Genomic DNA, 115,343 nt, shown 5'->3' with positions numbered 1-115,343 from the left:
TTTATTTCACCCAGAAATCCCAATCTATTTACGATCGTGAGATTGATTCATTGGCTCATCTGTTGGTGGTTCTCAAGGAGCAGAATGAGAAAGGGAATGTTTCTTTATTAGAGAAGTCCCGTATCGAGGCCCTATTACTCTCTTTACGGCAAGAGCGGAATGATATCGCCAACCAAGTTATCTCCCTTCAAGGAGACATGCGGCTTTTACTAGGAATATCCGGCAATGATACCTTCGAGCCGATATTCGATGAGTCTGTGTTGAACCAGATCGATATGGACTCCGTTCCTTTCTCTGAATTGACCTCTTTATTATACGAACGTCCGGATCTTAAGTTGGCGCAAGCAAGCGTCAAGGCTTCGGAGGCGGACGTGAGATTACAACGTTCCCTCGCTTTCCCGGAAGTGAGCGTAAAGGGTACGTATGATAAGGCGGGTAACTTTATCAATGATTATTGGGCGATCGGCTTGAGCGTCTCTCTCCCTATATTTAACCGGAATCAAGGGAATATCAGGGCGGCGAAAATATCCGTCGCTCAAAAGGCCCATAAGGAAGAATACGCCCGTCGACAAGCCGAGAATGAATTATTCACCAGCTATGCCCGGTTGGAAAAGGCGATTCAGCTCTATCGTTCCTCGAACTATGGATTGGAGAAGGATTTCGCCTTGATTATCGAAGGCGTGAACTTGAATTTCCAAAAACGGAATATCAGTCTCCTTGAGTTTATCGATTATTATGAGACCTACAAAACAACCTGCTTGCGACTTTACCAAACTCAAAAAGAAGTGTTACTGGCCTTGGAGGAGGTAAATACCGTAACGGGTAGCCATGTATTCAACTATTAAAAGCAAATCAAACGATATGAATAAGCATCTAATCACATGCATCCTTTTAGTACCCTTGGTATGTTCCTGCGGGAAACAGGCGACCACCTCGGTCGATACCCGGGAACCTTTACTATTAAATGACAGTTTACAGGAGATTATAACACTGGATACGGTTCGTGACACACCATTAACCAACGAGTTGTTGCTCAATGGCCGTGTCAGTTTCAATCCGGAGCGAGTGGCCCATGTGTATCCGATGTTTGGTGGAAATGTCACCTCCGTTCATGCGGAAGTTGGCGATTACGTAGGGAAAGGAGATGTCCTAGCAGTGATCCGGAGCGGCGAGATCGCTGATATCGACAAGCAGCGAAAGGAGGCCGAGCATCAACTGGCTATCGCTAACCGTAACTTGGAGGCTACCCAAGATATGGCCCGGAGCGGTATGGCTTCCGACCGGGACTTCCTGCAAGCCCAGCAAGGGCAAGCCGATGCCGAGGCCGAGACCAAACGTATCCAAGAAATGTATTCTATTTATAACATAACAGACCCATCTACCTATGTGGTGAAAGCGCCGGTCTCCGGCTTTATCATCGATAAGAATATAAACCGGGATATGCAGATCCGTTCCGATCAAGGGGAGGAGATGTTTACCATTTTCGGTCTCGACGATGTCTGGGTGATGGCCGATGTCTATGAGGGAGATATCAGCAAGGTAAAAGAGGGGGCTACCGTTCGTATCACCACTTTGGCCTATAAGGATATGGAGTTTACGGGAACGATCGATAAGGTCTATCATATGCTAGACCGAGAAAGTAAGACCATGAGCGTAAGAGTCAAATTAAGGAACGAGAAGTATATGCTTAAACCCGGAATGTTTACGAACGTATATGTACAGAGCGCGGTAAAAGGAGAAAGTATGCCTTGCGTAAACGCCCATGCCGTGATCTTCGAGGATGGTAAAGAATACGTTGTCTATGTCTCGAAGGAGGGATATTTGCAAATGCGTGAGATCTCGGTGTATAAGCAAACCGAGAAGTTCTGTTACCTGCGATCCGGCTTGAAGGATGGGGATCGGATCGTAGATCGGAACGCTCTCTTGGTGTATAACGAATTAAAGTAACCGGACGATATGCACACATTCATAGATAATATCATAACGTTCTCCCTCCGGAACAAATTCTTTATCTTCTTCTGTACCACGATCGCCGTAATCGCCGGTATCACCAGCTTTATCCATACGCCGATCGACGCGTTTCCGGATGTGACGAATACGAAGGTGACGATTATCACCCAATGGCCGGGCAGGAGCGCCGAGGAGATCGAGAAGTTTATCACGATCCCGATCGAGATCGCCATGAACCCGGTACAGAAAAAGACGGATATCCGGAGCACGACCCTTTTCGGTCTTTCCGTCATCAACGTGATGTTCGAAGATAAGGTGGATGATTTCTTCGCCCGCCAGCAAGTTTATAATCTCTTGAACGACGCCGACCTGCCGGAAGGGGTCACGCCGGAAGTGCAGCCCTTATATGGTCCGACCGGCGAGATCTTCCGCTATACATTACGTAGCGATAAGCGTTCCGTCCGGGAATTGAAGACCTTGCAGGATTGGGTGATCGAGCGGAAGTTGCGGGCTGTACCCGGTGTAGCGGATATCGTCAGCTTCGGAGGAGAAGTAAAGACTTTCGAGGTTAGCGTCAACCCGAATCAACTGATCAGTTACGGGGTAACGACCTTGGAACTTTATGACGCTATCGCAAAAAGTAATATCAACGTAGGCGGCGACGTGATCACGAAAAGCTCGCAAGCCTATGTCGTGCGGGGTATCGGCTTGATTAACGATGTAAAAGAGATCGAGAATATCGTCGTAAAGAATATCAATGGCACGCCAATCCTTGTCAAGCACTTGGCTACCGTACACGAATCCAGTCTTCCCCGCCTAGGGCAAGTGGGCCGCATGGAGGAAGATGATGTCGTACAAGGCATCGTTGTCATGCGAAAAGGGGAGAACCCCGGCGAGGTAATCGCCGCCTTGAAGGATAAGATCAAGGATATCCAACAAAACGCCTTGCCGGAAGACGTGCGAATCGTATCGTTCTACGATCGTGAGAATCTGGTAGATCTGGCGGTCAAGACCGTAACACATAATCTGGCGGAAGGTATTCTGCTGGTAACTTTCATCGTATTAATCTTCATGGCGGATTGGCGTACGACGGTGATCGTGTCGATCATTATCCCGTTGGCACTCCTCTTCGCCTTTATTTGTCTCCGGGCGATGGGGATGAGCGCCAACCTCTTATCTATGGGAGCGATCGACTTCGGTATTATTATCGATGGCGCCGTCGTGATGGTGGAGGGGCTTTTCGTGGCATTGGACCGGAAAGCCCGTGAAGTAGGCATGCCCGCTTTTAATTTGATGAGTAAGATGGGTATTATCCGTCATACGGCGAAGGACCGTGCGAAAGCGGTTTTCTTCTCTAAGCTGATTATCATCACAGCCTTGGTCCCGATCTTCTCTTTCCAGAAGGTGGAAGGAAAGATGTTCAGCCCGCTCGCTTATACCTTGGGGTTCGCCTTGTTGGGAGCGTTGATCTTTACGTTGACATTGGTACCCGTCCTATCTTCCATGCTATTAAAGAAAGAGGTGCGTGAGAAACATAATCCGTTCCTCGCGTGGATCAATCGGAAGTCGATCGGTATTTTCGACTGGTGCCACGCCCGTAAGAAGCGAACGATCACGTTCGCCACGTTGGTAGCCGCCGTAGGTATCTGGTGCTTCACCTTGTTGGGCAGCGAGTTTCTCCCGCAACTGAACGAGGGCTCTATTTATATCCGTGCGACCTTACCGCAAAGTATATCTTTGGATGAATCCGTCACATTGGCCAACCAGATGCGCCGGAAGCTGGCGGCTTATCCGGAGGTTCGTCAGGTCTTATCGCAAACCGGCCGGCCGAACGATGGCACGGACGCGACAGGTTTCTACAACATCGAGTTCCATGTGGATATATATCCCGAGAAAGAGTGGGAAAGCGAACGCTCGAAAGCGGGTCTGATCGAGAAGATGCAAGAGGATCTGGCGATCTATCCGGGCGTGGATTTTAACTTCTCGCAGCCTATCTCGGACAATGTAGAGGAAGCGGCCAGCGGCGTGAAAGGTTCCATCGCCGTGAAAGTCTTCGGTAAGGATCTATACGAGTCGGAGAAAAAGGCGGTAGAAGTTTTCAAGGTCTTGGAGACCGTAGACGGTATCGAGGATCTGGGCGTTATCCGGAATATCGGCCAGCCGGAGCTACGGATCGAGTTGAACGAGTCTCGTTTAGCCCGCTACGGCGTGGCCAAGGAGGACGTGCAATCCATTATCGAGATGGCGATAGGAGGTAAGAGCGCCTCCCTGCTTTATGAGGACGAGCGTAAGTTCAATATCATGGTCCGCTACGAATCCGCTTTTCGCCGTAGCGAGAATGAGATAGGCAAGATACTGGTTCCGGCGAAGGATGGTTCCATGATTCCTATCCGCGAGCTGGCGGATATCCATACGATTACCGGCCCGTTGATTATCTACCGGGATAACCACGCTCGTTTCTGCGCCGTGAAATTCTCGGTCCGGGGCCGCGACATGGGTAGCGCCGTGGCTGAAGCCCAGCGGAAAGTGGAGAGGCAGGTAAAGCTCCCCGAAGGCTATACCTTGAAATGGACCGGAGATTTCGAGAACCAACAACGGGCTACCAAACGCTTGGCCCAAGTCGTCCCCGTAAGTATAGCGATCATCTTCGTGATCCTATTCGTCCTTTTCGGCAACGCCCGGGATGCCGGACTGGTCTTATTAAACGTGCCTTACGCCGCCGTCGGAGGTATCTTGGCCCTATTAATCACGAGTTTCAACTTCTCGATCTCCGCCGGTATCGGCTTTATCGCCCTCTTCGGTATCTGTATACAGAATGGCGTGATCATGATATCGGACATCAAGAATAACCTGCGGGAGAGGCATCCTCTGGAAGATTCGATCAAGATGAGCGTGAAATCAAGGGTACGTTCCGTATTAATGACCGCCTCCATGGCCGCTATCGGCCTGCTTCCGGCCGCCTTGAGCCACGGTATCGGATCGGAAAGCCAGCGTCCTTTGGCGATCGTGATCATTGGCGGATTAATAGGGGCCACGTTCTTCACCCTCTTTGTCTTCCCGCTGATGGTGGAGGCTTTTTATCGACGAATGCTTTATGATAAGAACGGTAAATTAGTGCAACGTAGGTTGTAATTGCTATATTTGTAGCAAGAAAGTCCGGAACTATTAGGGAGGGCGACTGGAGTTATTATGCGAAAGGATTATACTTGCTGATCTTTTCACGGCTGTGAAAAGATCATATCACAGAGGTGAAACGATCGTATCACAACCGTGAAAAGAACGTTTCACCTCTGTGATACGATTAGCATCACCCTAAGTACGCATTACTAATGATGGACATTCTTATTAATACATACGATACAATGGCGAAGATATTATTAGTAGAAGACGAGGTAAACATCGCCTCTTTTATAGAAAGAGGCTTGCGGGAGTTTGGGCATGAGGTATATGTCGCTTACGACGGTGCCGCCGGTTGGGAACTGACACAGAAGAACGATTTCCAATTGCTGATTCTGGATATTATAATGCCGAAGATGAATGGCCTGCAACTTTGCAAACAGTACCGGCAACGGTTCGGTTACCATGCCCCCGTGATCATGCTGACCGCCTTGGGAACCACCGAGGATATTGTTAGCGGGCTGGATGCCGGGGCGGATGATTATCTGGTAAAACCTTTCAGCTTCCAAGAACTCGAGGCCCGCATAAAGGCGTTATTACGTCGATCGGGAAACGAATCCGTCCATATGGCTCTCCGGTGCGGGGATCTGGTCTTAGATCCTCCAAGCCATCGGGCTATACGGAATGGGCAGGTCATCGATTTGACCGTAAAGGAATATAGGCTCTTGGAATATTTCATACAGAACCAAGGAACGGCCTTGAGCCGGATGAACTTGCTAAAGAATGTCTGGGACAAGGATTTCGATACCAATACGAACGTGGTTGATGTCTACGTGAATTATTTGCGCACGAAGATAGACAAGGATTTCGATCCTAAACTAATCCGTACCGTAGTGGGTGTGGGCTATATGATGGAAGCATGAAGACAGGAAACAAGATCGCTCTCTTTTACTCGGCCATTACCATAGGCGTGATAGCCGTCGTGACGCTTGTCTTCTATTTGGTTTCCACGAGCTATATCTCTCGCCTGTACTATTCTTACCTGACGGAAAAAGCCTATGCCACGGCACAGAAGCATTGGGAGAAGGACGAGACCGACGACGAGAGCTATGCCCGTATCCAACAGCGTTACGAGGAAACCCTTCCCGTCGCTACCGAGATATTGCTGAACGCCGATAGCTTGGAGACCCGGCAAGTGCTGTCCCGTTATCTGGACGCCACGCAGGTGAGATCTCTATACCAAGAGGATATCGTTCACTTCAAGCACGATACGCAAATGGGAGCGGCTTTGTATTATCCGGACAACGAGGGGAATTTCATCGTGATTGTCCTTTCCGGGAATCAGTATGGGATGGATATCCAGCATCGGATCGGCTGGCTGTTGCTGGGATTGATATTGGTTAGCTCGGTATTGATCTATTTTGTCGGCAGACTATATGCGACCCGGATGGTAGACCGGATCGACGCGGCTTACCAAAGTGAGAAAGCGTTTATCAGCAACGCCTCGCATGAGTTGAACAATCCGCTGACAGCCATTCAAGGCGAATGCGAGATCAGCCTGCTGAAAGAGCGCTCCCCGGAGGAATACCAAGCGGCATTAAGACGTATCGCCACGGAGACGAGCCGTATCATACAATTGATCAAACACCTGCTGTTCCTGTCGCACGGGGATAAGGAGATCCAGAAAAGTGCGATGGAGACGATCTTCCTAGCGGACTTCTTGATGCAGTTCTCCTCGGCCCGGATCTCGTTCTCCCCGGATAATTTCTCTTATATGATCAGTGCCAATCCCTATTTATTGAAGATAGCGATCAAGAATATCTTGAGCAACGCCTGTAAGTATTCGGACGATAAACCGGTAGAGATGCGGCTTCGAGGCAGTGTCTTGACCATATCCGACCGAGGTATCGGCATTCCTCCCGAGGAATTGAAACGAATCTTCCAACCCTTTTACAGGGCGAGCAATACCCGGGAATACGCCGGGCATGGTGTCGGGCTAAGCCTCTCGCTACGCATATTGAGCACCTATGGGGCGAAGGTGAATATTATTTCTGATCTAGGGGTTGGGACGAACGTGGAGATCGACTTTGGGTAGCCGTCAGGTATTCTTTAGCCGGACCTGTTATTTCAACAGACTCCGGCGTTACCCCTACCGCCTCTTCCGAAGATATAAGTCCGCGATCTACCAAGCGATCCAGTATTACCCTGTAAAAATCCTCATAATACGGCTTCAACCGCAACCCGTCGAAGCAATAGCGGACCTGTTTGGGCTTGGGGATAATACTGGCCATAAAAATGCACTCGGCAAGATTTAATTGGGAAGGTTCCTTCGCAAAATAATAGCGTGAGGCCTCGGCGGCTCCATAAATCATGGGACCCCATTCGGCGATGTTCAGATAAACCTCAAACATCCGCTCTTTAGAGGTCAGATGATCGCTCTCGATCAGCCATACGATTAACATTTCCTCCAGTTTGCGGGCGATCGTCTTATTACGGCTCAAGAATACATTCTTCACCAATTGCATGCTGAGCGTACTGCCGCCACGGGCGAAACGTCGTTCCTTGATATCCTGTATCAACGATTCCCGGATAGCGCTTGGAATAAAACCGTTGTGATAAAAGAAGCCGGCATCCTCACTCTGCATGATCGCTAAAGGAAGATAACGGGATACGGCGTTGAACGGGCGGAAAGAGGGATTCGCCGGACCGATCTCGAAAGAGCGTACCGGCTCGCCTTGCTCATAGACAGTATATTCAAATGGCTCATTCATCTTCCGCAAATCCGTATTCCCATAGGCAAGGATCTGGAAGTCCTTCGCTTTCAAAGTAGATTCCAAGATCAAGCTGTCTACCTGTCCGAAATCCAGATCCAATCGAAAATGATAGGAGAGGGTACCTTCTGTTCTCAGGCCTTCCAGATTGTAGAATAAGCCTTTAGGCAGGGAGGAGAACAGTTGATCCGCAGGGAAATCCCTTTTATTCACAGAGGCCGTGATTTGCCAACTGGTATCTTTAACGATCTTCAGATAAGGATGGAAATCCAGATGATTAAACCGGATATCACTGACGCTATCTAATTCGATATAGTTCTTACCGATGTTTGTCCGGAAGTGTATAGAGCCTTTATCCAGTAAGACCGTGTCCGGAGATATACGCTCTTGGTGGATGGTAAGCCCGCTCACATAGGCGCTTCCGAGTAAGGATTGTATGTCTTCTTCTATTTTAGGTCCCTTAAGCTCGAAGGCCAAGGTGTCCAAACGTACTGATGCCCCCCAACGATATTCCAGAAAAGGAAGAGGAATCTTCGTATGCTCGTCGGCGTAGAGACGGGCTTTCACGAGTCGCTCCTTATCAGAGAGAGAGCCTTCGCAAATCCATTCGCTACGAACTCCGTTCTCCGTGCTATTTATATGCGTAGAGAATTGATTGTTAGCAAGATTGAGTTCGGGTATCTCTAGTATTAGTTCATCTCCTTTATTACTATAAGAAACACATAAATCATGTACCAAGGCATTTCCGGGCAATAAATTGAAAAGGAGACTAAGGGAGCGTTCAGCCTTGCGCGCGTAATCCCGTTCCTTATCATCTACAGCTGTTTCCTCTGGCTCACCTGGGTGATTCGATGGTTTATAAAGGAAATCAAAATTAGCTCTCTCTCCCTTCTTAATAAAATGAATATGCAAATTATCCGCTTGTACACTCTCTATGGAAGGGGTAAGTAGCAATAATCTGCCAAGCTCCAGTTTCGCTTGAAGCCTGTCCGCATGTATCAACGTATCAGCATCAATCGGGATAACGGTCAATCCCTCCATACGTACGGTACTCAGCCCCATCAACCGGATCTTATCATAGCGTATGTCAAGATGATGCCTTTCGGCAAGTTTACTCAATTTATGTCCCGCATACGCCCCTAAGATCAGGTCGATGCCCCAAAATGCCATAAACAAGAGAAAGCCAATAAAAATAAGAACTGCTATAAAAGATCTTTTATGGGATTGATTCATGCTCATCTATATTGTTACCCAGCGGACAAAAGTACTATAATTAAACGAATGGATTTCTTTTTCGATAAACAATCAAGGACTTAATTTAGTTATATTAAAAAACTAAAGTTATATGGCGTATAAGATCGCGTTTTTTGGTGCTAAACCCTACGACATCGCTTCTTTCGATAAGATCAATGAGCGGTATGAGTTCGATATTCGTTACTATAAAGGACATTTGAATATCAATAATGTCGTCTTAACCCAAGGGGTAGACGCAGTATGTATTTTCGTGAACGACACGGCCGATGCCGATGTAATAAACGCTTTGGTTGCCAATGGTGTGAAACTGTTGGCGCTTCGTTGCGCCGGTTTTAATAATGTGGATTTGAATGCCGCCAGGGGGAAATTACCGGTCGTACGCGTACCGGCCTACTCACCCTATGCGGTCGCTGAATATACGTTGGCCTTGATGTTATCGTTAAACCGTAAGATACACCGGGCATACTGGCGTACGAGAGATGGCAACTTCTCCTTGAATGGCTTGATGGGATTTGATATGCATGGCAAGACCGCCGGTATTATCGGTACCGGAAAGATCGCCAAGATATTGATTCATATCTTAAAAGGATTGGGGATGCGTGTATTGGCAAACGACCTGTATCCGGATGAGAAATTCGCCAAGGAGGAAGGGATCACCTATGTCTCTTTAGACGAGTTATACAAAGAGTCCGATATCATTTCCTTGCATTGCCCGTTGACCGACCAGACCCGTTATCTGATCAACGACGATTCGATCGCCAAGATGAAAGACGGCGTAATGATTATCAATACGGGACGCGGGTTACTGATTCATACCAACGCCTTGATCGAGGGATTGAAGACCAAGAAAGTATCTGCCGCTGGATTGGATGTCTACGAGGAGGAGGGAGACTATTTCTACGAGGATAAATCGGATAAGATTATCGATGATGATGTCTTGGCCCGTCTGCTCTCGTTCAACAATGTGATCGTTACTTCCCATCAGGCGTTTTTCACGAAAGAGGCTCTGCATAATATCGCCGAGACTACCTTGCGGAACATCAAGGATTTCGAGGAAGGCCGTCCCTTAGTGAACGAAGTGACCAAGTAAATTCTAAAAAGGAACTATTATTTATCGCTGATTTATTATATTTTTGTGGCCATTGCTTGGTGGGAACCCAGCAATGGCTTTTTTAATTCAGAGGTATATATATGGAAATAGATAGTCAGACAGGTTTGGTGTTGGAAGGTGGCGGAATGCGTGCCATATTTACGGTGGGAGTATTGGATTATTTTATGGATCATGATATTTGGTTTCCTTATACGATCGGAGTATCGGCGGGCGCGAGTAACGGAATCTCGTATGCTTCCCGCCAGCGGGGACGCTCTCGTTTTAGCAATATCGACCTATTGAAGAAATATAATTACATAGGTCTTCGTCATTTCTTACGGGGAAGGGGATATATCGATCTGAATTTCTTGTTTTATGTCTATCCGGATTTGTATTATCCGTTGGATTACGATACCTATTTCAAGTCCAAGGATCGGTTCGTTATGGTCACGAGCAATTGCTTGACGGGTAAAGCGGAATATTTCGAGGAGAAGAAAGATAAGAAACGTTTGGTGGATATTTGTAAAGCATCTTGCACATTACCGATCCTCTGTCCAATTACGTATGTAGACGGGATACCGATGGTCGACGGAGGCGTATGCGATGCCATCCCTATCCGACGGGCTATCGCCGACGGCTTCTCCAAGAACGTCATCATCCTTACCCGTAACAAAGGCTATCGGAAAGAAGAGAAAGATTTTTACCTTCCCGGCTTTATTTATAACAAATACCCGGCGATCCGGGAACAGTTGCGACTACGATACCGGCGGTACAACGAGGTCTTGGATTACATAGACCAACTGGAGGCCGAAGGAAAAGCCTTCGTCATCCGTCCGCAAAGCCCGATTAAAGTCGGCCGTACCGGAAGCGACACAAAGAAACTGGAAGAACTATATGAGGAAGGCTACGAATGCGGAAAACAAATCACTCAATTGTAGAGACGGGGCATGCCCCGTCTCATCCCCTCAAAACAGTATTTTATTTACAACCTTGCAAATCCTTACTTAACCGCATAGCGCAGAAATTAGGACCGCACATCGTACAGTACTCTCCATCCGTAACAGCACTCTCCTTATAATACTGTAAAGCCCTTTCCGGGTCCAAGGACAAATTGAACTGGTCTTTCCAGCGGAAATCAAAACGTGCCTTGCTCAACGCGTTATCACGTACTTGAGCGCCGGGATGCCCTTTCGCCAAGTCAGCGGCATGCGCCGCTATCTTATAAGCGACCACCCCATTACGCACGTCTTCCTTATTCGGCAATCCCAAATGCTCCTTCGGCGTAACGTAGCAGATCATGGCCGTCCCATGCCAAGCAATTTGCGCGCCACCGATAGCCGACGTGATATGATCGTATCCAGGAGCGATATCGGTCGTCAACGGGCCCAGCGTATAGAACGGCGCTCCATGACAGGCATACTGTTGTTCCTTCATATTCTCATGAATCTTATTCATGGGAACATGGCCCGGGCCTTCGATAATCACTTGTACGAACTGCTCCCAAGCTATTTTCGTCAGTTCTCCCATCGTGTGAAGCTCGGCGAATTGTGCCGCGTCGTTCGCGTCATAGATAGAACCGGGACGAAGCCCGTCTCCGATAGAGACCGCCACGTCGTATGCCTTCAGTATCTCGCAGATCTCGGCGAAATGCGTGTACAGGAAGTTTTCCTCGTCATGAAGCTGCATCCATTTGGCCATGATCGATCCGCCTCTGGATACGATCCCCGTCAGGCGAGTCGCCGTCAGCTCCACATGCTTGCGCAACAAACCCGCGTGGATCGTGAAATAATCCACGCCCTGTTCCGCCTGCTCGACCAACGTATCCCGATAGATCTCCCAAGAAAGATCCTCTACCTTACCATTCACCTTCTCCAAGGCTTGATAAATAGGAACCGTACCCATCGGAACCGGGCAGTTACGGATAATCCACTCGCGCGTCTCATGGATATGATCGCCGGTAGAGAGATCCATCAACGTGTCGCCGCCCCATTTACAACTCCATATCGCCTTCTCGATCTCCTCGTCGATACCGGAGGAAAGAGCGGAGTTACCGATATTGGTATTGATCTTTACCAAGAACTTCTTACCGATAATCATCGGCTCGGCTTCCGGGTGATTGATATTCGCCGGGATGATCGCGCGACCGGCGGCGATTTCCTTGCGGACGAACTCCGGCGTGATATACGACTTCAGTCCCAAAGCCTCGATTTGCTGGTTCTCACGAATCGCCACGTACTCCATTTCCGGAGTGATAATACGCTTCTTCGCATAATACATCTGGGTGATATTCTTACCCTCTTTAGCCCGGAAAGGCAAGTATCGCTTGGGGAAACGCAGGGAATCCAGAGTCGCGTCCGCCAATCGCTCACGACCATAAGCGGAAGTCAATTCCGGCAATTGAACCACATCCTTACGCTTACCGTACCACTCCTCACGTATACGAGGAAGTCCTTTAGCGATATCAATCGATATCTTGGGGTCGGAATACGGGCCGCTCGTATCGTAAACGATTACCGGATTGTTCTTCTTGAAGATTCGTTCTCCATGCTCATCCAAGGTTACCGTGTCCAACAATTTAATCTTACGCATACCAACCTTGATCTTATTGATCTCGCCCGGGACATAAATCTTTTCCGAGGACGGATAGGAAATACGCATATTCTTTTTAGTAGCCATATGTATTTAGTTTAGTACTTATTGATTTCCTCTATAAACCGGCGGGTTTCCTCCACGGGATCGGGGGCATTGATAATCGCGCCCGAAACAGCGATTCCGGTTATACCCGTCTCCATCAAAGGGCCTACGTCTTCCAGCGTAATACCACCTATCGCAAAGATAGGAATATCGATGCCAGCCTCCTTGCATTGAGCGATTATTTTACGATAACCATCCAAGCCTAAGATGGGACTCAAATTCTTCTTGGTACCCGTAAAGCGATACGGCCCTAGTCCGATATACGAGGCGCCTCGTTCTACGGCCAGCCGGATATCCTCAAAAGTATTCGCCGTAGCCCCGATATAGAAGATGGCATTGGAATCTAACTTGTCTCTCAGTACTTCCCAAGCGATATCCAAGGGCATATCATTCTTACCCAGATGACAAGCCGTAGCGCCACATGTCACGGCAGCCTCCAGATCATCGTTTACGCAGAAATCCACGATTCGCTCACATTCTTCCGCGCAGATAGTGGCACATGTACGTACGGTATCCTCATAAATCCCATCCTTCATGCGCAACTGTATCCATGAGCACCCTCCTTGGATTGCCATGCTTACCTCGTCGCATTCCGTATATTTAGGCGTACGATGCGTTATAAACATCAAGCGATTGTTTCCACCAAAAGGGGGGCGTAATCCGGTTGTTCTCCGACCGACTCTTCCATTCTCATCATATCCGAAATAATAATTTAAGGCCATACTTGTAATCGTTTGAATTGTTTTATGAGTTGATCCGCAACAAGAAGGGAGGGATCGTTTCCCCAAAGGGCCCCGAGAACGGCGACACCGCCGAAGGGGATATCTTTTAATTTCGTTATTGTCCGCGGGCAGATTCCTCCCAAGGCAATCACCTTATCATCGATGATGCCCTTCGCGTTTCGCAATCCATCTAAGGAGAATCCGCTACCATATCCTTCTTTGGATATACTCTGAAAGATCGGGCTAAGGAACACATAGTCGCATACCGGTTTATACTCGATAATCTCTTCCAGACTATGGCAAGAACGACTTATACTACCTTTATATAAAGGTGGAGCTTCCGGGTTCCTCTTGTTCAAATGGATTCCTCCTAAAGCCCTTTCTTCTGCCAAGGTAAACCAATCATGAAGAACGATCCTGTCGTAATAAGCCGGAGAGATCTTATCCAATAAGCCCTCCAATTCATCACGTTTACAATCCGGTTTACGTAGATGTAAACGAGACATTCCTTCCGCGAATAGAAGTTCGATCAAAGAAGCTTCATCCGCGAAAAAATAAGGTGTAGTAATTACGACCAGCTTATTCATGATTCCATCGGATTTTATGAAGGGCAGAGGGTGAGAAGAAGTGGTTTACAGGTCCGTGCCCTTTTCCCATGCATACATTTGCCCCGTGAACGAGCGCGTTATTCATATATTCCTTGGCTAATCGTACGGCTTCCACCAATGAATGGCCGAGTGCCATATAAGCGGCGATGGCGGACGATAGCGTACAGCCCGTTCCATGGGTATTGAAGGTCTCCACTGTTGGCGAGGCCAGACAAATCGGATTATTCTCATTGATAAATAACCGATCCACCGTTTCTACTCCGGGAATATGCCCCCCTTTGATCAATATAGCGTTACATCCTTTTTCCTGCAATTTCCGGGCGGCACATAAGATATCCGCCTCGTTATTGATTTTTATACCGGAAAGATATTCCGTCTCGGGAATATTCGGAGTAAGCAGTGTCGCTTTAGGGAACAACTCATCCATGATGGTTCGGATGGCGTCATCCTCCAATAATTTACTTCCGCTCGTGGATATCATCACCGGATCTAAAATGATAGAAGTTCGTCGGAAGGAAGGTAAAGTCTCAGATACAACCTTTACGGCATCCTTGTTATGTAGCATCCCTATTTTTATGGCATCTACGATGAAGTCCTCAAGAATAGCTTCGATTTGTCCTCTCAAAATCTCGGGAGAGATCGCTTGGATCCCTCGCACCCCCTGTGTGTTTTGAGCGGTTATAGCCGTTATCGCCGAGGCTCCAAAAACACCCAGCGAGGAAAAAGTCTTAATATCCGCTTGTATTCCGGCACCACCGCCACTATCAGAGCCAGCGATCGTTAAAGCTACCGGATAACGGTACGTTTCATTTTTATCCATTTAACATTCGTTTTTCTTACGGCGGCATTACCCGCATCAAGTAGTAAGGGTATGATCTCAGCCCATATAGTATGGCACCCCTTCGATGACGCAAACTTAGTGAAAAAAATCGATATTAAGATATTTCCGGCTTTTAAACGATAATTTTAACGCAAGGTTATACTTCCATAGATCGTAGACGGGAGCCTTCTGGTTTTAGAAGGCTTCCGTCATATTCATATAAACCGCCATTCCTTTTTGGTTCGGGTCTTTGCCTACGTCTAGGCGGAAGTTCTTGCCGGGTTGCATTTGGATACGTAGGCCTACGCCGTAGTTGAATTTCCACTTATTCCAGTCTACGATAGGAGCGTTTCCGATCGTACCCGTGCCAACCCAACCTACAAAACCACACTTCGCCCAGAAATTACCGCTCTTATATTTCTCCACGCTGCCGAACATATGACGATACTCCAGAATCCCATACGCCATGGTCTTGTCACGGTACTTCCCCCAATAATATCCGCGAAGATCGAAAGGGGAACCAAATGAAGGAAGCTCCGTAAAAGGAACGTTCCCCACACCGATTTGTGTCTTGGCGATCCATGCCAAGGTGCTACGAGGACGAAATACTTGCTGGAATTGGCGGTATTCCAGTTCGAACATCTCATAATTATATGCACCGCCTAAATACTTTCCGTACACCTTGGCGATCGCGCTTAGTAACATACCGGAACTTGGGGTCGCCACATCATTTCGTGTATCGTATTGAATCAAGCCGCCGACACCGATATTGACATAATCTCGTTTGAACTTATTGAAATAAGGATCTTCGGCCATCACCGGGTTGATATCATCTGATTTGCTGAAATTAATATCAAAAAGAGGACCCGTATATAAATGAGGCCTAACTTCCCATACGAAACGGGGATATAGTTGGAAAGAACTCTTATGGAATTTCGTTGTCGAGTCGCTCTTCTCGATTTGCTCGATCGTCTCATAGCCTTTCCCGAAATAATGCGAAGGTTCGTTCCGATAACCGTAACTGATATAAATACGGAAGCGATTCTCGTTCAAGAATAAGGTACCAGCACCGGCAAAAACGAACGTCCCGTTTAAGGTGATGTTAAATCCCGCAGGGATAAACGATCGTTGGGATATCGTATCATTCTTGTTTAAGCGAAAGCTAGCCAAAACCGCGCCACCTACGCCAAAGGAGGCTTCCGGCGTGTAAGACGGTCCGCCAAGGATAGACCACCAGATCCTTTTGTTGGCCCGTATGGAGTCTTTATGTAATTGTTTATGATAACGTTGTATTTGCTTTTCGGTCATAGGCTTACCGTCCAGCATCAGCACTTCTTTCGGAATCGTGTCATTGGAAATACCTTGCGCCTTTACGGAAAAGGCGAATAGAAGGCAGGCCATATAAATTAAAAGATATCTAAACATTATTTTAATCAATATTTAGAGGGCAAAAGTACGAAATCCTCCTAATATGTATTCTTAAAGAATCCCTAATAAAAAAGAATAAACAGCTAAAAAGAAATGCTATTACAGTCTGGGGGGTGTAGAGACGTAGCGTGCGTGCTGCGTCTCTAAAGCTAAGATTGGTATAAGACCTTGCCCTCTTCGGATATTAACAGCAAGGTTAGTTCGCCGTCGGGAAGGATAGGAGCGCAATACGATTTACATTTTTGTAAAAGTAATGGGAAGAAACGATTTTGATCTTTTTCCGTAAGAAGCTCCCACAATTCACGGGCCAACGTAATCCGATTGATTGCATCTACGGTCGCCTCCTCGCATTTCGCTTCTTTCGCTACATCTTGAAGGAAGCCTTTGTTCATGACGACTTTTTTGCTGTGTGTATCCAGGAAACCTTCCGCAAGTTTCACCGCCTTGCCGATCATGATGCCTAAGATAACCTGCTTGAAACCTAAATCGGCAGCGATCTTTAGCGTCTCTCCGATAAAATTCCCGTAATGGACGAATGATTGTGGAGGCAAAGGAGCGTATAAGCTCCGAAGGTAGCGTTCACTCTTCGCCCCGGAATTAATAACCAACGTCTCGCAACCTATCGCTTTGGCGACACTGGCTTCTTTCCGTATCGAGGCGATAAAAGCGTCCGATGAGAAAGGACGCACGATTCCGGATGTCCCGATAATAGAGATTCCCCCGATAATTCCAAGTTTCGGATTGAAGGTACGTTTCGCCAACTCCTCGCCACCGGGAACCGAGACCGTGACAATAGCGACGGAATCGGGTGAGGGCAGGAGTGGAATCAGCTCTTGCCGGATCATCTTACGGGGCGTGGCGTTTATAGCCGGGCCACCGACTTTCAAGCCGAGTCCCGGAAGGGTCACGGTTCCGACTCCTTCACCTGCTTGGAAGATGACTCTTCCCGTATCGTCGCTTTCTGTTTCTTGACAATGTTCTTCTTGTGCCATTACCGTGGCACAACCGGATGCATCGGGAGATAATTGAACAGTAACCCGGATCCGGCTATGATTCGTCACGTCCGGATCATCCCCAGACTCCTTGATCACGGTACAGGTGGCGGAGGAACACCCGGCCCATTCGGTATAGGCTACCGGCAACGTTATCTGTTCTCCCGAGGGTAATGTTATCTGGCTTTCTGTTTGTTCCTTCCGTGATAATAAGGCCAATAAAGCAGCTTTTGCGGCGGCGGTAGCACAAGCTCCGGTCGTATATCCGCTTTTCAAGGGAAAGAATTCTGGTAATAGGCGTTCAATTTGTTTGCGCAATCCGTCTTCACCATACACTCGGTAGAAAGTTTCCGGTAATGCGGGACGCTTCACGACAAATACTGGTATTCCGAATTGGCGGGCAGCGTTCACTTTATCCGTAAAATAGCCGGAGAAACCACTTTCCTTTGTCAAGATGGCGTCCGGATGGAGTTGCTCCAACAACTTTAACTCATCCTCGCCTTCTCGATAGAAAACCAGACTTTCTTGGGGGAAGCCCTGCTTCTCGGCCAACGACAAAGATTCCTCCCGCTCCAATATACGGAACCAAGTGGTATGCGATCGCCAATAAGGGCGGAGCGGGGCAAGGGTGTTCACGCCACTGAGGGCAAGTAGCCGTTGGATACCTTTGTTTTCCATTTGGTGAATTGCGTCTGCATAACTATCGCACCAAATCAAGTCCTCATCACGAGGTGGATACCGACGTTCGTAACGGATCACCGGAATCTGTAAACATTTCGATACTTTTTCGATCGTTTGGTGTAACACTTGAGCGAAAGGGTGTGCCGCATCAATCAATAGCTTAATCGCGTGGTCACGACAAAAACACTCCATTTCCTCCGCATTCATGGCTCCGGTCAAACGGATTCCATGCGCGCATTCAATGGATTGCAAAGTTCCTTTCGTAGAATAGTAATAGATAGCGGCTGCCTCGTCCGCTACCCGCACAGCCACACGACCTTCTGTCGTTCCTCCAAGGATCAGTATCATTACTTACGGAAAAGATGTTTGAATTCATCCGCATATAAGCGGGATAGACCCTTGCGATTATCGATGGCATCCCCGACGACAAGTAATGTTGTCAGTGTAAGATGATTCTCTTTTACGATTTTCGCGAGATCTTTCAGTTGCCCACGGTAGATCCGCTCGTCTTTCCATGTCAATTTATAGCAAGCGGCTACCGGAGTGGTTGGAGCGTAATGTCGCGATAATTCCTCTTGGACCTTCTCTACGACACCGGCGCTTAAGAAGATACACATCGTACTTTGGCTTTGAGCCAGTTTGTGCAGTTGCTCTTTCTCAGGCATGGGCGTACGTCCTTCGCCACGAGTGAGGATGATCGTTTGTACTTTCTCCGGAATCGTGAACTGGGAATAAAGAGCGGCGGCGGCGGCTTGGAAAGAGGAAATACCCGGAGTGATATGATAATCCATCCCGTATTGATCAAAGTAATTCATTTGCTCTTGAATAGCTCCATAGATGCAAGGATCGCCCGTGTGCAAACGAACGACAAACAATCCTTTATCATAAAACTCTTTCATCAACGCAAACTGTTCTTCCAGATTCATATCCGCCGAGCTTCGCACCGTAGCGCCTGCCTTCGCGCATAAGGTAAGTTCTTTCGGGACGAGGCTTCCTGCATACAGGATCAAATCCGCTTTCTCCAACATTTGCCGTCCGCGGATAGAGATCAAGTCCGGATCGCCGGGACCGGCTCCTACGATCTCGATATGTCCCTTGCGGCAGGCCGTCCGATCTAACGCTACGGCAAAGGTATATTCATTTCCTTTCCCTAAATCCGCTTTTTGCTTCTCGACCAAAAGCGGACCGCCATGAGCCGCATAAATGGCGGAAGCTTCCGATACACTTGGGGATTCGGTTACCTCCAGTACCTTCTCCGAGGGATTGGGTACCGGGATATCTTTCAGCTCCTCCGATGTATAGGTGTGGAAAGGGCATTCCATAACTCCATAAGCCAATAATGTCAGCACCGGTTCGCATTTCTTCAAATCGATTGTATTTACATCCGCCAAAGCTTCCGGATATAGGCGTTTATCACGCAATACATCTTTAATATGTTCGTAAACGACCGTAGGATCGCCTTGCATATCCTTGCGGCAACCCATTCCTAGGTGGAGGACTTTCGGTATATAGGTGATCGTAGGGATGGATGTATCGTATTGTTGGGGACTGACGATCATCAATAACTCATAGTCTTGCTGCGGTATCGCCTCGAAGGAATAAAAGATAGAGACATGAGACGGGACCGTACGCTCCAAATAATCCGTTCCTTTATCTCGTATATCAAGGAGTAGCGCTGTCGGTTTTCCATTGACAAAAGTGGAGATGGCGGCATTGCTATCTTTGGCGATCAAGGTCCAATCGTATTTCTTCCCTAATGTATCGAGCGCCCATAGGTTTGCGTTGTCGCTTTGTGTCGTAATAATCGCTTCGGCTCCTAATAGGTTCGCTAACTCTTTGGAAAGATCGTTCGCTCCACCGATATGTCCAGATAAAACAGGAATCACGTATTTGCCGGTACTATCTATACAAACCACGGCCGGATCGGTATGTTTATCTTCCGCGAAGGGAGCGATACTGCGTACGCAAATTCCCATCGCTCCAATAAATACCAAACTACTGGATTCGTGAAAAACCTCTTTTGAGAAAGAGCCGAATGGTAATATCTTCGCCTCGGGATAAGAAGCAAGAATTCGCTCAGCAAGCCCCCGGCTGCTATCGGATATTGGAATAATTGATATTGTACTCATAATTTATAAATAACATTCACGGTAATCGTATTAAAATCATCAATCGTGATACGGGTTTGGGCGGATATCCGAAGACCGGTTTGGCGGACCGCTTCCTCTAAAAGCGCTTTGCTTTCGTCGGATACGGAGTTGAAGACGATGACACCGTTCTCTTTCATCTTTTTGGAAACTACCATAAGGATCTCCACTAATTTCCCGCCATGTCCGCCGATAAAGATTGCATCCGGAGCCTCCAACGCTGATAAATCCACCGATAAGAAATCTCCGATTATAGCCTCGATACCCGGAGTCCCAAAACGACGACAATTCTCAGTCATTAACTTTCGTCCCTCTTCCCGGATCTCAAAACTCGTGATATGCAAATGCGGGAACAGCAATTTAGCCTCTATCGAGACAGAACCCGTGCAAAAGCCGATATCCCAAAAACGTTCCCGGTTTCTCAGATCCAGCATGCTTAAAGATAACAAACGGATCGGCATTTTGGTTATCATCTTCTCCCGCCCGCTCAAATGCTCGAACGCGGAATCCGGCAGGCCGAACTTACGGGAATGCCCGTCACGCTCTTTCCGGAGAATCAAGCAATTCGGATGAACGAAATTATTCATTGCCGCAGCTTGTATACTGAATTGGCGGATGCTCTGCCGTTCGGTATTTCCTAACCGTTCTCCCACGAACATGGTATAATTATCATAGCCGTATTCCAGCATCCGGCGAGCGATAGTCGTAGGCGTATGTTCCCGATCCGTGAGCACGCCTATCTTAGACGCACTTTCGATCAAGGCACGATCGAACTCGTGCCAAGGCCGTCCGGTAAGGGAGACGATCCGCATATCGTGGTAAGGCATCAATAGATTTTGTGCCAAGAGTTGCAAGGAATTAAATGACGGGTACAGGCGGATTTGCGCATCCGGCAATCGGTTTTGAATCGTAACGGCGAATCCGAAAAACAAAGGATCTCCGGAAGCGAATACAACGATGCTTTCCCGACCGTCGTACGAACGATAGCGATCGAAGACCTCGTCCAACGGGACTTTTATATCGATCCAGTCCGCTTTCTCGGGCAAGAGCGAACGTACGATCTCATGATGCCGCACGCCTCCGGAGAACACCCGGTGGGACGAGATTATCTCCAATATCTCCGGCGGAAAGTATTGCCGCATATTATCATCCAGCCCTATGACATAAAATCGGTTCATACGTCTCTTCCCGGCTTTAATTGTTCTGCGTCATTAAAACAAAGGATGGCATTCACTAGCGTAGCCGCTAAATTACTACCTCCTTTACGACCTTCCACGATTAGTTTCGGTATACCGATAAAAGGTTTCACCATATGTTTGGATTCCTGCACATGTACGAAACCTACCGGAGCCGCGATAATGCCAGCTGGAGTGGCTTTACCTTTACGTATTAAATCGCATAATTCCATAAGGGCGGTCGGGGCGTTCCCGAAGACAAACAGAGCGGTCGGATGCTCTTCCACGGCCCGACGAATACCGGCTTGGGTACGGGTAATTCCTTTGCTCGAAGCCATCTCAGCGACCCGCTCGTCTTGAAGGTAGCATTTCACCTCGACACCCAGACGTTGCAGAGCTCCCTTACGAATGCCGGAAGCAGCCATCGTGACATCGGTGATGATCGTAGGAACTTCCCCGCCGCTGATCTTATTATATAATGTAGAGACAGCATCCGGGTCGGCATAAAGGATATTTTCCATATCGAAATCGGCCGTCGTATGAATGGCATGGAGTAACGCCCATTTCTTATCCAACGGGATCTCTTGGTTTTTCAGTTCCTTCTCGATCGTACGGAAACTACGGATCATGATGTCCTGTCCGATACCCGTATCCATTTTCTTTTGTTTGATCTCGCCATAATATCCCCGGGGAGTGATCATATGATTCCCGGAAAGATATGTTTGTGAGTTTCCGATCAAGACTACCGTAAACATATCGATCTGCTCGGGGTCCAGATCTGCGAGCGTAGTGACGAATACTTCTTGCTCCTCCCGTCCGGCCTGACGTACATAACCGACCGGAGTCTCCGGCTTGCGTTCTTGCAGGAACAATTCTTTTAAGCGATAGAGTTGCCAATAACGTCCCTCGCTTTTTGGATTATAGATCGCCGTAACAAAATCGGCCATGGCCGCCGCGTGAATCCGTTTCTCGATCAGTTCCCAAGGAGTCATCAAGTCTGAGAGGGAAATCACACAGAAATCATGTCCGATAGGAGCGCCAAGCAAGGACGCAGCTTTCTGGAAAGCGCTGATGCCCGGATACGACTCGATCTCGATCTCGCTTCCGGATTCTTTCTTCATCTCATAAATCAGAGGAGTCATGCCATAAATACCGGCGTCACCGGAACTGATCACGCAAACCGTCTTTCCCTCGTTGGCATAAGCGAAAGCTTGCTCGGCACGAGCTTGCTCACGTTTCATACCTGTATCTATACATTCCGTTCCCTCACGAAGCAAGTGGGTGATAAAACGGAAATAATATTTATATCCTATGATGACATCCGAGCTTTGGATAGCGGCCAAAACCGCAGGCGTTATATCGGCCTCGCTACCGGGGCCGATTCCGGCGACTATAATCTTGCCTTTATTCATTCAAATCTATTTTATAATACAATGTTCTCAATAAATATAATACAAATATACAGGCTTTACTTCTTTCTTCTCGCTTTTCGCCTGATATATTTTATCGCAAGCCATACACCGGATAAGGAAACGAACGTGCCTCCCAACATGGTTCCCCACATCACGATATTCCATAAGACCGGATGATCTACCAAGAATTTCAGATTCAAGCTATGCAATGCCGGATACATCCAATGGTTCCAACGAGACGGCGTATTTACATAACGGTATTGTCCATTACGGGGATTAATGTAATAACAACTATTATCCACGTCTTGAATAGATACTTTCCAGACCGGGAGTTCTAAATTCCTTTTTCGTGAGATATAATACGTATCATAAGCATCCAACCGTTTGATATCAGCCGTGGTCCCGATACCATGTATCTGAGACAATACGGAACGGATTTCTTCCGGTCGCAGGTTCAATAAAGATATCCCGTCACTCTTATTTGCGTTCACGACAATATCCTTCGTGTCTGTTTGTACGATGTAAAAGGGTATATCACCAAAACTACTCCATTCCAATTGACGGATCTGGCCGGGATAGGCTTGTACGACCGCCCTGTAATCCAACGGATAATCGAGTGGGGAAGGAGCCATCTTCCGCAGTTCTTGAACCGGGTTTATATCGAGCTTGGCTTTCAACCCCCAATCCTGTACACGAGCCAAAGACATCATACCACTAAAGCAGAAGGTGAGGACAAATAAACCGAATAACACCCCAAGAATATGATGCCATTTATACCAGAACTTCTTATAAGGGGAAATCAAATGACGTCTCCTCGCTAACCGGAAATCCCGTATTCCTAAATAGATCCCGGCGATACACATAACGCACCCGATTCCGGATAACCAGACAACTACCTTTATCCATAATTCAGCGTCTTGCCGCAAGGAAGTGAAATAGACCCAATGAGGGATCGCCCCGAGCCAAGCCCAGAAACGACTGTTTTTATCCGTATATTGCAAAACCTCCCCGGATTTAGAGGATATGTATAATTCATGTCGTTCCGGATCGGCGAAATGGAATTTATAGATCGGAAATTCCTCTTTTAAACGACCGAATGGAATCCATTGGTCCAAGGTGTACAAGGAATCTACCTTCGCTATGGAAGAGGTATTCCATAGTGATGCCACACGTTGGATATGATTCCAGTCGATTACGGGTAATCTTTCCGTCGAGTCGGCAGGAATATCATAGCTCCCTTTCTCCGTCCGGATATGAAAAACAGTTTGTCCCAAATAGCTGTTTAAGGTAACATGGCTTATCCGCTCGTTCTGCGGTAAACGTTTCTCTATCTGGTCTAACGAAGGAAGATTCTCCAGAGAGAGAATATCCATCTTCGCCCGTTTATCGGCCCGGTCCGCTCGCGGGAACGTATGGTAGATCATTACCAATCCCGATAGGAACCAAACGAGAAACAGGATACTGAACGCCGTGCCCAGTATCCTGTGTATAAATAGCGTGATCTTTGTCAATAGATTCATGAGCGTATGTTCTATATATTATAATGTATAGGAGATAGCCACTTGGAAATTACGAGGCATGCTTGGCACCATCTGTTGTCCGAGCGCTTGGTTATAATAATTGTTGTCAAACAAGTTATTCAAGTTGAATGTAAGGTGAATATTGTTGTTCAACAAATAAGACATACCGAAATCGGTTACCCAATACGGATCGAACCAAGAGTTGTTAGATGTATTACGGTATACTTTACCGGTATAACTGCTACTCAAGTGAAATTCCAGATTCTTCAAGACACCCCGAGGGATGGTATAACTGCCGTATGCGTAGAAAGTCTGGTTCGGTACGTTGCTCTGCCAGTTTCCTTCTTGGCTATTCAATTGTTGCTTTGTCTCATCCGGGTTATTGCCATAGATAGCCTCGATCAATTCCGGATCCTTTATTTCTTTCATCTCCCGGATCTTGGAGTCGTTCAATCCATAACCGATCGTCAGCGCTAAGGTGCTTACCGGAGAAAGAGTGACATCAAAATCAAAACCTTTGGAATCTTGTACACCCACCTGTCCGATTACACTCATCGTGGTAGTCTCGCCGTTTACTTCCTCTTGATAGTTGTTGGTCAACGTAGCCGTACTGTTCATCTTCCGGATATAGAACAAGCTGGCATTGGCGCTTAATATATTGTTCAATTGATATTTAAGACCCACCTCGGCTTGGTATCCTTTCTCCGGCTTAAATACTTCCTCATTGCGAGCAGGCTCGAAACGATTTCCATCACCTCCTACATAAATGACGTTATCTTGATAGAACGTACGGATCGGCTTGAAGAAAGAGGCGAAAGACGCATAAATGGATGTATTCGGATGGGGCAGATAGACCGCTCCGAAACGATAAGTCAACGCCTTATTCTTTATCATATTGAAGCTTGAATGCTCCTCATACTCACGTCGTCCGGTAGGAGTTGTAGCGCTGGCGGACATATAACGGAAAAAGTCGTAACGTAGAGCGGCTAATACCTTCCATTGCTCGTTGAACTCAACCATATCTTGAAGATAAAGGCTGTTGGAATAATGATGCGTAACCGTTGCTTTCGAGAATTTACTGGTCATATATCCCATGCTATGCGGATCATAAACGGATACATGCGAATAAAGGCCGGGACCCTGAACATCATCTCCTAAATTATAGCCCGAATAGCTGGTACGATTCAAGGCGACGAAAGAGTAACCTCCCATATACGTATGCTTTATCTCACCCGTCCTGAATTTACCGCTTAGCTCGAGCGTATTGGCTACCGTCTTGGCTATATGGGAGAAGCGAAGCGGGAAAGAAAGATATACACTGTCCAAACAGATATATTTTTTCTGGCCGTTTTTCATATAATAATGATCATAGATCGGATCATCACTTTCGAGATAGTCGAGGGCTTCCGTCCCAAAATAGTTGATATCGTCGTTATTGTAAGAAAGGCGATCTGTTAGTTTCGCGCCGTTCCAAAAAGTATGTGTGTATTGCGTCGATACGTTCCATGCGTGATTCTTCATAAAGTCGGACTCGTTATTGTAGCGAGCCTCACGGTCAAGTCCCGGTAGCATCTCATTTTTATGGAGATATAACTGTCCTGTTTGCACATTATATACATCATTTGCCATTAAATCGGGAAGACCGATCTCCGTCCCATAGAAGTCGCGGTTAAAACCTCCGCGAACATCTAATATGTCACGTTCCGTCATTTTAGCTTGCAATGCCAGATAACCGGAAAAGCGACGGTTGCCATTATCACGCCAGCCCTCTTGATCGGAAAAGTTGACATTGGCGTAATAATTGACCGGACCGACCAATTTACCGCCCATGCCAAGTGTCGCCTCTTTATTCTCGTAACTACCGTAGGCCAATCGAGCATTAACGCTCTGTTTCTCTGACGGGGATTTACGAACGATATTCAAGGTTCCACCTACGGCTGAATGTCCGTAAAGTACAGAAGCCGGTCCCTTTAATAATTCAATAGACTCGATACAGGATAGATCGGGTACGGGATAAGAGTTGTTTATTGCCGAACGTTCATCGCGGATACCGTCTATCATCATGATAGAATGATCGAAACCACGGATCGACAATTGTTGAAATGCGCCATAAGATGTCTGGAATCGTACGCCCGGCATAAAGCGTACCGCATCTTGGATATTACGGATACCTCGCAACTCCAAACTACTCGCCGTAATGCTATTAATTGAAATAGGAAGATATTTCATAGGTACGTCCAACTTCGTGATTTGTGGACGTGGCTTGCGTGCGGCGGTCGCTACGACTTCTTGAATATTGAATGTCGTATCGGCGAAATTCGTGTACTCATTCTTGTGTTGTGCCTGCATCGTACTGATACATAAGGCTGTCAACGGTAAGATTGTCAAAACTCTTTTCATATATTTAGCATTATAACTGTTTATTGTATGCATGTGAAATCCCTTTCGAAAGAAATTCCATTTTCCTTCGAATGAAAATTTAGTTTCTTTCGGAAGGAATTACTTTTTCTTCCGAAAGGAATAAAACATAGATTTGGAGAACTTTTTTAGTCCTTCTCTACCGCATAAGCTTTCTTCTTATCAACGATATCGATCATCTTATGTTTAGCCATGAAACGGGCATGTTCGATGAAGATCTTCTGAATATCCGGATTCTGTCCCAGACCTTCCATAAATACGCTTACCTCGTAGCCTTTCTTTTCCAGTTCCTCTTTCCAATCACCGGCGATATCGTTTTTCGCATGGTCTCCGGCGACAAACATAAATGGCATCAACAAGACTTTCTTCGTTCCATTGGCCTTTACTTGGGCTACCATCGTATCAAAAGTAGGATAGCCCTCGATGGTTCCTACGGAATAATCCTTGAATCCCTTCTCCTTCAACATATAATCCAACATGGCATATTGAGCCGTCGCCGGAGTATAAGTGCCATGGCCTACCAATAAAGTAGCGCCTTCTTTCGCCCCATTTTTTGTGATAGCGACGATTACCGCCTCATAATCCTCCGGTGTATACAATAAAGGATTACCGATACGAATCTCCTTGAAAGAAGATTTCATGGTGGCAACATCCTTACGTAAGGATTCCATCTCGATACCTTCGATTATATTCGTGGATTGGATCAAGACATGTGTATAACCATCAGTCTTTAATTTTTCCAAGGCCTCGATCGGGTTCAGTTTCTCTACGCCACGAGCTTTTAAGCGGCGCATTACAATGCGAGAAGTCCATGCCTCACGCAACTCAACATCTTTGAAAGCTTCTTTCGCTTTTTGATTGATCGCGTCGATTGTCAAGGCACGGGTATCATCATGGGTTGTTCCAAAATGTACCATCAATAAAGCGGCCTTATCGCCCGGTTGTAAAGAGGCGAATAAATCGGATGCTACAAAATTCTCGCCATCGTGCGCACGACAAACTAGGCTGATGACCAGCAGGAAGAAAGATAGTAAGTGTTTCCTCATCATATGAATATATTAATAATTAGATTACATATCAATCCCACGGAGACAACGTATTATTCCGTCTCCAACATCTTTTAGATATAGGTGATATTTCTATCCTCTTAATTACTCCTAACCCCGGGAGGAATTAATCATTACTTCGCTTGGCAGGTTTCCTGACTGGCTCGGAAAGCAACCTTCCCATCTTTCTTAAGACAGTGGCATAGCAGAACGCTTTCCTTTTCAAGAGCTTCACAGTAGCGGGCACTGTTCCGGATTCTAACCGGATTCCCTTTTATAGAATTGTCGGTAGACAAACTCTATCACCTAAGCGGTCGCAAATTTATATAAATAATCCCGAAAAGTAACAACATCTTTCAAAGAATCCCTGTTTCAATAGCATCTTTTTTGTTTAACATCAAATAAATAGATATGGAATGGATAACTAATTTACTTCAACATTATCCGGAGCTAGCTATTTTCATAACCTTAGCTCTCGGTTTCTGGATTGGCAAGTTTAAGATAAAGAAGTTCACGCTGGGAACGGTTACCAGCGTATTATTGGTCGGTGTATTGATCGGGCAATTAAAAATCGATATAAGCGGACCGTTAAAGTCCGTCTTTTTCTTGATGTTCCTCTTCGCTGTAGGATATAGTGTTGGGCCACAGTTCTTCCGGGGATTGAAAAAGGAAGGTCTTCCTCAAATGCTTTTCGCCGCCGTCATGTGTGTGTGTTGCTTGATCGCTCCTTTTTTACTGGCGAAACTTATGGGATATAACGCAGGCGAGGCCGCAGGATTATTGGCGGGCTCCCAGACGATGTCGGCAGTATTAGGAGTTGCCGAAGATACGATCGGACAGATGAATATTAGCGATACGGATAAAAGCGCTATGGTCAACGTGATGCCCGTGGCCTATGCGGTAACTTATATTTTCGGTACGGCAGGATCCGCATGGTTGGTGAGTGATATCGGGCCACGTCTTTTAGGAGGACTCGACTACGTGAAAAAAGCCTGTAAAGAGCTAGAGGCTAAAATGGGAAATAACGACGAGAGCGAGCAACCGGGCTTTATGCCTGCCGCCCGTCCGGTAACTTTCCGGGCCTATAAGATTAGTAATGAATGGTTCAAGGAGGGTAAAAGCGTAAAGCAGTTGGAGGAATATCTGGACCAATTAGGACGGCATTTGTTCGTGGAGCGTGTCCGTATTAATAATGTACTAACCGATGTTAAACCGGATTTGGTTTTACATACCGGAAATGAGGTTGTCCTAAGCGGTCGCCGGGAATTCGTGATCGGAGAGGAGAACTGGATTGGCGACGAGGTCAATGACATTGAATTGCTCGATTTTCCGGCAGAGACGTTACCCGTACTAGTGATCCATAAGGAATACGTGGGGAAAAAGATCTGCTATTTACGCAATCAATCGTTCATGCACGGTGTTAGCGTCAAGTCCATAAGGCGTGCGGGTATCAATATCCCGGTCTTGGCCGCTACGGTGATAGATTCCGGTGATATGTTGGAATTGGTGGGTATGAAATCAGAGGTAAATAAAGCGGCTACGACTTTAGGATATCCCGATCGCCCAACCAATCAGACCGATTTGATTTTCGTGGGTATCGGTATTTTCTTAGGGGGAATTTTAGGTTCGCTCGCGATTCATTTCGGAGGTGTCCCGATCAGCCTGAGTACGAGTGGCGGCGCTTTGATAGCCGGACTCGTCTTTGGATGGCTTCGTTCCAAGCATCCGACCTTCGGGCGTATTCCGGAGCCTTCCGTCTGGATATTAAATAATTTGGGACTGAATATGTTTATCGCCGTAGTCGGTATCACGGCGGGTCCCAGTTTCGTGACCGGATTGAAGGAAGTCGGTATAAGTTTATTTATTATCGGTGCTTTAGCGACATCTATCCCGCTTATCATCGGTATTCTGATGGGACGTTACGTTTTTAAGTTCCATCCGGCTATCACTTTAGGTTGCACGGCAGGTTCACGTACGACAACCGCCGCATTAGGAGCGGTGGAAGATGCCGTAGGAAGTGAGACTCCAGCCTTAGGCTATACCGTTACCTATGCGGTGGGTAATACTTTATTAATCATCTGGGGTGTCGTTATTGTGCTAATCATGTAATATATATAATGTATGGACAAGAAGAAAATACATGTCACGAGAGAATATGAGAAAAAGATGTCGGAGATTAGCCCTTTCGAGCTAAAGAACATCTTGATAGAGTTAGCGGATGAGAGCGCTCGTAAAAGTACGCACATCATGCTGAACGCAGGAAGGGGAAATCCAAACTGGATCAGTACGGTTCCACGGGAGGCATTCTTCCTATTAGGGCAGTTCGCCTTGGAGGAATGCCAGCGGGAAACCGAATTGGCAGATGAGATGGCCGGAGCCGCAGGGGTTCCCAACCGCAAAAGGATCGCGTCTCGCTTCGTACAGTTTCTAAAGAAACATGCGCAATCTCCCGGCGCTACTTTATTGAAGGGTACCTATGAATATCTGGTCACGGAAAAAGGTGTAGATGAGAATGAGCTTGTATATGAATGGGCGGAAGGTGTCATTGGTGATCAATATCCGGTTCCCGATCGTATCTTGAAATATACGGAAATGCTCGTGCGGGATTATTTAGACCAAGAATTATGTGACAACCGGCCCCCCGAGGGAGTATTCGACCTTTTCGCTGCCGAAGGCGGAACTGCCGCCATGTGTTACATCTTCGATTCCTTGCAGCAGAATTTCTTGTTGAATAAGGGAGACAAGATCGTCCTTTTCGCTCCGGTATTCACTCCTTATATAGAGATTCCGGAACAGGCCCGTTATCTTTTTAATGTCATAGAGATAAAAGCTTTGAAGATGACAAAAGACGGCTATCACACGTGGCAATATCAAGAAAAGGATTTAGATGTCCTAAAAGATCCTAGCGTGAAAGCCGCTTTCATAACAAACCCGAGCAACCCGCCTTCATACGGATTGACAAAAGCATTGATGAATAGGATCGTTGAGATCGTACGGAACGACAATCCCAACCTTATGATTATTACGGATGACGTGTATGCGACATTTATTCCGCATTTTCGCTCGATGATGGCCGAATTACCAAAGAATACGTTATGTGTCTATTCTTTCTCCAAATATTTCGGGGCAACCGGATGGAGATTGGCGATAATCGCTTTACATCAAGATAATATTTACGACCGGATGATCCGTGAATTGCCAAGAGATAAACAGGAGCTTCTAAAAAAACGATATAGCAGTCTATCCTTACATCCCGAGGATATCCGCTTTATTGATCGTATGGTAGCCGATAGCCGTCAAGTAGCCTTGAATCATACGGCCGGTCTTTCCTTGCCACAACAAACACAAATGTCTCTGTTTGCGTCTTTCGCTCTATTAGATGCGGAAAATACCTATAAGAAAAGGATGCAGGATATGATCCACGAGCGTTTACACACATTGTGGGAAAGCACCGGATTCACCTTATTAGACGACCCTTTGCGTGCGGGATATTATAGTGAGATCGATATGCTTGTCTGGGCTAAGAAATTCTATGGGGATGATTTCGTGGAATATCTAAAAAAGAATTACGAACCTCTGGATGTCGTTTTCCGTCTGGCACAGGAAACTTCCTTGGTTTTACTGAACGGAGGAGGTTTTGATGCTCCCGAGTGGTCTATCCGCGCATCTTTAGCCAACCTTAAACGGGAAGATTATGTCCGGATCGGAAAGGGTATCGCATCTATTTTGCATAGTTATGCCCAAAGATGGAAAGAAAGTCTCGATAAGTAGAAAAAACAGCTCCAAGGCTTGAACAAAACGGGCTAATGGTACGTTTTATTAATAAACGTGCGATTAGCCCGTTTTTCTAAGTTATCCGGGAGATTATAAATAACCTCTATAACCTCATAGAAATTATCGAACAAATTGTATTTCATTATATTATATATTTGTTGATAATAAAAACAAAGACTCATTGGCAGATGTCTTATTTATTACATTTTAGCTGGTTATAGATAAATATATTTGCGAAAAGGCTTACAATAAAAAACGAATATGAATATGGTGTACGACATTGACATGCTTAGAAATTTCTATGCGAATTTCCCCAGAAGAGTGGACACAGCCCGCGAACGTATCGGTGGTCGCCCGATGACCTTGGCCGAGAAAATCTTATATGCGCATCTATACGATGAAAGCTCGACTCGCCTTTTCAAAAGAGGTGAGGATTATGTGAATTTCCGTCCCGACCGTGTGGCTATGCAAGATGCCACCGCTCAGATGGCGCTTTTACAATTCATGAACGCCGGAAAAGAAAAATCCGCAGTACCGGCTACCGTGCATTGCGACCATTTGATCCAAGCGAATATGGGAGCCAAAACGGATATCGATACGGCTACCAAAAGCAATAGCGAGGTCTATGATTTCTTGAAATCGGTCTCCGATAAATATGGAATCGGTTTTTGGAAACCCGGAGCAGGCATTATCCATCAAGTGGTATTGGAAAATTATGCGTTTCCCGGCGGTATGATGGTAGGAACTGATTCACATACCCCGAATGCCGGAGGACTTGGAATGGTCGCTATCGGAGTAGGAGGAGCCGATGCTGTGGATGTCATGACCGGAATGGAATGGGAACTGAAGATGCCGAAACTAATTGGTGTTAAGTTAACTGGTAGTTTGAATGGTTGGGCCTCGCCGAAGGACGTGATTCTTAAGCTAGCGGGCATCTTAACCGTAAAAGGTGGAACGAACGCTATCATCGAATATTTCGGTCCGGGCACCGCCTCAATCTCAGCGACCGGAAAAGCTACGATCTGTAATATGGGTGCCGAGGTAGGAGCGACTACTTCCTTATTCCCATTCGATAATACAATGGCTCAATATCTTCGTGCCACGGGACGTGACGAGGTAGCGAGCTGGGCCGAAGCTATCGGTGAATATCTGGAAGCGGATATGGACGTTCGTGCCGAGCCAGATAAGTTTTACGATCGTGTAATCGTTATTAACCTTTCCGAATTGGAGCCGCATATCAACGGTCCGTTCACGCCGGATGCAGCTACGCCTATCTCGGAGTTTGCCGCAAAAGTAAAAGCGAATGGCTATCCCCGAAAGATGGAGGTCGGATTAATCGGTTCCTGTACCAACTCTTCTTATCAAGATCTAAGCCGTGCGGCATCTATTGCTCGCCAAGCTTATGAGGATAAAATACCGGTAGCGGCACCCTTGATCATCAACCCGGGTTCCGAGCAAATCCGTTATACGGCAGAAAGAGATGGTATTATCGGTGATTTTGAACGGATTGGCGCAACCATTATGGCGAATGCCTGTGGTCCTTGTATCGGACAATGGAAACGTCATACGGATGATAATACCCGTAAGAATTCGATCGTTACTTCATTCAATCGTAACTTCGCTAAACGTGCGGACGGTAATCCGAATACACATGCTTTTGTCGCTTCTCCGGAACTGACACTGGCCTTGACCATCGCAGGTGATCTATGTTTCAATCCTTTGACCGATACCTTGAAGACAGAGGATGGTAAGGTTGTGAAACTGAAAGAACCGAAAGGCTCGGATTTTCCGCCGAAAGGTTTCGAGGTAAAGGATAACGGCTATCTGGCACCTACGGGTAAGAACGTAGTGGTGAACATCGATCCGGAATCCAACCGCCTACAAGCATTAAAGCCTTTCGCTCCTTGGAATGGAGAGGATTTCACGGATATGCCCCTTCTTATCAAGGCTGAAGGTAAATGTACGACGGATCATATCTCGATGGCCGGTCCATGGTTACGTTTCCGTGGGCATTTGGAAAATATATCGGATAATATGTTGATGGGAGCCGTAAACGCTTTCAACGGGAAGACAAACTCTGTATTGAATCAACTGAACAATGAATATGAAGCAGTTTCTGCCGTAGCGAAACAATACAAGGCAAATAGTATTTCCTCGATCGTCGTAGCGGAAGAAAACTACGGTGAAGGCTCTTCCCGGGAACATGCAGCCATGGAGCCCCGCTTCCTAAATGTAAAAGTGATCCTAGCCAAGAGTTTCGCCCGTATCCACGAGACAAACTTGAAGAAACAAGGAATGTTAGCACTGACTTTTGCCAATAAGGAGGATTACAGCAAGATCCGCGAGAATGACCATATCTCGATCATCGGATTGAAAGATTTTCAGCCGGGCAAACCGTTGACGGCCGTTCTTCTTCATGCGGATGGTACGCAAGAATCATTCCCGGTTAACCATACGTATAATGATTTACAAATTAAATGGTTCAAGGCGGGTTCCGCTTTAAATACAGCTCACTAAGACAAACAAAAAAATCTTGATATCATGAGTAAGATAACAAAGAAAGGTAATCATATTTTCGTTCCGGATCACGTGACGATCCCTTATATTGAAGGAGATGGCGTGGGGCATGAGATCACTCCCGTTAGCCAAAAGATAGTAAACGCTGCCATCAAGCAAGCTTACAACGGAACCCGTTCCATTGAATGGAAAGAGGTCTTAGCCGGTGAAAAGGCGTTTAAGCAAACCGGAAGTTGGCTTCCCGATGAGACTATGGAAGCATTCCGTGAATACATCGTCGGTATTAAGGGACCGTTGACAACTCCGATTGGTGGAGGTATCCGTTCATTAAATGTGGCCCTCCGTCAGACGTTGGATTTATATGTTTGTCTCCGTCCGGTACGTTGGTTTAAAGGAGTCGTATCTCCGGTAAAGGAGCCGCAAAAAGTGAATATGTATATCTTCCGTGAGAATACGGAAGATATCTATGCCGGAATCGAATGGCAACAAGGGACTCCGGAGGCACAAAAGTTATTGAAGTTCCTCACCGAGGAAATGGGAGTGAAGAAAATACGTTTCCCGGAAACTTCCTCTTTCGGCATCAAGCCGGTTTCTGTGGAAGGTACGGAGCGTCTGGTGCGTGCCGCTATCGAATACGCGATATTGCATCAGTTACCGAGCGTGACTTTGGTACACAAAGGTAACATCATGAAATTCACGGAAGGTGGTTTCAAACTATGGGGATACGCTTTAGCGGAACGGGAGTTTGCGGATCTCACTTTCACATGGCCTCAATATGAGAAGATCAAGAAAGAGCAAGGCGAGGAAGCGGCCAATACCGCCTTAGTGGAAGCTTCAAAGGCCGGTAAAATCATTATCAAGGATGTCATAGCCGATGCTTTCTTGCAAAACACTCTATTAATTCCGGAAGAATATTCCGTGATCGCTACCTTGAACCTGAACGGCGATTATATCTCCGATCAATTAGCGGCGATGGTAGGTGGCATTGGCATTGCTCCCGGCGCTAATATCAACTATAACAGTGGTCATGCGATCTTCGAGGCAACACATGGAACCGCTCCGAATATCGCGGGAAAGAATCTCGTAAACCCCTCTTCCTTATTATTATCATCCGTGATGATGCTGGAATATATGGGATGGAGTGATGCGGCTAACCTGATTACATCTGCTATGGAGCAAGCTTTCTCCGCTGGAGAGGCCACTCATGACTTGGCTCGTTTTATGCCGAACGGCAAATCTCTCGGCACCAAAGAATTTGGTGATCGTATCATCTCTATTATCGAAACAATTAAATTAGTATAGTCATGTTGAAGAAAGAATATTTAATTTACAAATTGTCCGAGGCTGCCAGAGAGGCTTGCAAGATTGACAACGAACTTTTCCCGATGTATAATGTGAAACGTGGCCTTCGTAACGAGGATGGTAGCGGCGTGTTAGTAGGATTGACCCAAGTCGGTAATGTAGTAGGATACGAACGCTTGCCAGAGGGCGGTCTTAAAGCGATCCCCGGTAAGTTATTCTATAGAGGTTACGACGTAGAGGATTTAGCGCATGATTTCATCAAGGAAAAACGGTTCGGTTTTGAGGAAGTGGCTTATTTATTACTTTCTGGTAAACTCCCCGATAAAGAGGAATTATCAGCCTTTAAAGAACTGTTGAACGATAATATGCCCTTGGAGCAAAAGACCAAGATGAATATTCTGGATCTGGAAGGACAGAACATCATGAATATATTGGCTCGTAGCGTATTGGAGATGTATACCTTCGACGCAAACCCGGACGACACCTCCCGAGATAACTTAATGCGCCAATCTATTGAATTGATCTCTAAGTTCCCGACGATTATCGCTTATGCCTACAATATTTATCGTCATAGCACACAGGGGCGTTCTTTACACATCCGTCATCCGCACGAGAACTTATCGATCGCAGAAAATTTCCTTCACATGCTGAAACGTGATTTCACGGATCTGGACGCACGTACGTTGGATTTGCTCTTGGTATTGCAAGCAGAACATGGTGGTGGTAATAACTCTACGTTCACGGTACGCGTCACTAGTTCTACGGGAACGGATACGTACTCATCTATCGCAGCTGGTATCGGCTCATTGAAAGGCCCGTTGCACGGAGGTGCCAATATTCAGGTAGTAGATATGTTCCATCATTTGAAAGAGAATATCGCGGATTGGAAGAACGTGGACGAGATCGATACTTATTTCATGCGGATGCTGAACAAAGAGGCTTATAACAAGACGGGCTTGATCTATGGCATCGGCCATGCGGTCTATACGATTTCCGATCCCCGTGCGGTCGTATTAAAGGAACTGGCTCGTGATCTGGCAAAAGAGAAAGGTCGCTCCGAGGAATTCGCCTTCCTTGAGTTATTAGAGGAGAGGGCGATCGAATGTTTCGCCAAGCATAAAGGAACCAAGAAACGGGTTTCCTCGAACGTGGACTTCTATTCCGGATTCGTTTATGAGATGATCGGTTTGCCACAGGAAATCTATACGCCCTTATTCGCCATGGCCCGAATCGTGGGTTGGACTGCCCACCGCATCGAGGAGTTGAACTTTGACGGAAAACGCATCATCCGTCCGGCTTACAAGAACGTTTTGGACGATCGGGAATACATCTCCATCAACGAGCGATAACACTAAAAAAATCATAGTTATGTTTTCTTTCATTCATAGTTATAAGTTGAAGGATTCATAACTATGATTTTTTAGCATGTTCAAGCTTATAGCAAGATCCTACATAAAGCCCTTAAAATGAGAATTTCTCAAGCTTCATCGTACCTAGTCCTTGCAATTTAGGAACCAACGTTACGAAATGCTCCGCTTTCTCGTGAGCTGATAAGGATTCTGCGTCTTTCCACGTCTCACAAATCATCAATACATCACTACGAGTAGCGCTCTCGAAAATATCATAAGCGATACAGCCATTGTCCTTCAAAGACTTTTCTACCAATTCTTCCGCTATCTCCAATGCGGCCGAACGATTCTCCTCACTTACTTGAATAAATACATTTAGTCTAATCATACTCATAATTGTTTTAAGAATGTTACATACTTGATCAAAAGTACAGCACAAATATAGAAATAAACCCGTATATTTGTCATTCGAAACGTATAATTAACAGCATGAAGGAATCTGTTCGTATTCTTCGTTTCGCCATTGTAGGTTCTTCTAACGCTTTGATCACCGCATTGGTAATCTGGATATTAATGGATATTCTGGATTGTAATTACTTGTGGTCGAACATGGCTGGATATGTGGCTGCCTTGGTGAATAACTTCTTTTGGAGTAAATACTGGGTATTTTCTTCCGGGAAAGGTAATTTCTGGAAGGAGATTCCTTTATTCCTAATCGCTTTTGGTTGCGCTTACGCTACTCAATTCATATTCTTGCTTTTAATGGTGGAGGTGATCGATCTAAATGAATATTTGGGTCAGTTCCTTGGACTTTTCGTTTACGGAGCCGTTAATTTTATGATGAATAAGAGGCTTACTTTTAAGAGCTAGAATCCGATAAATCGTATCAAAGGAAGTGGTATAGTACGCCATTAGTGGTGAAGGTCAATGCGACTACTCGCATAAGCCTTCACCACTAATGGCGTTGACCATCGGGACTAGTTGCGTGAGTCATCGAGACATAATCGTGCTGAATCGCTAACGGGTAAGGCTCGTAAACTGCTTCCCGAGTCTGTAAAGATAGAAAGCTAGATGCGTAAAAGCGAATACGAATGAGATAATCAATAAGACTTTGCTCTCGCCCCATCCCACGGTTTGCTGGTGCCAAAGCCCCGTAATCACGCAAAGCACGGATAGGGTAATACCGATCATATCCAATGTGGTCTGTCCCGAGCGATGTTTCTGCATATGTTCCAGTTTGCTATGTTTGATTCCATAGCAGACATATATATCCAGACCGATTAACATCCATAATACCAAACGAATCCATGTATCAGCCGGGAGAAAAAGCATCATCACCAGACAAGTTATGATACCGGCGATAGGCACGAACGGAACCAACGGGGTCTTGAAAGACCGGGGAGCGTCCGGCATTGTCTTACGGACAATCAATACCCCGGCGCAAACTAGCGTAAAAGCGAACAAAGTCCCGATACTACACATCTCGCCCGCTACGCTCGCCGGAACGAAAGCAGCCAATGTACCGACCAATAACATAAACAGGAAATTACTTCGTGCCGGCGTGCGGAATTTCTCATGGATATGGGAAAATAGGGGAGGGAGCAGCCCATCCCGGCTCATACTCAAGAATACACGGCTCTGTCCTAATAACGTTACCATGATAACTGAGCAATACCCCAGTAAAATAGCTATTACGATCGCCCGATTCATCCAAGGGTAATCCGGACGAATCACACCAGAAGCATCCATTTGTCCCATATGATCGATAGCTATTGCCACAGGAGCGATTCCATTCTGGCCAGCAAAAGCGGAGTAATGTACGACTCCGGTCATCACGTGGGCAAACAGCATATATAATATAGTACAAACCACCAATGACATCAAGATCCCGATCGGCATATCCCGTTTCGGGTTCTTGGTTTCCTGCGCTGCCGTACTTACAGCGTCGAAACCGAGGAAAGCAAAGAATACGATAGCCGCCCCTCGTAGGATACCGGAAAATCCGAACTCGCCTAGAGTCCCTGTATTAGTGGGGATATAAGGCGTATAATTCTCCATACGGATATATTTCCATCCCAAGACTACGAACACCAAGACTACGGAGACTTTCAAGAATACGATGATCCCATTGAAGATAGAACTGCCTTCCGTTCCTCGTATCAACAAGATACTCATTAACACCACGATCACGAAAGCCGGGATATTCACGATACCGCCATCCCAAGGGCAAGCTGTCAAGGCTTGCGGTAAATGTACTCCGAATCCTTCCAGAAAAACGACCAAATACCGACTCCAACTTATGCTAACGGTCGTAGCGGCCACGCAGTACTCGAGCACCAAATCCCAACCGATAATCCAAGCGACCAACTCACCCATCGTGGCATACGAGTAGGTATATGCGCTACCTGCCACCGGGATCATGGATGCGAACTCGGCGTAACATAACCCGGCGAAACAACAGCCCAAGGCGGCGATAGCGAAAGATAAAGTAATGGCAGGCCCCGTATACCCGGCGGCCACCGCACCCGTAATGGAGAACAATCCGGCACCGATAATAACACCGACACCTAAGGCGATCAAACTCCACGGGCCAAGGATACGCTTCAGCGATTTACTGCCCGAATCATTTGCCTCGGTCATCAAATCCGCTAAAGGCTTCTTAATAAATAAACCCATCTGTATAGATTAAAAAATTAGTAATTGGGCGCAAAGGTAGGAATTTTTATTATGTTTGCCGAAAAGTAAAAGCAAGGACAGAAACAAACAAGAAAATAAATAGACAACTAAATAATGAAACAATTGATAGCCTGTTGCGGATTAGATTGCGAAAGTTGCGATGCCCGCATAGCCACAGTTAAGAATGATGATGAGCTAAGAGAAAAAACCGCCCAAAAGTGGAGCGCCATGAACAATGCGCCCGAAATTACAGCCGCAACTATAAACTGTATGGGTTGTCGTGCGGACGGAGTGAAATTTGCGTATTGCAGTGATTATTGTGAAATACGCAAATGTGTATCCGGAAAAGGCTTTAATACATGTGGCGATTGTGATGAATTGGATAGTTGCCAAATAGTCGGCGCGGTCCTTCAGCATGCTCCCGGCGCAAGAGAAAATCTAATGTAGAAGCAAAAAAGATGAACCTCTAACATATCCGATCCTAATTCCGTATTGGCAGCCGTTCCCAAAGCCATTCAGGGATCAGTCTCCAGAGAAAGACAAGGATAGCGTATCTCCAATCAATGATCGCCCTTCTCTTTTTCCGGTCTATAGCGTTAGCGATACGCAAGGCGGCGTATTGGGGAGACATCAGCATAGGATAATTCCTGCCGTCTTTCAATAAATCCGTACGGACAAATCCCGGACGGATATCCGTAAATGTAATAGGCTGTTTCTCCATACGGGAAAGTTGGGCTAAAGCGTCTATATAAATATTTTGGTATCGTTTGGTAGCCGAGTAGGAGGGAGCGACACCTAATCCTTTGGTTCCGGCAATAGAGCTGATTACAGATATATGCCCGCCACCTTGACTGGAAAAATAACGATAAGCAGCTAGTACCATACGTGTAAAACCCGTCACATTCGTCTGTATCGTAGCTTGTTCAATGGAAGTATCTAAGTATTTATTCTGGTTGCCGATCCCTGAACTAAGCAGGAAGATGTCCATTCCTCCCAAATCACGGATTAATTCGTCTAAACGATCAGCGGCATCCTCGGCGGTCACGTCCAACTGCTTTATCCGGATATGCTCCGGATCTTGCTTACGAAACTCCTCCAACCGATCCACCCGACGGCCAGCCAATCCCAGTTGATATCCTCGTTTCCAATAAATCTTAGCAACCTCATAGCCGATACCGGAGGTAGCGCCGATAATGATAATTCGTTTGACCATAATACTTGATACAATAAATTAACAATAAAGATAAACAAAATTCTCACACTAAGCTCTATCTTTGTCACCCATCTTTTAAATTTAACACATAAATCCATGAACAACGCAACAACACAGTCACATATCGTGTGGCTCGATGTAATACGAACCGTAGCTATGCTGATGGTTATCGGAGTACATTGTATAGATCCTTTTTATATCTCACCTACACTCGGAAGTTTACCGGAATATAAACATTGGGCCGCTGTTTACGGCTCTCTTTTACGGCCCTCCGTTCCTCTTTTCGTTATGATGACGGGACTTTTACTATTGCCTATACGGGAACAATCTTTAGGTGTTTTCTATAAAAAGAGAATATATAGGGTATTATTTCCTTTTTTGATATGGTCTGTATTATACAATATATTCCCTTGGGTTACAGGGCTATTAGGTTTGCCGAAAGAGATAATCGGTGAGTTTTTCTGCTATGTGCAAGGAAATGAGTCACAATCCTTATCCGACGCATTGAAAGACATCGCCATGATCCCGTTCAATTTCAGTTTTAAGGAAAACCATATGTGGTACATTTATTTACTCATCGGATTGTATCTGTATATGCCATTCTTCTCCGCATGGATCGAGAAGGCGGATCGTTCCAAAGAGAGGGTCTATTTAGGGATATGGTTCGTATCTCTTTTCTTGCCTTATATGTCTGCCTATATCAGCAAATATTTATACGGGGAAGCGACGTGGAATCAATTCGGCATGTTTTATTATTTCGCAGGATTCAACGGATATCTCCTATTAGGACATTACTTAAAACAAGGTAATAATTGGAATATTTGGAAAACCTTCGCTATTTGCGCAGCCATGTTTGTGGTTGGTTATGCCATAACCTATTGTGGATTCAGTTCGGCCGCAGCGAATCCCGAGGCAACAGAATTGGATATGGAGTTATTTTTCACCTTCTGTAGTCCGAATGTAGTCTTAATGACGGCAGCTGTATTTATTCTTCTTCAAAAGGTACGTATTCATAATACTCTCATAGCTAAAAAACTATCGAAAATATCCAAATATGGTTTCGGAATCTATATCGTACATTATTTTGTCGTAGGTCCGATCTTTATCTTGATCGGGAAGTTTGATTTACCGATACCTTTGCAAGTACCCATAATGGCACTTTTGATTTTCATAATCTCATGGGCGTTTACTTGGTTCATGTACCGTATATTAGGTGAACGAGCTAAATGGATCATGGGATGAAACTCTTTCGTATACTGCAACCCGCCTTGCCGTGTTACTGCACGCCTATTGTAGTAACACGGCTAAAATACCATAAAACTCCTTGCAATCCCCATCTGTTTCGTTATATTTGCTACAATTTATAAACTTGATAAAATAAAACGCTATGTCAGTAAAATCTTATATCGAATCCAATAAGGATCGTTTTCTTGAGGAATTGTTCTCTTTAATCCGCATTCCGTCAATCAGCGCCAAGCATGAGAATAAGCCGGACATGTTGACATGTGCCCAGCGTTGGACTGAGGTGCTGTTGTCTTCTGGTGCGGATAAGGCCGAGGTAATGCCTACGAAAGGCAATCCTGTCGTATACGCCGAGAAAATGGTATCTCCCAATGCTCCGACCGTATTGGTTTACGCTCATTACGACGTGATGCCCGCCGAACCTTTGGAATTGTGGAAGAGTGAACCTTTCGAGCCGGTGATCCGGGACGGACGCATTTGGGCCCGTGGAGCAGACGATGATAAGGGACAGGGTATGATTCAAGTAAAAGGTTTTGAGACAGCGATTAAAGAAGGCTTGTTACAGTGTAACGTGAAGTTTATTTTCGAAGGAGAGGAGGAGATAGGTTCTCCTAGCTTGGAAGATTTTTGCCGGGAACATAAAGAATTATTGAAAGCGGATGTAATCCTCGTTTCCGATACAAGCATGGTCAGCGCTGAAACACCGTCGCTCACGACAGGCTTACGTGGTTTGGCTTACTGGGAAATAGAAGTAACCGGACCGAACCGCGATTTGCATTCCGGTCATTTTGGCGGAGCCGTAGCGAATCCGATCAATGTACTTTGCAAATTGATGGCAGATATCACCGACGTGGATGGACGCATCACGATCCCGGGTTTTTATGACGACGTGGAGGATGTATCTCCCGCAGAACGGGAGATGATCGCCCAAATCCCATTCGACGAGGAAAAATATAAGAAAGCGATCGGGGTAGACGCTCTTTTCGGAGAGAAAGGCTATTCTACGCTAGAACGTAATAGTTGTCGGCCTTCTTTCGATATCTGTGGTATTTGGGGCGGATATACGGGGGAAGGAAGCAAAACGGTATTGCCTTCAAAGGCTTATGCCAAGGTTTCCACTCGTTTGGTTCCACACCAAGATCATGCCAAGATCTCCCAAATGTTTGAGGAGTATATAGCTCGTGTGACCCCACCTTATGTTAAAGTGAAAGTTACGCCCAGCCATGGCGGGCAAGGATATGTTTGTCCGATAGACTTGCCAGCTTATCAAGCGGCAGAAAAGGCTGTTGGCATCGCATTCGGGAAGAAACCGTTGGCGGTTCGTCGCGGAGGTAGCATTCCTATTATCTCTACATTCGAGCAGGTATTAGGTATCAAGACCGTACTGATGGGATTCGGCTTGGAGCAAAACGCGATCCATTCGCCCAACGAGAGTCAGGAGTTGGATATCTTCTTCAAGGGAATCGAGTCGGTAGCGGAATTCTACCGTTTATATAAATAAGAAGGAAGAAGATGAGTATATTAATAAAGAATGTCCTGTTTAACGATAGGACGATTGATATCTATATCGAAGGAAAAGAGATCAAGCAAATAGGAGAGGGCTTGTCTTTTCCTGCCGATAAGATACTGGATGGTAGCCGTAAAGCCGTCATTCCCGGTTTCGTGAACGCTCATACACATGCTGCCATGACTTTGTTCCGCGGCTTCGGCGATGATATGCCGCTTATGCCATGGCTTGAGCAAAAGATCTGGCCGAATGAGGCGAAAATGACCCGTGAGGATGTATATTGGGGAGCGAAATTAGCGTGCTTGGAAATGATAAAAAGTGGCACGACCACTTTCTTCGACATGTATCAACGCCCTCGTGTCACGGCCGATGTGACGGAGGAGATGGGATTGCGAGGTATCATAGCCGGCGTTTGCTTCGATGGTTTTGATAAAGAAGAGGCGGAGAAATGCAAACGCCATAACGAGCGACTGATCCAAGATGTGGATAACTACAGCAAACGGGTTCGCTTCTCGATCGGGCCGCACGCCATCTATACCGTTTCCGGTGAGCTTCTGAAATGGGCGCATCGGTTCGCTATGGAACATCAAATCCCGATCCATCTGCATCTAGCAGAGACAGAGGGGGAAGTGAAAGACTCTCTCGATAGATTCGGACTCACTCCTGTACGTTATTTATATAAGTTAGGTGTGCTTTCTCCACGTTTGATTATCGCTCACGGAATTTACATCGATGATGACGAGCTTCGCATGTTGGCCGATCACGAGGTGAAAGTCGTACATAACCCGGCCTCAAACATGAAACTGGCTTCCGGTATTCATTTTAAGTTTAAGGAAATGCGCCAATTGGGTATTACCGTGGGATTGGGAACGGACGGTTGTTCCTCTTCCAATAACTTGGATATGATCGAGGCGATGAAGCTGGCTTCCCTGTTAGGAAAAGCTTGGCGAAAGGATCCCGAAGCCTTGACCGCAAATGAGATGCTGCAAGCCGCTACTGCGGAAGGAGCCGCTATGTTCGGTTTAAAAGCCGGGCAGATCAAGGAAGGGTATTTAGCCGATCTATGTTTGATAGATCTCAACACCCCCGCTTTTACCCCGAACTTCAATTTCGTCTCAAATCTTGTATACGCCGCCAACGGCAGTTGCGTGGATACCGTTATCTGTGATGGTAAAATATTGATGGAGAATAAGAAGGTACCGGGAGAGGACGAGATTATGGAGAAAGCGACAGAGATAGCTTATAACTTGATGAAACGTTAAATTGATTAAATATGGAAATGATTAAAACCGAACAATATCGGGAAGCGGCCGCCTATTTAGCTAGCCGGATCGAAGGTAACCCGGAGACCGCCATTATCCTTGGTAGTGGCTTAGGCTCTTTAGCCGATCAAATAACAGATCCTATAGTGATACCTTATGCGGAGATCCCACATTTTATGAAATCTACCGCTACCGGGCATAAGGGGAATTTTATTTGTGGCAAACTAGGGGATAAGCAAGTCTTGGCTATGCAAGGCCGTTTTCATTACTATGAGGGCTACACAATGCAACAGGTCACTTTTCCCGTACGTGTAATGAAGCTCTTAGGAATCAAGAACCTTTTGGTCTCGAACGCCGCCGGAGGTATCAATAATACGTTCAAGGTAGGTGATCTGATGATCATCCGGGATCATATCAATATGATGCCGAACCCGCTGATCGGTCCGAACAATGAGGATTTCGGCACTCGTTTCCCGGATATGACCCGTGCTTATGATCGTGAATTTATCCGCTATGTGGAAGAAATAGCCGCCTCCCGATCTATCCCGTTAAAGAAAGGTGTATATGTAGGTTTGACAGGCCCTTCCTTCGAGACTCCTTCCGAGTACGCTTTCTATGGAAAAGTCGGGGGAGATGCGATCGGCATGAGTACGGTACCGGAAGTAATCGTGGCACGTCATGCGGGCTTGCGTGTATTCGGTATGTCTGTCATCACGAACGAAGGTTATCACTTCGCTGACGACTTTGTAAATGATGGTGCCGATGTTATCGTAGCGGCTAATAAAGCAGCATCTGTTATGACACAACTATTTACGGAATTGGTCAAAAAAATCCAATAAAAAAGTAACGCAAAGGCTTGGTGGTTTCAATGAAATCACTACCTTTGCACTCGCAATCGAGAACAAAGCGGTTGTATATGCGGAAGTAGCTCAGTTGGTAGAGCATAACCTTGCCAAGGTTAGGGTCGCGGGTTCGAGTCCCGTCTTCCGCTCTTTCTCGTATTGATTGCCCAGGTGGCGGAATTGGTAGACGCGCTCGTTTCAGGTGCGAGTGGTTTTGCGATCGTGCAGGTTCGAGTCCTGTTCTGGGCACCCTTCCTAAAATGCGCAGGTGGTGGAATTGGTAGACACGCTACTTTGAGGGGGTAGTGCCGGTTACGGCGTGTGAGTTCAAGTCTCATCCTGCGTACTTAAGTAAAAAAAGAAATAAGAGCATGATCTATTCAATTAGGTCATGCTTTTTTTGTGTGTCAAAATGACAGACGAATAAGATGGACGAACATAAAAAAAGCCGGACTCACGCCCGGCTTCTATATTCATAGACAAACTTATTCAGCATCTTTCTTTTTTATCGAAGTCGTGATTTTCTGCTCTTCCTTATCAAAGTCTACGATAATCGTATCGCCTTCACCTACTGAGGCACGGATAATCATCTCCGCCATCTCATCTTCCAGATACTTCTGGATCGCACGCTTCAACGGACGGGCACCGAATTGGATATCGTAGCCTTTTGTCGCAATGAAATCTTTTGCCTCGTCTGTGATCGACAACTCATAGCCCAGATTTGATACACGCTGATACAGACCCTGTAACTCAATATCGATAATCTTATGAATAGCGGCTTTATCAAGCTGATCGAACATAATGATATCATCCACACGGTTCAAGAACTCTGGAGCAAATGCTTTATTCAACGCTTTCTGGATCACGCTACGGGAGAAATCCTTATCCGGCTCACCAGCCATCTGGGTATTGAAACCAACGCCACGGCCGAAATCTTTCAATTGCCGGGTACCAATATTGGAAGTCATGATCAAGATCGTATTCTTGAAATCAATACGTCTACCCAGACTATCCGTCAAACGGCCTTCATCCAAGACTTGCAGCAGCAAGTTAAATACATCCGGATGCGCCTTCTCGATCTCGTCCAATAAGACCACTGAATAGGGCTTGCGACGTACTTTCTCTGTTAACTGGCCACCTTCCTCGTAACCAACGTATCCGGGAGGCGCTCCGATCAAACGGGAAACAGCGAATTTCTCCAAGTATTCACTCATATCGATACGTACCAAAGAATCCGCCGAATCAAATAGATATTCAGCAAGCTTCTTGGCCAAGTGAGTTTTACCTACACCCGTCGGTCCTAGGAACATAAAAGTTCCGATCGGCTTATTCGGATCTTTCAAGCCAACACGGTTACGTTGAATTGCCTTTACAATCTTTTGAACAGCATCATCCTGCCCGACCACCTTACTTTTCAATACGTCCGCCATTTCCAGAAGCTTGACATTCTCTGCCTTAGCGATACGTTGAACAGGCACACCAGACATCATGGCAACAACTTCAGCGACCTTCTCTTCATCAACGGTCTCCCGATGTTCTTGAAGCTCTTGTTCCCATTTAGCTTTCGCGGCCTCCAGTTGCAATAAATACTGACGCTCCTTATCGCGGAAACTTGCGGCTAACTCAAAGTTCTGAGATTTCACGGCCGCTAATTTCTCATTCTTCGTATCCTCGATCTTTGCCTCAAGCTCTTCGATACTTTTCGGAACAATGATATTAGATATATGTACACGGGAACCGGCCTCGTCTAAAGCATCGATCGCCTTATCCGGGAAATTACGGTCACTGATATATCTTTCTGTCAATTTTACACACGCTTGTAAAGCATCTTCAGTATAGATCACATTATGGTGCTCCTCATAACGAGGTTTGATATTACGCAAGATCTGCAAAGTTTCTTCCGCCGTAGTCGGATCAACGATCACTTTCTGGAAACGACGTTCCAACGCACCGTCTTTCTCGATATTCTTACGATATTCATCCAAAGTAGTAGCGCCAATGCATTGAATCTCACCACGAGCCAACGCAGGTTTCAGCATATTCGCCGCATCCATAGATCCGGAAGCGGAACCAGCGCCAACAATCGTATGAATCTCATCGATAAAGAGGATGATATTCGGGTTCTTCGATAACTCATTCAAGATAGCCTTAATACGTTCCTCGAATTGTCCGCGGTATTTCGTACCGGCGACAATAGAAGCCATATCCAAGCTAATCACACGCTTATCGAATAACACCCGGGAAACCTTACGCTGAATAATGCGTAAAGCCAATCCCTCTACGATAGCCGACTTACCCACACCCGGCTCACCAATCAATACCGGATTATTTTTCTTCCTACGGCTTAATATCTGGGCCAAACGCTCGATTTCCTTCTCACGTCCCACAATCGGATCTAGACGGTTTTCTGCGGCGGCACGTGTCATATCCGTTCCGAAGTTATCCAGAACAGGTGTATCATTAGGGGATTTCGGTTGAGCGGCTCCCGCTCCAGCACCGGAAGAGGGGCGAGATGCCTCACGACGAGAGGAGAAACCTTCGTCCTCGTCATCTTCGTCATCATCCGTATATCCGTCGCTGATCTCGTCGAATTCCTCCATATTATTCAAACCGGTTCCGCTTACTAATATATTATATGCGGAACGATAAGTAATACCCGCGTCGTTCAACACCTTGGCGGCTACGTTAAACTCCTCTTTCAATATCGCCAATAGAAGATGTTCCGTATCGGTCTCATCTTCCTTGAATAAACGAGATTCCAGCATACTCATACGCAAGACACGTTCTGTAGTCTTACTTATAGCGATCTCATGCTGGACAGAATCCTCAGAATCGAATGTGTTCTTTATTTCTTGCTCAATCTTGCGTTTAATATCCATCGGATCGGTATGTAGCTCTCGCAAGACACGCATTGCCTCGCCTTCGCCTTCCCGGATGATGCCTAGCATCAAATGTTCCGGCCCGATATAGCTATTCTGGAGCCTAGCCGCTTCTTCACGGCTATACTCAATCACGTCAATCAATCTTTTCGAATAATTTTTCATACTATATTATATATGTACTGATTACGCAAAGTTACATAATCTATTCCAACTATCATCAAATTTCGTGCCATTATTCCTTAATAAGCCTTGAAAAGCCCGGAGGCTCAAAATTTCAAGACAAATTCTTTCGTAGTATACGGAAAAACCTTACCTTAGTGCAATTTTTCAGAGGTGAGATATTGAGTGTAATTAATATAAAACTAAATGGTTGATCAAGACAGAATTATTAAGATTAACATCGAAGAGGAAATGAAATCGGCATACATTGATTATTCAATGTCTGTCATTGTTTCACGTGCTCTTCCTGATGTTAGGGATGGCTTTAAGCCGGTTCACCGCCGTATTTTATTTGGAATGAATGAACTGGGTAACACATCCGACAAACCTTATAAAAAATCTGCGAGAATAGTTGGTGAAGTTTTAGGTAAATATCATCCACATGGCGACTCGTCTGTATATTTCGCCATGGTTCGTATGGCCCAGACATGGTCTATGCGTTATCCGTTAGTAGACGGACAAGGTAACTTCGGTTCAGTGGACGGTGATAGTCCTGCCGCTATGCGTTATACAGAGGCACGACTGAGTAAACTCGCCGAAGAAATGCTCCGGGATATCGATAAGGACACGGTAGATTTCCAGCTTAACTTCGATGATACGTTGAAGGAGCCGACCGTATTACCGACTCGTGTTCCTAACTTACTTGTAAATGGTGGATCGGGTATCGCCGTTGGTATGGCTACGAATATGCCAACTCATAACTTGAGCGAGGTATTAGATGGTTGTATCGCTTATATCGATGCCAAGGGAGATATCGAGGTAGAGGGCTTAATGCAATATATCAAGGCTCCGGACTTCCCTACAGGCGCTACAATTTATGGCTACGCAGGCGTGAAAGACGCTTTCGAGACGGGTAGGGGACGTATCATCCTTCGCGGTAAAGCCGAGATTGAGGTGGAGAATAATCATGAGAAGATTATTATTACCGAGATTCCTTATTTGGTAAATAAGGCTGAGTTGATCAAGTATATCGCTGACCTGGTAAACGAGAAGCGTATCGATGGCATTTCCAATGTCAATGACGAGTCCGACCGTAGCGGTATGCGTATCGTAGTTGACGTGAAACGTGACGCGAACTCGAGTGTCGTGCTGAATAAATTGTATAAGCTTACGGCTCTGCAATCCTCATTCAGCGTTAATAATATCGCTTTGGTGAACGGCCGTCCGAGGTTGCTTAACTTAAAAGACTTAATCAAGGCGTTTGTTGAGCACCGTCATGAGGTCGTTATCCGGCGTACAAAATATGAATTGAGGAAAGCGGAAGAGAGAGCCCATATATTGGAAGGCTTGATCATCGCTTCCGATAATATAGACGAGGTAATCGCGATTATCAAGTCTTCCAAGAGCCCGCAAGAGGCTATCGAGCGTTTGATCGAACGTTTCTCTTTATCTGAGCTTCAAGCACGTGCGATTGTCGAGATGAGACTTCGTCAGTTGACAGGTCTGGAACAAGATAAATTGCGTGCGGAATATGAGGAGATCGAGAAGTTGATCGCTTATTTGAATGAGATTCTGGAGAATGAGGACCTTTGTATGAAGGTTATCAAAGATGAATTATTGGAAATCAAGGATAAATTTGGCGACGAACGTAAGACGGATATCGTTTACGCCTCTGAGGAATTAAATCCGGAGGATTTCTATGCGGATGATGAGATGATCATTACCGTATCTCATATGGGATATATCAAACGTACCCCGTTAAGTGAGTTCCGTGCGCAAGGCCGTGGTGGTGTAGGAGCGAAGGGTTCCGAGACTAGAGACGAGGATTTCGTTGAGTATATCTATCCGGCATCCATGCATGCGACCTTATTATTCTTCACGGCAAAAGGTAAATGTTATTGGTTGAAGGTATTCGAGATTCCGGAAGGAGCTAAGAACGCTAAAGGGCGTGCGATCCAGAATCTTCTGAATATCGAGCCGGATGATAAGGTACAAGCCTTTATACGTGTTAAGAAATTAACCACCGATACGGAATTCATTAATTCTCATTACCTATTATTCTGTACGAAAAAAGGTGTGATCAAAAAGACCTTGTTGGAGGCCTATTCCCGTCCTCGTCAAAACGGTGTGAACGCTATTACATTGCGTGAAGACGATGGCTTGATCCAAGTATGTATGACGAATGGTAACAACGAGGTGATCATAGCGAACCGTAACGGCCGGGCGATCCGTTTCCATGAAAGCGCGGTACGTGTAATGGGCCGTACGGCTTCCGGAGTGAAAGGTATGACTTTGGACGAGGATAATACCGATGAAGTCGTTGGTATGATCTGTATCAAGGACAAGGAAAAAGAGACCGTACTCGTCGTATCAGAGCAGGGATATGGAAAACGTTCCTCTATCGAGGATTATCGTATAACGAATCGTGGCGGTAAAGGCGTAAAAACCATTAATATCACGGAGAAGACCGGTAAATTAGTTGCCATCAAGAATGTTACGGACGAGAACGATTTAATGATTATCAATAAGTCGGGTATCGCTATCCGTATGAAAGTGGCCGATTTAAACGTAATAGGACGTGCTACTCAAGGTGTTCGTTTGATTAATCTAGAAAAGCGCAACGACGAAATCGCTTCTGTATGTAAAGTATTGTCTGAGAGTGAAGAGGAGATAGCCGAGCAAAAAGCGGAACAAGAAGCCAGACAAGAGAATGAGGGAAGAGAGTTCAGTGAGAATCAAGCTAGTCTAGGTACTGATGTTGATCTACCGGAATCAGAGGAGGATAACGAACAAAATGATAACGAAGAAATAACTGAATAATTTTAAACAAATAGAAATATTAATCTCAAAATTACTATCACAATGAAACGAGTATTATTAACAGTGGCACTATGTGTCGCAGCATCGGTCTCTTTTGCACAGAAAAAAGCTGTAAATGAGGCTCAAAGTATAGCTAAGGGTTCGACTCCTGATTTCTCGGAAGCTAGAACTCTTATTAAAGGAGCTTTGGAAAATCCAGAAACAAAGGATGACGCTAAAACTTGGTATGTTGCCGGTTTTATCGAGGATCAACAGTTCAGCAACGAAAGAACTAAACAAGTCTTGGGCCAACAACCGGACGAGCCTGTTATGTACGAGGCATTGGGTAGTATTTTGCCATACTTTGAGAAAGCATATGAGTTAGATCAACTTCCTAATGAAAAAGGAAAAGTTAAACCTAAGTTCACGAAAGATATCAAAGGTATCCTAGGAGCAAACCACGTATATTACATCAATGGTGGTGCTTACTATTTCGATCAGAAAGATTATAACAAAGCTTACGATTTCTTCGAGCAATACCTGAAAATATCTGATATGCCGATGTTTAAAGGTGAGGCTGTCGCTGAAAGAGATTCAAACTTCATGACAGTTCAGTTCTATGCCGCTGTAGCAGCGACCCAACTTGGCGATTCTCAAAAAGCTATCGCAGCGTTAGAGCGTGCTAAAAATACGGATTATAGAGCAAGCGAGGTATATCAATACTTATGCTATGAGTATGAGCAAGCTAAGGATACCGTGAATTTAGAGAAGACTTTGGAAGAAGGTTTGAATAAATTCCCCGAGGAACAGTATTTCTTAATGAGCCTTATAAACAATTACATCTATTCTAATAGAAATGAGAAAGCTATTGAATATTTGAACACAGCTATCGCTAAGGATTCCAACAATCCACAGCTTTACGATGTAATGGGCCGTGTTTATGAGACTGGTTTGAAAGATTACGCTAAAGCTGAAGAGTATTTCAAGAAAGCATTGGCGATCAATCCGGACTATATCGAATCTCTCTCTAACTTAGGTCGTGTATATTACAACCAAGGTGTAAACAAGCAAGGTGAGGCTAATATGATCAACGACGCAAAACAATATCAAGAGGAATTAGGCAAAGCTAAGGAATTTTTTAAGCAAGCTCTTCCTTACTTTGAGAAAGCTCACCAAATGAAACCAGAAGAAAGAGAATATATGACTGCTTTAAGAGGTATTTACTACAACTTGAATATGGGTGATAAATTCGATGCTATTGAAGCAGAGATGAATAAGTAATTTCTTCTTTCAGAATAAATGGAACCGTCTAGTAATATAAGGTTACTAGGCGGTTTTTTATTTGTGTATCATGTATCGGAGTAGTCATTTTTTGATCGTTCATAATACTATTAAACATAATAGAGATTATAAAATTAATAGCAAGATAAGGATAAATTAGTGCATTCAAGCAAAGCTTGTAGCTGCTTTGAGTAAAGACACAGATCTTTTCACGGCTGTGAAACGTTTGTTTCATGGATGTGAAAAGATCGTATCACAGCTGTGAAAAGATCAGATCACCTATATGAAAAGATTAATTCAGCTTGACGCAACTATTTGATTCGCTATTAACTCCTTCAAATAAAGCATGACTTTCGGATGACTTAATGGCATGTCCTCTAGGATTTCTTTAAGCTCTCGCGTACTGATATCAAATGAAACCAGATCTGAATGATATGAGAAATGAATGTTTATGTCTGGATTACTGCCTATAAGCATAGCCATTGTACCCGCCAAATCTCCCCAAGGCGGACAATCAATATGAGATGAGACAAAACAAGCAACAACTACCGTACCTTTTCCCTGTATGGAAGATATTTCCACATTCCCGCCTGTTTGCTCCGCGTTTTGTATCAAGAAAGGTAAGCCTAGACCCACTTTTCGTGTCGTGCGAGTCGTATAAAACGGATTACGGATCAGAGAGACTGTTTCCGGATCCATACCACAGCCATTATCCGCGATACGAATACATATGGATGTGTCCTTTATCTGTATATCTATCTCTATGTCAGAAGCTTTTGCTCTGATACTATTAGCGGTTATATCCGTGATATGAAACGAGAGATTATCCATGAGAGGCGAAAATTAAGTGATTGTCTTTTTGATCAAAAGCCTTTCGTAAGCCATCGAAGGTTAATTCCTCCGTTTGCCAAATGGAGGGCTGAGTACCTATTTGTTCGGGGCAATGAGCATCCGAGGCTGAGTATTGAGTCTGCTCTTTCGAATACCCGTGAATAGACAATAACTTACTGTATCTTTGCTGATTATTATATTCAATAGCATCTAAAGATAAGCAGGGGTCTATAAAACCTAATTGACTGATCAAGCTGAATGACGGACGTTCTACATGGGCGGCTACAAATAGAGCATCCACCTTACGTGCTTGAGCGGCTATTTGGTTTACGCTTTGATCCAAGGCGGAGAGCAAAAGATAGGGTACTTCTCCTAGAATCTCATTCTCCGCATTCACCCAAACTTGATCGCCAAAACGTTCCGGATCATTTGGAATTGGAGGGAGATGCTCTTCTAAATATCGTTGGAATCGCTTACGGGATTCATCGGTCGGGAAATAAACCAGACAATGCGCTTCCTCACGGGTCGTAACTTCTACGCCCGCAAAGACCCTTAGTCCGAATCTCTCGCCAAGGGATTGAATCTCCGGGCATTGTAAGGTCGTATTATGATCCGTAATGGCAATAGCATCCAAACCTTTCGCTAAGGAACGACGCACGATCTCCGACGGGCTCATTTCCAGACTGCCACATGGCGACAGGCAAGTATGGATATGTAAATCAGCTAAATACTGTTTCATCCATTCTCATTCTGTAATAAGCGGTAAATCATACCGGAAGCCTCGAACGCGGAGCGTGTAGTTCCTAAAAGAGGGACAGCCTCTTCCCTACCTTTTTGTAAGGTCTCATCATCCGGAGAGGTTCCGTTCACGATCAATACCGCGGAGACGTCTTTTAAAGTAGCCACGGCCAGTATATTCTGATGCGTTTGCATGGTAATCCATAGCATACCCTCTTCGATATGTCCCATGACATCACTTAGTAAATCGCTCGTATAGCCTCCGGTTATCTCTGTATCAAGGCCCTCTTCTCCACAAAATACAGTAAGATTCAACATCTTCACTAAATCACAAACCTTCATATTTAGCTCCTTTCTTATAACAATCCTTATTTAAACGATCTTTCCCCCATGTCTTCTCAACGATACGGAAGGCATGCTCTTGGTCTAGTTTACCGTGCTTCTCCATATTACGTTGCATAAATACGCAATCACTGAATTGAGCCTCGTGGCGTACGATATCCTCGGCCAAGCTTTGACAGTTCGGGCTGCCGCAAGCGCCACAATCGATTCCCGGTAGGTAGCACATCAATTTCCGCACTTGCTCCATTTTCTTCAGCATCTCATCGATCGTTCCATCGTACAACCGTTTGGGATTCGGTTGCACCGGACGGATCGTAATATGCTGCCTCAAATAGGATAAAGCCTCGAAATTATCGGCGGCGTATATCATCGGTACTTTATCCCGGTTCATGGATCGCTTCATGATACGCTCGGCCGTGAGGAAACGGTTCGCTACGGCTAATACACCTCCGGCACAGCTACGGTCGCAAGCCCTCAGTTCCAGAAAGTCTACGTTACGTACCTCGCTGGTCGTTTCCATTCGTTCCAAGAAATCGATCACATTATGGATCTCATCGATCGCGAGGCAACGACCGGAGAAATGTTTGGCCTCCCCTCCTGTCTGGCTCCATCGCATCTCTTTTTTCGTTAATGGCGGAGGAAGCTCACATTCCGGCTCATATCCTCTCGGGCGATTCTTAAGAATATGGTATACCTTATTATATAGGGTATCCATATTTATCACGCCTTTGATCGTAGATGAATAACCTTCCGCTCCCTTCAACGCCGCGATTTTCGCCGCGCAAGGCGTAACATAAAAGATACCGATCTCTTCCGAGGGAATACCTTGCCCTTCCAATATCTTATGATAGTAAGTGGCCGAGGCGTTTACCGGCGCTTTCACCAATAAAATATTCTCCACCAGCGCAGGGAAACGGACTTGTATCAACCGGACAATGGCGGGGCAAAAAGAACTGATCACCGGTTTTTCCTCGGCGTTTTCCATCTGCCGTACCATTTCCTTATGGATCATATCGGCGGTAAACTCTACTTGGAAAACATGGGTAAAGCCCAGTTCCATAACGGCGCTGATAATTTCCTTCTCGGTCGTATACTTTGAGAACTGCCCGATAAATACCGTGGGCATCAACGCTACCCTGCATTTATAATCAAATATACGCTGGAAGTCATCCTGCTCCACATAGATAGCCTCTGTCGGGCACGATTTCAAGCACTCGCCGCAATCCACGCACCAATCCTTATGGATCAAAGCCTTACCATCCCGGATACGGATCGCTCCCGTAGGGCACTCTTTCATGCAATGCGTACAGCCTATACAGCGGTCATTGTCAATCTTCAAGGCATGATAAAAATTAGCTTCCTCCATGGTCTACGCTCCTTCTTTATTAAACCATGTGACCATACGTACCGTGGTACCTACGTCTACTTGGCTCTCGATCGTTAATTCATCTACGTTCTTCTTCATATTTGGAAGTCCCATTCCGGCACCAAATCCCATTTCACGCACGGCCTCGGATGCCGTCGAAAACCCTTCACGCATAGCTAGCGATATATCCGGGATTCCGGGCCCTTCATCCTTCAGTTCCAAAGATATTTTATCAGCGTCCAATTCAGCGACAACCGTTCCTCTCCAAGCGTGAGCCACGATATTCACCTCCGCCTCATAAAGCGCCACGACCACCCGCTTAATGATCCGGGGATCGATAGCCAATTGCTTCAAGACCTTCTTTATCTGGCTAGACGCATAACCCGCCTTCGAGAAATTACCGCCCTCCAACTCAAACTTAAATAGCATATCTCACGACCTCCTTTCTTAATATATAGGAAGGAGCCCCGCGCTATAAAGCTCTCCGACCGTATGATACATAGAATGATCTGTCTCCAGAAGAACCATATTGTTCTCACGAGCCAGCTCCAGCATATCCGGGGTTACTTTCTTCCCCCGCACGAAAAGTATATAAGAAACTTCCGCCATCTCCGCGGTACGGATCGTTTGCAAATTACAAAGTCCTGTCACCAACAGCACATCGCCACAATCCAGCGTAAGCACGTCACTCATCAGATCGCTGGCAAAAGCGCACTGCACATCGTTCTCCCGTTTCTCTGAGCCACAGACGATGGAGGCATCGGTAAGCTCTTGAATTCTTTGAATCTTCATAAGGTACCAGAGGTTACATTTTACATGGGCTAATGTAAGAAATAATTTCGAATGTCGGCCTAGTATATTACATTAATTACTATCTTTGGTACACTAACAAAAAATAATCCTTATGTTCAGTAAAGAAACTTATATGGCCCGCCGGGCTAAGCTGAAACAAACCATAGGTTCCGGTTTGTTGCTATTCCTTGGAAACGACGAGAGTGGGATGAACTACGCCGATAATACGTATCACTTCCGTCAAGACTCTACCTTCTTGTATTTCTTCGGATTGCCATACGCCGGGTTATCCGCTATCATCGATATCGATAACGATAAGGAGATCATCTTTGGCGATGAGTTGACTATAGACGCGATTGTATGGATGGGTACGCAGCCCACCCTAAAAGAGAAGAGCGAGGCCGCAGGTATCAAGGAGGTCCGTCCTTTCAAGGAGATCGAGACATACTTGAAGAATGCCCAGCAAAAAGGCCAGCCAATCCATTATCTGCCGACGTATCGTGCGGAACACCAGATCAAGTTATTCCAATGGTTGGGTATCGTACCCGGTGCGGAGAAACCTTCCGTACCTTTCATCATGGGTGTCGTAAACCAACGGAATTATAAGAGCGAGGAAGAAATCGCCGAGATCGAGAAAGCCTGTATCGTAACCGCCGATATGCACCTGACTGCCATGCGTACCGTACGTCCGGGAATCCGGGAGTCGGATGTAGCGGCTGCCGTTGCGGAAGTAGCTTTCGCCAACAATTACCAGCTCTCCTTCCCTATCATCGCCACGATCAATGGGCAGACTTTGCACAACCATGATCATAGTCATATGATTAAGAGCGGTGATATGCTGTTATTGGACGCCGGTGCCGAGACTGAGATGGGATATGCCGGAGATATGTCGTCCACCATCCCGGCCGACTCAAAATTCACGACCCGTCAAAAAGACATCTATGATATTCAAGTAGCCGCCCATGAGGCTGCCGTAGCGGCTTTGCGCCCGGGTATTCCTTTCGTGGATGTATATGAGTTGTCTTGTAAAGTGATCATGGAGGGTTTAAAGGACCTTGGTTTCGTGAAAGGAGATCCGATGGAGGCCGTAAAAGCCGGTGCTCACGCCATGTTTATGCCTTGTGGCCTAGGTCACATGATGGGATTGGATGTACATGATATGGAGAATCTGGGAGAGGTATACGTTGGTTATGACGGACAGCCGAAGAGTACGGAATTCGGACGTAAGTCATTGCGCTTGGGACGTAAGCTGGAACCGGGTTTTGTCTTGACCATCGAGCCGGGCGTATACTTCATCCCCGAATTAATGGATTTATGGAGAGGCCAGAACAAGTTCACCGAATTCATCAATTACGAGAAGTTGTTTACATATAAAGATTTCAGTGGCATACGTAACGAGGAAGACTATCAGATTACCGAGAACGGCGCTCGTCTATTAGGAAAGAAGATCCCTTTGCGTACGGAAGAAGTAGAAGCAATTCGATAAATCCTATACATTATTATATATAAGCTTATGCAAAAGGGAGAGCCTTAAAAACAGCTCTCCCTTTTTGGGCTAAACGAGAAAGACAATGTATGAAACGATTTAAAAGCGATATCCAATACTTAGAAAGAACGAATGCATAAAACGAATCCGGGGCATACTAAGCCTTTTTCCCTCTACAACGAAGTTTCGCCCTCCACTATATAAATCAAAATTCGAGAATATATACCCCAAAGAGAATATATACCGCTGGTCTATATCAAGGCTCAACATACTTTTAATATGATAAAATAACGATTTACCTCCCTTGTTCTTTATATGATCGAATTTTTGAGGTATCCATACCCCGGGAGTGTTTGGAACATAGCTTATATTAAACTCTTGATTGACAGGCAAAGGAATGGTTAATCCAGGTGAAACGACCAAAGAGAGTCCCGTATCCTTGTCTTTCCCGAATTTAAAAGTGGGAGTTACTAACTGGATGGCCGGACGTAACGCAAAGAAATGACAGCCCGGATTACTCTCATCTGAATCCCAGAACCACTGATTATCTCTTGAAAACCCCGTATAACTATCTTTCTCAATCGTATTACAGAAAAGCAACCCCATAGTAATTCCCACATAAGGAATCGGTAGATAAGTAACAGATGGCTCTACCTCCCATGCTGAATTATTATTCAAGGCACCGGAGAGTTCTACTTTCCACATATGGGATTTTTCTACCTCTTGCGCCTGTCCCTCAAAGGTAAAGATCAAACAAATAAAGAAAAGTATAGATCTCATTATATATAGGATGTTAGTTGTTCATTTACAGTAAAGACAGAGGACCTTCTCAATCACCCTATCCATTAGGGTTAATAAATCAAAAAGAGTTAATAATAAACACGGACTTAAAAAGAAAGTGTACATTTCCTTCTCAGACTATACATGCTATTTCATCATCTCGAAACGAAAACTCGTGAATCGATAAAAAAAGGCTGTCCCATCTTGAAGTGGAACAGCCCTCTTTGCTAAATAATACTGATTAAATTGCTTTCAGAATCTCGGTCAGTTTTTCCGGTGTGACGTTGGCGGCGATTATCACTCCTTCGTCGTTAATCAAGAAGTTCTTGAAACCTTTTCTTAAATCATACTTCTTGTACAACTCTGACTCTTTACCCAGTCCTTCGTGAAATTGCGTTGACAGATCCAACTTGTCAATCTTTACCGTCTCGGTAAAAATAGATTCTTTCTCATCCATAGAGATCGAACACATCGCGATTTTGTCCGGACCAAACTTGTTAACCTCATTCGCCAATTGCACGTTACGAGCCCGCGATTCCGCATCGTAAGCCGCCCAAAAGTTGAGCAATGTATAACGTCCTAATTGGTTGTGGAAACTGGCTTTAGCGTCGTTTCCCAAAAACTCTATTCTCGGAGCTAGATCACCGGGGTTCACACCCTCGGTAAGTTTCGCCTTTTTCGAACCGGCAGACATTCCTAATAACGCTACCGATGCGATGAGAACATAAGCTCTTACCTTCATATTTTCAATTTTACGTTAAACTTAATCGGGGGAATCTCCCGGGGGATAAACTCCCGACTCCTGATTTTCAGGATCGTAAACAAGCATGTTTCTTTCGCTAAAGAGACACTTACTTGTCTTTAACGGGTGCAAATATAAAGCCAAATACTTCTTTCTACCAAATTATATAGCGATTTTCTGCAAATTAGCAAGCTTTTTTATATGTTTTAGCGCACACATCGATAAAAAATTAACTGTTTTGCAACATAAATTTAGAAGTAGAGTACCTTTTTCTCCCCGAGAGAACCGCAAAATCATCAAGAATCATTAGCTTCCCGCTCCCCTACCTTTAGACCGACAACAGGGAATCCTTAGCGATTTCATCTTTAAGTATAGATTATCCAACGGCTGTTGCATAATCATCTAACAGCTGGTGCATGATCTTCCAACAGCTGTTAGATGATCATGCACCAACTGAAAAATTAGTAATGCTTCAAGAACAAACCGCTAATCCTTCTTGGAAAAGAGGCTAATAGCATTAAGAGATTCCCTTTAATCACCTTGTACTGCCATCTTGAAAAATAAAAGGAAAAAAATACCCTTCCCTCTTGTTTATTCAAAAACTTCCACTACATTTACAGTGTACTATTAAACTAATACACTAAAGCAGCAAAACATATGATTACATTAAAAGAACTCTCATTCAGCTATAGCCGCAAAAAAGAGGTACTTGATCGTATCAATCTTGAGGTTAGATCGGGACACATCTGTGGCTTATTGGGAAAGAACGGTGAAGGAAAGACTACGCTTCTAAACCTTCTAAGCGGACAGATCTTTCCGGATCAAGGTTCTTGCCTCGTATTGGAGGAAACTCCTTCCGAGAGAAACGCTCGTTTCTTGCAGCAGATCTTCTTATTGCCGGAGGAAATCTCCATGCCTGAGGTCACCGCCATAGAATATATAAAGATGTACGCACCTTTTTATCCGACATTTAGAGACGATATCTGCAAGGCTTGCGTAGAATCGTTTGAGATCAATCTATCCGATCGCCTGTCGAAAATGTCTCAAGGACAACGGAAAAAGGTGGCGATAACCTTGGCGCTGGCCGCTCATACGCCCCTGCTTCTAATGGATGAACCAACAAATGGGCTGGACATTCCCTCGAAAGCGACATTCCGCAGACTGGTAGCCTCTTTGATAGATGACAATCAGACGGTTATTATCTCCACGCATCAGGTCAGGGATCTGGAAAGCTTGATCGACACGGTATTGATCTTAGACCAAAGGCAAATCCTATTGAATAAGACGTTGAACGAGATCGGCGAGAAACTTTATTTCGGACCACTCCTGCCGGAAGAGAAAGCTCTTTATTCCGAGCCTACCCCGCAAGGGACAATAGGCGTCACCGCAAGGGATGGCAAGGAAGAGACGGTCGTATCCTTAGAGTTGCTCTTTAACGCGGCGATAACTTATCCCAAAGAGATCCAAAGAATCATGAACTCCTAAAAATGACATAGTTATGAAAACAGATTTTAGTATACAACGCATCAATCTTTTACTTCGCAAAGATTGGATAGAGAATAAGAAAAAATTAGCTTATGGGGTATTGGTCATCCTCGGAGTCCTCTTCTTTTTCCTGTTATCCTCCATTTTATGGGATACGAGATTCCGTACCTTTACATTATATGTATTGGGATCATTGGGGACTTTTATCGCTTTCTGTAGCTACGTAAACTTGATGATACACCGCCCTAGAGGATTATTCTTGACGCTTCCCGCAAGCAACCAAGAGAAATTTGCCGCTATCCTGATCGAAGGTATCGTGGTATTCTTAACGTACCAAGTCACGTTCTGGACTGGGACGGGAATAGCCTCAATGCTCATTCATATACAGCCTGTAGCATTCAAGGACATTATCATGACCTTGCAAGATTTCACCATGCTGGCATTTGTCGGTTCCTTGATGTTCCTCTCTTACGTCACATTCAAGAAGTATGCTTTAGGAATCGCTTGTGGTGGATATATATTGATAATCGCTTCTATCATAGGGATTGTTTATCTATGCATAAACATCTTGAATATCCAGCCGGGTATGAATAGTTTTTGTTATGAATCTTCCCCGCTTTATACCGCCGTGTATTGGCTAAGCTTTGCCTTTACACCCGCATTTCTCATCGCTACCCTCGTGATCTTATACGTCGCTTATCTAAAACTTAAAGAAAAGGAACTAAGATGAACTACAATACGAATCAATCCATATTTATCCAGATAGCCGAGCGGATTTGCGACCGGGTATTGAGTGGTAATTACAAAGCCGATAGCCGTATCCCGTCCGTACGGGAACTGGCGGTAGAGATGGAGGTAAATCCAAATACGGTCATGCGTTCCTTCGAGCGCCTGCAAGCCAACGATATTATTTACAACAAGCGTGGGATCGGCTACTTCGTCGCTTCCGACGCCGAGCAAAAAATCCGTGAGATGCGCCATAACCAGTTCGTGGAAGAGGTACTTCCCGCCGTCTTCAAGGAGATGCACCTGCTAGATGTAGGTATCGACGAGCTTACGAAAGCCTATACATTATATATATCTACCATTAAATAAAGACAATCATGAAAAAAAGTAATCGCGTATTTATCGCCTTGATAGCGACATTATATATCGTTCCAGCCCTCACTTTCGGCGTTGCCCAGTTTACGTCGGAAAAATGCCTTACAGGTTTCACGCAAAAGTTTCAGATTATCCAGATAGATAATCCGGAGTTGAAAGCGGAAAACATAAAAGTCGATACGAGAACCGCCTCCAAATTTCCCCGGGGGCAAATACTGGAAGCAAAAGACCGGTCGCTGCTCTATTACGAGGGAAAGAAACGGTATTTGCCGGAAGTCAGCCGCCACGATTCTCTATTATTGGTTAGCGGGGCGAGGGACGCCGGGCAAGATAAAAATCTCACGTTGCATATCCGTATCAACAATATCCAGAAGATCCGTCTGAACGGAGAAGAGATTTGGACTAAGTAACAAGCACATACACACATTATTTCTTAATCATTAAATCGTACTATAATGAAACAAATCATTATGGCAGCCCTTCTTATATCCTTTTCTTGGGGTGTCCGGGCACAACAATTACAGATCCGGGGGAAAGTCATCGATCTATCCGACAAGTCTCCTCTTGAGTTCGTGAATATCACGCTTCAAACAGCCGATTCCGCATTCATCACAGGGACGACGACGGATAGTAAAGGACTTTTCCGGATCGAGAAAGTCAAGGCCGGAGATTATCAAGTATCTGTTTCCTCCATAGGTTACAAGACTTCGGTAGTCTCCGTGCTGGGACTTTCCCAGCCTATAGATCTCGGTACGATCTCATTGGCATCCTCCTCTATATCCTTAGATGAAGTCACGGTCAACGCTTCCGCTATCCGTAATACGGCGGACCGTAAGATCGCGTTCCCTACCTCCGAGCAAAAAGCGGCCTCCAGCAATGGCATCAACCTATTGAACGCCTTGATGCTTCCTCGTTTGGAAGTAGACCCGATCCGGAATAGCGTATCGCTACCGAATGAAGGGACTATTCAATTCTGCATCAACGGTATCAAGGTGGAGCTATCCGATATCCGGGGCTTATCGCCACAGGAGGTAATCCGGGTAGAATATCATGATAATCCGGGCTTACGTTACGGTAACGCCTCTGTCGTACTCGACTACATTGTCCGGAGGGAAACTAGCGGCGGTTCTGTCAATCTGGATCTTAGTAATTCACCGACCACCTCTTTTGGAGACGATCAGGTGTCGACGAAGTTCAATCATAAGAAATCGGAGTTCGGATTGCAATACGCCGTCCGCTACCGGAATCCGTATCATATATGGACGGAAGGAGTCGAGACCTTCCGCTTTGAGAATGGCGAGACGATGGAACGTACCTCGGAAGGTCTGCCAAGAGGAATGTCCGAGACCGCTCATAACCTCTCTCTTAATTATAATCTGGTAGATAACGACCATTATTATTTCAATGCTACGCTACGCTATTTCTTATCAGACGAGGATAAAGGTGGCGGCAAGAACCTGTATACCAACAATAATCCCGAGGATAAGACATACGCTTGGAATCCAAATAGCAACTCTACCAAACGTCCTTCCCTCGACCTTTATTACCAACGCTCCTTACCACATAAGCAGACATTGATACTTAATATGGTAGGTACGTACATACATACGAACGCAAACCAAATGTATCAAGAATGGAAAAACGATATCCTCTTATCGGATATCTTGTCGAACGTGGACGGAGACAAATATTCCATCATCGGCGAGGGAATCTACGAACGGCAATTCGAGGCCGGTCGATTGGGAGGAGGATTGAAACACACCCAATCGTGGACGGATAACACCTACAGCGGAACGGTTGGAGGACGAACCAAGATGAAACAGTCGGAGACGTATCTCTATACGGAATTCAGCGGACGTGTCAAGAAGTTGAATTATACCGCCGGAATAGGTGTCTCCCGCTCATGGTTCAAGCAAGAAGGCGAGGAAGATTATCAATATTATACGTTCCGCCCAAAGGTATCCTTACAATATAACTTTACGGATAATATGTATTTCCGGGTGAACGGTAGCGTAAATAATGTCTCACCTAGCCTATCGGAACTAAGCGCCATCGAGCAATATATCGATACGCTACAGATACGCCGGGGAAATCCTTATCTGAAACCCTATAAGAGTTATGACATGCAAGCCAATTATCTATATAAAAAAGGAATATTCACCGGAGACTTAAACTTTTATTACAGTAATAGCCCGGACCGGATCATGGAGGAAGTGATACGAGAAAATAATAAGTTCATTCGCATTACCGATAACCAAAAAGGATGGCAGAAACTAAGCGGTGACTTGACATTACGTGTCGGCCCTATCATCAAGCGGATCATAAGCCTATCCGTGACAGGTGGAGTCAATCGTTATATCAGCGAAGGAAATAGTTATTCGCATACCTATACCAATTGGTATTACCGGGCTTCCGTCATGGCTATGTACAAGAAATTCATGGCTATGTTCCAGATACAAAGTAGCTATAATACGTTTGTCGGCGAATTATTGCATGGCGGCGAGAATATCCATATGTTTATGTTCCGGTACAATCAAGGTAAATTCGCCGTTGGAGCCGGATTGATGATGCCTTTCTCCAGCCAGTACAAACGGGTAGAGGAAAATCGGAACGCTTACGCTCCCAGCCGTACGAACATGTACGCAAACGACTTCAGCCGAATGTTGATGCTAACCTTCTCTTGGAATTTTGACTTCGGTCGCAAGTTCAAGGAGGCCAACAAGAAACTTTGGAATAGTGACGAGGATTCGGGTATCATGCGATGATCCTCAAATAAAAAAAGTCCGGTATTAATTACCGGACTTTTCTTTTCTATCTTCAGGAGGGGGAATTGGAACCCCTTCTTTAATAAACTCATCATATACGATCTTAGGATGGTCTTGCGGAGAAGCCAGTTGATATTCCGCAGCGAAATTATCCCGCCTAAAATTCTTCAGCTTAAGGTTTTCCGCGCTGTAATTTCTCAAGGTCTCCTTTCTGTCACCAAACAAAGAACTGTTCAATACTTCCGAATCCAGAATGTTTTCTTTCGGAGTCACTGTCGGCAAAAGGTTTTGTTCCAACAATCCTCTATAAGCGCCAATGTATTCGCACCAAACAGAATTACCTTTTTGATAGATTCGATAGGTGTAGTTAGACCAAGCTGTCGTTACATGAATCTCATGCTCCCAGATATCGACGCATGCCTCTGAATCAAAGTAGGGATCTTTAATCGTCACACGTCGCAATCCATGATTCTCATCTCTCACTAAAGTCAGCCACTTATCTGAATGAAGTATTTCAGAAATAATGTCGGGCAACTTTTCCTTGATTTCAAATTGGATTCTCATACATTTCGCCTGCCGGTCAGGACTTTTTAAGGTTGCCAGGTTCTCATTAAACATTTTGTCGTTAATACGATAAAACAAATATAAGCAAAAATGTTTAATATAATATACTCTTTTTCGATAATTCTTACGTACTTTTGCCTAATAGAATGACAAATATGGCACAAAACGACGAAATAATACTGATAAATATCAATGGAGCGGATCGTCCGGGTGTAACGGCGGCTCTTACGGAGATTCTAGCCAAGAACAACGCTGTTATCCTCGATATCGGTCAAGCGGATATCCATAACCATTTATCATTGGGTATCTTGTTTCAAAGCACGGAAGGAAATTCCGGCGATATATTGAAAGAACTACTGTTCAAGAGTTACGAATTAGACGTCAATATCCGTTTCAATCCCATTACAGAGCAAGAATATAGTAAATGGGTAGGTATGCAGGGCAAGAACCGATATATCATCACGATATTAAGCCGAAAGCTTACGGCCAAGCAAATCGCGGGTGTTTCCCGGATCGTAGCGGAGCAAGATATGAATATTGATGATATCAAGCGGCTCACGGGACGTATCCCGTTGGACGAGAATGCCCGTACTCCCAAGGCGAGCGTGGAGTTTTCCGTACGTGGTACCCCGAAAAACAAGGAGTGCATGAAAGCGGAGTTCATGAAACTTTCCACGGAGCTTGAGATGGATATCTCTTTCCAAGAGGATAGCATGTATCGCCGTATGCGCCGTCTGATTTGTTTCGATATGGACTCTACCTTGATAGAGACGGAGGTTATCGACGAGTTGGCGATACGTGCCGGAGTTGGCGATCAAGTAAAAGCGATTACAGAGGCAGCCATGCGTGGAGAGATCGATTTCTGCGAGAGCTTCCGCCAGCGTTGTGCCTTATTAAAGGGGTTGGACGTATCCGTGATGCAGGAGATCGCCGAGAATCTACCGATCACAGAAGGTGTAGACCGTTTGATGCGTATCTTGAAAAAGGTGGGCTTCAAGATCGCTATCCTTTCCGGAGGTTTCACTTATTTCGGTAATTTCCTTAAACAAAAATATAATATCGACTATGTATACGCCAACGAGCTTGAGATCGAGAATGGCAAGCTAACGGGTAATCATGTGGGCGATATCGTAGATGGGAAGCGGAAAGCGGAATTACTACGCCTGATCGCACAAGTGGAGAACGTGGATATTCGCCAGACCGTAGCGGTTGGCGACGGGGCGAACGACTTGCCGATGATTAGTATCGCCGGTCTAGGTATCGCCTTCCATGCCAAACCGAAGGTAAAGGCGACCGCCAAGCAATCTATCTCTACGATTGGCCTCGATGGTATCTTATATTTCCTTGGATACAAGGATTCGTATTTGGATGAACAGATGTAATATATATAATTAATGTATAGCGATTATGATCAGACATATTGTAATGTTTAAGTTGAAGGAGTTTCAAACTCCGGCTGAGAAGCAAGCCAAAATGCAAGAAATTAAGGATAAACTGGAAGCCTTAATCAATAAGATAGACGTATTGAAAATGATCCGTGTAGATTTTAATTGTAATCCGGCGGAGACTTGGGATATTATTTTAACTACTGAATTGCCTACCTTGGAAGATGTAAATACGTACGCTAATCATCCGGAACATGTAGCGGTCGCTAAAGGAATTATTGGCCCGGTAAAGGCGGACAGAGCTTGTGTTGACTATGAAATCCTTTGATATAGAGGAGCGTGTGAACCAAGCGGTCCACAACTTCGAGTCCGGATATAATTGCGCTCAATCTGTATTCCTCGCTTATTCGGATGTCTTCGAGTTGGATTTAGAGCTGGCGAAAAAGATGTCTGTATCTTTTGGAGGAGGTGTCGGACGCATGCGTGAGGTTTGTGGTACCGTAAACGCAATGGCGATGTTAGCCGGATTTAAGTATCCGGTATTTGATCCGCTAGATCAAGAGGCGCGTGCCCGCAACTATGGCATGGTACAAAAAATGGCGGCTTTATTCAAGGAGAAGCATGGGACGATCATTTGCCGTAGCCTTCTTCCTCCGGAAGAGACATCGACGAATCCCTCTCCTTCCGCACGCACGCAACAGTATTATGCCAAACGTCCTTGCGGTAAATACGTTAAGGAAGCGGCTCGTATCGCCGGGCATATGCTAAAGGGTGAACTTGAATAAACGGCATTGTCAAGCTAGAAGACGTATTTGTGAAATATAACCAAGTTTTCGAATCTCAGTGAATAACTCACTGTAAGAGGACTTGGATTTCACATTGACTTTATAGGTAATTGTCGACGTATTCTTGTCGTAATTATGCTCATAAGAAAGACTTACGATAAATATGCTCCTATTTTCCAAGATTTTCCGGATACCTTTAAGATCGGGAGTCGAGGTTGAGCAATTTATCGTAAGTATTTTATTAACACCATCCAAATACATACGTCGCTCCAGCCTTTCTAAAGAAACCAATACGAACAAGGTAAATGCCGTAGTGATAGAAGCGGCCAAGAACATGCCGGCACCAGCGGCCAAACCGACTACAGCCATTACCCAAATACAAGCCGCCGTAGTGAGTCCATGCACGCTTCCATGACTTTGAATAATAGCTCCTGCTCCCAAGAAACCAATACCTGTAAGGACTTGGGCGGCGATACGCCCCGGATCTCCATTCAAGAAATTCGGATAGGTTTGTGGTATCCAGATAGATATCAACATGGCGGCGGCAGATCCCATACAGATCAAGGTAAAGGTCCGCATACCAGCGTCCCTACGGCGAAATTGTCTTTCTACACCGATAATAGCGCCAAGCACGAAGCTGATAGCTAATCGTACGGCGGCGGTCGAGGCCGTTATCTGAGTATTCTCTAAAATATCGTTCAAATGTTCCAGCATAGTCTGTCATTCATTCTAAGTTATACAAATATAGAAAATTTCTATGTACCGATTATGGAATGAAAACAATGTAAAATCGTCAAAAGTTGTATCTTTGAGACAGAATAAAAGTCATTCACCTCTAAACTTAGAAAAATTGAAAATAATAACGTACAATACAAATGGATTAAGGGCTGCCGTAGGTAAAGGCTTGCCCGAATGGTTGGCTCAAGAACAGCCGGACGTGTTATGTATCCAAGAGACAAAGTTGCAACCAGACCAGTTCCCGTCAGAAACATTCGAGACTTTAGGATATAAGTCTTATTTGTTTAGTGCCCAAAAGAAGGGATATAGTGGCGTGGCCATTCTTACGAAACAGGAACCGGATCATATCGAGTATGGAATGGGGATCGAGAAGTATGATAATGAGGGACGTTTCCTCCGTGCTGATTTCGGGGATGTATCGATCGTAAGTGTCTATCATCCTTCCGGGACTAGTGGGGATGAACGGCAGGATTTTAAGATGATATGGCTGGAAGATTTCCAGAAATATGTCGTTGAGTTACAGAAATCCCGTCCGAACTTAATTCTCTGTGGCGATTACAACATTTGCCACGAGCCGATAGATATTCATGATCCGATCAGGAACGCAAAGAACAGTGGTTTCCTTCCGGAAGAACGGGAATGGATGACTCGCTTCTTATCCGCAGGTTTTACGGATACATTTCGCTTCTTGAACCCGGATAAGCAAGAATATACATGGTGGAGTTATCGCTTCAATTCCAGATCTAAAAATAAAGGATGGCGTATTGATTATTGTATGGTTAGCGACAATATGAAGCCGAAAGTTAAAGCCGCTTATATATTAAACGATGCCGTACATTCTGATCATTGTCCGGCCGTATTAGAGATCGAATAATTTTTCATAATAAAAAGAAAGGATGTGTTCTTTTTGCGTAAGCGAACACATCCTTTTTTATTATTGAAAAAATGGAAATAAAGTCTATAAATGAACTTAGATTATCTCTGAATATCCAATGCTCCGATCAACTCTTTTACTGATTTAAAACCATGTCGGTCACAATAGTCATTCAATCCATCAATAACCTTGATAGAAACAGTTGGATCTACAAAGTTATAAGTTCCGATCTGGATAGCACTAGCCCCAGCTAACATGAACTCCACGGCATCTTTCCAATTTGAAATACCTCCCAAACCTATAATTGGAATCTTTACCGCATGATACGTTTGCCATACCATACGTAGAGCTACAGGTTTTACGCAAGGCCCGGAAAGACCTCCAGTTATTGTAGATAATATAGGTTTACGTTTCTCTGCGTCGATGGCCATTCCAAGCATCGTATTAATTAACGAAACAGAATCCGCACCCTCCGCTTCAACAGCTTTAGCGATCTCCGTAATATCAGTTACATTAGGAGAAAGTTTTACAATAAGTATCTTTGGATAAACCCTACGAACAGCCTTAACAACCTCTCCCGCACCACACGTAGTAACGCCGAAAGCCATACCACCTTGCTTTACGTTCGGACAAGAAATGTTCAGTTCGATAGCGGGAATCCTATCCAACTCTGCGATCTTTTCCGCACACTCGACATACGTTTCAACCGAAGACCCACTCACGTTTACGATCATATTCGTATTGATGTCCTTGATCTTCGGATAAATATGCTCAGCGAAATAATCGGCGCCCTTATTCTGAAGCCCCACGGCATTCAACATTCCGGAAGGAGTCTCCGCCATTCTTGGATAATCATTACCTTCACGAGGTTGGATAGTGGTACCTTTCACGAAAATACCCCCCAAACGTGAAATATCCATGAAATCAGCATATTCTATACCATATCCGAACGTGCCGGATGCTGTCATTACCGGATTTTTCAACGGTAAATTCCCAATGTTTACATTTAATTCAGCCATGACAATTTCTCAATATTAAATACGGGACCTTCTGTACATACACACACATTATGACCTTCCTTGTTTTTCTCTACGCAGCACAAACAAGCACCTATGCCACAAGCCATCGTGTTCTCAAGAGAAACCTCGCAAGAAATAGCTTCCGCACCTGCGTATTTCGCTACCGCCACCATCATTGGTTTAGGACCACAAGTATAAATCTGGTCAAATCGAACCTCTTTAAGGATCGTATGGTTAGTCACATACCCTTTCTCGCCTAGCGAACCATCTTCGGTTGTGATATAAACCTTACCAAATCTCTGGAATTCATCTAATTGCAATACATCATCCTTAGAACGAGCCCCAAGTAGAAAAGTAGGCTCAAAACCGGCTTCTTTTAAACAAGCTCCTAGATATAACATCGGAGCGGTTCCAACACCACCACCAATCAGCAAAAGTCTTTTGTTCTCCTGTTCCTTGGAAGGAATTGTAAAACTATTACCCAGTGGTAGCATTATGTTTACAATATCACCGGGACGGAATTCTGCCATTTTTCTCGTGCCATCACCAACAAGTTGAATCAATAACCACAACTCATTTTTAGACTTATCTACATAGTTGACAGAAATCGGACGACGTAAGAATGTTGTAGGAGAGTTTTCTACATGAACCTCTACAAATTGTCCGGGAAGCATCTCTGGAAGATTCCCATCCGAGGTTAACTTTAGCAGGCAATAATTTTTATGAAGGTGACAGTTTTCAGTTACCTTCATGTCTAAGATGTACTTCTTCATATACACGATTACTCAATTTATCCGCAAAGATACATGAATATAACGTATATACCGAACAGTTTACCTTAGTCTTTCTTGTTTTTTTCAGGGACGAAAGTATCAAACGTATTGTCGGAGTAAAATATCATTATTTTACTAACATTTTTAGAAGGCTTTTCTTGGCATATAACTTGCTCTACAACAGGTTGTTTCTGGATGTTTACAGGTGTCTCAACCCCAATTTCCTTGCGATTTTCGGCAACAACTTGTACATTGGGACGATTTTCAAGCATATTTGTAAACAAATTAGGTTCAGTTAACACATGTTCTCGGATCATTTCGCCTTTGCCAAACAATAGCCAGTCAGAATCAACATAAGTGAACCGTTCCAGTATTTTTAGCAGAACATCCAAACTCGGATTATTTCTCCCAGATATAATATGTGACATTGCCGAACGCTGTATACCGATCGATTCGGCAAATTTAGAAGGGGTAAGTCCTTCACGTTCCATTATTTTTAAAATACGATCTCTCATATTCATATATATCTTAAATTCTTACTAGAATACTGCCATTATGACCGTTTACTAAGATAAATGTCCATAAAGTAAACTGGATACAAAGATAAATCAATATTTCCATTTGTGCAATTTATTTTTATAAAACTAAATTGATACATATGTGTCACACCGATACATATGTGATGGGTAGAACTGTAAACCGTGTTCAAGAAGGAGGTATAGAGTATTTAGAAAAACTTTAGAAAAATAGCATATATATCTGATCTATATGTAAATATAATAATACATATAATGTATAGTTAGGGGGTTTTTATACGTTTGTAGACGAAAAAACATGTTTAGTTAATGTAAACAATCAATATTTCTATATAAAAAACTGGTTATTTATAATTTATAGCAAATCTTACGTGGATAAAGAAATATATAGTAATCCATGATTTATATTAGTAATGTAAACATGATACATTTGTAACGTCTATATAATGATTACAAAAACCACCAACATTTGTAATCTACTCAAATACTTTTATTGTATATATGATTGTAAACATCCATTCCTCGGTTATATTTGTATACAATATAATTTTACTCTATTTATTTTACTGCCAACTTGTCTATTTTTCCTTTAACGGATAATGAAGGCAATCTATGGCTATACCGATTATAGCTTTAAGTATGGATTTCTTGGAATTTTTGAGGAAGAAGTACGTGATTGAATAAATTTTAAAATCTCAGAGAGATAAAATATGCGTAATTAATTGATAAATAAACAAAAAGGCCTCTTTTTCCAGTTTGACTTTTTCATCATTCTAGGAAAAAAGGCCCTTTTGCCTGCACTAAGTCTATGATTTCTGTTTAATGTAAAATTTTGTAAAGTAATTCTTTTAGTAAATCTGCATCTGTCGCTGAAGAGTTTTCCACTCCCTTAGATCTTGCGTCAGTCGTTCGGATATCGCTGATCAAATTAAAAACTTTCATCGCTGGATAATTTTTCATCCCCAAAAGATAGTCCTTTACTTGATAAGTTCCCCGTAAACCAAGTGCGGTCATCAATCCTGATTCCGATCGATCCTTTGAATAATAACAAATCAGCAAGTTTGAAAAATAGTTAAATAATACAGGAAGTGTCATCTGTATCGGATTACTTTTAGGGTTTTTCTCAAAATACTGAGCGATCCGGTTAGCCTTTAATATATCCTTCATGGCAAGTGCCTTTATCAGCTCAAAGTTATTGTATTCTTTACTAATCCCTATATTTTGCTCGATCAATTCCGGTGTGATGCGTTTTGAGGCCTTTTCAGCCAAGATAATTGCCAGCTTATCTAATTCCTTATTGAGACGGTTTAAATCGTTTCCAAGGAAATCTGAGAGCATTTGAGCGGCTTTTGGATCGATACCGATAGAACGCTGTTGCATCAAAGAGGTGATAAAACTCGGCATTTTATAATCCGGGATCTTTTTTGACTCATATAAAATACCGTTTTTATCGGTTGCGGCCGCTAACGCACGACGGCGATCTAAAGTCTTATATTTGTAATTTATGACCAAAATAGTTGATGACAAAGGATTCTTCACATAACTGCTCAGCAACTCTATATCTCTCACTAATTGAGCCTCTCGAACAACGATCAATTGATATTCGGACATCATCGGAAAACGACGTGCCGCATTGATAATAGAAATAGCATCTGTATCTGCGCCGTATAGAATAATCTGATTGAAATCTCTCTCAGATTCCTCTAATACGCTTTTTAATAACAAATCTGTTATTTGATCGATGAAGAAAGGCTCTTCGCCCATTAACACATAAACAGGCTGAAACTTCCTTGCTGTTATATCCCTACAAATCTCCTCGAAAGTAATTTCTTTTTTTGCCATAAATTATGAGGTTTCGCTATTACCAACTAAAACGGATATGACGGATGGTTTTCTTACCATCCAAAATCTGTTGAAGAGCTTCAACTCCCAACATTACCTGTTCTCCTACAAATTGTTGAGTTACCTTCCGGTCACTCGCTTCTGTTTTTACACCATCTTCTTCCATCGGTTTATCCGATATCATCAACAATGCACCCGTAGGTATTTGGTTAGCGAAACCGGCAGTAAGCAAGGTTGCGGTTTCCATATCGATACCAGTGGCATGCGTACTACGAAGATATTCCTTGAAAGCATTATCGTATTCCCAAACCCTGCGATTTGTCGTGTAAATCGTACCTGTCCAATAATCTTTTCCATGATCACGTATGGCGGAAGAAATGGCACGAAGCATTGAAAAAGCGGGCAATGAAGGTACCTCAGGTGGTAAATACTCATTCGACGTTCCCTCACCTCGGATCGCCGCTATTGGCAATACATAATCCCCTAATACATTCGCTCTTTTTAATCCTCCACATTTACCGAGGAAAAGCACCGCTTTGGGCATGACTGCTGATAATAAATCCATGATTGTAGCAGCGTTCGCACTTCCCATCCCAAAATTGATAATGGTAATCCCTTCTGCCGAGGCATTGGGCATCGAACTTTTCAATCCCAAAATCGGGACATTAAAATGATCCGCAAATATCTCGACATATTTAGTAAAGTTAGTGAGTAATATGTGCTTAGTGAAGTCTTCTAGCTTTCGCTCGGTATAACGAGGCAGCCAATTTTCTACGATTTCTTGTTTTGTTCTCATAAATAACTACCTTTGAGGTGCATTTTAGTTAGAATATAAATAGCAAATATAGCAAATGCTCCCATTAAATCTACCAAAATTCTCAGTCAAAGTTACGGAGAAAGCAGGAAAGCCTTCTATTTGGGATCCTGTACGCCGAAAATTTGTCGCATTAACGCCAGAGGAATGGGTACGACAACATTTCGTGAACTATTTGGTCACGGAAAAAAACTATCCTCAAGAACTTTTAGCGAATGAAGTAGCGGTGAAACTAAACGGAACATCCAAACGATGCGATACCGTTGCATACAATCGGTTTCTAGCACCTCTAATGATTATTGAATATAAAGCTCCACATATCGAGATAACAAGCGCTGTATTCGATCAAATCGTACGTTATAACATGGTCTTACACGTAAAATACTTAACCGTAAGCAACGGCATCCGTCATTTTTGTTGCAAAATTGACTATGAGAAACAGACGTATGCTTTCCTCGAAGATATACCGGAATACAATCTATTGGAGAAAATCGTTTAATTATCTAAAATAAGTCCCCCTTATCCTTCTATGCACTCGCACGGATCAGATAAGGGCTTACTCAGCCCAACCAGTGAGTAGTTCTATCGATCAGGAATTTACAGCTTGCAGATAAGTCATCTTGTTCTATATACTCGACATCACCGGAAGTCTTAGAAGGTAGCACCATATCTGATACTTCTACCTCCTCATTTTCAAGGCTGGCAAACTTAAACAGATTATATATGCTTGATAGAAAGAGAAGAAAAAGAAACAGGAATGCCTTTGCGACACTTCCTGTTTTTTCTATATATTGAGTAGATTTCAAATCCATATCCCACGCATTAAAAGTTACATGGGCACAAACATAGCAATATTCGTCAAATAAACAAATATTTTAACACGAAAATTTTATTTCGTAAAGAGATAATCCTCCGGTTTTGCGATTCGTAAAATATATTCCGGAGTATTAGGGAGCCTTTTCGCATACAAAGTGACAGAATCACCCCTCTCAGGCATCGTAGAATTAGATTCCAACGATATCTGGTCAACATTACGCAATTTTATTTCATCATCTTTATCGAAAAAGAATGAGTATCCTAATAAAACCGCAAAAAAAGATAAAATCAATGGCTTCATGTCTAACTTGTTTTTATGACTATATAAGCTTAGATGCTTATAAAACGATAAACGCTGCATATTATTTCAAAATAATTACATTTTTAATGTGCCGACATAGAAGTACGACTTATTTCGTTAATGAAGTATATATCCTATGACACATGCAGTATATATCCTATAGCATTTGAAGTATATCTTCGTAAAGAGGAGTTTCAAGGCCAAAATAAAAAGGCGAGGATCTTAACCCCCGCCTTCTATCTGTAGATATAGAAATCCTATTTTATCCACCGAAATCATCGAAGTGCAACATCTCACGAGGTACACCCAAGTTATCCAGCATATTTTCCACGGCCTTTGACATCGGGCCCGGACCACACATGTAGTATTCGATATCTTCCGGAGCCTCGTGATCCTTCAAGTAAGTATCATGGATTACTTGATGAACGAATCCAGCCGTATATTTAACACCCGCAGCATCAGCGGCAGGATCAGGACGGTCAAGCGCCAAGTGGAACGTAAAGTTTGGGAATTCTTTCTCTATTTCCAAGAAATCTTCCAAATAGAACACTTCGTTCAAGGCACGCGCGCCATAGAAGTAAGACATCTTACGATCCGTAGTCTTCAACGTCTTCGTCATGTGCATGATTTGGGCACGCAACGGAGCCATACCAGCACCACCACCAATCCACATCATCTCTCTCTTAGAATCGAAAATTGGGTGGAAATCACCATAAGGACCACTCATAGTCACCTTATCACCCGGTTTCAACGTAAAGATATAAGAAGAAGCGATACCCGGCATCACATCCATGAAACCAACTTGTGGTTTCGGTTTGAACGGCGGCGTAGCGATACGCACGGTCAACATGATACGGTCACCCTCAGCAGGATAGTTAGCCATAGAATAGGCACGGATAGACGGTGAGTCGTTCTTACACTTCAAACCGAATAAACCGAATTTCTCCCAAGCCGGCAGATACTCGGGGCCGATCAAGCTCTTATCGATATCCTTGTTATAATCCATTGAGTATGTAGGGATCTTGATCTGAGCGTAAGAACCCGGAATAAAGTCCATGTGCTCACCTTTAGGTAACGCAACGATAAACTCCTTGATAAATGTAGCGACGTTCTTGTTACTGATAACCTCGCATTCCCATTCCTTAACGCCAAATACCTCGTCTGGTACCTGAACGACCATATCCTCTTTCACCTTGCATTGACAAGCCAAACGCCAATGATCTTTCACTTGTTTACGAGAGAAGAAACCTTTCTCAGTAGGTAGGATCTCACCACCGCCATCAATAACTTGAGCACGGCACTGACCGCATTTACCACCACCACCACAAGCGGAAGACAAGAAGATGCCACCGCTCTGTAGCGCACCTAGCAAAGTTCCACCAATCGGGGTCTCTATATCTTTCTCTCCGTTAACCTTCAAGCTTACATTCCCTGAAGGCACCAATTTTGCTTTGGCGAACAAAAGCAAACCGACCAAGATCAGCGTAATCAATAAGAATACTATTGCGCTGACACCAATCGTAAGTCCGCCCGACATTAATAAAGTCATCTTTATATTTTGTTTAATGCGTTAATACTTAAATCTTCAGACCAGAGAAACACATGAATGCCATACCCATCAAACCCGTGATGATGAAAGTAATACCCAAACCTTTCAAAGCATTGGGGACATTTGAATATGACAATTTCTCACGGATAGCCGCCATACCTACGATAGCCAGCAACCAACCGATACCAGATCCTAAACCATAAACAGTGGCGACACCTACATTAGGGAACGCTTTTTGTTGCATAAACAGAGAACCACCCAAGATAGCGCAGTTTACAGCGATCAGCGGCAAAAAGATACCAAGGGAAGCATACAAAGACGGAGAGAATTTCTCGACTACCATCTCGACCAACTGCACGAAAGAAGCGATAACGGCGATAAAGATAATAAACGCCAAGAAGCTAAGGTTCACCTCCGCATATTCCGGGCCTAACCAACTTAACGCACCTTCTTTCAATACATAATTCTCAAGCATATAGTTAATCGGCAACGTACAGAAAAGTACGAATGTCACTGCTATACCTAATCCTAAAGCGGTCTTCACGTTCTTTGAGACAGCCACGAAAGAGCACATACCCAAATAGTATGCGAAGATCATGTTGTCAACGAAGATCGAGCGGACGAATGTGCTTAATAATTGTTCCATTCTATTATTCGTTTAATCGTTAACATTAATTTTCTTGAAGTTCCTTGTTCTTAGCACGATGAACCCAAATAATAACAGCGATCACGATCAACGCCATCGGAGGCAAGATCATCAAACCATTGTTCACGTAACCCAGATCATAGAATGCCTGCGGAATCACTTGGAAACCCAATAAGGTACCAGATCCCAGCAATTCACGGAAGAAACCTACGATAATAAGAATAATCGCATATCCCAGACCGTTACCAATGCCATCCAAGAACGATTCCCATGGGCCGTTACCCAAGGCGAACGCTTCCAGACGTCCCATCAAGATACAGTTCGTAATGATCAAACCGACAAATACGGAAAGCTGTTTGTTTACGTCATAAGCAAAAGCTTTCAACACCTCACTAACGATTGTCACCAAAGCGGCAACTACCACCAATTGCACGATAATACGGATACGGTTCGGAATCGTATTACGCATCAATGAAATGATCACGTTAGCGAAAGCTACGACAGCCGTCACCGAGATACCCATCACGATGGCCGGCTCAAGTTTTGATGTTACAGCCAACGCAGAGCAAATACCCAACATCTGAACGACAACCGGGTTGTTAGCGCTCAACGGGCCTAACAGAACTTCTTTATTCTTTTCAGATAATAATCCCATCTTCTACTTAATTTTGTGAGGTCAAAAATTTAACATAACCGCTCAAGCTGTTGAATAACATTTCATCCACACCTTTACTGGTAATTGTACCACCTGAGATACCGTCTACATAATCCTGTCCCGCTACGCTCTTACCCGGCTTAACAACAGCGACAGACTTGAATTCTCCACTCATGAAGATCTTCTTACCTTTGAACTCATTGCTGAACGCCGGTTTAGAGATCTCAGCTCCCAGACCCGGAGTTTCACCTTGGTGGCTGAAGTCAGCACCATAAATAGTATTCTTATCACTATCTACAGAGATATAACCCCATAACGGACCCCAAAGACCTGCTCCATGCAAAGCCATGATATATTTCGGTTGACCATCTACATTCGCAACGAAAACCGGATATTGATGCTCAGTGGCAGCCTTAACTACATCCGTAGCGAAAGCGTCGCCTTCAACCTTCTCACCATTCTCGTTTACCAAGAAAGCTTCCTTGATCAACTCGTTGTACTTGGTCTCAGCCTCAGAAGAAGAAACATTTACGTTGATAGAACGCAGAATTTGTTGTCTCTTATCGTTATCCTCGTTCTGTTTCTGAAAACTTCTCAATGATTGTGAAGTAAACGCCAATACGACAGCCACTAGCACAACCATCACAGCCGCATAAACAACCGTATAAACATTGCTATCCCGGTTTATGCCTTTCTTAGCGGCGCCCTCCTCCTTGATTTCCTCAAATTCGGAAGCAGGAGCGGAACATACCGGGCAAGTGTCAGGAGCCTTATTTCCCTCGTGGACATAGCCACATACCTTACATTTATATTTAGCCATATTCCTTCTTACTTTATTTTATTACACGTTTCAATCTGCGAGAGATATTAGCTTCCACAACATAATAGTCGATCAGCGGAGCGAACACGTTCATCAACAGGATAGCGAGCATCATACCCTCTGGATAACCCGGGTTCAACGCACGAATAATAATGGCCATAGCACCTACAAGGAAACCATAGATATATTTACCTGTCTCCGTACGAGCGGAAGTCACAGGGTCTGTAGCCATGAACACGGCACCAAAAGCGAAACCACCTAAGAACAAGTGATCCAGCGGAGATACGCACATAGCGACCGTAGTACCGATCATATTAAAGATCAATGACATGAAAGCACCACCCACGAACACGGAAACCATTGTCTTCCAACTTGCGATACCCGTAATCAACAAGATAACCGCACCGATCAAAATAGCCAATACGGAAGTCTCACCGATAGAGCCCGGGATCAAACCAATAAATGCGTCCCAAGTAGAGATCGGGTTGCCTAATACGTCAACAGCTTGGAAAGAACCGATCATCTCCTTACCAGCGATAGCGACTTGTCCCAGCGGAGTAGCTCCGGAAAAGCCGTCAACCACTTGGCCAGCCCCAATACCAAACGTATCAGCCGTACGAACGAACACTTGATCACCAGACATTGCTGCCGGGTAAGCGAAGAATAAGAACGCACGTGTAACCAATGCTACATTAAATATATTATATCCCGTACCACCAAATACCTCTTTCGCAAAAATAACAGCGAAAGCAGTAGCTACGGCGATCATCCATAACGGAGTATCGACCGGAACGATCATCGGGATCAAGATACCTGAAACCAAGAATCCTTCCTGAATCTCTTCCTTCTTCACTTGGGCGACAGCGAACTCTATACCCAAACCTACCACATACGAAACAATGATCTTAGGCAATACCGCCAAAAATCCAAAAATAAAAGTCATCAAAAATCCCGGATCAGCCCCCACAGCTAAATTGTGCTGATAACCGACATTATACATACCAAAAAGCAAAGCAGGCAACAAAGCGATGATAACCACGGTCATGGCACGCTTTGAATCAATACAGTCATGAATATGTACGCCCGTTTTAGAGGTCTCGTTCGGAACAAATAAGAATGTTTCGAAACCGTCAAAAACAGAACGGAACATCGCCAGCTTTCCGCCTTCCTCAAAGTTAGGCTTAATCTTGTCGAGATAATTCCTTAACGCTTTCAATGTATTATAAGTTTTTTATGTTATTAATTCATTTCCTTATACAACAGGTTCAATCCGTCGCGAACGATCTTTTGCAACTCGATCTTGGAAGTGTCCACGAACTCGCAAAGAGCGAAGTCCTCGGGAGCCACCTCATAGATACCTAAGTTCTCCATCTTATCGATATCGAACGCAATAATCGCTTTCAACAAATACTCCGGATAGATATCCATCGGGAACACCTTATCGTATTCATTAGACATGATCATGGCACGTTTACCACCTTTGATACGGGCGTCGATCACATATTCCTTGCTAGTACCTAACCAGCTAAAGTAACTATGGCTAGCGCTGAACTGGTTGAAACGAGGCATAGCGAAACCTAAGAACTCATGCGTCTCATCACCTTCCGGAATCACGGTGATCTGGTTATCATAAGCGCCTAGGTAACCATCCATATTTACCTTGGTACCTGTCAAAACATTACCGCTGATAATACGGATATGTTCCTGTCCTAACACTTTACCGTTAACCAAGCTCTTAATCGTACAACCTGAAATCGTTTTAACGTAGCCTCTCTCGGTAGTCTCGGAACCGGTAATAGCAACCATACGGCTGAAATCGGCGACACCCTTGTTAAACAAGCGTCCGATAACGATCACGTCTGCCGGATTAACCGTCCAAACTACCTCACCCTTGTTAACGGGCTTGATATGATTGATCTGCACGCCAACGTTCGCTGCGGGATGCGGACCTTCTACTTCCACGATCTCCACACCTTTCATTCCGCTCACGACAGAACCACTTCTTACACCCACATACACTTTTCCATTCGTTAATTTAGCTAGGGCGTTTAATCCAGTCTGGAAATCAGCCTCCTGACCTTTTACGATAAAATCGAAGTTTGGAGCCAACGGAGCGGAGTAAAAAGCCGAAACGAAGATATCACGCGGAGTATCTAATGGAGCGGCAACGATATCGTATGGGCGTTGCTTGATAAACGGCCACATACCAGCGTTCAGAAGTACCTCTTTCACCTCTGCTCCCTGTAGGGATGCTACGTTCTTCTTACCGAACTCCTCATACTCGATCTGCGCATCCGGCTTCACAACGATGCTTAGCACCTTACGCTTCTCTCCTCGGTTTACGGCAGTTACCTCGCCACTGACCGGCGAAACAAACTTGATCTCGGGGCGGTTCTTGTCAATCATCAGTACAGAACCGGCTTTGACTTTTTCTCCTACTTTCGCAACAACTTTAGGGAGAATACCGTTATAATAATCGGGGACGATCGCGTAAGACTCGCTCTTGCCGCCGTTTAACAGTACATCCGAAGCTTTGCCCTTCAGATTAATGTCTAAACCCTTTTTAATCTTAATCACATTTGCCATGATACAACTAAAATTGTTTATATGTAATTTTCCTGCAAAAGTAAACATTTTTTCATGCTTTAGAGCAGGGAAAGGCAAATAAATAGAGAAATAATTCCATAATTTTGCGTCGTTAAAGAAAGTAATAAGAAAATGAAAGTTTTTAAAATCCTATTTCTGCTGCTTATCACGGTTTTAGTACCGTTGAACGCTCAAGTGACTTACTTCACCAACGTTAGCGATAAGCAAATAAAGACCCTCCAAGTGAAGGTTGCCGGCGAGATGTTCTCCGATCCATTCATCGAACTGGGTGGTGAGAATCGTATCGAGGTTAATTTCGATGCTTTTAATCCGGGCTTCGGGCGATACGCCTATAATCTGGTTCATTGCAACGCCGATTGGACGCAATCGAATCTTTCCCCGATTGAGTATATGAATGGTTTCCAAGGGAGCACGATCGAGGATTTCGCCAATGCGATGGGTACTACGGTGCAATACACCAACTACCGATTACTTTTCCCAAACGATGACGTTCAACCGAAGGTCTCGGGGAATTATGCCTTGCAAGTATATAACGAGGATGATCCCTCCCAGATCGTATTTACCGCTTGCTTTTCTATTTTCGAGCCGATGGTTAGTGTCGCCGCTACGGTGAGCGGAAATACGGATATCGATACCAATCAGTCACACCAACAAGTCAGCTTTGCGATCAATAACAAGAATTTCCCCATCACCTATCCTCAGACCGACTTGAAAATCTGGGTTTATCAGAATAACCGCAGGGATAATGCCGTAACAGGTCTTCAGCCTATGACTATTTTAGAAAACCAGATCTCTTATACGAACAATCAGAACTTGATCTTTCCCGCAGGAAACGAATATCGCCGTATGGAATTTTTGAGCAACAAATACAATGGCATGCACGTAGAAAGTATCTCGTTCCATAATCCATACTACCATGTAGAGTTGATGACGGACTATCGGCGTGACCAATTATCGTATCAATACGATCAAGACCAAGACGGCCGTTTTTTCATCCGTTGCAGTAATTGTAACGACCCGGATACGGAAGCGGACTATTACATCGTTCACTTTACCCTCGCCATGGACTTAATTCCCGATGGAAACGTGTATTTGAACGGCGAATTATATAATAATGTATTGGACGAGAAAAGTAAGATGGGCTATAATCCGGAGACGCATCAATACGAGAAATCCGTCTTACTGAAACAAGGCAGTTACAACTATCAGTACCTCTTTGTCCCTAACGGACAGACCGTAGGACAGACCGGCCCTATCGAGGGTAATTTCTTCCAGACGGAGAACGAATATAGCATTTACGTCTATTATTGCCCGATGGGAGCACGGTATGATCGTTTAATCGGTGTAACAAGTATCAGAAATACAATGCCCGTGCTATAATTATTCGCGTAAAAGGCATACTTTTACGCATAAAATAATTGAGCATGAAAACGAGACGTATTGTTATCAGTACCGTATTATTAGTCGGGGGACTTCTCTCGATCGTTCAAGTCATGCCTAAAAATCCACTATTGATAGGCGAAAGGTTATTTCCGTATGGAGGATGGATACAAGTGATACTTGCCATGCTATACGGTGGTTGGCTCTGCTATAAGATGCAAGATCGGCAAGAACGTCCCAAATGGAGAAAACGAGCGTGGTTGTTATTCTCGATCGTTTTTTTCGGGCAACTTGCTCTAGGGATTTTTGCCGATCCTATTTTCCTTATGACCGGAAAACTGCATTTACCGATCCCCGCGGTAATCTTGGCCGGACCGCTTTATCGCTTCGAGGGATTATTCATGCCCATACTTTTTATCAGCACCTTATTACTATCCGGTCCCGCTTGGTGTAGCCAGCTTTGTTACTTCGGGGCATTTGACGCATGGAGTGCCCGGGGAAAATTGGAACGAAAAAGGTTCCCCTATCACAAGCAAATGCGATACAGCATATTATTTCTGGTTATGTTGGGGGCCATCCTACTCCGAATATTCGGGGCGAGCGGCAGGATAGCCACCGCTTTTGGAATAGCGGTCGGAGTTATCGGCCTACTTGTCATGCTATTGTTTTCCAGAAAGAGACGGAAGATGGTGCATTGCAGTAGTTATTGTCCGATCGGGACTTTAGTGTCTTTCCTCAAATACCTCTCTCCTTTCCGGGTACGACTGACCACGGATTGTTGCCATTGCATGGCTTGCACAAACGCTTGCCGTTATGATGCCCTACATAAAGAAGAGATCGAGAAGGGAAAGATCGGCTATACCTGTACCTATTGCGGAGATTGCCTCTCCGCTTGCAAGCACGGGGCTATAGAATATCATTTCCCGAGATTGCGCCCGACTACTGCCGAGCGCCTATGGATCGTCGTAACGGTCGTATTACATACTTGCTTCTTGATGATCGCACGAATCTGAGCCGTATACTTGCTTGCCCATTATATAAGTACATACCGTATTCCGGTCATCGCCGAGGGTTTGCAGGCCAAACAGCTTATTCTCAATCGTCCATTTATCTCTCGAACGAAGATACTCCATACGCAATTTCTGGACAGAGGTAGCGGCATAATCCACGACTATGAAATCCGCTTCACGGCCAGGGAGGAAACTTCCGATTCGGTCGTCCAACGATAAGGCCCGTGCAGAGCCTAGCGTACATTTATAGATAGCCTCCAAAGCTGTCATCGGATAACCGTTCAACTGTTGTACCTTATAGGCCTCTCCCATCGTACGCCACATAGAGAAAGATGTACCCGCACCGACATCTGTCGCCAAGGTAGTACGTACGCCGTAACGGTTCGCTTCCCTCATATCGAATAATCCGCTTCCAAGGAAAAGGTTCGAGGTCGGGCAATGGGCGATAATGCCTCCCGTTTCTCCCAACCGCTTATATTCCCGATCGGTTAGATGGACACAATGCCCGAATATCGAACGATCGGTCAACAATCCGGCACGCTCATAGACCTCCAGATAATCCGCATGACCGGGACAGAGCGATAAGACAGATTCAATCTCTCCCAGATTCTCCGAAAGATGTGTCTGTATATAGGTACTGGGATATTCGGCATGTAAACGACCGGCAGACTTTAATTGATCCGGCGTACTGGTTATGGCGAAACGGGGCGTGATCACATAGTGATTCCGTCCTTTCCCGTCCCAATCCTCGATTAAGCTACGGCAGTCCAACTCACCCTGATGCGTGGTATCCATCAGATAATCCGGAGCGTTCCGGTTCATCATCACCTTTCCAGCCAAGATACACATATTATACTCCGTAGCCACGGAAAATAATGCGGTTACGGAAGCAGGATGAACCGTGGCATAAGCGGCACAAGTCGTAGTTCCGTTCTTTACCAGTTCCTTCACGAAAAAGCGAGCGATATCTTGTGCATATTCCATGGAAGAGAAAGCTTCCTCGGCGGGAAACGTATATTCGTCCAGCCAATCCAGAAGTTGCTTGCCATACATTCCCTGTATCTCCGACTGGGAGAAATGGATATGGGAATCAATAAAGCCGGGTGTAATCAATTTACCGGAATAGTCTGTCACCGGGAAATCCGGGTAACGGGAACGCATCGCCTCGAACGGCCCCGCCTCTACAATCTTTCCATCAACAACAGCCAGTCCCCCATCCTCAAAATAGCGGTAAGCCTCCACATGATCCAGCGGGGAAGCGATCAAATAGAGCACTTCTCCCCTATATAAGTTCTTCATCATGGTCAAATAACAATTCGTTTATTTAATTGGTTCCACGTGCAAAGCGATGTGCGTAGCCTGACCGAACTTATCACGCAGATTCTGTTCGATCTCTTTCGTCAAGTCATGGGCACGAGTCACGGTTATCTGTCCGTCCACCCGTATATGCGCCTCGATAGCAAAATTATTACCGATGCGGCGGGTACGTAGATTATGCGGGCTCTTTACCTCGGGAATCTCACTAATGATCGCCAAGATCTCATCCTCCACCTCCTTCGGCAAAGATTTCTCCAATAAGTCATTAATCGCCGGGATCACTAGTTGTAAGGCTACTTTTACGATAAATAAACTGACAATCACAGCCGCCAACGGGTCCAGCACACGCCAATTATCCCCCAACAAAATCGCCCCTCCGATACCTAAAGCCGTACCGATCGAGGAAAAGGCATCCGAGCGATGATGCCAAGCGTTAGCGATAACGACTTGACTATTCTGCTTCCTTCCTACCCAAACCGTAATATGATACAGTAATTCCTTGATCACAATGGAGATAAGAGCGGCAACTAAAGCGATCATTCCCGGACTTTCCAACGGAATCCCCTTGAAATAAAAGTCATAAATCTTGTTCGCTCCCTCCCAGAAAAGGCCAAAACCTACACAAAGCAAGACGATACCAACAATTGAAGTCGCCAAAGTCTCGTATTTACCATGCCCGTAATCATGGCTCTCGTCCTTTGGCTTGGAAGATATATTGACAAAAAGAAGTACGATTATATCCGTTACGAAATCAGATAACGAATGTACCGCATCGGCGATCATAGCGCTACTATGCCCCCAGATACCCGCCACGAACTTGAATACCAATAAAACAAAATTAGCGAATGACCCTAAAAGTGTCACTCGCATAATCTCTTTTTTCCTCGCCTTTGGTGCCTCCTCCATAGAATCCCATTAACAAGATTTACCGGTCATGATGTCCAGCACCAGACGATCCGTCGCCTCCATTCCTTTAGAACCGATAGCGGTCAAGTTCGCGATCGATTTATCCACATCCTCATCGATGATACCTTCCACGGAAGTCACCACCTTATCCTCCATGGCCATCAAAGCGGAAAGCATCGCCGTAGATACGCCACTAGATACTTTCATCGCGCAACTCGGCTTGGCACCGTCACAGATCATTCCGGTAATATTACCGATCATATTCTTGATCGCATAAGAAATCCGCGCCTTATTTCCTCCCATCAAATAGGTGATAGCGCAACTCGCTCCCGTAGCGGCAACCACACAACCGCAAAGGGCGGACAAGCGTCCCAGACTTTGCTTGATATAGATCACCATCAAATGGCTTAACATCAACGCACGGATCAGTTGCTCTTCCGAGCATTGGATATCCTCGGCGAAAGAAAGAACCGGAAGCGTAGCGGCGATTCCTTGATTACCGCTTCCCGAATTACTCATCACCGGGATCATAGCGCCGTCCATGCGAGCGTCGCAAGCGGCGGAAGTCATGATCAACATATGCGTATAAGCGGAATCTCCCATGAACTTACGGCCGAAAGCACCCGAGACCGTCTTGCTTACAGTATGTCCGTAATTGCCTTTCATGGAAGCTTGGGCGGCTTTCTTATTCAACTCAGCTGTTTCTAAAATAAAACGAATCTCATCCAATGGCATTTCCATGGCAAACTCATAGACCATAGAGAAGGAAAGACGTAAATCCTTATTCTCACATACTTCCTCGCCAGAAGCGTTTGCCATACGTAAATCAGTCAATACCTCCCCGTTTTTCTCTACATATATTATATGGGTATGCTCATGGCAAATGATCACCCTTGAACGATCGTTCCCTGCAGAACTTATAATTTCGATATAAAGTTTATCTACATTCTCTTTCAGGTCTATACCGATACATTTCTTGCAGACCATTTCCTTACCTTCTTTCAATCCCTCCGGAGTCAAGTCTTTCAGCACCTCTAGCCCATAAGCGGACTTACCGATGATCGATCCCAAGGCGATAGCGATAGGCAACCCCACCATGCCAGTCCCCGGGATTCCTACTCCCATGGCATTCTTCAGGATATTGGCGCTCAGATAAACCTCTATCTTCTCTGGCTTACGCCCCAGCACTTCCGCCGCTTTTGCGGCCGCCAAAGCCACGGCAATAGGTTCCGTACATCCGATAGCAGGGATTACCTCCCTGTGAATCAAATCTATAATTTGAGTTTTTATGATAGTATCCATACTGATAGTCTTTATTTAGAATTAGATAGTTAATATACAATAGATTAAGAACAAAACTCAACAACGATATCTCGCAAGGCATCGTATTGTTTTCCCAATGCATCTTCATAACGCAACGCTTCTTCCAGATTCCCTTCTCTTAACAGCGATAGTATATTATTCGATACATCGAATAGATTTACCAGACCTAAATTAGCGGCTATCCCTTTCAAGGTATGCGAATATAGCTTGGCATTCTCCAAATCCCGCTCTACTAAAGAGCTCCGTAATTTCACATACGAACCGTCTGTAGTAATAAATTTATATAGAAACTTTTTGAAGAGGCTATCACTATTCATAAAACGATCTAAGGTATTCTCTTTATCCCAAGCAGCTACATCTATTAATGCGTTATAAAAAGCATCGTTCTCATTCATTTTTTTATGATATTAGTTTTCGTACAAAATTAGGAATTTTATAGACACTACCAACGTTAGCGGTATTCTTTTTCTTTACTTACCGCAACTTGGGTACGGAACGATAATTTTAGTACTTTTGTCGCCTACTTCGGGACCTAGAACGCCCGGGCTGTATTTATCCGATTAATTGAATTGATAAAGGAATGGGAATTTCATCGCCGCTTGTAGATTTGCAACATCAATATGATCTCCTGCAGAAAGAATATGAATATGAGAAGGAAACATACCGACAGCAATCCGAGCGTACGGGTTTGCGAAAACGAGTGGCGCAGGGCCTCTGTTGGTATCCGGTCACTCCGGGACGCAGTTATTATAACTCCTTAAACCAATTGGTGATCGAGATCGAAAGGACAGAAGACCGGGAGATCGAGCATAATTTTGAGTACGGGCGCCCGGTTTGCTTCTTTACGGCAGATATCAGTGGTAAATTTAAGTATCTGGATTTCTCCGCCACGATCAGCTACGTGCAAGAGGACCGGATGGTGGTAGTTCTCCCCACTCCTTCCGCCTTGATGGATATACAAGGAAAAAGCAATGATCTCGGCGTGCAACTCTACTTCGACGAGACCAGCTATAAAACGATGTTTTCCGCTCTCTCGGACGTGATGCGGGCAAAAAACAACCAACTCTCTCATCTAAGGGATGTATTGCTGGGACAGGAAAAACCGGGACAGCGGGAATTATTCCCGATCCGCTTCCCTTGGTTGAACCGTTCTCAGGAAGAAGCCGTAAATAAGGTATTGGGAGCGAAACAAGTATCTATCGTACACGGCCCTCCCGGAACTGGGAAAACAACCACCTTGGTGGAAGCCATTTACGAGACCCTTCACCGGGAGAATCAAGTGATCGTTTGCGCCCAAAGTAATACCGCCGTAGACTGCATCTCGGAGAAACTGGTAGATAGAGGCATTAACGTCCTGCGCATCGGGAACCCCACTCGTATCAATGACAAGATGCTCTCTTTCACATATGAACGCCGTTTCGAGTCGCATCCGGATTATCCCGAATTATGGAGCATCCGGAAAGCGATACGGGATATACAATCCAATATGCGAAAGAAAAGCCGGGAGGAACGGGATACGATCCGAAACCGCCTCTCCCGTTTGAAATTCCGGGCGACCGAACTGGAAGTCAAGATCGATACAGAGCTGTTCGACGAGGCTCGTGTCGTTGCTTGCACCTTGGTTGGCTCCGCAAACCGGGTCATGATGAACCGGCACTTCACGACCTTGTTTATCGACGAGGCCGCCCAAGCCTTGGAAGCCGCTTGCTGGATAGCGATCGGCAAGGCGGACCGGGTCATACTAGCGGGCGATCATCACCAATTGCCCCCTACTATTAAATGTATAGAAGCGGAACGAGAAGGCTTAGGACGTACCTTGATGCAAAAGATAGCCCACACGAAACCGGAAACAGTCTCTCTCCTGAAGATCCAATATCGTATGCACGAGGATATCATGCGCTTCTCCTCCCAATGGTTCTATCATAACGAACTCGAATCCGCTCCCGAGGTAAGTGGGCGAGGAATCTTGCGACTGGACACTCCCATCGTATGGTTCGATACGTCCGAGTGCGATTTCACGGAAAATACGAGAGAGGAGACCATGAGCCGTGTCAACAGGCAAGAGGCGGAATTGCTCGTGGAACAATTACGCTCCTATATACAGAAAATATCCAAGGAGAGAGTGCTGGAGGAGAATATCGACTTCGGATTGATCTCCCCTTATAAGGCGCAGGTACAATACATCCGTAAATTAATCAAACAGGACGCTTTCTTCAAGCCTTTACGCAGACTGATTACCGTACATACCGTAGACGGTTTCCAAGGGCAAGAACGCGATGTCATCTTGATCAGTTTGGTGAGGGCCAACGAGGATGGAAAGATAGGCTTCTTGAACGACTTACGGCGCATGAACGTAGCGATCACCCGTGCCCGTATGAAACTGATGATCTTGGGAGACGCTTCCACCCTTACCCGGCACGCATTTTATAAAGAACTCTATAATTATATCTCCCAAAGAGGTAAAATAATCACGATCAACACGAAACAAGAGCATGAACTATAAATTATTGGTACTGGATTTAGACGGTACACTGACAAACAGTAAAAAAGAGATCACCCCGTTTACGAGGGAAACCCTTCTGCAAGCGCAGGAAAAAGGATTGCATCTGGTCTTAGCCTCCGGCCGGCCCACCTACGGTATCGTGCCTTTAGCCGAGGAACTGAACATAAAGCAATATGGTGGTTTTATCCTTTCCTTCAACGGCGGTAAGGTGATCGACTTGATGACAGACAAAGTACTTTTCGAACAGGCTTTGCCACCCGATATCGTACCTGTTTTATACAACCGCTCCAAAGAAGCGGGACTGGCTATCCTTTCCTACAACGGTAAATATATCTTAAGCGAACACCCGGAAAATAAATACGTACAATACGAATCTTTCTTAACCAAAATGAAGATCAAGGCTACCGACGATTTCCTGCGGGATTTGCATCAGCCAGCCGATAAATGCTTGGTGGTAGGCGAACCGGAGATGTTGGTACCGTTGGAAGAGAAGCTCCGCCAAGAATTAGGGAAACGTATCAACGTATATCGTTCCGAGGCATTCTATCTGGAGCTTGTCCCCAAAGGCATCGACAAAGCCGCCTCGTTATCCCGCTTACTAGAGCGAACCCGGATAAAACAGGAGGAAGTGATCGCTATCGGCGACGGTTTCAACGATGTATCCATGATCCGTTTCGCCGGATTGGGAGTCGCTATGGCCAACGCCCAGCCCCCTGTCAAGGCCAATGCCGACCGCATCACCCAATACACGAACGATGAGGATGGAGTGGCTCGTTTCATCCAAGAATTGCTTTGAAAAAAACACGTACGTATTTTCCGAGAAACACGTACATGTTTTCGCGAGAACACGTACGTGTTTTTTCAGAGACATTTACACCAGTATCGGCACAGGCCAATGCCTATATCGGCATAAGCCTGTACGTATATCGCCGCAAGGCTACACCGATATAGGCGTGAGCTTGCGCCGATATACGTAAATTCCTTTCATGGAAATGTCTTCTAACTATCAACTATTTTATGTACATTTGTATTCTAAACCATAAAATAAGACGCCATGAAGTACAAATTATTAGTCTTAGACGTAGATGGGACGTTGCTTAACGACAAGAAAGAGATAACTCCCCGGACCCATGCCGCCCTGTTAAAGGCTCAGCAGATGGGAGTTCATGTTGTATTGGCATCCGGCCGACCCACCAACGGGGTTCAACCCTTGGCGGAGGCTCTTGAATTGAATCATTACGGTGGTTTCATATTATCTTATAACGGAGGTCAGATCATCAATGCCCAGACCGGAGAATTGATGTTCGAGAAACGAATCGATCCGGCCATGATTCCTTATTTGAACCGGAAGGCGAAGGAAAACGGTTTTGCTATCTTCACGTATCACAAGGACTATATCCTGACCGATAGCCCGGAAAACAAGCATGTCCAAGAGGAGGCCGAACTCAATAAGATGCGCATCATCGGTGTGGAGAATTTCCCGGAAGCGGTGGATTTCGCACCCTGTAAGTGTATTCTTACCAGCGATGACGAGAACAATCTAGTGGGTCTCGAAAATCATTGGAAGAAACGTCTGGACGGGGTATTGGAAGCTTTCCGCTCCGAGGACTATTTCTTGGAGGTAGCTCCTCATTTCATCAATAAGGGAAATACGTTGGCGGTATTGATGGAGATGCTGAATATCACGACCGAAGAGGTTGTCGCTATTGGTGATGGCGTAGCCGACGTATCCATGCTTCAATTAGCCGGTACCGGCGTGGCGATGGGTAACGCACGCGACTCCGTAAAGGCTTGCGCCGATTTCACGACCTTATCTAATAATATGGATGGTGTGGCGGTAGCGATCGAGAAAGCGATCCTTGCCACGATCAAACCCACGGAGGTTCCGTTAGATCAACTAAACGCACGGGCCAAACATGCCTTAATGGGTAATCTAGGCATTCAATATACCTATGCGTCGGAGGATCGTGTGGAAGCGACCATGCCTGTAGACGAACGGACCCGCCAGCCTTTCGGTATCTTGCACGGAGGCGCTACGCTGGCTTTGGCGGAGACCGTGGCCGGACTAGGTTCCATGATTCTGGCGAAACCGGACGAGATGGTAGTCGGCATGCAAGTTAGCGGCAGCCATATGTCGTCCGCCCACGAGGGAGACACGGTACGTGCCGTCGGGACGATTATCCACAAAGGCCGTTCATCCCATGTGTGGAACGTAGACATATTCACCTCTACCGACAAACTGGTTTCCTCGGTACGGGTAATCAATAGCATACTAAAGAAGAAATGATTCCAAGAGATTCTTACGAAATAATAGACACGTTGATCAAGCAAGGCCGGAGTTTCGCTATTTGGCGTATTCCCGGTGAGGATAGGCTCCATTTCAGGATGCAAAGCGCCGGCTCTCCTTGCCTATTATACGACATAAAAGACTTAAATGAACGGAGCGGTTTTGTAATCGCTCCGTTTCAGGTGACAGCGGAACGACCTATCGTTTTAATCCAACCGGATTGCTTTGAAATCCCCTCCGAATCCGATTGGGATTTCTCTCGAGAGAAAAACGAATTCCCTTCGAATGAAATCGAAATCCCATCCGAATCCGAGGAGAAGGAACGATACGCTTACCATTTCTCCCTGTTTACCAGCCCTTTGCTAAAAGGAAGCCAAGATAAACTAGTCCTATCCCGTAGCAAAACGATCCGGAAAGATCCCTCTTTCTCACCCGGCAAGGCATTCTTCGCCGCAGTAGAACGATATATCCGCTCCTATGTCTACCTTTGCCATACCCCGGAAACCGGAACTTGGATGGGTGGGACACCGGAAATCTTGTTATCCGGCGAGAAAGGCGACTGGCAAACGGTAGCTTTGGCCGGAACCCAATCCTTACGAGACGGGAAATTACCGAAAAGCTGGGACCATAAGAATTGGAGAGAACAGCAATTAGTCGCCTCCTATATACGCCGCCAGCTGTCCACCTTGGGTATTACTCCCGAGGAGAAGGGGCCTTATTCAGCCCGGGCCGGAGAGGTTTCCCATTTGAAAAGCGATTTCTTCTTCTCCTTGCCGAATCCCGAGAAGCTGGGTGATGTCCTTCAACTATTACACCCTACTCCAGCCGTTTGCGGTCTTCCCAAGGAGGAGGCTTATCATTTCATCATCGAGAATGAGGGGTACGATCGTAGCTATTACTCCGGTTTCATCGGTTGGCTGGATCCCAAAGGCAAAACAGATCTGTACGTAAACCTCCGTTGCATGAATATCCTCCCCCAAACCTTTACGCTGTATGCCGGAGGCGGTCTGTTGGCGGCCTCGCAGCTAGAGGATGAGTGGCAGGAGACAGAGGATAAATTAGATACGATGCGGAGAATAGTGGGTAATTTATAATTTTATATCATATAATGTATAGCGATAAAAAGAACATCCTTCAATTGGTAGCCTTGCTGATAGAGCACGGCGTAAGTAATATCGTGCTATGTCCGGGGAGCCGGAACTCTCCGATTGTGCACACATTGGCAAACCATTCGTTCTTCAATTGCCATTCCGTGACGGATGAGCGAAGCGCGGGATTCTTTGCCGTAGGGCTAGCGTTGCACGGAGGTAAGCCGGCGGCTGTTTGCTGTACCTCGGGCACGGCCTTGCTGAATATACATCCGGCGGTAGCGGAGGCTTTCTATCAGAAAGTTCCGCTTGTCGTGATATCCGCCGACCGCCCCGCCGCATGGATCGGGCAAATGGACGGACAGACCTTGCCGCAACCCGGGGTGTTCGGCTCGCTGGTGAAGAAATCGGTACAGCTACCGGAAATACATACGGATCAAGATGAATGGTATTGTAATCGATTGATCAACGAGGCTTTGTTGGAACTGAACCATCACGGCAAAGGGCCGGTTCATATCAACGTCCCGATCTCCGAGCCTTTATTTCAGTTCACGACACCCGAATTGCCGAAGGTACGGGTAATCACCCGTTATCAAGGCCTAAACGTGTACGACCGGAAATATGACGATCTGATCGAGCGTTTGAACAAATATAGCAAGCGAATGATGATAGCGGGACAAATGAGCTTGATCTATCTCTTCGAGAAGAAAATATGCAAGTTACTATACAAGCATTTCACTTGGCTCTCCGAGCACATCGGCAACCGTATCGTACCGGGATTGCCGATCAAGAATTTCGACGCCATCCTGTACGCTACCCCAGAGGAGGAAAAAGAGAAGCTGGTTCCCGAGCTCGTGATCACCTACGGCGGCCATATTGTCTCCAAGCGGCTGAAAGAGTTTTTGCGGAAACACCCGCCTAAGGAGCATTGGCATGTCTCATTGGATGGGGAGGTAGCGGATTTATTCGGTAGCCTGACCACGGTGATCGAGATGGACGCTTTCGAGTTTCTGGAGAAAATCGCTTATATGCTGGAGAATAGGCAGATTGAATATCCGAAGGCTTGGGAATATAAATCCCGGAATCTGCCGGAGCCGGAGTTCGCTTACTCCGAAATGGCGGCGATCGGTGGTTTGATACGTTCGCTTCCGGCTGAATCTGCCTTGCATCTGGGGAATAGCTCCACCGTACGTTACGCGCAATTGTACACCGTACCCGAGACGGTTGAGGTTTGTTGTAACCGAGGTACGAGCGGGATCGAAGGCTCTTTGTCTACGGCCATCGGATACGCCTCGGCCTCGCAAAAACTAAACTTTATCGTTATAGGCGATCTTAGTTTCTTCTATGATATGAACGCATTGTGGAACGGAAACTTGCACAATAACCTTCGCATCCTGCTCTTGAACAACGGAGGTGGCGAGATCTTCCAAGCCTTGCCGGGATTCAAGATGAACGAGCGTACGCACCGTTACGTCACCGCCTCCCACCAGACCTCAGCGGAGGGATGGGCCACGGAAAGGGGATTCTCCTACTCCGCCGTTCATAACGCCGAGGAGTTGGCAGCTGCGATGAGCGCCTTTACCCAAACGGAGCAACCGAGCGAACATCCCCTATTCATGGAGGTTTTCACGGACAAAGCGGAAGACGTACGATTGCTCAAGGAATATTATCATCAACTAAAAAATTCATCCCAAGCACAAAACATATAATATATGGAAACGAAAAGAGAATGGACAACCATCAAGGAATACGAGGAGATCTTATTTGATTTCTACAACGGCATCGCCCGCATTACGATAAACCGGGAACGGTATCGCAACGCTTTTACCCCGACTACGACCACGGAGATGAGCGACGCCTTTTACATCTGCCGGGAACGTCCGGACATTAACGTAGTCGTTCTGACAGGAGCCGGAGATACGGCGTTTTGCGCGGGAGGCGATATGAACGTGAAAGGACGTGGCGGCTACGTGGGTAAAGACGGCGTACCTCGCTTGAACGTATTGGACGTACAAAAGCAGATCCGCTCTCTCCCGAAACCCGTCATCGCAGCCGTGAACGGTTTCGCTATCGGCGGCGGACACGTATTGCACGTGGTTTGTGACCTTACGATCGCTTCCGAGAACGCTATCTTCGGACAGACAGGCCCTCGTGTGGGTAGCTTCGACGCCGGGTTCGGCTCTTCTTACCTCGCCCGTGTGATCGGACAAAAAAAGGCCCGTGAGATCTGGTTCCTATGCCGCAAGTACAATGCACAGGAGGCTTTGGATATGGGTCTGGTAAATAAGGTAGTCCCCTTGGATAAATTAGAGGACGAGTACGTTCAATGGGCCGAGGAGATGATGTTGCTTAGCCCGTTGGCCTTGCGCATGATCAAGGCGGGCTTGAACGCCGAGTTGGACGGACAGGCCGGTATACAAGAGTTGGCCGGAGACGCTACCATGCTTTACTATATGACGGACGAGGCGCAGGAAGGCGGCAAGGCATTCTTGGAGAAACGCCGTCCACGCTTCGAGGATTACCCGAAGTTCCCGTAAAGGGAATTGAGAATTGAGAATTGAAAATTGAGAATGAATGGTGAAGGAGAGGTTTTATAAAACAGAGGTGGTTCCCCGGTGCTTGACTTTCAAGCGACCGGCAGGAACCTCACGGGGTGTTTACACGACCCGGAAATTGTGGGAGGTCCGAATCCGCAAGGAAGACGAACCCTCGGTTATTGGTATCGGAGAATGTGCCCCCCTGCCGGATCTCAGTTGCGATTATGGAGTGGATTACGAGATCACGTTATCCAAGGCTTGCCTCGATCTGGAACAGAAGGGATATGTTGACACCGAATCTTTGCGCCATTACCCATCCATCCTTTTCGGATTGGAAATGGCCATGCGTCATTATGAACAGGGTGGTTGGCGGCATTACGACACGCCCTTCTCGCGGGGGCAAGCGGGCATCCCCATTAACGGACTGATCTGGATGGGCGATTATAAGTACATGCTGGAACAGGTAGAGGAAAAGATGAAGGAGGGCTTCCGCTGCGTCAAGCTGAAGATCGGCGCTATCGATTTCGACCGGGAACTCTCTTTATTGAAACATATCCGCACGCATTTCTCCGCCAAGGAAATAGAGCTTCGGGTAGATGCCAACGGCGCTTTCACTCCCCCGGAGGCGATGGATAAACTGAAGCGGCTCGCCGAGATGGACTTACATTCCATCGAGCAGCCTATCCGTGCCGGGCAGTTGGAAGAAATGGCACACCTTGCGGCAGAGTCACCCCTTCCCATCGCTCTCGACGAGGAACTGATCGGCTGTAACGCCCCGGACGAGAAACGGCGGTTGTTGGAAACTATCCATCCCCAATACATTATATTAAAGCCTTCCCTCCACGGAGGTATCTCCGGATGTACGGAATGGATTCACTTAGCGGAAGCTATCTTAGGGAGTACCCCTGAACAACCTAAATGGTGGGTCACCTCCGCTCTGGAATCGCAAATCGGACTGAACGCTATCGCCCAATGGTGCGCCACGTTAGGTAACCCGCTACCGCAAGGTCTGGGAACCGGCGAGATTTTCAAGGATGATAAACATCGGTTGATCCAACGAAAAGGAGACACCATCTGGTTCACCAACGACCTTTGACCTATGCCGATACAAGAAGATTTACAGGCATTCTTAGCTGAATGGCACGATCCCTCCCCTTTTCTGGAAGTCCAGACCTCCGGCTCCACCGGTACGCCCAAGCGGATGAGAGTGCGCAAGGACCGGATGCTGAACAGCGCCCGGCTTACCTGCGATTATCTGGGTCTTAAGAAGGGCGACAAGGCCCTGTTATGTATGCCCCTGCGCTATATAGCCGGAAAGATGATGGTGGTCCGCTCCCTATACGCCGGACTGGATCTGGAGGTGCGTGAACCCTCCGGACACCCGTTGGCGGATTGGGGGGATACGCCCCTGCGCTTTGCCGCCATGATCCCCTTGCAGGTTTACAATACGTTGCGAGTACCCGAGGAACGTAAACGGCTGGAGCAAACGGATATCCTGATTATCGGCGGCGGGGCGATCGACGCGGCCTTGGAACAGGAGATACGGCAGATGCCAAACACGGTTTATTCCACCTACGGAATGACGGAGACGCTGTCTCACGTCGCCCTGCGCCGGCTGAACGGGCCGGAAGCCTCGCCCTATTACCATCCCTTCCCCTCGGTGACGTTATCCTTGTCGCCGGACAATACCTTGGTGATAGACGCCCCATTGGTTTGCGACGAGCGGCTGGTGACGAACGATGTCGCCCGCCTGCTGCCGGACGGGAGTTTCGCCATTATCGGAAGGAAAGATAATATCATCAATAGCGGAGGAATCAAAATACAGATCGAGGAGGTGGAAGAGCGGCTACGGCCCTACCTAGACCTCCCCTATGCCATCACCGCCGCCCCCGACCCTCGGTTGGGAGAGGCGGTAGTCTTACTAATCGCCCCAAGGTCATGTGAAACGGTATCACCCCCTCGGGTGACACCACACATGAAAGCTATCATGAGCGACTCCGCGCAGCTATCATGTGAGGTATCGACAGTGGCTCTCGCCAGCCTGCCCAAGTACCTCCGTCCAAGGCACGTCATAGAGGCAAGCGAGATCCCCCAAACCGGAAGCGGCAAGATCGATCGTGCCGCCTGCCGGGAGCTAGCGAGAAATATCATCACAAAAACACTATAAACATGAAAAGGATTCTAACAATCACCGCGGTCTCCCTATTGGCCTTATCGCCTATGTACGGGCAGGATTCTTGCCGATACCCGCAAGATCCTACCTTGGAGAAATCGCAAGCCTACGCAGGATACGACTGCGTCACCTTGCTGGACAGCACCGCCGTCACGGTACAACCTACCGGCTCGGGGGCTTTCGCCGTATGCAAGGCTTTTAAGGTACAGACTCCCAAGGGAGCCGTCGCCAACCGTATCATCAAATACGATTACGACCCGCTGACGGCGCATGCCGAGTTTCGTTACGCCACGATCTACCGTGCGAATGGCGACGTGATCAATCTCGACGTGACTGGGGCTTGCGACTATGCCGCCCCCGCACGTGCCATCTACTGGGGCGCCCGGCAGATCATGCTGGAAGTGGGCCGCCTGCAACCGGGAGATGTCGTGGAGTACGAGATCGCCAAGAAAGGTTTCACCTACGCCTTGCTGACGGCGGGCGACGACGAGCGTTTCATCCCTCCTATGCGGGGACAGTTTTACGATATCGTCCCCTTCTGGGCTACCGAGCCTACCGTGCGTAAGGTATACCGGGTATCCATGCCGATGGAGAAAGAGTTGCAATTCCAGTTCTACCAAGGCGAATGTACCTCTTCCATGCGATATGAGGATGGACGGAAAGTATATACCTTCGCCTCCGACGATATCCTTCCTTTCGCCAAGGAACCGAATATGGTAGACCTATTCGACGCTGCCCCGAAGCTCATGATGTCCAGCACGCCCCGCTGGGAAGATAAATCCGTATGGTTCAATAAGGTTAACGAGGATTACGGAAGCTTTACCGCGATCCCGGAAGCCCAAAGGAAGGTAGACGAGCTGATCAAAGGCAAGAAGACGGAAATGGAGAAGATAGCCGTATTGACCCACTGGGTAGCCGATAACATCCGTTACTCCGGAATCTCGATGGGTAAAGGCGAGGGTTTCACGCTTCACAACCTAAAGATGAATTATACCGATCGTTGCGGTGTCTGCAAGGATATCGCCGGTACGTTGATCGCCTTCCTCCGCATGGCCGGATTCGAGGCTTACCCGGCGATGACCATGGCGGGAAGCCGTGTAGAAAGCATCCCCGCCGACCATTTCAACCATTGCGTGGCGGTGGTAAAACTGGCTAGCGGCACGTATATGCCTCTCGACCCGACTTGGGTTCCTTTCTGCCGAGAATTATGGAGTAGCGCCGAGCAACAGCAGAACTACCTCCTGGGTGTGCCCGAAGGCTCCGACCTCTGCCTGACCCCTGTCTCCGCCCCAGAAAACCACTACGTCCGCATCCACGCTGACAACCGCCTAGACGAGAAAGGCACGCTCCGCGGACAATTCACGATCACCGCCGAGGGACAGTCCGACAGCAATATCCGCCGCATCTTCACCACCGGATGGCAATCCGACTGGCAGAACACGATGGAGAAGCAATTGCTGGCCGTATCCCCCAACGCCAAACTGCTTCGTGTAGATTACGGTAAGGACCCGAAGAACTATCAAGCGGCCCCTATCAAGATCACGTTCTCTTATGAGATCCCCGATTATGCGATCATCGCCGGAGACCAGATGCTTATCAAGCCGCTAGTCATGAATAACCTCTACAATCAAGTGAAGAGTTTCTTGCGTATCGATACGAAACCGGAAAACCGTGCGTATGGATTCAAGGACGCTTGCTCCCGTTTGGTAGAACAAGATGAGACCATCCGTCTCCCCAAAGGCTATACCCTCCTGAACGCCCCGAAGAATGACGCCCTGCGAAGCAATGCGGCCGATTTCGAAGGTTCCCTTTCACAGGAAGGCGACCGGAACATCGTCTTGCGCCAGAAGCTAGCGTTGAAGAAGCGTGTCTACGACGCAGCCGACTGGAAAGGCTTCCGTTCCGCCGTGAACGCCTATAAGAGTTATGGTGACTATTTGATTATCAAGAAATAAAAAAAGAAAGACAATGATTAAGATAACCTATAAACTGATTCTTCTCCTAAGCTTGTTAGCGATGACGGTTACTTCATTCGCCGCATCGGAGGCTGAGTACGGGAAAGTATCGAAAGCTTGGACCTTGCATGCCGACGGCAGCCAAGAATATCGATCCTCCATGGAGTTGACGCTCTTCACGCATACCGCAATGAATAGCACGTATGGCGAGAGTTTTATCGTCTACAATCCCGATTTCCAAACACTGAAGATTCACTCATCCTATACGAGGCAGAAAGACGGTACGATCGTAAAGACACCCGATAACGCCTTCGTGGAGGTCCTGCCCCGTTTCGCCGCCGACGCTCCGGCCTATAACCAACTCAAGGAAATGGTCGTGGTACACACTGGCCTAGAACTTGGGGCCACGATTTACTTGGATTACTCTATTATCACAAAACCGGGCTACTATCCGGCTCTGGATATCAACGAGCGACTACAAGAGACCTCTCCCGTGAAGGAATGCAAGGTCTCTATTTCCGTACCGGAAGGGACCCCCTTGGCTTGCGGTCTATACGGCTCCCCCGTAAAAGCCGTGGAAGAGAGCCATGACGGTATAAAGGAGGTACACTGGACACTACGGAACATTCCCGCTTCCTCCCGTGAGGCTTTCCAACCAAAGAACCGTGAGGCTTCACCCCACTTGGTAGCCTCTACCTATCCTTCAGGTAAAGCGGCCTTAGCCACTTTGGATAAGCGCTTAAAGGAATCGCAGGGATACGAGAGCAAAACCTTCGCCCAATTCCTCACCGATAAAAGCGGTAACGAACAAGAGAAGGTGAACATCATCCGAGACCATATACTCAACAATCTCAGTACCTGTCCTATCCCCATGGCGATGACCGGCTATACCGTCCGTGACATCGATACCGTTCTCCGCAGTGCTTACGGTACGCCGCTAGAGATCGCACAGCTCTTGAACGTGATGTTGAATGCCGCCGGAATCCCGTCGGAAGTCCTCGCCGTCTATCCCGGCCATCTCGATACGGACGCTTGCGGGCTGGCTGCCATCCAGACACTAGCCGTAAAAGCCACTGTCGATGGGAAAGACCAATACCTATCCGCCTCCCCGCTGACAAATCGTGGCGGACTAGATAAGGTAGTCTCCCTCTCCGGAACTTCCATTGAGATTGAGACCACACCTATTCAGATTAAGGAAAGTAGATCCGTGGCCATCTCCGCCGATCAAGCAAAAGACGGTTTCGCCATCTGCGTATTGCCAGCCATCTCCGCCGGAATCGATAGCTGGGGCATGAGTGCCTTGAACAGCAAGCGTTCCAACTTATTCGAACTCCCCTCCCTAATCAGGGAAGAGGTAACATACACGGTTACTCCCGCCGAGGGCATGAAGTTGCAGACCTCCACGCAAGAGCAAGTGATAAGCAAGCCTTTTGGTAAAGTAACCCGCACGATCACACCAAGAGGAAATACGATCGAGGTGGTACGTACGATAGAGTTGAACAAGCAACAGTTCACTCCCGCCGAATATAGCGACGTGCGTAGCTTGATCCATGAATGGACAAATCCGGATAACCGGGTATTGCTATTCTCCCTATAAGATCTAAATACGGAGGGCACGGAACAAATCTGTGTATTCCGTGTGCTCCGTGTTTAATTATTTCATACATTTACGAACGTTAACATTAAATCATATCGTATATGAAGACACTAAAGTATTTACTCGCCACCATGCTCCTTCTAGGCGTTTGTAACCTAACGCATAGCCAAAAGCTATCCCTAGGAATCTTCCCCGAGCCCCAAGAGGTAACTATCTCCAGCCAGACATACGCGCCGCCCCATGGATACGCCCTACGAGGCATAAATAATCCGGACGCAGACGCAGTCAGACTACTTAAAGAAGCGCTACCTTTCGCTAAATCCGGCAAATCCCTCCCCTTAGAGATCAAGAAGCTAAAAGACAAAGCCCCGGAGATGCAACGCTCGGGTGCCTATACGCTGACGATCACTAAAAAAGGTATCACGATCGGGATCGTAGACGATAATTCCTTGTTCTACGCCGCCCAAACCCTCAAGCAATTGGTCAAGTATGACGAGGGTAAGAAGATCCTGCCTCTCTGCTCGATCAAGGACTATCCGGACGTATTATTCCGGGGTACCGTGGAAGGCTTCTACGGACAGCCTTGGAGCCACGCCGACCGTATCGAGCAAATCCGCTTTTACGGAAGGATCAAGCTGAACACCTATATCTATGGTCCGAAAGATGATCCTTATCACAGCTCCCCCAACTGGCGCAAACCGTATCCCGCCGAGGAAGCCGAGCATATCAAGGAACTAGCGAAAGAGGCCGCCCATAACAAAGTAAACTTCGTTTGGGCCATCCACCCGGGACAAGATATTCAATGGAACCAGACGGACAGCATGAACATCCTTTCCAAATTCGAGAAAATGTACGATTTGGGCGTACGCTCTTTCGCCGTCTTCTTCGATGATATATCCGGAGAGGGAGCCCGCCCGGAAAAGCAAGCCGGCTTATTGAATTACATCCATAAGGAGTTTATCCGCAAGAAAAGCGACGTGCAGCCCCTGATCATGTGCCCTACCGAATACAACCGCTCATGGGCTAAGACCGATTATCTGGATATCCTCGGTACCCAACTCGACCCCGCCATCCAAATCATGTGGACCGGAGACCGTGTCGTAGCCGATATCACGAAAGAAGGTGTCGAGTGGGTAAACAACCGTATCCGTCGTCCCGCCTATATCTGGTGGAACTTCCCCGTAAGCGATTATTGCCAAGATCATTTGTTGATGGGACCCGCCTACGGCCTAGATACGCAAGCCGCCGGCACCATGACCGGATTCGTATCCAATCCTATGGAATACGCCGAGGCTTCCAAGGTCGCTATATTCGGCGTTGGAATGTACACTTGGAATATCGAGAATTACGATCCTACACAGGCATGGAAAGACGCTTGCGACTTCATCATGCCGGAGGCCTCCATGGCTTTCCGCATTTTCTGCGAGCATAACTGCGATCCGGGTCCGAACGGACATCAATACCGCCGGGAAGAGTCCGCTAACTATGTGGCTCCTATCCAGACATTCCTCGCCGGATATAAGAAAAACACGTTCCCGGAGCAAAGCGCGAATCTTCTGGGAACCTTATTCGCTCAAATCACGGCTTCCCCGAGTATGATCTATAGCCAAAGTCCCAATAAACGCTTGATCGAGCAAATCAATCCATGGCTTATCCAATTCGAGTTCTTAGGAAAAGCCGGAACAAGCGCTCTGCATATGGCGCACGCTTGGTATGAGAAAGACCGGTCTTATACGTGGCAACGCTATCTGGAAACATCCGCTTTGCTAGATAGCATGAAACTGATAAACCGCACGCTGAACCAGAAGGCGCAGCCTAAAGGCGTGAAAGTCGGATCGAAAGTCTTACACCCTTTCATCGTAGACTTATACCGCCAGACAGGTCGTAACCTGCTATCTACGGACGGTATCGCCCCGGACGAGGTGAAGGTTAGCATCCCTTCCATATTCACGAATATCGACCAATTAAAGAGCCAGCCTTGTGCCGAGGGTGACAATACGGTCGGTTACGTTCCCCTATTCGAGGTAGTCAAGGTACAACCTAACCAATATCTGGGTATCGGCTGGGAAATCCAGAAAGAAGCGGAATCCTTCTGTTTCAATCTTCCGAAAAGCAACCAACCCGGACGGGTATTCGAGTGGTCCGCCGACGGAAAGAGCTGGAGCCTAATCCCTCATGTCTCCACGGAAAACGCTAAAGATACGATCCGCACCATCGACCCGAAAGCCCGTTATATCCGTATGCGAAATAACTCGGATCAGCAAATGGAGCTATACGTACTAGGATTCACGGCGACAACCAAACAAGACCCGCAAATCAATGAGGCTCTTATGATGTACGATATGAACCTAGATACGTATAAGAACTTGAACCCGGGAGAAATGATTCATATAAAATGTGATGATATCAACGCCGTATCTTTCTTCCTCTCCGGAAGTAACGAGAATCTGGTATCCATCACCGGCCTCTCCCAAGATGGCGAGAAAAACATCGTCTATCAAGGAAACGTAGGCTACATCAAATTAAATAAAACCATGTTCGAGGATTTCTCTTCTTTAGAAATCACCACAATAGGAAAAGAATCTATACATATCCACCAGATCGTTAGGGAATAATAAATAAAAAAGTACCGATTTCTTTCTCTCTTAGATGGAAGAAGGAGATCGGTACTTTTTTATTTATTCGTACAATTCGGGTGTATCTTATTTTTGGCACATCTCCGCTTGTATATTCCTATTAAAAGTTATACCTTTAGGATGCGAAAAACAGAAACCGAAAAAGCAATGCGAAAAGAAGAAAGGTATAAAGGCGTATTAAACTGGTTTAAGGAAAACGTACCGGTAGCCGAGACTGAACTACATTATGACGACCCCTATCAACTATTGATAGCGGTAATCCTATCCGCACAATGCACGGATAAGCGAGTGAATATGATCACACCTGCCCTGTTCGAGGCTTTCCCGACTCCCGAGGTAATGGCGGCTAGCACACCGGAAGTTGTCTTTGAATACATACGAAGCGTATCTTACCCGAACAATAAGGCTAAACATCTGGTAGGTATGGCGAAAATGCTGATAGAGGATTTCAAAGGCGTGGTTCCCTCCGATATTGATGAGCTACAAAAACTGCCGGGCGTAGGAAGAAAAACAGCGAACGTAATCGCATCCGTAGTATATGACAAGCCGGCCATGGCGGTGGATACGCACGTATTCCGTGTCTCCAACCGGATCGGCTTGACCAATAATAGCAAGACACCTTTGGAAACGGAAAAGGAGTTGGTGAAGAACATTCCGGAAGAATTGATCCCCATCGCCCATCACTGGTTGATATTGCATGGAAGATATGTTTGCCTCGCCCGGAAACCGAAATGTGAGGAATGCGGATTAAAGCCTTGGTGTAAACACTTCCTAAAGCAAACATGAGGATCAGCAAGAAAGACATAACGGCATTTTTTGTCTTGTTTCTGGGTACGATCGTATGCGTGAGGTACTTTTACAAGCATATGAACGACGAGCAATTTGTCGCTACGGTAGATCCCTATAGTTTGGTCGTTCCAAGCCCCACGGCAATTTTTGCCATCAATCGTCCTCCTGTATTCGAGAAGATGATACTACCCATGGAGAATATACGCAAGGCGTTCTCAGATCATACCCCCGCTATTTTCCTTTCTTTAATACGGCAAAATCTGGAATTATCGTCTTTCCTAATCGCTTATTATCCACAAGGGGATGTCTTGTACGCCCCTATGGATAGTCATACGGCAGAGCGTATTTTCAAGCAACTGGACGTCTCTTTCACTTTTCCGGCCCAGCAACGAGAGGAAACCTCCGTTCCTGTTAGATATTATCCTGATGTTGATAAGCATTTTCTAGGTTGTTACTACCACGAGGGTATATTCGTAGCGTCCTACAACCGAAGATTATTGGTAGAGACGGTGGAAAGGCAACAGACATACCCCGCACATGTCATTCCGGAACTAACAGATCTGATTCGTAAAAAAGGCAAGCGTGGCGCAATGAATCTCTTCATCAAAAGCGCCCCTTTACATTTACGGGTACAAATGAATGACTCGACGGAGTGGAGAATGAAAAATCAATGGTTGGCAATGGATTTATTCTATAATGAAGGAAGCCTTTGCTGCTTCAACGAGCAACCCTATGAGAAAGCCTTGGAGAACTTTTACCCCAATTTATGCGATACGATAACCACCCGGATCAATCGGCTATTCCCGCAAATAAAAACCACGACACAAGTCAGTCATGACGAGGCCGTGGCATATTTTACGGTTTGCGGGAATTAAGCTCCAGTCTCTTCTTTCTTGAAAGCTGCCACAAACATATCTTTTACGAATAAATATCCGATACATCCGAATAAAGCGAGGAAGACAAAACCGACCAAGATAAGTGCCTTCTTAGGAGAAGATGCTTTCAAAGGTACGGTAGCCGGCTCGATTACGGTATACACCGGAGTTTCTTCCTGTACACGCAATTTATCTTGCTCCAACTTCTGCGCCAACGTATTGTAAACATTAAACGTAAGGGTCATCTCATTCTTCAAACGTTCCTGCTCCGTACGGTAGCTGGAAGAGATAATATTACGGTTGGCATCCTCGAAAGCAGCGTACGCACGTTGCGCTTTATAATAAGCGTCACGTGACTCGCCAAATACCTTCTGGGTAAATTCCAAATCTTGCTTTACTTTTTGCGTACGATAATTCGTAATATAATTCTGGAGGTTTTCCAAAACGACCTTTGTCATCTGAGCGGAAATAACCGGGTCCTGCATCTGTACGGAAGCCGTGATAACCAAGGTCTTCTTGTCCACGGAAACAGAAACCCGCTCCTGCAAGGCCTTCACCACCTCTTCTTGATCCTTTGTCAAATGGTAAGGATTCAAGCCCTCAGACTCTTCCTCGTCACCGGAGATTAAACTCATTACCGCACCCAACGCCTTGAATGGAGCGGAGACAATATATCCCCACCAAGCCTTACGTTGATGTTCACTCATATAATCATACAATGTAGTGCTTAACTCCTTTTCCTTATCGGTAACCTCTACCGGAAACAATTCCAACAGAAACGGGGTACTCTGCACCACATCCGGATACAAATCCGGAGAGATCGCGTCCGCACCGGCAGCGGCATTCAGATTAATCCCAGCCATAGCAGCCAAACCGCCAAGACTAGATTTTTTTGCCGCATCCTGTGTCTCTGGTGCCAATTTCACCGTAGTTGTATATTCCTTGGGAATACTGAAAGCTACAATCAAACCTACTACCACCGCAATACCACAGCCTTTCAATAAGAACTTACGCTCTTTCCACAGTTTTTGCGCCAGTTCGATTAAATCGATCTCCTGCTCCTCAGGTAACTCTTGTCTTTTTATCTCGTTTATCGTATCCATGCCTGATTAGTTTTTAATCATGTTAACAATAGAGGTAATCATCGCAGCCATAGAGGTAGCGGAGCTACTGATACTCATGATCTCAGCCAAGCTTCGGCGCTCACGTTGCGTTTTCGTCGGAACTACGATCTCACAGCCCGGCTCCACTTTCGGATAACGCTTGAAAAAGATAGCGGTACGCTTCGTCGTAGCGACCTTACCATTCATATATATTACGATCGGATACTTACGTGCGATATCATTATAACCACCGGCTTGAGACAAGCAATCCATAACCGACATACCTTTCGTGTAAGTTACGCTGTTCGGATAAGTCACGGCTCCGCTCATCTTCACCGTACTTTGCATCTGCGGGATATAAAGCTCATCGCCGTCACGAAGCACAACGTCATCGATACTACCCGGATTTGCCAACGCTTTCTCTAAATCAATACCTACGGAATAGTCCTTCACATTCATCAACGCTACACCGATGGAATCCCGGCTTTGCTTATTCGCCTCACTTAAAGCCAGAAGGGTCTCCATGCGTTTCAATTCATCTTCTGTCAACTGACGTTTCAAGCTAGCACCTTTTACATAAGACTCTGGGGTAACTCCTCCCGCTTTCGCGATAATATCACTCAAGCGAGCGTTCTTCGTAGCCAATACATAGCTACCGGCAAAAGTGATCTCACCGTTCACCTTCACGACCTGTTGCTCATGATACCCCGGGGAGAAACGAACATAAACCTCATCGAACGGCTCCAATGTGAAGATCGTATCTCCCGCATTCAACTTGAAGTCCTCACTCAACGAGAAGTTATATACATCGGCGATCCGGTTGACATTCTGATTGGAACTAGGATCCTTCACACGACGGGCTACCTCTACATTAATAGAAGAAGCGGACTCTCTTAAACCACCTGCCATCATGATAGCGTCTTCTATTGTCAAATTATGACGATACGGAAGCACCGTATCCGGATAATTCACGGCTCCGCCAACCTTGATCGTATAAGGTTCGCGCAAATCGAATAGGGAAGGAATGCTTAATTGGTCTTCCGCTTGCAACTCCACATCTGGAGCGGTACCGTTCAAGATACCACGAATATCCACGGCGATCATCGTAGTCGTGAAATCCGGATTCAAACGGGTAATCAAGGCACGGCCGGCGAACTCGTCTCCTTTAAGACCTGCGGCCTGTTTTACCAATTGCTTTACCGTACGAACCGACGGACTTAACTCATATTCTCCCGGACGCCATACAGCTCCCGTCACGACCAAACGATTCTCATAAAAAGGAATAACGGAATCTACCTGCAAAGAATCGCCATCCTGCATCACGAAAGAAGCGAACTTATCCTCCGAAACCGTAGAGATCTGGTAACGACTATCTGATTTACGCTTCACTTGTACGTCCTTCGTATAAGCGTCGCCGGTAAATCCGCCAGCCATATCCAGCAATTGCTTCAAGGTCTCGCCCTTGCGCAACTCGAAAATACGATTACGTTTCACCTTACCTCGAACCACCGCTAACTGGTCGTACGGGCCTACCATAATCATATCGTTCTCTTCCAAACGGACATTCGTTGTGTACTTTCCGTTCAATAAATAATCATATACGTCGAGATTAGCGATTTCCTTGCTATTACGATATACCTTGATGCTACGCAAAGAACCAATCTTATTCACACCACCGGCGGCATACAACGCATTAAATAATGTGGCGAATGAAGGTAATGTATACGTACCGGGAGCGACTACCTCGCCGACAATATTCACCTTCATGCTACGAATCTGGCTCAAACTGACGGAAACAAAGGTATTCCCCTCTCCCGAACCAGACAGCGTAGACATAATCTGGCTCAACTCCTGACGCAGACGAGTCTCAGCGCCAGCGATCGTCAATCCACTGACCGACACCGGACCTAAATTTGGTACAAGGATCGTACCGTCCGGAGAGATCTTTAATTTCAAGTTTAGCTCGGAATCTCCCCATACATTAATCAATAACTCATCACCAGCGGAAAGCACATAATCCTTAGGTGTAGGGATGTTTAAATCTGGGGCAAAAGATAAGTTCTTGTTTGAGAAGATTTCATGCCCGAATACGGTATTCTCCATGGCTGAAGCAGGAAGATTATTTCTACGTTGGGCTTCTAAGGATTGTCCTTCATCGATTACCGGCATTACCCGGTCGCTAACCTTCGCATCGGTAGCGGTAGCTTGAGATCCGACAGATCCCCCTTCTTGTTTCATACGCTTGGCTAATTCCTGCTGTATCTGCGTATCCGACATTCCAGCGGCTTTCGCCTTGTCAATCAAGTCTTGCGGAACCTGCGCATACACAGATCCCGACAGCAATAAGCAACATACGCATAGTACGTTCTTAAACGATAAATTCATACAGTCTATTATTGTTTTTTATTATATACCACCCCTGCTATAAGCGACTAACTTAAAAAAAGCAGCTATTCTCTAGATTTTCAGCTGGCAAAGATAAAGAATCTTTTTAATATATGGCTTAAAAAGTCACCGTTAATCCATCATATGAGTAATGTACATGCGGAGGCAACTCTTTTTCAACGACCGCATGCAACCCTATGCGATGACTCATATGGATTAAATAGGCCTCCTTGGGCTGGATACGGGATATATTCGCTAAGGCTTCCTCCAGACTCTCATGCGATTGATGCTCTCCTTTCCGAAGAGCATCAATAACCAATACATCAAGGTTTTCCAACTTAGCGTACTCCTCTTCCGGAAGATATTTAAGGTCGGTCAAGTAAGCCATATTGCCGATACGGAAACCTAAGATCGGCAGCTTAGCGTGCATTACACGAATGGGAGTGATCATGACACCGGCGGCCTCAAACGGTTTCGTCCCGATCGTATGCAATACCAAATTAGGCACTCCCGGATATTTATGCTCCCGGAACACATAAGGAATGCGAGTTTTTATCGCCTCCACGACATTGTCTTCCGCATAAATATCCACATCTTTATACCGACCAAAAGGACGTAGATCATCTAAGCCACCTACATGATCGTAGTGCTCATGGGTTACTAAAACGGCGTCAAAATGGTAAATCTTATTGGTTATCATTTGCCAACGGAAGTCCGGACCACAATCGATCAATATCCGTTTCCCTTCCGTCTCTACCAAGATCGAGGCCCGTAGACGCCAATCACGGGGGTCTTTACTAGTACATACCTCACATTGGCAACCTATCTCAGGATTGCCCGTAGACGTTCCTGTTCCTAAAAAAACGATTTTCATTATCCGACATATTTAACCTCAGGCATAAGCTCTATACCGAAACGATCTTTTACGGCGGTACGAATGCTCTCCGCGACCAACGCGATCTCATCCCCCCGGGCATCTCCTAAATTCACTAATACCAACGCTTGTTTCTCGTAAACACCTACCGACCCATGGTTTTTACCCTTAAACCCACATTGCTCGATCAACCAACCGGCCGGAACCTTGATCTTTCCTTCCGAAGCGGGATAAGACGGGATTTCCGGGAATTGCTTTTTCAATTTCTCAAAATGCTCTGCCGTAATTATCGGGTTCATAAAGAAACTGCCTGCGTTGCCTAATACTTCAGGATCGGGAAGCTTCTGCCTGCGAATTGTTATGACAGCCTCACGGATCGTTTCCAAAGTAACTTCCGGATATTTCGTCAACTCCTCCTTTAAGTTCCCATAATTAACTGAAAAACCAGGGTTCTTGGATAGTCGAAGCGTGATATAAGTTATGATGTGGGGGTCATGATGTTCATTCTTGAAATAACTATTACGATATCCATATTCACAATCCGAATTCGTAAAAGTCCGTTTCTCGAATGTCAACTGGTTATAAGCCTCCACGCTCTCGATCACATCCTTGATCTCCATGCCATAAGCCCCGATGTTCTGGATAGCGGCAGCGCCCGCCTCACCGGGTATTAAAGAAAGATTCTCTATACCTCCCCAACCTTTCGATACGGCGTATGCCACGACATCATCCCAGATCTCCGCAGCCCCGACACGAAGCGATACATACTCGTCCGTTTCCGCCGAGATAGAAATCCCCTTGATTCGGGAATGGATGATAATGCCATTATAATCGTTGATGAACAATAGATTGCTCCCGCCTCCTATATGCAAGGATAAACATTCCTGAAAGTATTCATCATGTAAGATTCGTTGCAACTCCTCCTCCGTCTCATACTCCATGAACCAACGTGTCTTTACTGGGAGATGGAACGTATTGTGTTTCTCCAACGAATAATTCTGCTCTATTCTCATCGTCTATTTTATTTTTAGGGCAAAAGTAGTCATAAATAACTCATCCGCAAATTATGTAGTTCCGGATTTTTTCAGTAGATTTGTATATAGAGTTGATCGTATGGATGAGAACACGTCCGGCATATCCGGTGAAATACAGAAGATGATCCTCGACAAGTTAAACACGTTCAATCGAGGAAAAACGTCAGACAAAGGGCGGTACTACATTCTTTTGCCTACCTCAAAGACCTTATATTATACGCTTTGGTTCTTTACGCCTTCGGCCACTTATCATCCGACGGTCTATTTGGCGAATCTCGACTTGAATGCCATCAGCTCGGTGAATAAGGCGATTAAGATGGTAAGCAACTCCTTTCTACCTTTATTTATAACGACAGATATCAAAGACTCTCCCGATAATGGAGACGATATTATTTCTTTCGGTAAATACAGAGGATACCATTTGCATGACATCTATACGATCGATCCCCGATACGTCGTTTGGATAGCCGATAAATATGAACCTCACGTAAAAAGCGAGATGCGTTTTAAAGAGTTAGCGGTGACCTACAGTAAAATCTATCTCGACCTACAGACCCGTAAAAAATATAAAATGCCTGTAAGCCGCTTTGTAGGAACACCGGGAGAAAAATTGAGCGATTTAAAGTTAACAATCACAAAAGTCCGCATTGAAGACGATTCTTACAAGACACAGATTATCCGTGGTACCGAATATTTCTATGTAGATCAATTGCTCACGGCCGTGGACATCGCCGGAAATTACTTCTTATTGAGGATAAAAGCGAAAGATCGTAGTCTTACCACGCAAACGTTGCCACCGGGCGCTCATGCTTTCCAAGTAGGGGAAAAATTGACTTTGACTTCCGCTAAAGTCTTAAAACATATAGAATCCCGTACTATCAAGTACACACGAATCGGGTATATCAAGATTCAATAAATGTTTCGAAATTCGCAAACAGACACATTATTAACATTTTTTGTTCTTAAAAATGTAACAAACATCTGTAGGCCTTGTTTAATAAGAAACTCAAATGCAAATGTATCTTTGCAAAACGTAACTATAAAACCAGCTTCAAAGTGTACATTTGTAGTGTTTAACAATTTAAAAAATTTGCATTTATGAACAAAGCAGAACTTATAGAGGCTTTAGCAGACAAGACCGGGTTACAAAAGCAAGAAGCAAAGAAAGTATTGGATGCTTACATCGAGATCGTAACTGAGCGTATGTCTGAAAATGAGGAAATCGTACTTGTCGGATTTGGAACACTGATCCCAAGACCGCAAACACAGCGTCTTGCCAGAAATCCTAAAACAGGTACTCCGGTAATGATCCCCGCTCGTACGACCGTAAAATTCAAACCGGGTAAATTCCTCCTTGAGGCGATGAATGCCCACCTGAAATAATAAAGTCACCGAAAACGTAGTAAAAATATCCCCGGTAAGGGGATAAAAAATCATAAGTATGAAATCTTTCATTTATAAGTATGAATGAAAAATTTCATACTTATGATTTTTAGTGTCCGGAAATGATTACTTTTGGGCTCAAAAAAGACTCATGAGAATCGTTAATCTTGGAGACACCAATTCCATATTAAACAAGTTCGTAGCCGAACTTAGAGATGTAGATATACAAAAAGACAGCCTTCGCTTCCGTCGCAATGTCGAGCGTATCGGAGAAATCATGGCTTACGAGATCAGTAAGGAATTTCATTACAGTACGAAAGACATCCAGTCCCCGCTAGGTATAGCCCCGATGAATACGCCGGACGATCAAATCGTGATTAGTACGATCTTGCGTGCCGGGCTTCCATTCCACCAAGGTTTCCTTCGGTATCTGGATAATGCGGAGAACGCTTTCGTATCCGCTTACCGCAAATATAAAGACCGTTTGAATTTTGATATTCATATCGAATATATCGCCTCTCCTCGCTTAACAGGTAAAACCTTGATCATATCCGACCCGATGTTGGCCACCGGAAGTTCTATGGAATTGGCGTATGAGGCCCTGTTGACCAAAGGAGTACCCGGCCATGTACACGTAGCCTCCATCATCTCAAGCAAACAAGCCTTGGAATACTTGCAGAAGAAAATGCCGGATGACAAGACTACAATCTGGATCGCCGCATTAGATAATGACCTCGACGATCATTCTTATATCGTTCCCGGATTAGGCGATGCAGGAGATTTAGCGTTCGGCGAGAAGGAATAGGGATGTGTAAACCAAAACGTACTGCCTTTGCCCAACTCGGAATTTACACCGATCCGACCACCTAGTCTATTTACGATGGTCTCGCAAATAGATAGCCCCAAGCCCGTACCTTGTTTAAACGTATTTCCTTTATAGAAACGATCAAAGATATGGGCTTGTATCTCTTGGCTCATGCCATCCCCCGTATCAGTCACGGAGAATTTTATCTCATCACCTATGATCTCGTAAGCTAAGATGATACAACCTTCGCTCGTATACTTGATCGCATTGTTAAGGAAATTGGAAATTACCTGCGTCAGCCGCATACGATCGCTATAGATTTGGCATTCCGGTGAATCTTTGGGAGCAATCAGAGCTACGTTATCGGGCATCTTAATACGGAAAGAGGTCACGATCTCATTGATCACCTCTTTTATGCTCATATCGGCGAACTTGAAATCCATCGTACCAGATTCAATTTTTGCCAAATCTAGAATATCACTGATCAATTGAAGCAACATCCGATTATTGCTATCGATGATTTCCACAAACTCATGCCTCTCCTCGGGATCATCCGTTTCCGCCAATAATTGAGAAAAACCGACAATGGCATTTAATGGCGTACGAATCTCATGACTCATATTCGCTAGGAAGGCAGACTTCAAACGATCCAGTTCTTCCGCCCTTTCCCTTTTCAATTGAGAGTCCTTTAACTCCGTGATATCATAATTAATACAGATCATCTCCGGTTTATTCGGGTCTACGCTTTGAGGGTTACGGGTGATATTGGCGCAAATCCATTTCCATCCGTCACCAGACTTCACACGCACTTCCCTACGGAAATGATGCGCTTTACCCTGTTTCACCTCCTCAAAGAATGAGTTTATATATCCAGCGTCGTTCGGATGAATATAAGAATAAATCCCAATAATTTGGGACAAGGGGGTTCCATCCTTCTCTCCCATATTCTCATACCATTGCTTAATGGCATAGCCCTCAAAGGTATATAAGTCATAAAGGGCATAACCGACTTTAGCGTATACGCTGACCAAGGTAAATACATTCTCAAACTCAGAAATACGGTTATAGGCGATCATCTTTTCCGTATTATCCAAATTAATAAGTAAATAGCTGGAAGGTTCACCTCTTTGGTCATATAAAATACTGGCCTTGGTAACGATATCCAACTCGCCTACTTTCGAGGTGTTATAATAATCATCGACCTTCTTAAACGAATAATTCAGCCGGAAATTCACGGATTTATTCTCCTTGAGTTTCTTGATCACATCTTTAGGCAGAATCGGGTTGCTAAAAATATTGACTCCTAAAACGTCCTTCTTTGACCGGATACCGAATATCTCCATATCCTTTGCGTTCAGATCAATCAAGTAACCGTCCCTGTCATAAAGCTCGACTCCCACAGGTAAATTTACATACAGCTTTCGGAAGATCATTTCATTATGATCGATCATCTTACTAATCTTTTCCTCTTTCAGTTTGAAATTAGGTAAAATCTGTAATATGCCCAACGCTTTTACGCACACTCCGTTATTCAACTTACGCTCACATAATCTGGAGCGTACCCATTTTTCCCCAGTCGGT

Annotated in this window: 97 protein-coding genes, 3 tRNA genes and 2 riboswitches (2 of these 102 only partly in view); of the genes, 52 read left to right on the top strand and 48 right to left on the bottom strand. The window is 45.5% G+C overall.

Annotated features, from left to right (window positions below; translation table 11 throughout):
• The 5 genes from CI959_RS17735 to CI959_RS17715 all read left to right on the top strand — a co-directional run.
• On the top strand, nt 1-845 hold the 3' portion of the coding sequence (locus CI959_RS17735; RefSeq protein ID WP_009275923.1) for a TolC family protein. Its footprint begins 415 nt before the window's first position; the window shows 845 of its 1,260 coding nt (coding positions 416-1,260); the start codon falls outside the window, past its left edge; it ends in the stop codon at nt 843-845.
• Nucleotides 846-861: 16 nt separating this feature from the next.
• On the top strand, nt 862-1,947 hold the full coding sequence (locus CI959_RS17730) for an efflux RND transporter periplasmic adaptor subunit (protein ID WP_057317042.1): 1,086 nt from the start codon (nt 862-864) through the stop codon (nt 1,945-1,947).
• Between the two features lie 9 nt (nt 1,948-1,956).
• A complete protein-coding gene (locus tag CI959_RS17725) occupies nt 1,957-5,082 on the top strand; it encodes an efflux RND transporter permease subunit (protein ID WP_057317043.1) in 3,126 nt (1,041 codons plus the stop codon).
• A gap of 230 nt (nt 5,083-5,312) precedes the next feature.
• Complete coding sequence (locus CI959_RS17720) at nt 5,313-5,990, top strand: response regulator transcription factor (protein ID WP_057317044.1); 678 nt, start codon at nt 5,313-5,315, stop codon at nt 5,988-5,990.
• The gene (locus CI959_RS17715) at nt 5,987-7,162 is read left to right on the top strand and encodes a HAMP domain-containing sensor histidine kinase (RefSeq protein ID WP_057317045.1); all 1,176 of its coding nucleotides are present in this window, start codon (nt 5,987-5,989) and stop codon (nt 7,160-7,162) included. The genes CI959_RS17720 and CI959_RS17715 overlap by 4 nt, the downstream gene beginning before the upstream one ends.
• Here CI959_RS17715 and CI959_RS17710 read toward each other — a convergent pair.
• A complete protein-coding gene (locus CI959_RS17710) occupies nt 7,113-9,071 on the bottom strand; it encodes a biosynthetic peptidoglycan transglycosylase (RefSeq protein WP_057317124.1) in 1,959 nt (652 codons plus the stop codon). The two genes, CI959_RS17715 and CI959_RS17710, sit on opposite strands and share 50 nt — an antisense overlap.
• Before the next feature lie 112 nt (nt 9,072-9,183).
• Here CI959_RS17710 and CI959_RS17705 point away from each other — a divergent pair, with 112 nt between their 5' ends.
• On the top strand, nt 9,184-10,182 hold the full coding sequence (locus CI959_RS17705; protein ID WP_057317046.1) for a 2-hydroxyacid dehydrogenase: 999 nt from the start codon (nt 9,184-9,186) through the stop codon (nt 10,180-10,182).
• Between the two features lie 101 nt (nt 10,183-10,283).
• Nucleotides 10,284-11,120, top strand: a complete 837-nt coding sequence (locus tag CI959_RS17700) for a patatin family protein (protein ID WP_005857012.1) — start codon at nt 10,284-10,286, stop codon at nt 11,118-11,120.
• Nucleotides 11,121-11,160: 40 nt separating this feature from the next.
• Here the strand turns inward: CI959_RS17700 and thiC are convergent, their stop codons facing one another.
• From thiC to CI959_RS17640, 12 genes are all read right to left on the bottom strand, one after another.
• Entirely contained in the window at nt 11,161-12,858 is a 1,698-nt protein-coding gene (gene thiC, locus CI959_RS17695; RefSeq protein ID WP_009017432.1) for a phosphomethylpyrimidine synthase ThiC, read from the bottom strand.
• An 11-nt stretch (nt 12,859-12,869) separates the two neighbouring features.
• Nucleotides 12,870-13,598, bottom strand: a complete 729-nt coding sequence (locus CI959_RS17690) for a thiamine phosphate synthase (RefSeq protein ID WP_009017433.1) — start codon at nt 13,596-13,598, stop codon at nt 12,870-12,872.
• Nucleotides 13,589-14,185 (bottom strand): thiamine phosphate synthase, encoded by a 597-nt coding sequence (locus CI959_RS17685; RefSeq protein WP_009275930.1) that lies wholly within the window; start codon nt 14,183-14,185, stop codon nt 13,589-13,591. Before CI959_RS17685 ends, CI959_RS17690 begins: the two co-directional genes overlap by 10 nt.
• Nucleotides 14,178-15,026 carry a bifunctional hydroxymethylpyrimidine kinase/phosphomethylpyrimidine kinase gene (thiD, locus tag CI959_RS17680; protein WP_009017435.1) on the bottom strand — a complete coding sequence of 283 codons (849 nt, stop codon included), beginning with the start codon at nt 15,024-15,026 and terminating at the stop codon, nt 14,178-14,180. The genes CI959_RS17685 and thiD overlap by 8 nt, the downstream gene beginning before the upstream one ends.
• A riboswitch (TPP riboswitch) is annotated at nt 15,021-15,118 on the bottom strand. (Overlaps the previous gene by 6 nt.)
• A gap of 103 nt (nt 15,119-15,221) precedes the next feature.
• Nucleotides 15,222-16,451, bottom strand: coding sequence for a BamA/TamA family outer membrane protein (locus tag CI959_RS17675; protein ID WP_057317047.1), 1,230 nt, complete (start codon nt 16,449-16,451; stop codon nt 15,222-15,224).
• Between the two features lie 152 nt (nt 16,452-16,603).
• Nucleotides 16,604-18,475, bottom strand: coding sequence for a cobalt-precorrin-5B (C(1))-methyltransferase CbiD (cbiD, locus tag CI959_RS17670; RefSeq protein ID WP_057317048.1), 1,872 nt, complete (start codon nt 18,473-18,475; stop codon nt 16,604-16,606).
• Nucleotides 18,475-20,256, bottom strand: coding sequence for a precorrin-4 C(11)-methyltransferase (gene cobM, locus CI959_RS17665; protein ID WP_057317049.1), 1,782 nt, complete (start codon nt 20,254-20,256; stop codon nt 18,475-18,477). The genes cbiD and cobM overlap by 1 nt, the downstream gene beginning before the upstream one ends.
• Nucleotides 20,253-21,452 (bottom strand): bifunctional cobalt-precorrin-7 (C(5))-methyltransferase/cobalt-precorrin-6B (C(15))-methyltransferase, encoded by a 1,200-nt coding sequence (locus CI959_RS17660; RefSeq protein WP_057317050.1) that lies wholly within the window; start codon nt 21,450-21,452, stop codon nt 20,253-20,255. Before CI959_RS17660 ends, cobM begins: the two co-directional genes overlap by 4 nt.
• Nucleotides 21,449-22,861 carry a precorrin-3B C(17)-methyltransferase gene (gene cobJ / locus CI959_RS17655; protein WP_005862324.1) on the bottom strand — a complete coding sequence of 471 codons (1,413 nt, stop codon included), beginning with the start codon at nt 22,859-22,861 and terminating at the stop codon, nt 21,449-21,451. The genes CI959_RS17660 and cobJ overlap by 4 nt, the downstream gene beginning before the upstream one ends.
• A 56-nt stretch (nt 22,862-22,917) precedes the next feature.
• Nucleotides 22,918-24,381 carry a PepSY domain-containing protein gene (locus tag CI959_RS17650; protein ID WP_057317051.1) on the bottom strand — a complete coding sequence of 488 codons (1,464 nt, stop codon included), beginning with the start codon at nt 24,379-24,381 and terminating at the stop codon, nt 22,918-22,920.
• Nucleotides 24,382-24,399: 18 nt separating this feature from the next.
• Entirely contained in the window at nt 24,400-26,781 is a 2,382-nt protein-coding gene (locus CI959_RS17645; protein WP_008779872.1) for a TonB-dependent siderophore receptor, read from the bottom strand.
• Nucleotides 26,782-26,927: 146 nt separating this feature from the next.
• Complete coding sequence (locus tag CI959_RS17640; RefSeq protein ID WP_005862321.1) at nt 26,928-27,845, bottom strand: sirohydrochlorin cobaltochelatase; 918 nt, start codon at nt 27,843-27,845, stop codon at nt 26,928-26,930.
• Between the two features lie 127 nt (nt 27,846-27,972).
• A riboswitch (cobalamin riboswitch) is annotated at nt 27,973-28,170 on the bottom strand.
• A gap of 86 nt (nt 28,171-28,256) precedes the next feature.
• On the opposite strand from CI959_RS17640, the gene aspT reads away from it, so the two are divergent.
• The 5 genes from aspT to CI959_RS17615 all read left to right on the top strand — a co-directional run bounded on the left by aspT (nt 28,257) and on the right by CI959_RS17615 (nt 36,787).
• Complete coding sequence (aspT, locus tag CI959_RS17635; RefSeq protein ID WP_057317052.1) at nt 28,257-29,954, top strand: aspartate-alanine antiporter; 1,698 nt, start codon at nt 28,257-28,259, stop codon at nt 29,952-29,954.
• Nucleotides 29,955-29,966: 12 nt separating this feature from the next.
• Nucleotides 29,967-31,616: a bifunctional aspartate transaminase/aspartate 4-decarboxylase gene (locus CI959_RS17630; RefSeq protein WP_009017444.1), complete on the top strand. Its 1,650-nt coding sequence runs from the start codon at nt 29,967-29,969 to the stop codon at nt 31,614-31,616.
• 270 nt (nt 31,617-31,886) lie between these two features.
• Complete coding sequence (locus tag CI959_RS17625; protein ID WP_011966311.1) at nt 31,887-34,136, top strand: aconitate hydratase; 2,250 nt, start codon at nt 31,887-31,889, stop codon at nt 34,134-34,136.
• Between the two features lie 24 nt (nt 34,137-34,160).
• Entirely contained in the window at nt 34,161-35,438 is a 1,278-nt protein-coding gene (icd, locus tag CI959_RS17620; RefSeq protein ID WP_005856984.1) for an NADP-dependent isocitrate dehydrogenase, read from the top strand.
• A gap of 5 nt (nt 35,439-35,443) precedes the next feature.
• Nucleotides 35,444-36,787, top strand: a complete 1,344-nt coding sequence (locus CI959_RS17615; protein WP_029257178.1) for a citrate/2-methylcitrate synthase — start codon at nt 35,444-35,446, stop codon at nt 36,785-36,787.
• Between the two features lie 112 nt (nt 36,788-36,899).
• On the opposite strand, the gene CI959_RS17610 is transcribed toward CI959_RS17615, so the two are convergent.
• Complete coding sequence (locus CI959_RS17610) at nt 36,900-37,175, bottom strand: putative quinol monooxygenase (protein WP_057317053.1); 276 nt, start codon at nt 37,173-37,175, stop codon at nt 36,900-36,902.
• Between the two features lie 101 nt (nt 37,176-37,276).
• On the opposite strand from CI959_RS17610, the gene CI959_RS17605 reads away from it, so the two are divergent.
• A complete protein-coding gene (locus CI959_RS17605) occupies nt 37,277-37,657 on the top strand; it encodes a GtrA family protein (protein WP_005856979.1) in 381 nt (126 codons plus the stop codon).
• 147 nt (nt 37,658-37,804) lie between these two features.
• On the opposite strand, the gene CI959_RS17600 is transcribed toward CI959_RS17605, so the two are convergent.
• On the bottom strand, nt 37,805-39,463 hold the full coding sequence (locus CI959_RS17600; protein ID WP_008779877.1) for an amino acid permease: 1,659 nt from the start codon (nt 39,461-39,463) through the stop codon (nt 37,805-37,807).
• A gap of 114 nt (nt 39,464-39,577) precedes the next feature.
• Here CI959_RS17600 and CI959_RS17595 point away from each other — a divergent pair, with 114 nt between their 5' ends.
• Nucleotides 39,578-39,910 carry a DUF3795 domain-containing protein gene (locus CI959_RS17595; protein WP_008779878.1) on the top strand — a complete coding sequence of 111 codons (333 nt, stop codon included), beginning with the start codon at nt 39,578-39,580 and terminating at the stop codon, nt 39,908-39,910.
• A gap of 34 nt (nt 39,911-39,944) precedes the next feature.
• Here the strand turns inward: CI959_RS17595 and CI959_RS17590 are convergent, their stop codons facing one another.
• Nucleotides 39,945-40,676 carry an SDR family oxidoreductase gene (locus tag CI959_RS17590; protein WP_057317054.1) on the bottom strand — a complete coding sequence of 244 codons (732 nt, stop codon included), beginning with the start codon at nt 40,674-40,676 and terminating at the stop codon, nt 39,945-39,947.
• A gap of 96 nt (nt 40,677-40,772) precedes the next feature.
• On the opposite strand from CI959_RS17590, the gene CI959_RS17585 reads away from it, so the two are divergent.
• The 7 genes from CI959_RS17585 to CI959_RS17555 all read left to right on the top strand — a co-directional run bounded on the left by CI959_RS17585 (nt 40,773) and on the right by CI959_RS17555 (nt 45,875).
• Nucleotides 40,773-41,918, top strand: a complete 1,146-nt coding sequence (locus CI959_RS17585) for an acyltransferase (RefSeq protein WP_008772162.1) — start codon at nt 40,773-40,775, stop codon at nt 41,916-41,918.
• Between the two features lie 145 nt (nt 41,919-42,063).
• Nucleotides 42,064-43,419, top strand: coding sequence for a dipeptidase (locus CI959_RS17580; protein WP_009017450.1), 1,356 nt, complete (start codon nt 42,064-42,066; stop codon nt 43,417-43,419).
• An 11-nt stretch (nt 43,420-43,430) separates the two neighbouring features.
• Complete coding sequence (locus CI959_RS17575; RefSeq protein ID WP_008772160.1) at nt 43,431-44,687, top strand: amidohydrolase; 1,257 nt, start codon at nt 43,431-43,433, stop codon at nt 44,685-44,687.
• Between the two features lie 11 nt (nt 44,688-44,698).
• Nucleotides 44,699-45,526 (top strand): purine nucleoside phosphorylase I, inosine and guanosine-specific, encoded by an 828-nt coding sequence (locus CI959_RS17570; protein ID WP_005862304.1) that lies wholly within the window; start codon nt 44,699-44,701, stop codon nt 45,524-45,526.
• Nucleotides 45,527-45,605: 79 nt separating this feature from the next.
• Nucleotides 45,606-45,678, top strand: a tRNA-Gly gene (locus tag CI959_RS17565).
• Nucleotides 45,679-45,694: 16 nt separating this feature from the next.
• A tRNA-Leu gene (locus CI959_RS17560) sits at nt 45,695-45,778 on the top strand.
• Between the two features lie 13 nt (nt 45,779-45,791).
• Nucleotides 45,792-45,875 (top strand) — tRNA-Leu (locus CI959_RS17555).
• 139 nt (nt 45,876-46,014) lie between these two features.
• On the opposite strand, the gene CI959_RS17550 is transcribed toward CI959_RS17555, so the two are convergent.
• Entirely contained in the window at nt 46,015-48,573 is a 2,559-nt protein-coding gene (locus CI959_RS17550) for an ATP-dependent Clp protease ATP-binding subunit (RefSeq protein ID WP_005862303.1), read from the bottom strand.
• 204 nt (nt 48,574-48,777) lie between these two features.
• Between CI959_RS17550 and gyrA the strand changes: the two genes are divergently transcribed.
• Nucleotides 48,778-51,390, top strand: coding sequence for a DNA gyrase subunit A (gyrA, locus tag CI959_RS17545; protein ID WP_005856960.1), 2,613 nt, complete (start codon nt 48,778-48,780; stop codon nt 51,388-51,390).
• A 42-nt stretch (nt 51,391-51,432) separates the two neighbouring features.
• Nucleotides 51,433-52,650, top strand: a complete 1,218-nt coding sequence (locus CI959_RS17540) for a lipopolysaccharide assembly protein LapB (RefSeq protein WP_005856958.1) — start codon at nt 51,433-51,435, stop codon at nt 52,648-52,650.
• Nucleotides 52,651-52,947: 297 nt separating this feature from the next.
• Here CI959_RS17540 and CI959_RS17535 read toward each other — a convergent pair whose 3' ends face one another.
• Genes CI959_RS17535 through CI959_RS17510 form a run of 6 tightly spaced genes read right to left on the bottom strand, consistent with a single transcriptional unit; the run spans nt 52,948 to nt 56,719 of the window.
• Entirely contained in the window at nt 52,948-53,481 is a 534-nt protein-coding gene (locus CI959_RS17535; protein ID WP_005862300.1) for an ATP-binding protein, read from the bottom strand.
• Nucleotides 53,474-54,220 (bottom strand): PHP domain-containing protein, encoded by a 747-nt coding sequence (locus tag CI959_RS17530; protein WP_057317055.1) that lies wholly within the window; start codon nt 54,218-54,220, stop codon nt 53,474-53,476. The genes CI959_RS17535 and CI959_RS17530 overlap by 8 nt, the downstream gene beginning before the upstream one ends.
• Nucleotides 54,217-54,561, bottom strand: coding sequence for a DRTGG domain-containing protein (locus CI959_RS17525; protein ID WP_022192654.1), 345 nt, complete (start codon nt 54,559-54,561; stop codon nt 54,217-54,219). The genes CI959_RS17530 and CI959_RS17525 overlap by 4 nt, the downstream gene beginning before the upstream one ends.
• Nucleotides 54,548-55,927: a [Fe-Fe] hydrogenase large subunit C-terminal domain-containing protein gene (locus CI959_RS17520; protein ID WP_009017459.1), complete on the bottom strand. Its 1,380-nt coding sequence runs from the start codon at nt 55,925-55,927 to the stop codon at nt 54,548-54,550. The genes CI959_RS17525 and CI959_RS17520 overlap by 14 nt, the downstream gene beginning before the upstream one ends.
• Nucleotides 55,928-55,930: 3 nt before the next feature.
• Complete coding sequence (locus tag CI959_RS17515; RefSeq protein ID WP_057317056.1) at nt 55,931-56,356, bottom strand: ATP-binding protein; 426 nt, start codon at nt 56,354-56,356, stop codon at nt 55,931-55,933.
• Nucleotides 56,357-56,374: 18 nt separating this feature from the next.
• Nucleotides 56,375-56,719 carry a hypothetical protein gene (locus tag CI959_RS17510; protein ID WP_005856945.1) on the bottom strand — a complete coding sequence of 115 codons (345 nt, stop codon included), beginning with the start codon at nt 56,717-56,719 and terminating at the stop codon, nt 56,375-56,377.
• 112 nt (nt 56,720-56,831) lie between these two features.
• Here CI959_RS17510 and CI959_RS17505 point away from each other — a divergent pair, with 112 nt between their 5' ends.
• Complete coding sequence (locus CI959_RS17505; protein ID WP_057317057.1) at nt 56,832-58,205, top strand: aminopeptidase P family protein; 1,374 nt, start codon at nt 56,832-56,834, stop codon at nt 58,203-58,205.
• A 99-nt stretch (nt 58,206-58,304) separates the two neighbouring features.
• Here CI959_RS17505 and CI959_RS17500 read toward each other — a convergent pair whose 3' ends face one another.
• Both CI959_RS17500 and CI959_RS17495 read right to left on the bottom strand, forming a co-directional pair.
• Entirely contained in the window at nt 58,305-58,985 is a 681-nt protein-coding gene (locus CI959_RS17500) for a hypothetical protein (protein WP_008779890.1), read from the bottom strand.
• A 241-nt stretch (nt 58,986-59,226) separates the two neighbouring features.
• On the bottom strand, nt 59,227-59,727 hold the full coding sequence (locus CI959_RS17495) for a thioredoxin family protein (protein ID WP_005856939.1): 501 nt from the start codon (nt 59,725-59,727) through the stop codon (nt 59,227-59,229).
• Nucleotides 59,728-60,384: 657 nt separating this feature from the next.
• On the opposite strand from CI959_RS17495, the gene CI959_RS17490 reads away from it, so the two are divergent.
• The 5 genes from CI959_RS17490 to CI959_RS17470 are packed head-to-tail and all read left to right on the top strand — an operon-like array spanning nt 60,385 to nt 65,078.
• Nucleotides 60,385-61,212, top strand: coding sequence for an ATP-binding cassette domain-containing protein (locus CI959_RS17490; protein ID WP_057317058.1), 828 nt, complete (start codon nt 60,385-60,387; stop codon nt 61,210-61,212).
• 13 nt (nt 61,213-61,225) lie between these two features.
• Entirely contained in the window at nt 61,226-61,942 is a 717-nt protein-coding gene (locus tag CI959_RS17485; RefSeq protein WP_057317059.1) for a hypothetical protein, read from the top strand.
• Complete coding sequence (locus tag CI959_RS17480) at nt 61,939-62,307, top strand: GntR family transcriptional regulator (RefSeq protein WP_005856933.1); 369 nt, start codon at nt 61,939-61,941, stop codon at nt 62,305-62,307. Before CI959_RS17485 ends, CI959_RS17480 begins: the two co-directional genes overlap by 4 nt.
• Before the next feature lie 8 nt (nt 62,308-62,315).
• Nucleotides 62,316-62,723 carry a hypothetical protein gene (locus tag CI959_RS17475; protein WP_057317060.1) on the top strand — a complete coding sequence of 136 codons (408 nt, stop codon included), beginning with the start codon at nt 62,316-62,318 and terminating at the stop codon, nt 62,721-62,723.
• 45 nt (nt 62,724-62,768) lie between these two features.
• Nucleotides 62,769-65,078, top strand: coding sequence for an outer membrane beta-barrel protein (locus CI959_RS17470; protein WP_057317061.1), 2,310 nt, complete (start codon nt 62,769-62,771; stop codon nt 65,076-65,078).
• A gap of 24 nt (nt 65,079-65,102) precedes the next feature.
• On the opposite strand, the gene CI959_RS17465 is transcribed toward CI959_RS17470, so the two are convergent.
• Nucleotides 65,103-65,696 carry a hypothetical protein gene (locus tag CI959_RS17465; RefSeq protein WP_057317125.1) on the bottom strand — a complete coding sequence of 198 codons (594 nt, stop codon included), beginning with the start codon at nt 65,694-65,696 and terminating at the stop codon, nt 65,103-65,105.
• 101 nt (nt 65,697-65,797) lie between these two features.
• On the opposite strand from CI959_RS17465, the gene serB reads away from it, so the two are divergent.
• Genes serB through CI959_RS17450 form a run of 3 tightly spaced genes read left to right on the top strand, consistent with a single transcriptional unit; the run spans nt 65,798 to nt 67,812 of the window.
• The gene (serB, locus tag CI959_RS17460) at nt 65,798-67,024 is read left to right on the top strand and encodes a phosphoserine phosphatase SerB (RefSeq protein WP_005856925.1); all 1,227 of its coding nucleotides are present in this window, start codon (nt 65,798-65,800) and stop codon (nt 67,022-67,024) included.
• 25 nt (nt 67,025-67,049) lie between these two features.
• The gene (locus CI959_RS17455; RefSeq protein ID WP_005856923.1) at nt 67,050-67,355 is read left to right on the top strand and encodes a Dabb family protein; all 306 of its coding nucleotides are present in this window, start codon (nt 67,050-67,052) and stop codon (nt 67,353-67,355) included.
• Nucleotides 67,342-67,812, top strand: coding sequence for a C-GCAxxG-C-C family protein (locus CI959_RS17450; protein WP_011966318.1), 471 nt, complete (start codon nt 67,342-67,344; stop codon nt 67,810-67,812). The genes CI959_RS17455 and CI959_RS17450 overlap by 14 nt, the downstream gene beginning before the upstream one ends.
• A gap of 9 nt (nt 67,813-67,821) precedes the next feature.
• On the opposite strand, the gene CI959_RS17445 is transcribed toward CI959_RS17450, so the two are convergent.
• Complete coding sequence (locus tag CI959_RS17445) at nt 67,822-68,526, bottom strand: MgtC/SapB family protein (RefSeq protein ID WP_005856919.1); 705 nt, start codon at nt 68,524-68,526, stop codon at nt 67,822-67,824.
• Nucleotides 68,527-68,662: 136 nt separating this feature from the next.
• Here CI959_RS17445 and CI959_RS17440 point away from each other — a divergent pair, with 136 nt between their 5' ends.
• Nucleotides 68,663-69,424, top strand: coding sequence for an exodeoxyribonuclease III (locus CI959_RS17440; RefSeq protein WP_036628709.1), 762 nt, complete (start codon nt 68,663-68,665; stop codon nt 69,422-69,424).
• 101 nt (nt 69,425-69,525) lie between these two features.
• On the opposite strand, the gene CI959_RS17435 is transcribed toward CI959_RS17440, so the two are convergent.
• The 5 genes from CI959_RS17435 to CI959_RS17415 all read right to left on the bottom strand — a co-directional run bounded on the left by CI959_RS17435 (nt 69,526) and on the right by CI959_RS17415 (nt 74,390).
• Nucleotides 69,526-70,443 (bottom strand): dihydroorotate dehydrogenase, encoded by a 918-nt coding sequence (locus CI959_RS17435; protein ID WP_008779897.1) that lies wholly within the window; start codon nt 70,441-70,443, stop codon nt 69,526-69,528.
• Nucleotides 70,431-71,216, bottom strand: coding sequence for a dihydroorotate dehydrogenase electron transfer subunit (locus tag CI959_RS17430; RefSeq protein WP_005856914.1), 786 nt, complete (start codon nt 71,214-71,216; stop codon nt 70,431-70,433). Before CI959_RS17430 ends, CI959_RS17435 begins: the two co-directional genes overlap by 13 nt.
• A 65-nt stretch (nt 71,217-71,281) precedes the next feature.
• The gene (locus tag CI959_RS17425; protein WP_005856911.1) at nt 71,282-71,731 is read right to left on the bottom strand and encodes a helix-turn-helix domain-containing protein; all 450 of its coding nucleotides are present in this window, start codon (nt 71,729-71,731) and stop codon (nt 71,282-71,284) included.
• Nucleotides 71,732-72,571: 840 nt separating this feature from the next.
• Nucleotides 72,572-73,594 (bottom strand): DNA polymerase III subunit delta, encoded by a 1,023-nt coding sequence (gene holA / locus CI959_RS17420; RefSeq protein ID WP_005856906.1) that lies wholly within the window; start codon nt 73,592-73,594, stop codon nt 72,572-72,574.
• Between the two features lie 19 nt (nt 73,595-73,613).
• Complete coding sequence (locus tag CI959_RS17415; protein WP_005856904.1) at nt 73,614-74,390, bottom strand: AMP nucleosidase; 777 nt, start codon at nt 74,388-74,390, stop codon at nt 73,614-73,616.
• 55 nt (nt 74,391-74,445) lie between these two features.
• Between CI959_RS17415 and CI959_RS17410 the strand changes: the two genes are divergently transcribed.
• Nucleotides 74,446-74,907 (top strand): type I restriction enzyme HsdR N-terminal domain-containing protein, encoded by a 462-nt coding sequence (locus tag CI959_RS17410; RefSeq protein ID WP_005856901.1) that lies wholly within the window; start codon nt 74,446-74,448, stop codon nt 74,905-74,907.
• A gap of 61 nt (nt 74,908-74,968) precedes the next feature.
• Here the strand turns inward: CI959_RS17410 and CI959_RS17405 are convergent, their stop codons facing one another.
• From CI959_RS17405 to CI959_RS17370, 7 genes are all read right to left on the bottom strand, one after another.
• Nucleotides 74,969-75,220, bottom strand: a complete 252-nt coding sequence (locus tag CI959_RS17405) for a hypothetical protein (RefSeq protein ID WP_009017466.1) — start codon at nt 75,218-75,220, stop codon at nt 74,969-74,971.
• 567 nt (nt 75,221-75,787) lie between these two features.
• Entirely contained in the window at nt 75,788-77,074 is a 1,287-nt protein-coding gene (gene nqrF, locus CI959_RS17395) for an NADH:ubiquinone reductase (Na(+)-transporting) subunit F (RefSeq protein WP_005856895.1), read from the bottom strand.
• A 28-nt stretch (nt 77,075-77,102) separates the two neighbouring features.
• Entirely contained in the window at nt 77,103-77,720 is a 618-nt protein-coding gene (nqrE, locus tag CI959_RS17390; protein WP_005856893.1) for an NADH:ubiquinone reductase (Na(+)-transporting) subunit E, read from the bottom strand.
• Between the two features lie 25 nt (nt 77,721-77,745).
• Nucleotides 77,746-78,375: an NADH:ubiquinone reductase (Na(+)-transporting) subunit D gene (locus tag CI959_RS17385; protein WP_005856891.1), complete on the bottom strand. Its 630-nt coding sequence runs from the start codon at nt 78,373-78,375 to the stop codon at nt 77,746-77,748.
• Between the two features lie 7 nt (nt 78,376-78,382).
• Nucleotides 78,383-79,195 carry an NADH:ubiquinone reductase (Na(+)-transporting) subunit C gene (gene nqrC, locus CI959_RS17380; protein WP_005856889.1) on the bottom strand — a complete coding sequence of 271 codons (813 nt, stop codon included), beginning with the start codon at nt 79,193-79,195 and terminating at the stop codon, nt 78,383-78,385.
• A 13-nt stretch (nt 79,196-79,208) separates the two neighbouring features.
• Nucleotides 79,209-80,411 (bottom strand): NADH:ubiquinone reductase (Na(+)-transporting) subunit B, encoded by a 1,203-nt coding sequence (locus CI959_RS17375; protein ID WP_036630441.1) that lies wholly within the window; start codon nt 80,409-80,411, stop codon nt 79,209-79,211.
• Nucleotides 80,412-80,434: 23 nt separating this feature from the next.
• Nucleotides 80,435-81,781: a Na(+)-translocating NADH-quinone reductase subunit A gene (locus tag CI959_RS17370; protein WP_008772142.1), complete on the bottom strand. Its 1,347-nt coding sequence runs from the start codon at nt 81,779-81,781 to the stop codon at nt 80,435-80,437.
• 132 nt (nt 81,782-81,913) lie between these two features.
• Between CI959_RS17370 and CI959_RS17365 the strand changes: the two genes are divergently transcribed.
• Nucleotides 81,914-83,182 carry a DUF5103 domain-containing protein gene (locus CI959_RS17365; protein ID WP_005856883.1) on the top strand — a complete coding sequence of 423 codons (1,269 nt, stop codon included), beginning with the start codon at nt 81,914-81,916 and terminating at the stop codon, nt 83,180-83,182.
• 44 nt (nt 83,183-83,226) lie between these two features.
• Nucleotides 83,227-84,195, top strand: a complete 969-nt coding sequence (locus CI959_RS17360; protein WP_036630443.1) for a 4Fe-4S binding protein — start codon at nt 83,227-83,229, stop codon at nt 84,193-84,195.
• Here CI959_RS17360 and guaD read toward each other — a convergent pair.
• The 4 genes from guaD to CI959_RS17340 are packed head-to-tail and all read right to left on the bottom strand — an operon-like array spanning nt 84,160 to nt 88,133.
• Nucleotides 84,160-85,500: a guanine deaminase gene (gene guaD, locus CI959_RS17355; RefSeq protein ID WP_005856879.1), complete on the bottom strand. Its 1,341-nt coding sequence runs from the start codon at nt 85,498-85,500 to the stop codon at nt 84,160-84,162. The two genes, CI959_RS17360 and guaD, sit on opposite strands and share 36 nt — an antisense overlap.
• 12 nt (nt 85,501-85,512) lie before the next feature.
• The gene (locus tag CI959_RS17350) at nt 85,513-86,415 is read right to left on the bottom strand and encodes a cation diffusion facilitator family transporter (RefSeq protein ID WP_005856877.1); all 903 of its coding nucleotides are present in this window, start codon (nt 86,413-86,415) and stop codon (nt 85,513-85,515) included.
• A 9-nt stretch (nt 86,416-86,424) separates the two neighbouring features.
• A complete protein-coding gene (locus tag CI959_RS17345) occupies nt 86,425-87,717 on the bottom strand; it encodes a serine dehydratase subunit alpha family protein (RefSeq protein ID WP_036630444.1) in 1,293 nt (430 codons plus the stop codon).
• A gap of 44 nt (nt 87,718-87,761) precedes the next feature.
• Nucleotides 87,762-88,133, bottom strand: coding sequence for an Hpt domain-containing protein (locus CI959_RS17340; protein ID WP_005856873.1), 372 nt, complete (start codon nt 88,131-88,133; stop codon nt 87,762-87,764).
• A gap of 185 nt (nt 88,134-88,318) precedes the next feature.
• Between CI959_RS17340 and CI959_RS17335 the strand changes: the two genes are divergently transcribed.
• From CI959_RS17335 to CI959_RS21585, 13 genes are all read left to right on the top strand, one after another.
• Nucleotides 88,319-90,241 carry an AAA domain-containing protein gene (locus CI959_RS17335; protein WP_036630446.1) on the top strand — a complete coding sequence of 641 codons (1,923 nt, stop codon included), beginning with the start codon at nt 88,319-88,321 and terminating at the stop codon, nt 90,239-90,241.
• Nucleotides 90,231-91,037, top strand: a complete 807-nt coding sequence (locus CI959_RS17330; RefSeq protein ID WP_005862248.1) for a Cof-type HAD-IIB family hydrolase — start codon at nt 90,231-90,233, stop codon at nt 91,035-91,037. The genes CI959_RS17335 and CI959_RS17330 overlap by 11 nt, the downstream gene beginning before the upstream one ends.
• 258 nt (nt 91,038-91,295) lie before the next feature.
• The gene (locus tag CI959_RS17325; protein ID WP_005856867.1) at nt 91,296-92,528 is read left to right on the top strand and encodes a Cof-type HAD-IIB family hydrolase; all 1,233 of its coding nucleotides are present in this window, start codon (nt 91,296-91,298) and stop codon (nt 92,526-92,528) included.
• Nucleotides 92,525-93,622, top strand: a complete 1,098-nt coding sequence (locus CI959_RS17320) for an isochorismate synthase (protein WP_005856865.1) — start codon at nt 92,525-92,527, stop codon at nt 93,620-93,622. The genes CI959_RS17325 and CI959_RS17320 overlap by 4 nt, the downstream gene beginning before the upstream one ends.
• Before the next feature lie 14 nt (nt 93,623-93,636).
• Nucleotides 93,637-95,325: a 2-succinyl-5-enolpyruvyl-6-hydroxy-3-cyclohexene-1-carboxylic-acid synthase gene (gene menD, locus CI959_RS17315; protein WP_005856863.1), complete on the top strand. Its 1,689-nt coding sequence runs from the start codon at nt 93,637-93,639 to the stop codon at nt 95,323-95,325.
• 3 nt (nt 95,326-95,328) lie between these two features.
• Nucleotides 95,329-96,153, top strand: coding sequence for a 1,4-dihydroxy-2-naphthoyl-CoA synthase (menB, locus tag CI959_RS17310; protein WP_008780586.1), 825 nt, complete (start codon nt 95,329-95,331; stop codon nt 96,151-96,153).
• Between the two features lie 37 nt (nt 96,154-96,190).
• Nucleotides 96,191-97,249 (top strand): o-succinylbenzoate synthase, encoded by a 1,059-nt coding sequence (locus CI959_RS17305; RefSeq protein ID WP_036632313.1) that lies wholly within the window; start codon nt 96,191-96,193, stop codon nt 97,247-97,249.
• Between the two features lie 3 nt (nt 97,250-97,252).
• Complete coding sequence (locus CI959_RS17300) at nt 97,253-98,320, top strand: AMP-binding protein (RefSeq protein ID WP_008780584.1); 1,068 nt, start codon at nt 97,253-97,255, stop codon at nt 98,318-98,320.
• Nucleotides 98,321-98,322: 2 nt separating this feature from the next.
• Nucleotides 98,323-100,281, top strand: a complete 1,959-nt coding sequence (locus tag CI959_RS17295; RefSeq protein ID WP_095231507.1) for a DUF3857 domain-containing protein — start codon at nt 98,323-98,325, stop codon at nt 100,279-100,281.
• 13 nt (nt 100,282-100,294) lie between these two features.
• Nucleotides 100,295-101,878, top strand: coding sequence for a DUF3858 domain-containing protein (locus CI959_RS17290; protein WP_008780583.1), 1,584 nt, complete (start codon nt 100,295-100,297; stop codon nt 101,876-101,878).
• Between the two features lie 101 nt (nt 101,879-101,979).
• A complete protein-coding gene (locus CI959_RS17285; RefSeq protein ID WP_057317096.1) occupies nt 101,980-104,493 on the top strand; it encodes a beta-N-acetylglucosaminidase domain-containing protein in 2,514 nt (837 codons plus the stop codon).
• 168 nt (nt 104,494-104,661) lie between these two features.
• Nucleotides 104,662-105,300, top strand: a complete 639-nt coding sequence (gene nth, locus CI959_RS17280; RefSeq protein ID WP_008772131.1) for an endonuclease III — start codon at nt 104,662-104,664, stop codon at nt 105,298-105,300.
• Nucleotides 105,297-106,178, top strand: a complete 882-nt coding sequence (locus tag CI959_RS21585; protein WP_005856848.1) for a hypothetical protein — start codon at nt 105,297-105,299, stop codon at nt 106,176-106,178. Before nth ends, CI959_RS21585 begins: the two co-directional genes overlap by 4 nt.
• Here the strand turns inward: CI959_RS21585 and CI959_RS17270 are convergent.
• From CI959_RS17270 to murB, 4 genes are all read right to left on the bottom strand, one after another.
• On the bottom strand, nt 106,175-107,281 hold the full coding sequence (locus tag CI959_RS17270) for a Wzz/FepE/Etk N-terminal domain-containing protein (RefSeq protein WP_005856846.1): 1,107 nt from the start codon (nt 107,279-107,281) through the stop codon (nt 106,175-106,177). The genes CI959_RS21585 and CI959_RS17270 overlap by 4 nt on opposite strands.
• Nucleotides 107,282-107,287: 6 nt before the next feature.
• Complete coding sequence (locus tag CI959_RS17265) at nt 107,288-109,666, bottom strand: SLBB domain-containing protein (RefSeq protein ID WP_005856843.1); 2,379 nt, start codon at nt 109,664-109,666, stop codon at nt 107,288-107,290.
• A 118-nt stretch (nt 109,667-109,784) separates the two neighbouring features.
• The gene (locus tag CI959_RS17260) at nt 109,785-110,540 is read right to left on the bottom strand and encodes an MBL fold metallo-hydrolase (protein WP_005856841.1); all 756 of its coding nucleotides are present in this window, start codon (nt 110,538-110,540) and stop codon (nt 109,785-109,787) included.
• On the bottom strand, nt 110,540-111,553 hold the full coding sequence (gene murB, locus CI959_RS17255; RefSeq protein ID WP_008780580.1) for a UDP-N-acetylmuramate dehydrogenase: 1,014 nt from the start codon (nt 111,551-111,553) through the stop codon (nt 110,540-110,542). The genes CI959_RS17260 and murB overlap by 1 nt, the downstream gene beginning before the upstream one ends.
• Nucleotides 111,554-111,653: 100 nt before the next feature.
• Between murB and CI959_RS17250 the strand changes: the two genes are divergently transcribed.
• The 3 genes from CI959_RS17250 (at nt 111,654) to upp (ending at nt 113,762) form a co-directional block, all read left to right on the top strand.
• The gene (locus CI959_RS17250; protein ID WP_005856838.1) at nt 111,654-112,490 is read left to right on the top strand and encodes a hypothetical protein; all 837 of its coding nucleotides are present in this window, start codon (nt 111,654-111,656) and stop codon (nt 112,488-112,490) included.
• Between the two features lie 182 nt (nt 112,491-112,672).
• On the top strand, nt 112,673-112,957 hold the full coding sequence (locus tag CI959_RS17245; protein WP_005856836.1) for an HU family DNA-binding protein: 285 nt from the start codon (nt 112,673-112,675) through the stop codon (nt 112,955-112,957).
• A 151-nt stretch (nt 112,958-113,108) separates the two neighbouring features.
• On the top strand, nt 113,109-113,762 hold the full coding sequence (gene upp, locus CI959_RS17240; protein WP_008780579.1) for a uracil phosphoribosyltransferase: 654 nt from the start codon (nt 113,109-113,111) through the stop codon (nt 113,760-113,762).
• Here upp and CI959_RS17235 read toward each other — a convergent pair.
• Nucleotides 113,705-115,343 carry the 3' portion of a PAS domain-containing sensor histidine kinase gene (locus tag CI959_RS17235; protein ID WP_008780578.1) on the bottom strand. The gene runs 260 nt beyond the window's last position, so only the last 1,639 of its 1,899 coding nucleotides appear in the window; its start codon lies off the right edge, out of view; it ends in the stop codon at nt 113,705-113,707. The genes upp and CI959_RS17235 overlap by 58 nt on opposite strands.

Source organism: Parabacteroides sp. AT13, from assembly GCF_002272965.1.
Classification (GTDB): domain Bacteria; phylum Bacteroidota; class Bacteroidia; order Bacteroidales; family Tannerellaceae; genus Parabacteroides; species Parabacteroides distasonis.
This window is presented reverse-complemented; position numbering and strand designations above follow the sequence as displayed.

Coding starts and splice junctions, on each gene's coding strand:
- CI959_RS17265 (WP_005856843.1), bottom strand. CDS start 109,666: ATGAATTTATCGTTTAAGAACGTACTATGCGTATGTTGCTTATTGCTG.
- serB (WP_005856925.1), top strand. CDS start 65,798: ATGGCACAAAACGACGAAATAATACTGATAAATATCAATGGAGCGGAT.
- CI959_RS17455 (WP_005856923.1), top strand. CDS start 67,050: ATGATCAGACATATTGTAATGTTTAAGTTGAAGGAGTTTCAAACTCCG.
- CI959_RS21585 (WP_005856848.1), top strand. CDS start 105,297: ATGAGGATCAGCAAGAAAGACATAACGGCATTTTTTGTCTTGTTTCTG.
- CI959_RS17320 (WP_005856865.1), top strand. CDS start 92,525: ATGATTCCAAGAGATTCTTACGAAATAATAGACACGTTGATCAAGCAA.
- CI959_RS17410 (WP_005856901.1), top strand. CDS start 74,446: ATGCTCCCATTAAATCTACCAAAATTCTCAGTCAAAGTTACGGAGAAA.
- CI959_RS17630 (WP_009017444.1), top strand. CDS start 29,967: ATGGACAAGAAGAAAATACATGTCACGAGAGAATATGAGAAAAAGATG.
- CI959_RS17645 (WP_008779872.1), bottom strand. CDS start 26,781: ATGAAAAGAGTTTTGACAATCTTACCGTTGACAGCCTTATGTATCAGT.
- CI959_RS17475 (WP_057317060.1), top strand. CDS start 62,316: ATGAAAAAAAGTAATCGCGTATTTATCGCCTTGATAGCGACATTATAT.
- CI959_RS17250 (WP_005856838.1), top strand. CDS start 111,654: ATGGATGAGAACACGTCCGGCATATCCGGTGAAATACAGAAGATGATC.
- CI959_RS17675 (WP_057317047.1), bottom strand. CDS start 16,451: ATGTTTAGATATCTTTTAATTTATATGGCCTGCCTTCTATTCGCCTTT.
- nqrE (WP_005856893.1), bottom strand. CDS start 77,720: ATGGAACAATTATTAAGCACATTCGTCCGCTCGATCTTCGTTGACAAC.
- cobM (WP_057317049.1), bottom strand. CDS start 20,256: ATGAGTACAATATCAATTATTCCAATATCCGATAGCAGCCGGGGGCTT.
- CI959_RS17660 (WP_057317050.1), bottom strand. CDS start 21,452: ATGAACCGATTTTATGTCATAGGGCTGGATGATAATATGCGGCAATAC.
- CI959_RS17500 (WP_008779890.1), bottom strand. CDS start 58,985: ATGAGATCTATACTTTTCTTTATTTGTTTGATCTTTACCTTTGAGGGA.
- holA (WP_005856906.1), bottom strand. CDS start 73,594: ATGGCAAAAAAAGAAATTACTTTCGAGGAGATTTGTAGGGATATAACA.
- CI959_RS17370 (WP_008772142.1), bottom strand. CDS start 81,781: ATGGCAAATGTGATTAAGATTAAAAAGGGTTTAGACATTAATCTGAAG.
- CI959_RS17305 (WP_036632313.1), top strand. CDS start 96,191: ATGGTGAAGGAGAGGTTTTATAAAACAGAGGTGGTTCCCCGGTGCTTG.
- CI959_RS17550 (WP_005862303.1), bottom strand. CDS start 48,573: ATGAAAAATTATTCGAAAAGATTGATTGACGTGATTGAGTATAGCCGT.
- CI959_RS17360 (WP_036630443.1), top strand. CDS start 83,227: ATGAAAACGAGACGTATTGTTATCAGTACCGTATTATTAGTCGGGGGA.
- CI959_RS17425 (WP_005856911.1), bottom strand. CDS start 71,731: ATGAGAGATCGTATTTTAAAAATAATGGAACGTGAAGGACTTACCCCT.
- CI959_RS17610 (WP_057317053.1), bottom strand. CDS start 37,175: ATGATTAGACTAAATGTATTTATTCAAGTAAGTGAGGAGAATCGTTCG.
- murB (WP_008780580.1), bottom strand. CDS start 111,553: ATGAGAATAGAGCAGAATTATTCGTTGGAGAAACACAATACGTTCCAT.
- CI959_RS17580 (WP_009017450.1), top strand. CDS start 42,064: ATGTCAGTAAAATCTTATATCGAATCCAATAAGGATCGTTTTCTTGAG.
- cbiD (WP_057317048.1), bottom strand. CDS start 18,475: ATGATACTGATCCTTGGAGGAACGACAGAAGGTCGTGTGGCTGTGCGG.
- CI959_RS17330 (WP_005862248.1), top strand. CDS start 90,231: ATGAACTATAAATTATTGGTACTGGATTTAGACGGTACACTGACAAAC.
- CI959_RS17540 (WP_005856958.1), top strand. CDS start 51,433: ATGAAACGAGTATTATTAACAGTGGCACTATGTGTCGCAGCATCGGTC.
- thiD (WP_009017435.1), bottom strand. CDS start 15,026: ATGGATAAAAATGAAACGTACCGTTATCCGGTAGCTTTAACGATCGCT.
- CI959_RS17300 (WP_008780584.1), top strand. CDS start 97,253: ATGCCGATACAAGAAGATTTACAGGCATTCTTAGCTGAATGGCACGAT.
- nqrF (WP_005856895.1), bottom strand. CDS start 77,074: ATGACTTTATTAATGTCGGGCGGACTTACGATTGGTGTCAGCGCAATA.
- CI959_RS17480 (WP_005856933.1), top strand. CDS start 61,939: ATGAACTACAATACGAATCAATCCATATTTATCCAGATAGCCGAGCGG.
- CI959_RS17290 (WP_008780583.1), top strand. CDS start 100,295: ATGATTAAGATAACCTATAAACTGATTCTTCTCCTAAGCTTGTTAGCG.
- CI959_RS17445 (WP_005856919.1), bottom strand. CDS start 68,526: ATGCTGGAACATTTGAACGATATTTTAGAGAATACTCAGATAACGGCC.
- CI959_RS17350 (WP_005856877.1), bottom strand. CDS start 86,415: ATGGAGGAGGCACCAAAGGCGAGGAAAAAAGAGATTATGCGAGTGACA.
- menD (WP_005856863.1), top strand. CDS start 93,637: ATGTATAGCGATAAAAAGAACATCCTTCAATTGGTAGCCTTGCTGATA.
- CI959_RS17505 (WP_057317057.1), top strand. CDS start 56,832: ATGTTCAGTAAAGAAACTTATATGGCCCGCCGGGCTAAGCTGAAACAA.
- CI959_RS17450 (WP_011966318.1), top strand. CDS start 67,342: ATGAAATCCTTTGATATAGAGGAGCGTGTGAACCAAGCGGTCCACAAC.
- CI959_RS17510 (WP_005856945.1), bottom strand. CDS start 56,719: ATGAAGATTCAAAGAATTCAAGAGCTTACCGATGCCTCCATCGTCTGT.
- nth (WP_008772131.1), top strand. CDS start 104,662: ATGCGAAAAGAAGAAAGGTATAAAGGCGTATTAAACTGGTTTAAGGAA.
- CI959_RS17710 (WP_057317124.1), bottom strand. CDS start 9,071: ATGAATCAATCCCATAAAAGATCTTTTATAGCAGTTCTTATTTTTATT.
- CI959_RS17295 (WP_095231507.1), top strand. CDS start 98,323: ATGAAAAGGATTCTAACAATCACCGCGGTCTCCCTATTGGCCTTATCG.
- gyrA (WP_005856960.1), top strand. CDS start 48,778: ATGGTTGATCAAGACAGAATTATTAAGATTAACATCGAAGAGGAAATG.
- CI959_RS17385 (WP_005856891.1), bottom strand. CDS start 78,375: ATGGGATTATTATCTGAAAAGAATAAAGAAGTTCTGTTAGGCCCGTTG.
- nqrC (WP_005856889.1), bottom strand. CDS start 79,195: ATGGCTAAATATAAATGTAAGGTATGTGGCTATGTCCACGAGGGAAAT.
- CI959_RS17690 (WP_009017433.1), bottom strand. CDS start 13,598: ATGGCCTTAAATTATTATTTCGGATATGATGAGAATGGAAGAGTCGGT.
- CI959_RS17640 (WP_005862321.1), bottom strand. CDS start 27,845: ATGAGGAAACACTTACTATCTTTCTTCCTGCTGGTCATCAGCCTAGTT.
- CI959_RS17285 (WP_057317096.1), top strand. CDS start 101,980: ATGAAGACACTAAAGTATTTACTCGCCACCATGCTCCTTCTAGGCGTT.
- CI959_RS17270 (WP_005856846.1), bottom strand. CDS start 107,281: ATGGATACGATAAACGAGATAAAAAGACAAGAGTTACCTGAGGAGCAG.
- CI959_RS17715 (WP_057317045.1), top strand. CDS start 5,987: ATGAAGACAGGAAACAAGATCGCTCTCTTTTACTCGGCCATTACCATA.
- CI959_RS17345 (WP_036630444.1), bottom strand. CDS start 87,717: ATGGATACTATCATAAAAACTCAAATTATAGATTTGATTCACAGGGAG.
- CI959_RS17525 (WP_022192654.1), bottom strand. CDS start 54,561: ATGAAGGTTTGTGATTTAGTGAAGATGTTGAATCTTACTGTATTTTGT.
- CI959_RS17405 (WP_009017466.1), bottom strand. CDS start 75,220: ATGGATTTGAAATCTACTCAATATATAGAAAAAACAGGAAGTGTCGCA.
- CI959_RS17340 (WP_005856873.1), bottom strand. CDS start 88,133: ATGAATGAGAACGATGCTTTTTATAACGCATTAATAGATGTAGCTGCT.
- CI959_RS17575 (WP_008772160.1), top strand. CDS start 43,431: ATGAGTATATTAATAAAGAATGTCCTGTTTAACGATAGGACGATTGAT.
- CI959_RS17365 (WP_005856883.1), top strand. CDS start 81,914: ATGAAAGTTTTTAAAATCCTATTTCTGCTGCTTATCACGGTTTTAGTA.
- CI959_RS17325 (WP_005856867.1), top strand. CDS start 91,296: ATGAAGTACAAATTATTAGTCTTAGACGTAGATGGGACGTTGCTTAAC.
- CI959_RS17470 (WP_057317061.1), top strand. CDS start 62,769: ATGAAACAAATCATTATGGCAGCCCTTCTTATATCCTTTTCTTGGGGT.
- CI959_RS17725 (WP_057317043.1), top strand. CDS start 1,957: ATGCACACATTCATAGATAATATCATAACGTTCTCCCTCCGGAACAAA.
- icd (WP_005856984.1), top strand. CDS start 34,161: ATGAGTAAGATAACAAAGAAAGGTAATCATATTTTCGTTCCGGATCAC.
- aspT (WP_057317052.1), top strand. CDS start 28,257: ATGGAATGGATAACTAATTTACTTCAACATTATCCGGAGCTAGCTATT.
- CI959_RS17605 (WP_005856979.1), top strand. CDS start 37,277: ATGAAGGAATCTGTTCGTATTCTTCGTTTCGCCATTGTAGGTTCTTCT.
- CI959_RS17485 (WP_057317059.1), top strand. CDS start 61,226: ATGAAAACAGATTTTAGTATACAACGCATCAATCTTTTACTTCGCAAA.
- CI959_RS17260 (WP_005856841.1), bottom strand. CDS start 110,540: ATGAAAATCGTTTTTTTAGGAACAGGAACGTCTACGGGCAATCCTGAG.
- CI959_RS17720 (WP_057317044.1), top strand. CDS start 5,313: ATGGCGAAGATATTATTAGTAGAAGACGAGGTAAACATCGCCTCTTTT.
- thiC (WP_009017432.1), bottom strand. CDS start 12,858: ATGGCTACTAAAAAGAATATGCGTATTTCCTATCCGTCCTCGGAAAAG.
- CI959_RS17585 (WP_008772162.1), top strand. CDS start 40,773: ATGAACAACGCAACAACACAGTCACATATCGTGTGGCTCGATGTAATA.
- CI959_RS17490 (WP_057317058.1), top strand. CDS start 60,385: ATGATTACATTAAAAGAACTCTCATTCAGCTATAGCCGCAAAAAAGAG.
- CI959_RS17600 (WP_008779877.1), bottom strand. CDS start 39,463: ATGGGTTTATTTATTAAGAAGCCTTTAGCGGATTTGATGACCGAGGCA.
- CI959_RS17335 (WP_036630446.1), top strand. CDS start 88,319: ATGGGAATTTCATCGCCGCTTGTAGATTTGCAACATCAATATGATCTC.
- CI959_RS17430 (WP_005856914.1), bottom strand. CDS start 71,216: ATGAAGAAGTACATCTTAGACATGAAGGTAACTGAAAACTGTCACCTT.
- CI959_RS17625 (WP_011966311.1), top strand. CDS start 31,887: ATGGTGTACGACATTGACATGCTTAGAAATTTCTATGCGAATTTCCCC.
- CI959_RS17535 (WP_005862300.1), bottom strand. CDS start 53,481: ATGGATAATCTCTCGTTTCATATCACGGATATAACCGCTAATAGTATC.
- CI959_RS17415 (WP_005856904.1), bottom strand. CDS start 74,390: ATGAGAACAAAACAAGAAATCGTAGAAAATTGGCTGCCTCGTTATACC.
- CI959_RS17435 (WP_008779897.1), bottom strand. CDS start 70,443: ATGGCTGAATTAAATGTAAACATTGGGAATTTACCGTTGAAAAATCCG.
- CI959_RS17530 (WP_057317055.1), bottom strand. CDS start 54,220: ATGAAACAGTATTTAGCTGATTTACATATCCATACTTGCCTGTCGCCA.
- CI959_RS17570 (WP_005862304.1), top strand. CDS start 44,699: ATGGAAATGATTAAAACCGAACAATATCGGGAAGCGGCCGCCTATTTA.
- upp (WP_008780579.1), top strand. CDS start 113,109: ATGAGAATCGTTAATCTTGGAGACACCAATTCCATATTAAACAAGTTC.
- menB (WP_008780586.1), top strand. CDS start 95,329: ATGGAAACGAAAAGAGAATGGACAACCATCAAGGAATACGAGGAGATC.
- cobJ (WP_005862324.1), bottom strand. CDS start 22,861: ATGAATAAAGGCAAGATTATAGTCGCCGGAATCGGCCCCGGTAGCGAG.
- CI959_RS17595 (WP_008779878.1), top strand. CDS start 39,578: ATGAAACAATTGATAGCCTGTTGCGGATTAGATTGCGAAAGTTGCGAT.
- CI959_RS17465 (WP_057317125.1), bottom strand. CDS start 65,696: ATGTTTAATGAGAACCTGGCAACCTTAAAAAGTCCTGACCGGCAGGCG.
- CI959_RS17730 (WP_057317042.1), top strand. CDS start 862: ATGAATAAGCATCTAATCACATGCATCCTTTTAGTACCCTTGGTATGT.
- CI959_RS17650 (WP_057317051.1), bottom strand. CDS start 24,381: ATGAATCTATTGACAAAGATCACGCTATTTATACACAGGATACTGGGC.
- CI959_RS17245 (WP_005856836.1), top strand. CDS start 112,673: ATGAACAAAGCAGAACTTATAGAGGCTTTAGCAGACAAGACCGGGTTA.
- CI959_RS17700 (WP_005857012.1), top strand. CDS start 10,284: ATGGAAATAGATAGTCAGACAGGTTTGGTGTTGGAAGGTGGCGGAATG.
- CI959_RS17520 (WP_009017459.1), bottom strand. CDS start 55,927: ATGGAGGAAGCTAATTTTTATCATGCCTTGAAGATTGACAATGACCGC.
- CI959_RS17495 (WP_005856939.1), bottom strand. CDS start 59,727: ATGAAGGTAAGAGCTTATGTTCTCATCGCATCGGTAGCGTTATTAGGA.
- CI959_RS17705 (WP_057317046.1), top strand. CDS start 9,184: ATGGCGTATAAGATCGCGTTTTTTGGTGCTAAACCCTACGACATCGCT.
- CI959_RS17685 (WP_009275930.1), bottom strand. CDS start 14,185: ATGAATAAGCTGGTCGTAATTACTACACCTTATTTTTTCGCGGATGAA.
- CI959_RS17515 (WP_057317056.1), bottom strand. CDS start 56,356: ATGCTATTTAAGTTTGAGTTGGAGGGCGGTAATTTCTCGAAGGCGGGT.
- CI959_RS17590 (WP_057317054.1), bottom strand. CDS start 40,676: ATGGTCAAACGAATTATCATTATCGGCGCTACCTCCGGTATCGGCTAT.